This is a genomic window from Salipiger bermudensis (assembly GCF_019801965.1).
GTDB lineage: Bacteria > Pseudomonadota > Alphaproteobacteria > Rhodobacterales > Rhodobacteraceae > Salipiger > Salipiger bermudensis_A.
The window spans coordinates 57,218-168,894 of sequence record NZ_JAHVIA010000010.1 but is presented as its reverse complement, the minus strand read 5'-3'; the positions used below and the strand labels follow the sequence as shown (position 1 = coordinate 168,894).

106 protein-coding genes and 2 tRNA genes (2 of these 108 running past the window's edge) are annotated in these 111,677 nt (G+C 66.6%); 60 read left to right on the top strand and 48 right to left on the bottom strand.

Annotation, left to right across the window (positions count from 1 at the left end; all coding sequences use genetic code 11):
* On the top strand, positions 1-1,378 hold the 3' portion of the coding sequence (ggpS, locus tag KUV62_RS20710; RefSeq protein ID WP_222605648.1) for a glucosylglycerol-phosphate synthase. 137 nt of this gene lie to the left of the window's left edge; 1,378 of the gene's 1,515 nt are visible here — the last part of the coding sequence; its start codon lies off the left edge, out of view; the stop codon is at positions 1,376-1,378.
* Positions 1,379-1,513: 135 nt separating this feature from the next.
* On the opposite strand, the gene KUV62_RS20705 is transcribed toward ggpS, so the two are convergent.
* The 6 genes from KUV62_RS20705 to KUV62_RS20680 all read right to left on the bottom strand — a co-directional run bounded on the left by KUV62_RS20705 (position 1,514) and on the right by KUV62_RS20680 (position 12,129).
* On the bottom strand, positions 1,514-1,951 hold the full coding sequence (locus tag KUV62_RS20705) for a DUF4174 domain-containing protein (protein WP_222605647.1): 438 nt from the start codon (positions 1,949-1,951) through the stop codon (positions 1,514-1,516).
* A 255-nt stretch (positions 1,952-2,206) separates the two neighbouring features.
* Positions 2,207-4,306, bottom strand: coding sequence for an Ig-like domain-containing protein (locus tag KUV62_RS20700; RefSeq protein ID WP_222605646.1), 2,100 nt, complete (start codon positions 4,304-4,306; stop codon positions 2,207-2,209).
* Positions 4,307-5,069: 763 nt separating this feature from the next.
* Positions 5,070-6,803: a sugar phosphorylase gene (locus KUV62_RS20695; RefSeq protein ID WP_222605645.1), complete on the bottom strand. Its 1,734-nt coding sequence runs from the start codon at positions 6,801-6,803 to the stop codon at positions 5,070-5,072.
* A gap of 199 nt (positions 6,804-7,002) precedes the next feature.
* Positions 7,003-7,890, bottom strand: a complete 888-nt coding sequence (locus KUV62_RS20690; protein ID WP_222605644.1) for an endonuclease/exonuclease/phosphatase family protein — start codon at positions 7,888-7,890, stop codon at positions 7,003-7,005.
* 36 nt (positions 7,891-7,926) lie between these two features.
* Entirely contained in the window at positions 7,927-11,403 is a 3,477-nt protein-coding gene (gene mfd / locus KUV62_RS20685) for a transcription-repair coupling factor (RefSeq protein ID WP_222605643.1), read from the bottom strand.
* Positions 11,404-11,607: 204 nt separating this feature from the next.
* The gene (locus KUV62_RS20680; RefSeq protein ID WP_222605642.1) at positions 11,608-12,129 is read right to left on the bottom strand and encodes a component of SufBCD complex; all 522 of its coding nucleotides are present in this window, start codon (positions 12,127-12,129) and stop codon (positions 11,608-11,610) included.
* Positions 12,130-12,352: 223 nt separating this feature from the next.
* On the opposite strand from KUV62_RS20680, the gene hemB reads away from it, so the two are divergent.
* The gene (gene hemB, locus KUV62_RS20675) at positions 12,353-13,351 is read left to right on the top strand and encodes a porphobilinogen synthase (RefSeq protein ID WP_222605641.1); all 999 of its coding nucleotides are present in this window, start codon (positions 12,353-12,355) and stop codon (positions 13,349-13,351) included.
* Positions 13,352-13,487: 136 nt separating this feature from the next.
* Positions 13,488-14,042 carry a YSC84-related protein gene (locus KUV62_RS20670; RefSeq protein ID WP_222605640.1) on the top strand — a complete coding sequence of 185 codons (555 nt, stop codon included), beginning with the start codon at positions 13,488-13,490 and terminating at the stop codon, positions 14,040-14,042.
* Between the two features lie 334 nt (positions 14,043-14,376).
* Here KUV62_RS20670 and KUV62_RS20665 read toward each other — a convergent pair whose 3' ends face one another.
* The gene (locus KUV62_RS20665; protein WP_222605639.1) at positions 14,377-14,646 is read right to left on the bottom strand and encodes an usg protein; all 270 of its coding nucleotides are present in this window, start codon (positions 14,644-14,646) and stop codon (positions 14,377-14,379) included.
* A gap of 191 nt (positions 14,647-14,837) precedes the next feature.
* On the opposite strand from KUV62_RS20665, the gene gyrA reads away from it, so the two are divergent.
* From gyrA to KUV62_RS20650, 3 genes are all read left to right on the top strand, one after another.
* Complete coding sequence (gene gyrA, locus KUV62_RS20660) at positions 14,838-17,594, top strand: DNA gyrase subunit A (RefSeq protein WP_222605638.1); 2,757 nt, start codon at positions 14,838-14,840, stop codon at positions 17,592-17,594.
* A 422-nt stretch (positions 17,595-18,016) separates the two neighbouring features.
* Positions 18,017-18,709 carry a M48 family metalloprotease gene (locus KUV62_RS20655; RefSeq protein WP_222605637.1) on the top strand — a complete coding sequence of 231 codons (693 nt, stop codon included), beginning with the start codon at positions 18,017-18,019 and terminating at the stop codon, positions 18,707-18,709.
* A gap of 139 nt (positions 18,710-18,848) precedes the next feature.
* The gene (locus KUV62_RS20650) at positions 18,849-20,198 is read left to right on the top strand and encodes a metal-dependent hydrolase family protein (protein WP_222605636.1); all 1,350 of its coding nucleotides are present in this window, start codon (positions 18,849-18,851) and stop codon (positions 20,196-20,198) included.
* A 96-nt stretch (positions 20,199-20,294) separates the two neighbouring features.
* On the opposite strand, the gene KUV62_RS20645 is transcribed toward KUV62_RS20650, so the two are convergent.
* Positions 20,295-20,627, bottom strand: a complete 333-nt coding sequence (locus KUV62_RS20645) for a hypothetical protein (protein ID WP_222605635.1) — start codon at positions 20,625-20,627, stop codon at positions 20,295-20,297.
* A gap of 252 nt (positions 20,628-20,879) precedes the next feature.
* On the opposite strand from KUV62_RS20645, the gene thrS reads away from it, so the two are divergent.
* The 5 genes from thrS to KUV62_RS20620 all read left to right on the top strand — a co-directional run bounded on the left by thrS (position 20,880) and on the right by KUV62_RS20620 (position 25,666).
* Positions 20,880-22,829 carry a threonine--tRNA ligase gene (gene thrS / locus KUV62_RS20640; RefSeq protein ID WP_222605634.1) on the top strand — a complete coding sequence of 650 codons (1,950 nt, stop codon included), beginning with the start codon at positions 20,880-20,882 and terminating at the stop codon, positions 22,827-22,829.
* Between the two features lie 308 nt (positions 22,830-23,137).
* On the top strand, positions 23,138-23,443 hold the full coding sequence (locus tag KUV62_RS20635; RefSeq protein WP_222605633.1) for a DUF2282 domain-containing protein: 306 nt from the start codon (positions 23,138-23,140) through the stop codon (positions 23,441-23,443).
* A 74-nt stretch (positions 23,444-23,517) separates the two neighbouring features.
* Positions 23,518-24,369 (top strand): DUF692 family multinuclear iron-containing protein, encoded by an 852-nt coding sequence (locus KUV62_RS20630; protein WP_222605632.1) that lies wholly within the window; start codon positions 23,518-23,520, stop codon positions 24,367-24,369.
* Entirely contained in the window at positions 24,366-25,097 is a 732-nt protein-coding gene (locus KUV62_RS20625; protein WP_222605631.1) for a DNA-binding domain-containing protein, read from the top strand. Before KUV62_RS20630 ends, KUV62_RS20625 begins: the two co-directional genes overlap by 4 nt.
* Entirely contained in the window at positions 25,094-25,666 is a 573-nt protein-coding gene (locus KUV62_RS20620) for a DoxX family protein (protein ID WP_222605630.1), read from the top strand. The genes KUV62_RS20625 and KUV62_RS20620 overlap by 4 nt, the downstream gene beginning before the upstream one ends.
* 4 nt (positions 25,667-25,670) lie before the next feature.
* Here KUV62_RS20620 and KUV62_RS20615 read toward each other — a convergent pair whose 3' ends face one another.
* The gene (locus tag KUV62_RS20615; RefSeq protein ID WP_222605629.1) at positions 25,671-25,991 is read right to left on the bottom strand and encodes an arsenate reductase family protein; all 321 of its coding nucleotides are present in this window, start codon (positions 25,989-25,991) and stop codon (positions 25,671-25,673) included.
* A gap of 228 nt (positions 25,992-26,219) precedes the next feature.
* On the opposite strand from KUV62_RS20615, the gene KUV62_RS20610 reads away from it, so the two are divergent.
* Entirely contained in the window at positions 26,220-26,426 is a 207-nt protein-coding gene (locus KUV62_RS20610) for a cold-shock protein (RefSeq protein WP_008885598.1), read from the top strand.
* A 60-nt stretch (positions 26,427-26,486) separates the two neighbouring features.
* Here the strand turns inward: KUV62_RS20610 and KUV62_RS20605 are convergent, their stop codons facing one another.
* Positions 26,487-27,392: a LysR family transcriptional regulator gene (locus tag KUV62_RS20605; RefSeq protein WP_222605628.1), complete on the bottom strand. Its 906-nt coding sequence runs from the start codon at positions 27,390-27,392 to the stop codon at positions 26,487-26,489.
* 94 nt (positions 27,393-27,486) lie between these two features.
* Between KUV62_RS20605 and metF the strand changes: the two genes are divergently transcribed.
* From metF to KUV62_RS20580, 5 genes are all read left to right on the top strand, one after another.
* Positions 27,487-28,353: a methylenetetrahydrofolate reductase [NAD(P)H] gene (gene metF, locus KUV62_RS20600; RefSeq protein ID WP_222605627.1), complete on the top strand. Its 867-nt coding sequence runs from the start codon at positions 27,487-27,489 to the stop codon at positions 28,351-28,353.
* Positions 28,354-28,488: 135 nt separating this feature from the next.
* A complete protein-coding gene (locus tag KUV62_RS20595; RefSeq protein WP_222605626.1) occupies positions 28,489-28,989 on the top strand; it encodes a hypothetical protein in 501 nt (166 codons plus the stop codon).
* Between the two features lie 160 nt (positions 28,990-29,149).
* Entirely contained in the window at positions 29,150-29,932 is a 783-nt protein-coding gene (locus KUV62_RS20590; protein ID WP_222605625.1) for an HAD-IIB family hydrolase, read from the top strand.
* A 1-nt stretch (position 29,933) separates the two neighbouring features.
* Positions 29,934-31,160, top strand: coding sequence for a glycosyl transferase (locus tag KUV62_RS20585; protein ID WP_222605624.1), 1,227 nt, complete (start codon positions 29,934-29,936; stop codon positions 31,158-31,160).
* Positions 31,161-31,244: 84 nt separating this feature from the next.
* Positions 31,245-31,892: a bifunctional 4-hydroxy-2-oxoglutarate aldolase/2-dehydro-3-deoxy-phosphogluconate aldolase gene (locus KUV62_RS20580; protein WP_222605623.1), complete on the top strand. Its 648-nt coding sequence runs from the start codon at positions 31,245-31,247 to the stop codon at positions 31,890-31,892.
* A gap of 45 nt (positions 31,893-31,937) precedes the next feature.
* Here the strand turns inward: KUV62_RS20580 and KUV62_RS20575 are convergent, their stop codons facing one another.
* Positions 31,938-33,056 (bottom strand): DUF6456 domain-containing protein, encoded by a 1,119-nt coding sequence (locus KUV62_RS20575; protein WP_222605622.1) that lies wholly within the window; start codon positions 33,054-33,056, stop codon positions 31,938-31,940.
* 225 nt (positions 33,057-33,281) lie between these two features.
* Between KUV62_RS20575 and KUV62_RS20570 the strand changes: the two genes are divergently transcribed.
* On the top strand, positions 33,282-33,578 hold the full coding sequence (locus KUV62_RS20570; RefSeq protein ID WP_222605621.1) for a DUF6477 family protein: 297 nt from the start codon (positions 33,282-33,284) through the stop codon (positions 33,576-33,578).
* On the opposite strand, the gene KUV62_RS20565 is transcribed toward KUV62_RS20570, so the two are convergent.
* Entirely contained in the window at positions 33,571-35,115 is a 1,545-nt protein-coding gene (locus KUV62_RS20565; RefSeq protein ID WP_222605620.1) for a trimethylamine methyltransferase family protein, read from the bottom strand. The two genes, KUV62_RS20570 and KUV62_RS20565, sit on opposite strands and share 8 nt — an antisense overlap.
* 257 nt (positions 35,116-35,372) lie before the next feature.
* On the opposite strand from KUV62_RS20565, the gene KUV62_RS20560 reads away from it, so the two are divergent.
* The 14 genes from KUV62_RS20560 (at position 35,373) to KUV62_RS20495 (ending at position 48,126) form a co-directional block, all read left to right on the top strand.
* Positions 35,373-36,116, top strand: a complete 744-nt coding sequence (locus KUV62_RS20560; protein ID WP_222605619.1) for a DUF2270 domain-containing protein — start codon at positions 35,373-35,375, stop codon at positions 36,114-36,116.
* Positions 36,117-36,271: 155 nt separating this feature from the next.
* Positions 36,272-36,907 carry a DUF2270 domain-containing protein gene (locus KUV62_RS20555; RefSeq protein ID WP_222605618.1) on the top strand — a complete coding sequence of 212 codons (636 nt, stop codon included), beginning with the start codon at positions 36,272-36,274 and terminating at the stop codon, positions 36,905-36,907.
* Positions 36,908-37,019: 112 nt separating this feature from the next.
* On the top strand, positions 37,020-37,199 hold the full coding sequence (locus tag KUV62_RS20550) for a hypothetical protein (protein WP_222605617.1): 180 nt from the start codon (positions 37,020-37,022) through the stop codon (positions 37,197-37,199).
* Positions 37,200-37,246: 47 nt separating this feature from the next.
* The gene (guaA, locus tag KUV62_RS20545; RefSeq protein WP_222605616.1) at positions 37,247-38,812 is read left to right on the top strand and encodes a glutamine-hydrolyzing GMP synthase; all 1,566 of its coding nucleotides are present in this window, start codon (positions 37,247-37,249) and stop codon (positions 38,810-38,812) included.
* Between the two features lie 160 nt (positions 38,813-38,972).
* Positions 38,973-39,245, top strand: a complete 273-nt coding sequence (locus KUV62_RS20540; protein WP_222605615.1) for a putative quinol monooxygenase — start codon at positions 38,973-38,975, stop codon at positions 39,243-39,245.
* Positions 39,242-40,096, top strand: a complete 855-nt coding sequence (locus KUV62_RS20535; protein WP_222605614.1) for a DMT family transporter — start codon at positions 39,242-39,244, stop codon at positions 40,094-40,096. Before KUV62_RS20540 ends, KUV62_RS20535 begins: the two co-directional genes overlap by 4 nt.
* A gap of 143 nt (positions 40,097-40,239) precedes the next feature.
* A complete protein-coding gene (locus KUV62_RS20530; RefSeq protein WP_222605613.1) occupies positions 40,240-41,394 on the top strand; it encodes an OmpP1/FadL family transporter in 1,155 nt (384 codons plus the stop codon).
* A gap of 179 nt (positions 41,395-41,573) precedes the next feature.
* Positions 41,574-42,431: an ATPase gene (locus KUV62_RS20525; RefSeq protein WP_222605673.1), complete on the top strand. Its 858-nt coding sequence runs from the start codon at positions 41,574-41,576 to the stop codon at positions 42,429-42,431.
* Between the two features lie 99 nt (positions 42,432-42,530).
* A complete protein-coding gene (gene metA / locus KUV62_RS20520) occupies positions 42,531-43,484 on the top strand; it encodes a homoserine O-succinyltransferase (RefSeq protein WP_222605612.1) in 954 nt (317 codons plus the stop codon).
* Between the two features lies 1 nt (position 43,485).
* Entirely contained in the window at positions 43,486-44,433 is a 948-nt protein-coding gene (locus tag KUV62_RS20515) for an alpha/beta fold hydrolase (RefSeq protein WP_222605611.1), read from the top strand.
* A gap of 71 nt (positions 44,434-44,504) precedes the next feature.
* The gene (locus KUV62_RS20510; RefSeq protein ID WP_222605610.1) at positions 44,505-45,650 is read left to right on the top strand and encodes a Hint domain-containing protein; all 1,146 of its coding nucleotides are present in this window, start codon (positions 44,505-44,507) and stop codon (positions 45,648-45,650) included.
* Between the two features lie 84 nt (positions 45,651-45,734).
* The gene (ppk2, locus tag KUV62_RS20505; RefSeq protein WP_222605609.1) at positions 45,735-46,604 is read left to right on the top strand and encodes a polyphosphate kinase 2; all 870 of its coding nucleotides are present in this window, start codon (positions 45,735-45,737) and stop codon (positions 46,602-46,604) included.
* Positions 46,604-47,221, top strand: a complete 618-nt coding sequence (locus KUV62_RS20500; protein WP_222605608.1) for a TetR/AcrR family transcriptional regulator — start codon at positions 46,604-46,606, stop codon at positions 47,219-47,221. Before ppk2 ends, KUV62_RS20500 begins: the two co-directional genes overlap by 1 nt.
* A 41-nt stretch (positions 47,222-47,262) precedes the next feature.
* Positions 47,263-48,126 carry a sulfotransferase family protein gene (locus KUV62_RS20495; protein WP_222605607.1) on the top strand — a complete coding sequence of 288 codons (864 nt, stop codon included), beginning with the start codon at positions 47,263-47,265 and terminating at the stop codon, positions 48,124-48,126.
* Here KUV62_RS20495 and KUV62_RS20490 read toward each other — a convergent pair.
* The 4 genes from KUV62_RS20490 to KUV62_RS20475 form a co-directional block, all read right to left on the bottom strand.
* Positions 48,113-49,156 (bottom strand): glycosyltransferase family 2 protein, encoded by a 1,044-nt coding sequence (locus tag KUV62_RS20490; protein ID WP_222605606.1) that lies wholly within the window; start codon positions 49,154-49,156, stop codon positions 48,113-48,115. The genes KUV62_RS20495 and KUV62_RS20490 overlap by 14 nt on opposite strands.
* 106 nt (positions 49,157-49,262) lie before the next feature.
* Positions 49,263-49,751: a 30S ribosomal protein S9 gene (rpsI, locus tag KUV62_RS20485; protein ID WP_222605605.1), complete on the bottom strand. Its 489-nt coding sequence runs from the start codon at positions 49,749-49,751 to the stop codon at positions 49,263-49,265.
* 2 nt (positions 49,752-49,753) lie between these two features.
* Complete coding sequence (gene rplM / locus KUV62_RS20480) at positions 49,754-50,212, bottom strand: 50S ribosomal protein L13 (RefSeq protein ID WP_007800759.1); 459 nt, start codon at positions 50,210-50,212, stop codon at positions 49,754-49,756.
* A gap of 172 nt (positions 50,213-50,384) precedes the next feature.
* Entirely contained in the window at positions 50,385-51,809 is a 1,425-nt protein-coding gene (locus KUV62_RS20475) for a PLP-dependent aminotransferase family protein (protein WP_222605604.1), read from the bottom strand.
* A gap of 70 nt (positions 51,810-51,879) precedes the next feature.
* On the opposite strand from KUV62_RS20475, the gene KUV62_RS20470 reads away from it, so the two are divergent.
* Positions 51,880-52,107: a DUF1127 domain-containing protein gene (locus KUV62_RS20470; protein ID WP_222605603.1), complete on the top strand. Its 228-nt coding sequence runs from the start codon at positions 51,880-51,882 to the stop codon at positions 52,105-52,107.
* Between the two features lie 80 nt (positions 52,108-52,187).
* On the opposite strand, the gene KUV62_RS20465 is transcribed toward KUV62_RS20470, so the two are convergent.
* Positions 52,188-52,616, bottom strand: coding sequence for a PaaI family thioesterase (locus KUV62_RS20465; RefSeq protein WP_222605602.1), 429 nt, complete (start codon positions 52,614-52,616; stop codon positions 52,188-52,190).
* Between KUV62_RS20465 and KUV62_RS20460 the strand changes: the two genes are divergently transcribed.
* The 3 genes from KUV62_RS20460 to KUV62_RS20450 all read left to right on the top strand — a co-directional run bounded on the left by KUV62_RS20460 (position 52,615) and on the right by KUV62_RS20450 (position 54,189).
* Positions 52,615-53,460 (top strand): enoyl-CoA hydratase, encoded by an 846-nt coding sequence (locus KUV62_RS20460; RefSeq protein WP_261395800.1) that lies wholly within the window; start codon positions 52,615-52,617, stop codon positions 53,458-53,460. The genes KUV62_RS20465 and KUV62_RS20460 overlap by 2 nt on opposite strands.
* 85 nt (positions 53,461-53,545) lie before the next feature.
* Positions 53,546-53,746: a DUF2892 domain-containing protein gene (locus KUV62_RS20455; protein WP_222605600.1), complete on the top strand. Its 201-nt coding sequence runs from the start codon at positions 53,546-53,548 to the stop codon at positions 53,744-53,746.
* Positions 53,747-53,844: 98 nt separating this feature from the next.
* On the top strand, positions 53,845-54,189 hold the full coding sequence (locus KUV62_RS20450; protein ID WP_222605599.1) for an excinuclease ABC subunit A: 345 nt from the start codon (positions 53,845-53,847) through the stop codon (positions 54,187-54,189).
* Between the two features lie 94 nt (positions 54,190-54,283).
* On the opposite strand, the gene KUV62_RS20445 is transcribed toward KUV62_RS20450, so the two are convergent.
* Complete coding sequence (locus KUV62_RS20445; protein WP_222605598.1) at positions 54,284-54,967, bottom strand: hypothetical protein; 684 nt, start codon at positions 54,965-54,967, stop codon at positions 54,284-54,286.
* 225 nt (positions 54,968-55,192) lie between these two features.
* Positions 55,193-58,063: an excinuclease ABC subunit UvrA gene (gene uvrA, locus KUV62_RS20440; protein ID WP_222605597.1), complete on the bottom strand. Its 2,871-nt coding sequence runs from the start codon at positions 58,061-58,063 to the stop codon at positions 55,193-55,195.
* A 151-nt stretch (positions 58,064-58,214) separates the two neighbouring features.
* Here uvrA and KUV62_RS20435 point away from each other — a divergent pair, with 151 nt between their 5' ends.
* The 3 genes from KUV62_RS20435 to KUV62_RS20425 all read left to right on the top strand — a co-directional run bounded on the left by KUV62_RS20435 (position 58,215) and on the right by KUV62_RS20425 (position 60,057).
* A complete protein-coding gene (locus KUV62_RS20435; protein ID WP_222605596.1) occupies positions 58,215-58,577 on the top strand; it encodes a rhodanese-like domain-containing protein in 363 nt (120 codons plus the stop codon).
* A gap of 217 nt (positions 58,578-58,794) precedes the next feature.
* The gene (locus tag KUV62_RS20430) at positions 58,795-59,415 is read left to right on the top strand and encodes a MarC family protein (RefSeq protein ID WP_222605595.1); all 621 of its coding nucleotides are present in this window, start codon (positions 58,795-58,797) and stop codon (positions 59,413-59,415) included.
* Positions 59,416-59,475: 60 nt separating this feature from the next.
* Complete coding sequence (locus KUV62_RS20425; protein ID WP_222605594.1) at positions 59,476-60,057, top strand: TIGR02281 family clan AA aspartic protease; 582 nt, start codon at positions 59,476-59,478, stop codon at positions 60,055-60,057.
* A gap of 216 nt (positions 60,058-60,273) precedes the next feature.
* Here KUV62_RS20425 and KUV62_RS20420 read toward each other — a convergent pair whose 3' ends face one another.
* Positions 60,274-60,843 carry a YcbK family protein gene (locus KUV62_RS20420; protein WP_222605593.1) on the bottom strand — a complete coding sequence of 190 codons (570 nt, stop codon included), beginning with the start codon at positions 60,841-60,843 and terminating at the stop codon, positions 60,274-60,276.
* A 333-nt stretch (positions 60,844-61,176) separates the two neighbouring features.
* On the opposite strand from KUV62_RS20420, the gene KUV62_RS20415 reads away from it, so the two are divergent.
* The 5 genes from KUV62_RS20415 (at position 61,177) to KUV62_RS20395 (ending at position 66,153) form a co-directional block, all read left to right on the top strand.
* Positions 61,177-62,811 (top strand): murein L,D-transpeptidase, encoded by a 1,635-nt coding sequence (locus KUV62_RS20415; RefSeq protein WP_222605592.1) that lies wholly within the window; start codon positions 61,177-61,179, stop codon positions 62,809-62,811.
* 29 nt (positions 62,812-62,840) lie between these two features.
* Positions 62,841-63,935, top strand: a complete 1,095-nt coding sequence (gene lpxD / locus KUV62_RS20410; RefSeq protein ID WP_222605591.1) for a UDP-3-O-(3-hydroxymyristoyl)glucosamine N-acyltransferase — start codon at positions 62,841-62,843, stop codon at positions 63,933-63,935.
* 38 nt (positions 63,936-63,973) lie between these two features.
* Positions 63,974-64,234 carry an acyl carrier protein gene (locus KUV62_RS20405; protein WP_222605590.1) on the top strand — a complete coding sequence of 87 codons (261 nt, stop codon included), beginning with the start codon at positions 63,974-63,976 and terminating at the stop codon, positions 64,232-64,234.
* Positions 64,231-65,439, top strand: a complete 1,209-nt coding sequence (locus KUV62_RS20400; protein WP_222605589.1) for a beta-ketoacyl-[acyl-carrier-protein] synthase family protein — start codon at positions 64,231-64,233, stop codon at positions 65,437-65,439. Before KUV62_RS20405 ends, KUV62_RS20400 begins: the two co-directional genes overlap by 4 nt.
* Positions 65,440-65,601: 162 nt before the next feature.
* Complete coding sequence (locus KUV62_RS20395) at positions 65,602-66,153, top strand: NADPH-dependent FMN reductase (RefSeq protein WP_222605588.1); 552 nt, start codon at positions 65,602-65,604, stop codon at positions 66,151-66,153.
* 132 nt (positions 66,154-66,285) lie between these two features.
* Here the strand turns inward: KUV62_RS20395 and KUV62_RS20390 are convergent, their stop codons facing one another.
* The 4 genes from KUV62_RS20390 to KUV62_RS20375 form a co-directional block, all read right to left on the bottom strand.
* Positions 66,286-66,852, bottom strand: a complete 567-nt coding sequence (locus KUV62_RS20390; RefSeq protein WP_410000882.1) for a GNAT family N-acetyltransferase — start codon at positions 66,850-66,852, stop codon at positions 66,286-66,288.
* A gap of 110 nt (positions 66,853-66,962) precedes the next feature.
* A complete protein-coding gene (rpmA, locus tag KUV62_RS20385; RefSeq protein WP_222605587.1) occupies positions 66,963-67,232 on the bottom strand; it encodes a 50S ribosomal protein L27 in 270 nt (89 codons plus the stop codon).
* Between the two features lie 18 nt (positions 67,233-67,250).
* Positions 67,251-67,847, bottom strand: a complete 597-nt coding sequence (locus KUV62_RS20380; RefSeq protein ID WP_222605671.1) for a 50S ribosomal protein L21 — start codon at positions 67,845-67,847, stop codon at positions 67,251-67,253.
* 195 nt (positions 67,848-68,042) lie between these two features.
* Positions 68,043-68,861, bottom strand: coding sequence for a DUF2059 domain-containing protein (locus KUV62_RS20375; protein ID WP_222605586.1), 819 nt, complete (start codon positions 68,859-68,861; stop codon positions 68,043-68,045).
* A gap of 186 nt (positions 68,862-69,047) precedes the next feature.
* On the opposite strand from KUV62_RS20375, the gene KUV62_RS20370 reads away from it, so the two are divergent.
* A tRNA-Ser gene (locus KUV62_RS20370) sits at positions 69,048-69,137 on the top strand.
* 217 nt (positions 69,138-69,354) lie between these two features.
* On the top strand, positions 69,355-69,798 hold the full coding sequence (locus KUV62_RS20365; RefSeq protein ID WP_222605585.1) for a hypothetical protein: 444 nt from the start codon (positions 69,355-69,357) through the stop codon (positions 69,796-69,798).
* 21 nt (positions 69,799-69,819) lie between these two features.
* Here the strand turns inward: KUV62_RS20365 and KUV62_RS20360 are convergent, their stop codons facing one another.
* From KUV62_RS20360 to purC, 6 genes are all read right to left on the bottom strand, one after another.
* Positions 69,820-71,154, bottom strand: a complete 1,335-nt coding sequence (locus KUV62_RS20360) for a sigma-54-dependent transcriptional regulator (RefSeq protein ID WP_222605584.1) — start codon at positions 71,152-71,154, stop codon at positions 69,820-69,822.
* Between the two features lie 43 nt (positions 71,155-71,197).
* Positions 71,198-72,964, bottom strand: a complete 1,767-nt coding sequence (locus tag KUV62_RS20355) for an ATP-binding protein (protein WP_222605583.1) — start codon at positions 72,962-72,964, stop codon at positions 71,198-71,200.
* Between the two features lie 37 nt (positions 72,965-73,001).
* Positions 73,002-73,670, bottom strand: a complete 669-nt coding sequence (purQ, locus tag KUV62_RS20350; RefSeq protein WP_222605582.1) for a phosphoribosylformylglycinamidine synthase subunit PurQ — start codon at positions 73,668-73,670, stop codon at positions 73,002-73,004.
* A gap of 152 nt (positions 73,671-73,822) precedes the next feature.
* Positions 73,823-74,860 (bottom strand): zinc-dependent alcohol dehydrogenase family protein, encoded by a 1,038-nt coding sequence (locus KUV62_RS20345; protein ID WP_222605581.1) that lies wholly within the window; start codon positions 74,858-74,860, stop codon positions 73,823-73,825.
* A 171-nt stretch (positions 74,861-75,031) separates the two neighbouring features.
* Complete coding sequence (gene purS, locus KUV62_RS20340; protein WP_222605580.1) at positions 75,032-75,262, bottom strand: phosphoribosylformylglycinamidine synthase subunit PurS; 231 nt, start codon at positions 75,260-75,262, stop codon at positions 75,032-75,034.
* Positions 75,263-75,337: 75 nt separating this feature from the next.
* Positions 75,338-76,099 (bottom strand): phosphoribosylaminoimidazolesuccinocarboxamide synthase, encoded by a 762-nt coding sequence (purC, locus tag KUV62_RS20335; RefSeq protein WP_222605579.1) that lies wholly within the window; start codon positions 76,097-76,099, stop codon positions 75,338-75,340.
* A 159-nt stretch (positions 76,100-76,258) separates the two neighbouring features.
* Here purC and KUV62_RS20330 point away from each other — a divergent pair, with 159 nt between their 5' ends.
* Positions 76,259-76,573 carry a DUF1476 domain-containing protein gene (locus tag KUV62_RS20330; protein ID WP_222605578.1) on the top strand — a complete coding sequence of 105 codons (315 nt, stop codon included), beginning with the start codon at positions 76,259-76,261 and terminating at the stop codon, positions 76,571-76,573.
* Between the two features lie 291 nt (positions 76,574-76,864).
* Here KUV62_RS20330 and KUV62_RS20325 read toward each other — a convergent pair whose 3' ends face one another.
* Positions 76,865-78,145, bottom strand: a complete 1,281-nt coding sequence (locus tag KUV62_RS20325; RefSeq protein ID WP_222605577.1) for an ATP-binding protein — start codon at positions 78,143-78,145, stop codon at positions 76,865-76,867.
* Positions 78,146-78,187: 42 nt separating this feature from the next.
* Here KUV62_RS20325 and KUV62_RS20320 point away from each other — a divergent pair, with 42 nt between their 5' ends.
* Positions 78,188-79,102 carry an MBL fold metallo-hydrolase gene (locus tag KUV62_RS20320; protein WP_222605576.1) on the top strand — a complete coding sequence of 305 codons (915 nt, stop codon included), beginning with the start codon at positions 78,188-78,190 and terminating at the stop codon, positions 79,100-79,102.
* A gap of 131 nt (positions 79,103-79,233) precedes the next feature.
* Positions 79,234-79,308, top strand: a tRNA-Asn gene (locus KUV62_RS20315).
* Between the two features lie 326 nt (positions 79,309-79,634).
* Here KUV62_RS20315 and KUV62_RS20310 read toward each other — a convergent pair.
* The 3 genes from KUV62_RS20310 to KUV62_RS20300 form a co-directional block, all read right to left on the bottom strand.
* Positions 79,635-80,585 (bottom strand): alpha/beta hydrolase, encoded by a 951-nt coding sequence (locus KUV62_RS20310; RefSeq protein WP_222605575.1) that lies wholly within the window; start codon positions 80,583-80,585, stop codon positions 79,635-79,637.
* A gap of 127 nt (positions 80,586-80,712) precedes the next feature.
* A complete protein-coding gene (locus tag KUV62_RS20305) occupies positions 80,713-81,459 on the bottom strand; it encodes an SDR family oxidoreductase (RefSeq protein WP_222605574.1) in 747 nt (248 codons plus the stop codon).
* Positions 81,460-81,574: 115 nt separating this feature from the next.
* Positions 81,575-81,928 carry a cyclophilin-like fold protein gene (locus tag KUV62_RS20300; protein WP_222605573.1) on the bottom strand — a complete coding sequence of 118 codons (354 nt, stop codon included), beginning with the start codon at positions 81,926-81,928 and terminating at the stop codon, positions 81,575-81,577.
* A 330-nt stretch (positions 81,929-82,258) separates the two neighbouring features.
* On the opposite strand from KUV62_RS20300, the gene KUV62_RS20295 reads away from it, so the two are divergent.
* From KUV62_RS20295 to KUV62_RS20265, 7 genes are all read left to right on the top strand, one after another.
* Positions 82,259-82,720: a cupin domain-containing protein gene (locus KUV62_RS20295; protein WP_222605572.1), complete on the top strand. Its 462-nt coding sequence runs from the start codon at positions 82,259-82,261 to the stop codon at positions 82,718-82,720.
* The gene (locus tag KUV62_RS20290) at positions 82,710-83,729 is read left to right on the top strand and encodes a PQQ-dependent sugar dehydrogenase (protein ID WP_222605571.1); all 1,020 of its coding nucleotides are present in this window, start codon (positions 82,710-82,712) and stop codon (positions 83,727-83,729) included. The genes KUV62_RS20295 and KUV62_RS20290 overlap by 11 nt, the downstream gene beginning before the upstream one ends.
* Before the next feature lie 412 nt (positions 83,730-84,141).
* Entirely contained in the window at positions 84,142-84,852 is a 711-nt protein-coding gene (locus KUV62_RS20285) for a dihydrofolate reductase family protein (protein WP_222605570.1), read from the top strand.
* Positions 84,849-86,222, top strand: coding sequence for an MFS transporter (locus KUV62_RS20280; protein ID WP_222605569.1), 1,374 nt, complete (start codon positions 84,849-84,851; stop codon positions 86,220-86,222). Before KUV62_RS20285 ends, KUV62_RS20280 begins: the two co-directional genes overlap by 4 nt.
* Before the next feature lie 251 nt (positions 86,223-86,473).
* Positions 86,474-86,920: a (2Fe-2S)-binding protein gene (locus KUV62_RS20275; RefSeq protein ID WP_222605568.1), complete on the top strand. Its 447-nt coding sequence runs from the start codon at positions 86,474-86,476 to the stop codon at positions 86,918-86,920.
* Positions 86,921-86,923: 3 nt separating this feature from the next.
* The gene (locus tag KUV62_RS20270; RefSeq protein WP_222605567.1) at positions 86,924-89,119 is read left to right on the top strand and encodes a xanthine dehydrogenase family protein molybdopterin-binding subunit; all 2,196 of its coding nucleotides are present in this window, start codon (positions 86,924-86,926) and stop codon (positions 89,117-89,119) included.
* Between the two features lie 192 nt (positions 89,120-89,311).
* Positions 89,312-89,755: a cyclophilin-like fold protein gene (locus tag KUV62_RS20265; protein ID WP_222605566.1), complete on the top strand. Its 444-nt coding sequence runs from the start codon at positions 89,312-89,314 to the stop codon at positions 89,753-89,755.
* Between the two features lie 88 nt (positions 89,756-89,843).
* On the opposite strand, the gene KUV62_RS20260 is transcribed toward KUV62_RS20265, so the two are convergent.
* The 5 genes from KUV62_RS20260 to KUV62_RS20240 all read right to left on the bottom strand — a co-directional run bounded on the left by KUV62_RS20260 (position 89,844) and on the right by KUV62_RS20240 (position 94,778).
* Complete coding sequence (locus KUV62_RS20260) at positions 89,844-90,905, bottom strand: MBL fold metallo-hydrolase (RefSeq protein WP_222605565.1); 1,062 nt, start codon at positions 90,903-90,905, stop codon at positions 89,844-89,846.
* 82 nt (positions 90,906-90,987) lie between these two features.
* The gene (locus KUV62_RS20255) at positions 90,988-91,758 is read right to left on the bottom strand and encodes an SDR family NAD(P)-dependent oxidoreductase (protein ID WP_222605564.1); all 771 of its coding nucleotides are present in this window, start codon (positions 91,756-91,758) and stop codon (positions 90,988-90,990) included.
* Positions 91,759-91,807: 49 nt separating this feature from the next.
* Complete coding sequence (locus KUV62_RS20250) at positions 91,808-92,185, bottom strand: DUF2255 family protein (RefSeq protein WP_222605563.1); 378 nt, start codon at positions 92,183-92,185, stop codon at positions 91,808-91,810.
* 133 nt (positions 92,186-92,318) lie between these two features.
* Positions 92,319-93,494: an MFS transporter gene (locus tag KUV62_RS20245; protein ID WP_261395799.1), complete on the bottom strand. Its 1,176-nt coding sequence runs from the start codon at positions 93,492-93,494 to the stop codon at positions 92,319-92,321.
* A gap of 444 nt (positions 93,495-93,938) precedes the next feature.
* Positions 93,939-94,778, bottom strand: coding sequence for an AraC family transcriptional regulator (locus KUV62_RS20240; RefSeq protein ID WP_315901605.1), 840 nt, complete (start codon positions 94,776-94,778; stop codon positions 93,939-93,941).
* 340 nt (positions 94,779-95,118) lie between these two features.
* On the opposite strand from KUV62_RS20240, the gene KUV62_RS20235 reads away from it, so the two are divergent.
* Complete coding sequence (locus KUV62_RS20235; RefSeq protein WP_222605562.1) at positions 95,119-96,201, top strand: Gfo/Idh/MocA family protein; 1,083 nt, start codon at positions 95,119-95,121, stop codon at positions 96,199-96,201.
* A gap of 59 nt (positions 96,202-96,260) precedes the next feature.
* On the opposite strand, the gene KUV62_RS20230 is transcribed toward KUV62_RS20235, so the two are convergent.
* The 3 genes from KUV62_RS20230 to KUV62_RS20220 all read right to left on the bottom strand — a co-directional run bounded on the left by KUV62_RS20230 (position 96,261) and on the right by KUV62_RS20220 (position 100,450).
* On the bottom strand, positions 96,261-97,976 hold the full coding sequence (locus tag KUV62_RS20230; RefSeq protein WP_222605561.1) for a calcium-binding protein: 1,716 nt from the start codon (positions 97,974-97,976) through the stop codon (positions 96,261-96,263).
* 261 nt (positions 97,977-98,237) lie between these two features.
* Positions 98,238-99,248, bottom strand: a complete 1,011-nt coding sequence (locus tag KUV62_RS20225) for an NAD-dependent epimerase/dehydratase family protein (protein WP_222605560.1) — start codon at positions 99,246-99,248, stop codon at positions 98,238-98,240.
* Positions 99,249-99,283: 35 nt separating this feature from the next.
* Positions 99,284-100,450 carry a nucleotide sugar dehydrogenase gene (locus KUV62_RS20220; protein WP_222605559.1) on the bottom strand — a complete coding sequence of 389 codons (1,167 nt, stop codon included), beginning with the start codon at positions 100,448-100,450 and terminating at the stop codon, positions 99,284-99,286.
* Between the two features lie 448 nt (positions 100,451-100,898).
* Between KUV62_RS20220 and KUV62_RS20215 the strand changes: the two genes are divergently transcribed.
* The gene (locus tag KUV62_RS20215) at positions 100,899-102,623 is read left to right on the top strand and encodes a right-handed parallel beta-helix repeat-containing protein (protein WP_222605558.1); all 1,725 of its coding nucleotides are present in this window, start codon (positions 100,899-100,901) and stop codon (positions 102,621-102,623) included.
* 22 nt (positions 102,624-102,645) lie between these two features.
* On the opposite strand, the gene KUV62_RS20210 is transcribed toward KUV62_RS20215, so the two are convergent.
* From KUV62_RS20210 to KUV62_RS20185, 6 genes are all read right to left on the bottom strand, one after another.
* A complete protein-coding gene (locus tag KUV62_RS20210; RefSeq protein WP_222605557.1) occupies positions 102,646-103,899 on the bottom strand; it encodes a hypothetical protein in 1,254 nt (417 codons plus the stop codon).
* Positions 103,900-103,902: 3 nt separating this feature from the next.
* On the bottom strand, positions 103,903-104,229 hold the full coding sequence (locus KUV62_RS20205; RefSeq protein WP_222605556.1) for a hypothetical protein: 327 nt from the start codon (positions 104,227-104,229) through the stop codon (positions 103,903-103,905).
* A 210-nt stretch (positions 104,230-104,439) separates the two neighbouring features.
* Positions 104,440-105,615, bottom strand: a complete 1,176-nt coding sequence (locus KUV62_RS20200; RefSeq protein ID WP_222605555.1) for a glycosyltransferase family 4 protein — start codon at positions 105,613-105,615, stop codon at positions 104,440-104,442.
* 421 nt (positions 105,616-106,036) lie between these two features.
* Positions 106,037-106,945 carry a sugar transferase gene (locus KUV62_RS22735; protein WP_261395798.1) on the bottom strand — a complete coding sequence of 303 codons (909 nt, stop codon included), beginning with the start codon at positions 106,943-106,945 and terminating at the stop codon, positions 106,037-106,039.
* 700 nt (positions 106,946-107,645) lie between these two features.
* A complete protein-coding gene (locus KUV62_RS20190) occupies positions 107,646-108,266 on the bottom strand; it encodes a sulfotransferase family 2 domain-containing protein (RefSeq protein ID WP_222605554.1) in 621 nt (206 codons plus the stop codon).
* A 27-nt stretch (positions 108,267-108,293) separates the two neighbouring features.
* Entirely contained in the window at positions 108,294-109,790 is a 1,497-nt protein-coding gene (locus KUV62_RS20185) for a lipopolysaccharide biosynthesis protein (protein WP_222605553.1), read from the bottom strand.
* 324 nt (positions 109,791-110,114) lie between these two features.
* On the opposite strand from KUV62_RS20185, the gene KUV62_RS20180 reads away from it, so the two are divergent.
* Positions 110,115-111,275 (top strand): glycosyltransferase, encoded by a 1,161-nt coding sequence (locus tag KUV62_RS20180; RefSeq protein WP_222605552.1) that lies wholly within the window; start codon positions 110,115-110,117, stop codon positions 111,273-111,275.
* Positions 111,272-111,677, top strand: partial view of an O-antigen ligase family protein gene (locus tag KUV62_RS20175; protein ID WP_222605551.1) — the start only. It continues 1,046 nt past the right edge of the window; 406 of the gene's 1,452 nt are visible here — the first part of the coding sequence; it begins with the start codon at positions 111,272-111,274; its stop codon lies off the right edge, out of view. The genes KUV62_RS20180 and KUV62_RS20175 overlap by 4 nt, the downstream gene beginning before the upstream one ends.

The window sequence follows — 111,677 nt, the reverse complement described above, 5'->3', positions numbered from 1 at the left end:
CAATGCCGCATGGGTGGCCTGGAAGGAGGCGGAGGACACCTCGGATCCCGGCTTCGAGCGGGTGATCCACATCGAGGATTCCTTCGGCAAATACACTGTCTCGCGGCTGCCGCTGACCGCGGCGCAGGTGAAGAGCTTCTACCACGTCACCTCGAAAGAGGCGTTCTGGCCGATCCTGCACGGGTTCAAGGAAAAGTATAACTACGACCCGGTCGATTGGCCGACCTTCAAGGAGGTCAACTGGGCCTTTGCCGAGGCCGCCGCCGCCGAAGCCGCCGAGGGCGCCAGCGTCTGGGTGCACGACTATAACCTGTGGCTCGTGCCCGGCTACCTGCGCCAGATGCGCCCCGATCTGCGGATCTCCTTCTACCACCACACGCCCTTCCCGGCGGCAGACATGTTCAACGTGCTGCCGTGGCGCGGCGAGATCATCGACTCGCTGCTCTGCTGCGACGTGGTCGGCTTCCACATCCCGCGCTACGCGTCGAACTTCGTCTCCTGCGTGCGCTCGCTGCGCGATGTCGGCAACGTGCCCCGCATCAAGGTCGAGAACGACATGATGTCGGAAGGCTCGGCCCTGTCCGACCGCACCGTGCCGACAGAGATCCACACCGACGAGCGCGTGGTGCAGCTCGGCGTGACCCCGGTGGGCGTCGATGTCGAGTACATCAAGTCGCTGGCCGGATCGGAAAAGACCGACACCCTCTCGGCCCGCTTCCGCGAGGAGATCGGCGACACCCGCGTGCTGCTTTCGGTGGGCCGCACCGACTATACCAAGGGCGGCGCCGACCAGCTCCTCGCCTTCGAGCGCCTGCTCGAGCGCCGGCCCGAGCTGCGCGGCATCGTGCGGCTGCTGCACGTCTCGGTGCCCGCCAACCGCAACATGACGGTCTACGAGCCGATCCAGAAGGAACTGGAGGAGATCGCCGGCCGTATCAACGGGCGCTTCGGCAGCTTCACCTTCCAGCCGGTCGCGCTGATTTCGCGCGCCATTCCCTTCGAGGAGCTGGTGGCGTGGTATCAGGTGGCCGACGTGGCGTGGATCACCCCGCTGGCCGACGGCATGAACCTCGTCTGCAAGGAATATGTCGCCGCCCGCAAGGATGGCGACGGCGTGTTGGTGCTGTCGGAATTTGCCGGTGCTGCCGTCGAGATGGGGGCCGCGGTGCTGGCCAACCCGTTCTCGAGCCGCGCCATGGACTTCGCCATCGACATGGCGCTGGACATGCCGGAAGACGAGCGCCGCGCCCGGATGGAGCTGCTGCGCGCCTCGGTCGAAAAGCGCGACACGCGCCATTGGGCCGAAGATCAGCTTGCCCTGCTGTCGCCGAAGGATTTCGGGGATGAAAGCGCAAACGAAGAAGCTGAGATGGCCTGACCCACGGGCCATTTCCAACCGGCTTTCATCACCAGATTCTTTCTTTCACGAGTACGGGGCAAGCAGCAATGCTTGCCCCGATTTGCTTTGCGGATATCCGCTTTGACGTCGCCTGTCTCGGAATTCGGGCGGGCGTCAGTCGCGCATCTCGTTGCGCCGCATCGGCATCCGGTCGATCACGGCAAACAGCTCCTCAGGCGCCAGAACCGCGTCCTGCTCGAGCTTCACGCCGCCATCCTTGCCCACGAGCACCAGCTTGAAACCGCCGGGCTGGAAACCCTGCCGCAGCGGCGAGGGCGTGCGGTCGTCGAGATCGCTCAGCACCACGATGTCGCGCTCGGCGAGGGCCGCTTCGGCGGCGCGCAGCATCTCCATCTGGCGCGCATAGTCCGGGTGATCCTGCGACGGGGCGAAGAGCAGCACCGGGCGCTTGTCCCAGCGCATCGCATTCAGGTCGCGGGCGTCCGTCGGCAGGGTCTGGAAGAGGTCGGTGGCCGCGAGTGCCGGAGAGGCCGCGAGCGCCCCCGCGACGACAGCAACACCGAGCTTGGTCTTCATGCGAATGCGGCCCATTGGGATCTCCTGGCTGGGTGGTTTCAGCCTTACGCATGAGGAGGCCGAACGGTTCCCGACCCGACGCGCGGAACCTGCGGTCAGCTGGTCACGCTTGCGTTGCCCGGCGGCGCGCGCAAGCAACAATCGGCGCAAGCGGATCCCGGCTCCGGACAAAAAGAAACGGAGCGGCGAGCACCGCTCCGTTTCCCGTCATCATCCCGGCGCAGGGTCGAAGTGCGCCGGAACGAAGAGCGTCTCCGGCAGAACCCAGCCTTACTTGGTCAGCAGCTGCGCCTCGTGCTTCTTGAGCGAGCGGCGGGCGGCACCATAGGCCTCGAGACCCTCGGCATGCTCGAGCTCGGGGAAGAGTTCGAAGATTTCCTGGCGCTGCTCTTCGCCGATGCCGCGCAGCGACAGGTCGCCGGGCTGGAAGCTCTCGGTCCAGGCACCGTTCGACAGCACAACCTCGTGGTTGTCGAACATGATATGGATGTAGGTCACGCCCAGCGTCTCGACCTCGTCCACACCCTCGAGCCCGGTCAGGTGCTTGGCGGCAGCGAGAACCTCGCGCTCCTCGAAATAGAGGGCGGTCTTGTCGTTGGAGACCAGGATACGGTGATTCGGCGACACCAGGAGATCGTGCTCGGGCAGGTTCTTGCCCAGCGAGCCCTGCTGGATCAGCACCGGCTTGAGCTGCGGCTTGCGCGCCAACTGGTGGCCGGTGAGCTCCTTGCGACCGACCCAGCGGATCTGCTGGATGCCGTTGTCGCGGGTGATCACGCGATCGCCGACCTGGAGGTCCTCGACGAGGCGCTCGCCCTGCGGCGTGGCGATCAGCGTGCCCGGGGTGAAGCAGGGCAGCACGTCGACGGTGACGGTGCCCTCGTCGGTGCCGCCATTGCCGTCATCGATGGTGTAGTCGAACGTGTCGGCACCGTTGTAGCCCTCGTCGGCAACATAGGTCACGGTGCCGTCGGCGTTCAGCGTCACGGTGCCGTTCTCGGCGGTGCCGACCGAGGTGATGGTCAGCGCATCGCCATCCGCGTCGGTGTCGTTGACCGTCGGATCGAAGGTCTGCGGATCGGTTGCCGTCGCGGTGATGGCATCGTCCACGGCCACCGGCGGAGTGTTCTCGCCTGCGGTCGGGTCGGTCGGGACGGTGACGTTGATCGAGACGGTCGCCTCGTCGGTGCCGCCATTGCCGTCATCGATGGTGTAGGTGAAGCTGTCGGCGCCGGTATAGCCCTCGTCGGGCGTGTAGGTGACGGTGCCGTCCTCATTGATGGTGACGGTGCCGTTCTCGGCATCGCCGACGCCGGTGACGGTCAGCGGATCGCCGTCGACATCCTCGTCGTTCACCGTCGGATCGAAGGTGATCGGCGTGTCCTGCGGCGTCTGCTCGCTGTCGTCATTGGCGACCGGATCGTCATTCACCGGGTTCACGGTGACATCGACGATCGCCGAGGCGCTGTTGCCGTCGGGATCGGCGACGCTGTAGGAGATCGTGTCGGCGCCGTTGTAATCCTGGTTCGGAGTGTAGGTCAGCGTACCGTCTTCGTTGATCACGACACTGCCATTTTCGGCGGTGGCGCTGGTCACGGTGAGCGGATCGCCGTCCGGGTCGCCATCATTGTCCAGGACGTCGATCACCACAGCGACGTCCTCGTCGGTGACGATGCTGTCATCCTCGGCGAAGGGCATCACCTCGGTGCTGTCGGTGGTCGAGAAATCGATGTCGGAGACCAGCACGCCCTGGGTGTTGTCGCCGCCATTGGCGTAGCTGATCTCGATACGCGAGACCGGGCCGGCGATGTCGACCTGGATGGTGCCATCCTGTTCGGCGAAGGAGGTTTCCTCGGTGCCGGTGGCGGTGCTGCCGTCGACGCTGCTGCCGGCGGAGAGAACGGTCATGGTAACGTCGACCGGATTGCCCTCGGCATCGTAGGCGAGGATGGTAACGATGTCCTCGAAGCTGCCGCCGCTCTCGGCGGCATATTCCAGAAGCTCGCCAAGATCGCTGCCCTCACCGGCATCGACGTCGTTCAGCAGGAACGAGACGTTCTGCACCTCGTCGCCATAGAGCGCGTTGGTCGAGTTGAAGTTCAGAACCGTGGTCGAGGTCTGGCCGGCGGCGCTGCTGCCGCCGTCGCCGAAGAGCTTCAGGTGCGAATTCGGGTCGGTGTCAGAGCCTTCCGGAACGTAGCCCTCGAAATTGGCGGTGAAGGCCTGTGCGTCGGGCGTCTCGGCCGTGAAGGTGATGTCGACGGCGACGCCGCCGGTCTCCACGGTGGTGCTCACGCCACCCGGTGCGGTGTTTTCGAGATTGGTGCCGTAGGCACCGAGCAAACTCCAGTCCAGAACCAGATCAGCCATAATTTTCGACCCTCATAACCTTACAGACCGGGGCGGACCCGGAACCGCTCTCACGACGTCGGCAAACCCGCCGACAGCGCCTCTTGCTCGTCATGCCTGCAATGTTGCGAAGGAACGCCCCGCCCCCGTGCCACAACACAATGTGGACGAAGCGCGGCTTCTGGCGGCGGAGACCGAGCCTCCATACGCATCCCTCGCATCCTTGCGGATGCTTGACAGTTCAGCGGCCGCCCCCGTGGCCTTTTGTAGTCTTCACCCCCCAGTCGGGCTTGAGACGTTTCTAACCGGGTCTGACCGTTGCCTCAAAGGGAAAAGTGGCGGGATCTAGGCACTTATCGCCACATCTTCGACAAACAAAGGCGACTTGTTGACAGATTTGCGCATCTCATGGTTGAACATCGTTTCTCTTTGGAAACGCCGGATTTTTCAGGATTTTCAGGAAACAAAGGGAAATCGTGTTCTTACAGGCGGCAGTCAGGCTTGATCGTCCGATTTTCCGCAACAGTCCGCAGGGAAATGTGGCGGAGCCTCGGTGCGGCAGATCGTGCCAGAAATGAGGCAGCCGCTGTTCTCGCAGCGTGGCCAATTCCGCGAGATGCCGCAAATTACCGCCCGAAACACCGGAGAAACCCGGCTCGCAGCCCGAATCGTTACCGCCGCTTCGCGCCAAATGCGACGAAGTTTGGGCGGAGACGCTTTTGAGGATCGCATGAAAAAGGCGCGGGGCGACCTCTGCCGCACCCGCGCCTCATTCTCGGCCGGATCAGACCAGGTTGGTGATCCACCGGCACTGATAGGGCGCCATCGTCACCGGCCCGGCCGCGATGGTCTCGCCGCTCAGCAGGTCGACCCATTGCTCGTCGGCGATCAGGTTCAGCTCGCCCTCCGGGATCTCGATGGTCTCGTCACTGACATTGTGCAGCGCGAAGATCGATTGCTCGCGGTCGAGCGACTGACGCCACAGGCCGAAGATGCGGTCGTCGACATTCAGTGTGAACTGGGTGGCGTTGGGGTGGAAGCCCGGCTGCTTCGAGCGGATCTTGAGACGCTCCGACAGCGCCGCCAGAACGCGGGCATGGATGGTCTCGGGATCGGCGAGCTTGTCCTGCAGCACAGGGTAATCCCAGCGGTGCCGGTTGATCGCCCGGTTCATGCCGCGCCGCTCCACCGCCTCGAGATCGTTGGGCGTTGCCAGCATTGAGTGGATGTAGAAGGCCGGGATGCCCTCGAGCGACATCGGGATGGTCTGCGAGCACAGGAAGCGTTCGAAATGCAGATCGTCGGTGCCCTTGAAGGTGCGCCCCATGGCCTCGAAGAAGGTGCAGTTGAGCTCGTAGGGCGCCTCGCCGCCGCCGGGCAGCGAGCGCATCGAGACCTTGCCGCCGATCTCGTGGATGGTGTCGATGATCTCGCCGATCTCGGGCGGCGGCAGCAGACCCTCGGCGGGGCGCATGCCGATGCCGTCATGGCTGGCGGTGAAGTTGAGGTAGGCGCAGCCCAGCGGCGCCGGCGGCATGGTGCGCTGCCAGTCGATCAGGTATTTCGCCGAGCCCGACATCATCGCGTGCAGCGTCAGCGGCGGCAACGGGAAGTTGTAGACCACATGGGCCTCGTTGCGGCGGCCGAAATAGCTCAGGTTCTCGGCCTTGGGCACGTTGGTCTCGGTGAGCAGGATCACCGTCTCGGTGGCGTAATCCATCAGCAGCCGCATCAGCTGGATCACCGCATGGGTCTGCGGCAGGTGGATGCAGTTGGTGCCGAGCTCCTTCCACAGGAAGGCCACCGCGTCGAGCCGGATGATGCGCACGCCCATGTCGATATGCAGGCGGATGATGCGGATGATCTCGAGCAGCACGTCGGGGTTGCGGAAATCGAGGTCGATCTGATCGTGGCTGAAGGTGCACCAGACATGGCGGGTGCCCATCGCGGTCTCGACTTCCTGCAGCAGCGGCGTGGTGCGCGGCCGCGTCACCATCGAGACATCGTCCGACGGGTCGGCCTCGAAGAAGAACTTGTCGTAGGGCTTCTGGCCCTGCCGGTAGGCATTGAACCACACGCCCTGGCTCGAGACGTGGTTTAGCACCAGATCCGACATCAGGTGGAATTCGCTGCCGATGCGGGTGATGTCGGCCCACTCGCCGAGCTGCGGGTTCACCTTACGGTAATCGGTCACCGCGAAGCCGTCATCCGAGGTGAAGGGGAAGAACGGCAGGATATGTACCCCGTTCACCACGCCCTTCATGTGGGTCAGCAGGAAATCGTGCATCAGGTCGAGCGGCTTGTGATGGCCGTCGATCAGGCTGTCGCCGTAGGTGATCAGGACCGCGTCGTTCTGGGTCCAGAGATTGTTGCCGGGCTTGCGCGGCTGGCGGCGGCGGTGCTTGTCCTCGGGCCAGAAGGCCTCGACGACCTGGCTGCCAAGAATGTGCGAGTCCACATCCGGATAGATGAAATGGAGCAGCGAAGACAATCTGGCGCTGAAAGAGCTCTCGGTCATGAAATCCCTTTAATCCTGATCGGTTCAGGGGCGCCTTGTCTGCAGGTGCCGGGCGGGATCGCTCCCTAGGCGAGAAGATGCAGCAGGACGCTTCCTTTTGCGTTAAGCCCTTCAAAGCGCTTTCACAAGTGAAAAGCAAGGTCGCGCCGGCCCGCGCGGCGCGTCCTCAGGGACTGCCCGCAAAGCGATCTTGCCGCGCTCAGAGCCCCGGCAGGTCGAGCAGCAGCGCGGCGTGATCGCTGGCATGGGGCCGGTGGCGACCCACGCCCGGCAGCCGTGCGCCCTGCCCCGCCTCGTGCCCGAGACCACGGTAGAGCACCCGCGGCACAGCCTGCGGAAAGCGCCGCGCCAGCGCTTGCGAGGCGATCATCACGTCCGGGCGATTGTGCTTGTGCAGATGCGGCTCGTAATAGGTCCAGCGCTCGTCCGCGGGGAGCCGGAGGCCCAGATCCACCCCCGCCGCCTCGAGCGGTGCGATGGCGCGCTCGCCCTCGCCGCGCGGCTCGTTGAGATCGCCGGCCACCAGCCAGAGCGCCTCTGGATCAGACGGCAGCAGCCGCAGCACCGCCTGCGATTCCAGCCGCCGCAGAGCCCAGGCGCGGCGCGGATCCGGCCATGGCGCCTTTAGATGCAACACGAAGAGCGTGAGCGCGCCGAACCGCGCCTCGAGGCAATCGCGCCGAAACACCGGCTGATCCGCCGGCATCCCCGGCAGCGGCTCGAGCCCCAGATCCGAGGGCAGCAGTTCGGCATGGCTCGAGGCCGCGTCCCAGCGCCGCCGCGCCATCAGAGCGACGTCGAGCCCGCGCCCGTCATTGCCCGGCAGGCAGAGCCGGTGCGGGTAAGGATCGGTGAGGCCCGCGAGGTAGCGGTCGTGGAAGGCGTCGAGGCTTTCGGCGTCGAACACCTCCTGCAGCGCCAGTACCTCGGCCCCGGTGGCGGCCAGCAGCGCGGCGGTCAGCCGGCGGTCAGCGGCGTCATGCGCCGGGCTCTCGGCGTCGTCGCGGTCGCGCGCGCCGTGCAGGTGGCCGCCGCTGCCATCCGGCAGCAGCCGCAGGTTCTGCATGTTGAGCGAGGCGATCCGCATCCGCCCCTCCTCCTCCCCTGTCGGGGCGCGCCCGGCTCAGGCGTCCTTGCGCAGCCGGATCGCGCCCGCCTTCTCGGCCAGATCCCGGGCGATGGCATAGGCACCCTTGATCTTGTCGCTGTCCTTGGCCCAGTCGCGCCGCACGACGATCTTGTTGTCCTTGATCTTGGCGTGGTTGTTCGGGTCCTGCACGAAAGAGACCAGCCCCTCGGGCTTGGCAAACTTATTGTTGTGGAACTGGATCGTCGCGCCCTTGGGCCCGCCGTCGAGCTTGGCGATGCCGGCGCGCTTGCACATGGTCTTGATGCGCACGATCAGGAGCAGCGTGTTGACCTCCTTGGGCAGCTTGCCGAAGCGGTCGATGAGCTCCGCCGCGAAGCCCTCGAGCTCCACCTTGGTCGACAGCTCCGAGAGCCGCCGGTAGAGGCCAAGGCGCACGTCGAGATCGGGCACGTAATCCTCGGGGATCAGCACCGGCACGCCGAGATTGATCTGCGGCGCCCACTGGCCGTCATCGTCGAGCAGCCCCTCGAGCTCGCCCGACTTGATCTTGGCGATCGCCTCCTCGAGCATCGACTGGTAAAGCTCGTAGCCCACATCGCGCATCTGGCCCGACTGTTCCTCGCCAAGCAGGTTGCCGGCGCCGCGGATGTCGAGATCCTGCGAAGCAAGCGTGAAGCCGGCCCCCAGCGTGTCGAGCGAGCCCAGCACCCGCAGGCGCTTTTCGGCGGTGTCGGTGAGCTTGCTGCGCGGCTTGGTGGTCAGGTAGGCATAGGCGCGAGTCTTCGAGCGCCCGACCCGGCCGCGGATCTGGTAAAGTTGCGACAGGCCGAACATGTCGGCGCGGTGCACCACCATGGTATTGGCGGTCGGGATGTCGAGGCCCGATTCCACGATGGTCGTCGCCAGCAGCACGTCGAACTTGCCGTCGTAGAAGGCGTTCATGCGCTCGTCGAGCTCGCCCGCCGCCATCTGACCATGCGCCACCACGTAAGAGACCTCGGGCACCTGATCGCGCAGGAATTCCTCGATCTCTGCGAGGTCGGAGATGCGCGGAACCACGTAGAAGCTCTGGCCGCCGCGGTAATGTTCGCGCAGCAGCGCCTCGCGGATGGTGACCGCGTCGAACTCGGAGACATAGGTGCGGATCGACAGGCGGTCGACCGGCGGCGTTCCGATGATCGACAGATCGCGCACGCCCGAGAGCGAGAGCTGCAGCGTGCGCGGGATCGGGGTTGCGGTGAGCGTCAGCACGTGGATGTCGGAGCGCAGCTGCTTGAGACGCTCCTTGTGGCCGACGCCGAAATGCTGCTCCTCGTCGATGATCAGGAGGCCGAGATTCTGAAAACGGATGCCCTTGGCGAGCAGCGCATGGGTGCCCACGGCGATATCGACGGTGCCTTTCGTGATGCCATCGCGGGTCTTGGCGGCATCACCGGAGCTGACGAAGCGCGACAGGGGTGCCACGTTGATCGGGAAGCCGCGGAAGCGCTCGGCGAAGCTCTTGTAGTGCTGGCGGGCGAGCAGCGTCGTCGGTGCGATCACCGCCACCTGCACACCCGACATGGCAGCGACGAAGGCGGCACGCATGGCGACCTCGGTCTTGCCGAAGCCCACGTCGCCGCAGATCAGCCGGTCCATCGGCTGGCCGCTGGTCATGTCCTGCAGCACGTCCTCGATGGCGCTGATCTGGTCGTCGGTCTCGCTGTAGGGGAAGCGCGCGCAGAAGCTCTCCCACGCACCGGGCGGCGGGTCGATGATCGGCGCTTTCCGCAGCGCGCGCTCGGCCGCCACGCGGATGAGCTTGTCGGCCATCTCGCGGATGCGCTCCTTGAGGCGGGCCTTCTTGGCCTGCCACGCACCGCCACCGAGCTTGTCGAGAAGCCCCTCGTCATGGCCGTAGCGCGACAAGAGCTCGATATTCTCGACAGGCAGGTAGAGCCGCGCGCCCTCGGCATATTCCAGGAGCAGGCATTCATGTGCGGCGCCGGCGGCAGAAATCACCTCCATGCCTTGATAGCGGCCGATGCCGTGATCGACATGCACGACGAGATTGCCCGGGGTCAGCGATTGCGCCTCGGTGAGGAAGTTCTCGGCCTTGCGGCGCTTCTTCGGGGCGCGGATCAGCCGGTCGCCCAGCACGTCCTGCTCGGAGATCACCGTCAGGCGCTGGCCCTTGCCGGCCTCCTCCCAGGGCGCCTCGAAACCGGATTCCAGCGCCCAGACCGCCAGGTGCAGCCCGCGCTTGCCGATCCGCGTGCCGTTGCCGATGGGGATCGCCTCGGCCAGCCCCTCGTCCTCGATGAGCCCGGTCAGGCGCTCGCGCGCGCCCTCGGACCACGAGGCGATGAGCACCGGGCCATCCTGCATCTTCTTCTTGACGTGATCCGCCAAGGCACCGAACAGGCTGACATTTTCCTGCTGGCGCTCGGGCGAGAAATTGCGCCCAATGCGCCCGCCCGCATCCACGACGCCGGGCCCGCTGGCCTGCGGCAGCGGGTGGAACTGCACCATGCGACGGCCCTCGGTGGCCATCTCCCAGGCAGTGTCATCGAGATAGAGCTGGCCCGGCGGCACCGGTTTGTAGACCGAGTCGATCCGGCCCTTCTGTGCCATCGCATGGCGGCGGGTCTGGTACTGGTCCTCGATGCTCTCCCATCGCGCCAGCCGCGCCGGGGTGAGCTGGTCGTCCATCAGGAGCGGCACGCCCGGCAGGTAATCGAACAGCGTCTCGAGCCGCTCATGGAAGAAGGGCAGCCAATGCTCCATGCCCTGCTGCTTGCGCCCTGCGCTGACCGCCTCGTAAAGCGGATCGTCGCTGCCGCCGGCGCCGAACTCGATGCGGTAGTTCTGCCGAAAACGGGTGATTGCCGCCTCGTCGAGGATCACCTCCGAGACCGGCGCCAGCTCGACCAGGTCGAGCTTTTCCGTGGTCCGCTGCGAGACCGCATCGAAGCGCCGCGCGCCGTCGAGCACGTCGCCGAAGAGATCGAGCCGCACCGGCCCGCCCTCGCCCGGCGGGAAGATGTCGATGATGCCGCCTCTGATGGCGTAATCGCCGGGCTCGGTCACCGTGGGGGCCTGCGAGAAGCCCATGCGCACGAGGAAATCGCGCAGCGCCTTTTCATCGATGCGGTCGCCGACGCGGGCCGAGAAGGCGGCATCGCGCAGCACGTCGCGGGCGGGGATATACTGCGTCGCCGCCGACAGCGTGGTCAGCAGCACGAAGCGCTGCGGCATGGCATGGACCAGCGCCGCCAGCGTCGACATGCGCGCCGCCGAGATGTCGGGATTGGGCGAGACACGGTCATAGGGCAGACAGTCCCAGGCGGGGAAGCTCACCACCGGCATGTCGGGCGCGAAGAAGGCCAGCGCCTCCTGCAGCGCCGCCATGCGCTTGTCGTCTCGGGCGACATGGATGACGGGGCCGGCGGCCTTCTCGACCTCGGCCAGGATCAGCTTCGCGTCGAAGCCTTCGGGCGCGCCGCCCATGATGATGCGGGACTGTGACATGGAAATGGGATGTGGCGCGCGGGGGCGGCGCCGTCAACCGCTCATAGCGCGGCCTCGTGCGCACGGAGCGCGGGAATCGAAAGGTCGCGCATGGAGACCGGTGATCAACACGTCGCGCTCGCAGCGCGCTCTTCACCACTTCGCGCTCGCAGCGTGCGAAAAGGCACCTCGCGCTCGGTGCGCACGGGAAAAGACGGGCCGCGCTCAGAGCGCGGTAAACGACATGTTCTGCGCCATGCCCCAGAGCGCGGTGACGAGGATCGAGACCAGCCCGATCACCTGCACCCAGAAACGGTGCGAGGCCAGCTTGCGCCGCAGCGCCTCGCCCGAGAGCCCGTTGCCGCGGATCCGTGCCGCCGTCCCGATGCTCATCAGGCCGACGAGAGACATCGGGAAACCGAGCAGGAACAGCGCCTGCGACAGCTCGATCTCGTAGACGAAACCGGTGACCGCCAGCATCGACAGCAGCGCCGAGGCCAGTGCCACGCCCCAGACCCCGGCCTCCTCGGTGAAGAACATCAGCCGGTTCACGTTGATCCGGACCATGTCCTCGAGGTCGCGCTCGGCCTGGCCGCCGTGGCGCCGGGCGCGCATCACCATGTCGAAGGGCACGCCCAGCACCCAGTGGCTCGCGGTCGACCAGACCACCGCCAGCGAGATCCAGAACCACATGTTCGAGAACGAGCGCATGTCGATGGTTTCAAGAACGATCCGGTACCAATCCACTGAGTGCCTCACAAACCCGTTTTCCGCCTTCTAGCCCGAGAGCCCTCGCTTGCCCAGAGCGCCGGGGCGAGAACCGCGCCGCTGTGCCCGCCGCGCAGCGCCCCGGCGCCTCCCCGTGACACAAGGTCCGGGCCGGCGGGACTGGACAAAGCCCCCGCCGGGGGTGCATTCGGGAAGGCGTATCGCGCCGATCACGCTTTTGAACGACACCGAGGAACCGGACATGCTCCCCACCCAGGCCCCCTTTCCTGCCACCCGCCTGCGCCGGCTGCGCAAGTCCGCGGCGATCCGCGCCCTGACGGCCGAGACCACGCTGAGCCCGGCAGATTTCATCTGGCCGGTCTTCGTGCGCGAGGGCGAGGGCGTGGTGGAGCCGGTGGCCTCGATGCCCGGCGTCAACCGGCTCTCGGTCGACAAGGTCGTCGAGGCGGCGCGCGAGGCACATGCGCTGGGCATCCCGGCAATCTGCCTGTTTCCCTACACCCCCGAGGCGCTGAAGACCGCGGATTGCGCCGAAGCCTGGAACCCGGAGAACCTGTCGAACCGGGCGACCCGCGCGATCAAGGAGGCGGTGCCGGAGATGGCGGTGATGACCGACGTGGCGCTCGATCCCTACAATGCCAACGGCCATGACGGCTTCGAGGTGGGTGGCGAGATCGTCAATGACGAGACCGTCGAGGCGCTGGTCAAGCAGGCGCTCAGCCAGGCCCGCGCCGGGGCCGACATGATCGGCCCGTCGGACATGATGGACGGCCGCATCGGCGCGATGCGCGCGGCGCTGGAGGCGGAAGGGTTCCGCAACACGCTGCTGCTGTCCTACTCGGCGAAATACGCCTCCGCCTTCTACGGGCCCTTCCGCGACGCGGTGGGGGCGTCCGGGGCGCTGAAGGGCGACAAGAGCAGCTACCAGATGGTGCCGGGCAATTCCGACGAGGCGATGCGGCTGATCGAGCGCGATCTGTCCGAGGGCGCCGACATGGTGATGGTGAAGCCGGGCATGCCCTATCTCGACATCTGCCGCCGTGCCAAGGACATGTTCGGCGCGCCGACCTTCGCCTACCAGGTCTCCGGCGAATACGCGATGCTGGCCGGTGCCGCCGAGCGCGGCTGGCTCGACCATGACCGGGTGATGCTCGAGAGCCTGACCGCCTTCAAGCGCGCCGGCTGCGACGGGGTGCTGACCTATTTCGCGCCCGCCGCGGCCCGGCTTCTGAACGGCTGAGGGCGATTTCGCGCCCGCGGCGTCGGGCGCGTCCCTTGCGTCGTGACAGCCGCGGCGATCGCGGGTATAACGCCACCAGATATACCGGCGGGACAGCCGGACCAGAGGCATCGGAAAACAGGATACGAGCAGACCCATGATGATGACCCGACGCAGCTTCACCCTTGCACTGGGGGCGACGGCCCTCCTCGCCGCCTGCGGCAACGGCATCGGCGGCTCCGGCGCCGCCACCATCGACGCGCGGGTGGACAGCACCCTGAGCCAGATGTACTCGCAGTTCCCCGGCACCGTGGACCTCGGCCAGAAGGCCGCCGGCATGCTGGTGATGCCGCTGGTGACCGAGGCCGGGCTCGGCGTCGGCGGTGCCTACGGGCGCGGCGCGCTCCGGGTCGGGGGCGCCACGGTCGATTACTACTCGATGGTGCGCGGCTCGGGCGGCCTGCAGATCGGCGCCCAGCAATATGCCCACGTGCTGTTCTTCATGACCGACGACGCGCTGAACAATTTCCGCCGCTCGCCCGGCTGGGCCGCGGGCGCCAATATCGAGTACGCGACCCCCGAGCGCGGCGACACGCTGGCGGCGGAGACCACCACCTCGCTCTCGCCGGTGATCGCGGTGATCTTCGGCCAGTCCGGGCTGCGCCTCGGCGCCACGCTCGAAGGCACGAAATACACCCGCATCATCCCCTGATCCCGGCGCTCCGACTGGACCAGAGGCCGCAGGGGGGGCTGTCTGCCCCCCTCTTCGCATGCGCGAATTCACCCCCCGAAGGTATTTCTGAACCAAAGAAGGGCCGGCGTTGGAAAGGGCTGGTTAACCTTAACGCGCTATTCCCGAGGGGCGGTACAGGCGGAGGCGCCGATGACCGCAACCGGAGAAGCCCCTCGTCCCTTGTGGCGAGGGGTGACCGGAACGCGCAGCGCGCGCCTTTTCTCTGGTTTTCAAATACCTCGGGGTGAATTCCGCCGGCTTGCCGGTGGAAGAGGGGCAGCGCCCCTCCCCGCCCCGGCCACGGCGTGCTGCATCAGTGGTAATGGAACTCCCCGACAACCTGCCGCCACTCGCCCGACGACAGCATCTTGCGGTGGGTGAAGCGGATCGAGTGCAGCGGGCCCTCGATCTCGTCCTGCCAGAACTCGACGAACTTGAAGAGCCGCGGATGATCCGGGGCGAGATCGTAGTCCTGCCAGAGGAAGGTGTTGAGAACGTTCTGGTAATCGGGCATGCGGTAGAAGATCTCCGCGGTCGTCAGGCCATAGCCCTTGAGCATCAATTCGGTCGGTGTTTCCTGCATCGCTTTACCTCGGCTTTTTTCCGTGTTTAAAGCGTGCCGCGGGAGACATCTTTTTTCAATTAAAACAGTTTGTTAGCAGGCTTTCCCGGTGGCTGCCAGATTTGTCACGCCGGCGGCATTGCGCCCCATATCCTGCATCTGATATAAGCCTCTCTAACAAGATATAGCATAATAACGGACGGGCGAGCATCGTGACCGACACGCCGGAACCCCCTGAAAACGATGACGAAATGAGCGGGCCCGAGCGCCCTGCCTACGCGGGCCCCGCGATTTCGATCATCGACGAGATGAAGTCGAGCTATCTCGATTACGCCATGAGCGTGATCGTGAGCCGCGCGATCCCGGATCTGCGCGACGGGCTGAAACCCGTGCACCGGCGCATCCTCTATACGCTCTGGGAGAACGGGCAGACCAAGTCCAAGCCCTATCGCAAATGCGCCACCGCCGTGGGCGACGTCATGGGCCGTTATCACCCGCATGGCGACTCGGCGGTCTATGATGCGCTGGTGCGGATGGCGCAGGATTTCTCCATGTCGCTGCCGCTGATCGACGGTCAGGGCAATTTCGGCTCGATGGATGGCGATCCGCCCGCCGCCTACCGTTACACGGAATCGCGGCTCGAGCGCACCGCCGAGGCGCTGCTCGAGGATATCGACAAGGACACCGTCGATTTCGTCCCGAACTATGCCAACGAGCGCAACGAGCCGGTGGTGCTGCCGGCGCGCTACCCGAACGTGCTGGTCAACGGCGCCGAGGGCATCGCCGTCGGCATGGCCACGCGCATCCCGCCGCACAATCTCGGCGAGGTGATCGACGCGACGCTGGCGCTGATCGAGAACCCGGATCTCAGCTCCGAGCAGCTGATCGAGTACATCCCCGCCCCGGATTTCCCCACCGGTGGCGTCATCGTGGGCCGCTCCGGCGCCCGCAAGGCCTATCTCGAGGGCCGCGGCTCGGTGATCATCCGCGCCAAAACCCGCATCGAGGAGATCAAGCGCGACCGCTATGCCATCGTCATCGACGAGATCCCCTACCAGGTGAACAAGGCGACGATGATCGAGCGCATCGCGGAATCGGTGCGCGACAAGAAGATCGAGGGCATCGCCCACGTGCAGGACGAATCCGACCGCTCGGGCGTCCGCGTGGTGGTCGAGCTCAAGCGCGACGCCACCGCCGAGGTGGTGCTCAACCAGCTCTACCGCTTCACGCCGATGCAGGTCAGCTTCGGCTGCAACATGCTGGCGCTGAACGGCGGCAAGCCCGAGCAGCTCACCCTGCGCACCTTCCTCACCGCCTTCCTCGATTTCCGCGAGGACGTGGTGGCGCGGCGCACCGCCTACCTGCTGCGCAAGGCGCGCGAACGCAGCCACATCCTCTGCGGCCTCGCCGTGGCGGTGGCCAATGTCGACGAGGTGGTGGCCACGATCCGCGCCTCCGCCGACGCCGCCGAGGCGCGCGACAAGCTGATGACCCGCCGCTGGCCGGCGCATGAGATCGCGCCCTACATCCAACTGATCGACGATCCGACCCACAAGATGAACGAGGACGGCACCTACAACCTGTCGGAAACGCAGGCCCGCGCCATCCTCGAGCTGCGCCTGCAGCGCCTGACCCAGCTTGGCGTCAAGGAGGTCACCGACGAGCTCGAGGAGCTGGCCGGCAAGATCAAGGAATACCTCGAGATCCTCGGCTCCCGCGAGCGCATCATGGAGATCATCTCGAACGAGATGATCGCCGTGAAGGAGCAATTCGCGGTGCCGCGCCGCACCGAGATCATCGACTGGGCCGGCGACATGGACGACGAGGACCTGATCGAGCGCGAGGACATGGTCGTCACCGTGACGCAGTCGGGCTACATCAAGCGCACCCCGCTGGCCGAGTTCCGCTCGCAGAAGCGCGGCGGCAAGGGCGTGTCGGGCGGCTCGCTCAAGGAAGACGACGTCGTCACCCAGCTCTTCGTCGCCAACACCCACACGCAGCTCTTGTTCTTCACCACCGAGGGCATGGTCTACAAGCTCAAGTGCTGGCGCCTGCCGCAGGGCGGACGCACCTCCAAGGGCAAGGCCATCGTCAACATCCTGCCGATCCCGCAGGGCGTGTCGGTGGCGGCGATCATGCCGGTGGACCGCACCGAGGACGAGTGGGACGATCTGCAGATCGTCTTCGCCACCTCCAAGGGCTCGGTGCGCCGCAACCGGCTGTCGGATTTCACCAACGTCATGCGCAACGGCAAGATCGCGATGAAATTCGAGGGCGACGACGCCGCCACCCGCCTGATCAACGCCCGGATCTGCTCGGAAGACGATGACGTCATGCTGGTGACCAATTCCGGCCGCGCCATCCGCTTCCCGGTGCCGGACGTTCGGGTGTTCAACTCGCGCAACTCCACCGGTGTGCGCGGCGTGAAACTGTCGAATGGCGACGAGGTCGTGTCGATGTCGGTGATCCGCCACTTCGAGGCCGAATCCGACGAGCGCGCCTCCTATCTCAAGATGCGCCGCGCCATGGCGGGTCTCGCGGACGACGCCGAGGCGGCCCCGGATGACGACGAGGGCAATGCCGACAGCCTGCTCTCGGCCGAGCGCTACGCGGAGATGTCGGCGGCGGAGAACCTGATCCTGACGATCACCGCCAAGGGTCTGGGCAAGCTTTCGTCCTCGCACGACTATCCGATCCGCGGCCGTGGCGGCATGGGTGTCACCGCGTGGGAGAAATCCATGCGCGGCGGCGAGATCGTCGCCTCCTTCCCGGTCGAGATGGAGGACCAGATCATGCTGGCCACCTCCACCGGCCAGTCGATCCGCGTCCCGGTGGAGGGCATCTCCTTCCGCTCGCGCAGTGCCGGCGGGGTCAAGGTGTTCAACACCCGCCAGGGCGAGACGGTGGTCTCGGTCGCCTGGATCGCCGATCAGGGCGACGAGGAGGATGGCGAGGCCGAGGAGAGCTGAGCCTCCTGAACATGCCCGTGGTTTCTTGACCTCCCGGCCGGGGTTCCTGGCCGGGAGGTTTCTTTTTTGAGTATTTGGAACGTAGAGAAGATCAGGGCGTGGTGCCGGGGCGGCTTGTGGTGGTCCCTTGTTCTGGGGGCGATGTCCCGGCGAGGGGCGCGGGTGGGCGGTGGTGTTTGAGTATTTGGGACGTAGAGAAGATCGGGGCGAGGTGCGGGGCGGCTTGTGGTGGTGCCTCATTTCGGGGCGATGTCCCCGCGAGGGGCGCAGGCGGGCGGTGGTTTTCGAGTATTTGGGACGTAGGGAAGATCTGGTTTGGTGCTGAGGCCTGCGGGACCGGGGATGCGCGGGATTGTGAGGCTGTGGCGCCGGGCGGAGATTTTGCTCTTGGAGGCGGCCCGGGGCGGCCCCATATTCAGGCCATGCTGAAGATTGCCCCGATCCTGCTTGCCATCCTCTACGCGCTCGCCATGTACCGGATCTCGGCCTGGCGTACGGCGCGGGAGCTCGACGCCAAGTCGACCGAGCTGGCCGATCCGCGGCTCAAGGCGCTGACCGATCGCATGGCGGCTGCGCTGGAACTGCCGCGGATCCGGGTCAACATCTATGAGATCGAGCCGGTCAACGGGCTTGCGGCGCCGGACGGGCGCATCTTCATCACCCGCGGCTTCTACAACCGCTACCGCGCCGGCGAGGTCTCGGCGGAGGAGATGGCCTCGGTGATCGCCCACGAGCTCGGCCACGTGGCGCTCGGCCATTCACGCCGGCGGATGATCGATTTCTCGGGCCAGAACGCGCTGCGCACCGCAATCGCGATGGTGCTGGGGCGCTTCCTGCCCGGCATCGGGCCGTACCTCGCGACGGCGGCGATGAAGCTTCTGGCGGCACGGCTGTCGCGCGGCGACGAATACGAGGCCGATGCCTATGCAGCCGCCCTGCTGCACAAGTCCGGCATCGGCGTGGCGCCGCAGAAATCGCTCTTCGGCAAGCTCGAGGCGCTGACCAATGCCCGCGGCGGCGTGCCCGCCTGGCTGATGTCGCACCCCAAGACCGCCGAGCGCATCGCGGCGCTCGAGACCCTCGAGGCGCGCTGGGAGGCGGCGGCGCGAAGCTGAGCCTCCGCCACCTCAAGAGACAGGCGCCGCGACACAACGCCCTTTCGGCCCTGGATTTCTCATTTTGAGAACGGACCTCAGCCCGCTAAGGTTGAAGCACGCGCGCGATTCTCTGTTCCTGACCTCGGGAGGGTCAACGATGACGTTGAAAGACGTGTCGAGGCGCGCGCTCGCCTCTGCCTTGGGCTGCTGCGTGATCGCGGGTTCGGTCGCCGCGCAATCGGACGATGCTCCGAATGCCGTGCTGATCCGCGGCGCCAAGATCTTCACCGGCTGCTCGCCCGATCTGATCGAGGGCCAGGACGTGTTCGTCGCCGGCAACATGATCAGCAAGATCGGCGCCGAGCTCGAAGCGCCGGATTTCGCCACGATCATCGATGCCGACGGGCGCGTGCTGATCCCGGGGCTGATCGACGCGCATTGGCACGGCGTCTACGCCACGGCGACCATCGCGCAGCTGATGACCACCAACGAAGGCTATTGGAACCTGCTGACCTCGGTCGCGCAGCGTGACACGCTCTATCGCGGCTTCACGACCGTGCGCGATGCCGCGGGGCCGATGTTCGACATCGCCCGCGCCACGGACGAGGGTCTGATCGAAGGGCCGCGGGTGTTCCCCTCGGGCCCGGCCATCTCTCAGACCGCGGGTCATATGGATTTCCGGATGACACGGGACGTTCCGGCAACGCCGGACAAACTTCACCCGTTCGAGACGGCCGACATGTTCTACATCGCCGATGGCGTGCCGGAGGTACTCAAGCGGATCCGCGAGAACCTCATGCAGGGCGCCACCCAGATCAAGCTCATGGCCGGGGGCGGCGTCACCTCGAGCTACGACCCGATCCACACCATGCAGTATACTCAGGACGAGCTTAAGGCGGCCGTCGAACAGGCCGCGAACTGGGGCACCTACGTGCTTACCCACGCGATCAACGACGAGGCGGTGAACCATTCGCTGGATGCGGGCGTCAAGAGCATCGAGCACGGACACATGTCGACGCGCGAGACGCTCGAACGCTTCGTCGAAGAGGACGCCTGGCTCAGCATGCAGCCGTTTCTCGATGACGAGGACGCGCCGGCGCTGAACGCCTTCCAGCAGGCGAAATACAAGTTCGTCACCGACGGCACGGATTTCGTCTACCGCACGGCGAAGGAGCTCGGCGTCAAGATCGCCTTCGGCACCGACACGCTGTTCAGCGCGGATCTGGCCAAGCGGCAGGGGGCACAGCTCGCGAAGCTGCAGCGCTGGTTCACGCCCTACGAGGCGCTGAAGATGGCGACCTGCGACAACGCGGAGCTGCTCAAGCTCTCGGGCCCGCTCACGCCCTACCCGATGGGACCGCTCGGCGTGATCGAGGAAGGGGCCTATGCCGACATGATTCTCGTCGACGGCAACCCGCTCGAGACCCTCGATCTGGTCGGGGATCCGGAGGGGAGCTTCGACCTCATCATGAAAGACGGCACGATCTACAAGAACACGCTGCAGTAGGCGAGGCTTGGGCAGATGCGGGGCGCCGTGATTGGCGGCGGCGCCCTTGTCTCGCAGGGCGATGTCGCGCGGGCCATGTTTAGAGGCGGCGCGCCGTTACCCGGCCCGTCCGAGGATGCTCTTCAGCTTGTTGCGCTTCTCGACCTTCAGGTCGCGGCTCAACAGCACCGCGCGAACCTGCCCCCAGGTCTCGGGAGGAAAGGCCTCGGGGTCTGCACCGGGCAGCAAAAAACGGATTTCCGCCTTCTCGCCGTCGGTCAGCGGCACCGGGTCTCCGAAGGTCAGGGCCAGTTGCACCGGCGCGTCCGGCGCGGGCGCGGCCTGAGCGGCGGGCGTGGTGAGGGTGGGGTCTGCCGCAACGGCGGAGCCTGCGGCCATGCCGAGCCCGCAGAGCGCTGCTAGGCAGGCCGTGAAGATCTGTCCAGTCATGTCATCCTCCATGTTCAACCCATGCGGAGATCATAGCACTCTCGCTCTCGCGCGCGCCATGACGCCCGATCACAAAGCCGTTTCTGCCCCGGCCTCTGGCCGGCGCCATTCGCGCGCCCCGGTTCTTCGCGCCGCCACGCGCCTGCGGCGGCAACTCTCCTTGACACCCCCTCTCCACCCGGCCAAAAGATCCGCGCAACATAACCCGCAACCGGGCGTTCCGTGGGCGCCAAACCGACGAGGAGAGCCGCTATGGCCCAGATCTCTCTCACCTTTCCCGATGGCAACAAGCGCGAGTACGAGCAGGGCGTGACCCCCGCCGCTGTCGCGGAGTCGATCTCGAAATCGCTGTCGAAGAAGGCCATCTCCGCCATGGTCGACGGCCAGCACTGGGATCTCCAGTGGCCGATCGAGCAGGACGCGCAGATCGCCATCAACACCCTTCAGGACGAAGCGCCGGCCCTCGAGCTGATCCGCCACGACCTCGCCCACGTGATGGCGCGCGCCGTGCAGGAGATCTGGCCCGAAACCAAGGTCACCATCGGCCCGGTCACCGAGCATGGCTGGTTCTACGATTTCGACCGCGCCGAGCCCTTCACGCCGGAAGACCTTGGCCAGATCGAGGCCAAGATGAAGGACATCATCAACGCCCGCGAGCCGGTCACCACCGAGATCTGGGAGCGCGACCGAGCGCGCGCCTTCTATGAAGAGAACGGCGAGCCCTACAAGGTCGAGCTGGTCGACCGCATCCCAGAAGGCGCCCCGATCCGCATGTACTGGCATGGCGGCTGGCAAGACCTGTGCCGCGGCCCGCACCTGCAGCACACCGGCCAGCTTCCGGCGGATTCGTTCAAGCTGATGGGCGTCTCCGGCGCCTACTGGTTCGGCGACGTCAACCGCCCGATGCTCCAGCGCGTGCAGGGCGTGGCCTTCCGCAACCGCAAGGATCTGCAGGGCTATCTCAACTTCCTCGAGGAAGCCGCCAAGCGCGACCACCGCAAGCTTGGCCGCGAGATGGACCTGTTCCACATGCAGGAAGAGGCGCCGGGCCAGGTGTTCTGGCACCCCAATGGCTGGACCATCTACACCACGCTGCAGGACTACATGCGCCGCCAGCAGCGCCGCGGCGGCTATGTCGAGGTCAACACGCCGCAGGTGGTCGACCGCAAGCTCTGGGAGAAATCCGGCCACTGGGAGAAATACCAGGAGAACATGTTTATCGTCGAGGTCGACGAGGAGCATGCGCGCGAGAAATCCGTCAACGCGCTGAAGCCGATGAACTGCCCCTGCCACGTGGAGATCTTCAAGGTCGGCCTGAAATCCTACCGCGACCTGCCGCTGCGCATGGCCGAGTTCGGCTCGTGCAACCGCTACGAGCCCTCGGGTGCGCTGCACGGCATCATGCGGGTGCGCGGCTTCACCCAGGACGACGCGCATATCTTCGCCACCGAGGACCAGATCGCCGAGGAATGCCAACGCTTCATCGATTTCCTGTCGAAGATCTACAAGGATCTCGGTTTCGAGAAGTTCGACATCCTGTTCTCGGATCGCCCCGACACCCGCGCCGGCAGCGACGAGGTCTGGGACAAGGCGGAAACCGCCCTGCTCGAAGCCACCCGCAGCGCCGGCATCGAGCCGGTGATGAATCCCGGCGAGGGCGCCTTCTACGGCCCCAAGCTCGAGTTCAGCCTGACCGACGCCATCGGCCGGGTCTGGCAGTGCGGCACCTTCCAGGTCGATTTCGTGCTGCCCGAGCGGCTCGACGCGACCTATATCGGCAAGGATGGCGAGAAGCACCGCCCGGTCATGCTGCACCGCGCGACGCTGGGCTCCTTCGAGCGCTTCATCGGCATCCTGATCGAGGAACATGCCGGCAAGCTGCCGTTCTGGCTGGCGCCGCGCCAGGTCGTGGTGGCGTCGATCACCTCGGAGGCGGATGACTACGTGCACGAGGTCGTGGCCGCGCTCAAGGCCGCCGGCGTGCGCGCCGAGGCCGATATCCGCAACGAGAAGATCAACTACAAGGTCCGCGAGCACTCGGTCGGCAAGGTGCCGGTGATCCTCGCCGTGGGTCATCGCGAGGTCGAGGAGCGGACGGTCACCGTGCGCCGCCTCGGCGAGAAGCAGACCAAGCTCGCCACGCTCGACGAGATCACCCGAGAGCTGGGCGTCGAGGCAACCCCGCCGGATCTGCGAGATTGAGCCCGCGAATAAACTGAAACATATCTCACGACCGGCCCCCGCGTTCCCCGCGGGGGCCGTTTCGTTTGTAACATAGCGGCCGCGTTGTCCCACGACATGGGACAAGTTCTGTAATATTGAAACGGAATACCACGTCTTTCCAAAGCGATATGTCATATGACACACCTCATGCGCGTTGACGTAGGGTGACACACACGTGAGCCACGGGGCCGTGAATGGCCCACTCATCGCTCTCGCGGCAGGCTTGTTGGTGCCACCGGAACGGATCCGGATCGGCACCAACGGGACCCCAACACGGGAGAGAAAACATGTCCAAGACCCTCAAGACCGCCGCTCTGCTCAGCGCCGTCGCCACCGCCGTCACCCTCACCGCGCATCAGGCCGCGGCGCAGGAGAAGGAGAAATGCTTCGGTGTCGCCATGGCCGGCCAGAACGATTGCGCCGCCGGACCCGGCACCACCTGCGCCGGCACCTCCAAGGTCGACTACCAGGGCAACGCCTGGAGCCTCGTCGACGCCGGCACCTGCATGGAGATCGAGCTGCCGGCGATGGCCGACGGCTCCGAGCGCATGGGCTCGCTGGAAGCGCTCGAGCGCGACCTGCCCACCATGTGATCCCGCGCCGGGGCGGGTCACCTGCCCGCCCCGCGCCTCTGCTCAGCGATCTCCAAGCGACAAAGGACGGAACCATGCCCAGCGTCACCACCCTGCCCGCGCGTCCGGGCGTCGGCTACAAGCCGCAGCATTATTCCGAGATCCTCTCCGATGCGGGCCCGGTGGGCTGGCTCGAGATCCACGCCGAGAATTACATGGGCGATGGCGGGCGGCCGCTTGCCCAGCTGCGCGCGCTGGCCGAGCGCTTTGCGATCTCGGTGCATGGCGTCGGCCTCTCGATCGGCGGCGAAGGCCGGCTCGATCCCGAGCACCTCGCCCGGCTCAAGCACCTCGTGGGCTGGTTGACCCCCGCGAGCTTCTCCGAGCATCTCGCCTGGTCGACCCATGACAGCGCCTTCCTCAACGACCTCCTGCCGCTGCCCTATACCAATACCACGCTGGCCCGCGTCGTCGCCCATATCGACGAGGTGCAGGACACGCTGGGCCGCACCATGCTTCTCGAGAACCCCTCGAGCTACCTCGCCTTCGCCGAAAGCACCTGGGACGAGCCCGATTTTCTCCGCGAGATCGCGCGGCGGACGGGCTGCGGCCTGCTGCTCGACGTCAACAATGTCTTCGTCTCGGCGACCAACCTCGGCTTTACGCCGCAGGCCTATATCGACAGCTTCGCGCTGGAGCAGGTCGGCGAGATCCATCTTGGCGGCCATGACGAGGATGAAGACGATCATGGCGCGCCGCTGCTGATCGACAGCCACGGGCGCGAGGTCGCAGACCCGGTCTGGGCGCTGCTCGATCACACCCTGGCGCGCTCCGGGCCGAAGCCGGTGCTGATCGAATGGGACACCGATGTTCCGGCCTGGCCGGTGCTGGCCGAGGAAGCCCGCAGGGCCGAGGAGGCGCTGGCCCGGCTCGCGGTCGCCGCATGAGCCAGCACGCCTTCCATCACGCCCTGCTCGATGCCGCCCAGCCGATCCCAGAGGGGCTCACCGATGGCGCGGGCCGCCCCGCCGGACGGCGCTACGCCGTCTACCGCAACAACGTCGCCGTCTCGCTCACCGAAGCGCTGGCCGCCGGTTTTCCGGGCTGCGCGGCGCTTCTGGGCGAGGCCAACACCAACCGCATCGCCGGGCGCTTCCTGCGCCAGCACCCGCCGGCGAGCCCGCTGATGATCCACTGGGGCGCCGCCTTCCCGGCGTTTCTCGACGGGCTCGACGGTCTCGACCGCCTGCCCTTCCTGTCGGATGTCGCCCGGCTCGAGCTGGCGCTGCGCCGCGCCTATCACGCCGCCGATGCCACGCCGATTGCGCCCGATGCCCTGCTCTCGATCCCGGAGGACAGGCTCGGCCTCGCTCGCCTGCGGCTGGCGCCCAGCGTCCAGCTCGTGAAATCCCGCTGGCCCGTGGCCGAGATCCGCGCCTTCGCGCTCGGCCTCGGCCCCGCGCCCACCGGTGGCGCACAGGAGATCGCCGTGCTGCGCCCGGATTACGACCCCGAGCCGCATGTCCTGCCGCCGCAAGGCCACGCCTTCCTTGCGGCCCTTCGCGCCAACATGCCGCCCGGCGCCGCGGTGACCCAATGCGGCCCCGGCTTCGATCCCGCCCCCTGCCTCGCGCTGCTGCTGGGCCACGGCGCCATCACGGAGATCCTGTCATGACCCGGCTCATACCGCTCTACCGCCGTGCCACCGCCGAGCTCGAGGCGCACACGCAGGGCCTGCTGCCGCTCTTCGCCCGCCTGACTTTCGCCGCCACGCTCCTCGGCTATTTCTGGGCATCTGCCCGGACCAAGCTCGGCGATGGCGTGCTTGGCTTCTTGAGCCCCTCGACAGGCGCCTACGCCCAGATCTGGCCGCGCCAGTTCGAGGCGGTGGGCTATGACGCGGGCCAGCTCGGCCTGTTTCACTGGGCGGTGACGGCAGCCGGAACATGGGCCGAGTTCCTGCTCCCGCTGCTGATCGTCGTCGGATTCGCCACGCGGCTCGCGGCCCTGGGCATGATCGGCTTCATCACCGTGCAAAGCCTCACCGATCTCTACGGCCACGGCGGCATCGCACATCCCGAGACGCTGGGCGCTTGGTTCGACCGCGTCCCAGACGCGCTGATCCTCGATCAGCGGCTGCTCTGGATGCTGATCTTTCTGACGCTGGTGCTGAAAGGCGGCGGCTGGCTGGCGCTCGACCGGCTCGTCGCCCGCCGGCTTGCCCCGGCGGCGCAAACCGCCTGAGCGCTCAGGCAGAGACGCCGAGCGCGCCCTGCGTGGCCTTGTCCCAGCCGAGATACATCTGATCGCCATCGACGATCAGCGGCCGCTTCATCAGCGCCGGATGCGCCGCGATCAGCTCGAGCGGCGGCGTCGCGCGCTCCTCGTCCGAGAGGCCGCGCCATGTCGTCGACCGGGTGTTGAGCAGCTTGTCCCCGAACCGCGCCTGCGCCTCTGCGAGCAGCGCGGCGGGCATCCCATCGGCCCGCACATCGATTAGCTCCGCCTGCGGCAGCGCCTTCATGGCCTTTCGGCATGTGTCGCAATTTTTCAGCCCGTAAACCTGCATCGCGCCTTCTCCTTCGACTTGCGGCGACAAATTATCGCCTATCTCTGCGAGAGCGAAGTGTTTCTCTTGATTTTTGGCTGACCTGTGCAACGCTTTGTTTCGTGACCTTCGACGATCAACCGGAATATCCGGCATTTTCAGCCGTGTTATCCCCTGAAAGGCGATGGTGACGGGGCGCCCGGGCCAGGCCGGGCAACAACATTGGACGACTGGAAGGAGCACGGGAACATGCCGAGTGGCACCGTGAAATGGTTCAACACCACCAAAGGCTACGGCTTTATTGCGCCGGAAGAGGGCGGAAAAGACGTTTTTGTTCATATTTCAGCAGTCGAGCGGTCCGGTCTCACGGGTCTCGCCGACAATCAGAAGGTGAGCTACGAGCTCAAGGAAGGCCGTGACGGCCGCATGATGGCGTCCGACCTCAAAACCCTCTGAAATCATTAAACCTTATGCCTCGGCCCGCATCCGGGCCGGGCGCAACTCCCCGATACGGCGCTATTGCGTCTGAAGCTTGTGGGCTTCCTGTCCGGCCAGTCGGATCAGGTCGGCCATGTAGGGCTTCTCTAGATCTCCGCTCCGCGTCGCGGCGAAGAGCGTGCGGCTCAGGCCGTGCTCCGTCAGCGGCCGGGTGACGTAATCCGAATTGTATTTCACCTCGCGCACGACCCAGTCGGGCAGCACCGCGACGCCGCGATTCGACGCTACCAGCAGGAGAATCACAGCCGTCAGCTCAACCTGACGAATCGCCGCCGGCTCGACCTTCGCGGGGCTCAGAAGCTGCGAGAAGATATCCAGCCGCGCCCGGTCCACCGGGTAGGTGATCAGCGTCTCGCCGCGGAAATCCGCCGCCTCGATGAACGGCTTGTCGGCCAGCGGATGCGAGGCCGCCGCAACGAAGACCGGGCTGTAATCGAAGAGCGGCGTGAAGGTGATGTCGGGCAGATCCTCCGGGTCGGAGGAGATCACCACGTCGACATCTTCCTTCTGCAGCGCCGGCAGCGCGTCGAAGGCGAGACCCGGACGGATATCGACATCGACATCGGGCCAGCTCTTTCGAAACGCCTCGAGCACCGGGAAAAGCCATTCGAAACAGGCGTGGCATTCGATGGCGATATGAAGCCGGCCGGAGCGCCCTGCCCTGAGCCCGGCAAACTCCGCCTGCGCCGCCTCGACCTGCGGCAGCACCTGCTCGGCCAGCCGCAGTAGCCGCATCCCGGCCGCCGACAGCCGCATCGGCTTGGACCGTCGCACGAAGAGCTCGACCCCGGCCTGCTCTTCCAAGCCCTTGATCTGGTGGCTCAAAGCCGATTGCGTGATGTTGAGCTGGTCGGCGGCACGGGCCAGACCGCCCGCCTCATGCACCGCCTTGATCGTGCGGAGATGACGGAACTCAATGTGCATCCTATCGTTTCACTCATGTTGTTCTTGAGATTTATGAGTTTGTCTCACATTGCGGTATGTGCGACAAGCCTCGCAACAAAAGAGGATCCCGGCAATGCAACGCCCTGACATCTCGTTCGAGTTCTTTCCGCCCCGCAACATCGAGGCGACCTTCCGCCTGTGGGACACGGTGCAATCCCTGGCCCCGCTGGACCCGCGCTTCGTCTCGGTGACCTACGGCGCCGGCGGCACCACCCGTGAGCTGACCCGCGACGTGGTCGCCACGCTGCACAAGCATTCCGGCCTGAAGGTCGCGGCGCACCTGACCTGCGTTGACGCCACCAAGGCCGAGACCCTGGCCATCGCCGAGCAGTTCCACGCCGCTGGCGTCAGCGACATCGTCGCCCTGCGCGGCGACCCGCCGAAGGGCGCCTCGGGCTTCACCCCGCACGAGGACGGCTTCGCCAGCTCGGTCGAGCTGATCGAAGCGCTGCGCGAGGCCGGCGATTTCAACATCCGCGTCGGCGCCTATCCCGACATCCACCCCGAGGCCGCCTCGGGCCAGGCCGATGTCGAGTGGCTCAAGCGCAAGCTCGATGCCGGCGCCTCCGAGGCGCTGACCCAGTTCTTCTTCGAGGCCGAGACCTTCTTCCGCTTCCGCGACGCCTGCGAGAAGGCCGGCATCGACAAGCCGATCGTGCCGGGCATCCTGCCGATCGAGAACTGGAAGGGCGCGCGCCGCTTCGCCGAAGCTTGCGGCACCAAGATCCCCGCCTGGGTGATCGAGGCCTTCGAGAAGGCCGAGCGCGACGGCCGCCAGGATCTGCTCGCCACCTCGATCTGCACCGAGCTGTGCTCGGAGCTGCTCGAAGGCGGGGTCGACAAGCTGCATTTCTACACGCTGAACCGCCCCGAGCTGACCCGCGATGTCTGCTACGCGCTCGGCGTCACGCCCGAGACCAAGCTCGAGCACGTGGCCTGAGCGCCCCGCCGCCCCCTGCGGCCTCCCGAAAAAACACAGCCGCCGGCGACAGTTCCCCATGTTGCCGGCGATCTGCCGTATTAATGCCAATTTGAGAAGTTAGTACACACATCGTACAAACGGAGTGTGTTTCCAATGCGTGTATTTCTTACAAACTTTTATCAACTCGCCCATCGTGCCGCCGGAATTTATGCCGGCATCGCCACCTTGGGCTTTTTCGCAAGCGTCCCGCTTCAGATTTCCTCCGGACGTCATGTCATCATTCCCATCGTCATTTCCCTTCTCGCCTTCGTCGCCGCCGTGTTCCTGGCGCGGCCCTCGTCACTGCCCAGGCGGTTTTCAAGACCTTCCGAGCTGATCGACCTCGTGCCAGTTCTTCTCGGCAACGCGCTTCTGCCCCTGCTATTCATCGTGCCCTGCATGGGGCTGGTCATGGCGCTGGGGCTGCCCGAGCACCCGACCCGGCAGTTCGCGATTCTGGCCGCGGCGATTCCGTTCACGCTGTTTGCCATCAGCTGGTGCGTCGGGCTGGTGCTCTGCTGCTGGCCGGTGCGTCGCGACGATGATCACGACGAGAGCGAATTCGTCGAGCTGCTGTCGCAGTCGCTGCCGATGCTGGGCCGTCGGCGCGCCTGACCGGCCCCGGTCACGCTTCCGCTGGGGAAGCCGAACGCATTGAAAAGGGGCGGTTTCTCCGCCCCTTGCAAAATCTTCATGGCAGAAAGACCCGCCAGCGGTTCCCTCCCGCGCCGCAAACCGTTTAAGTTCGAGAAAAACGGCGAGGGAAGAGCGGCAGGTGCGGCTAATCGTTTTCACGGATCTGGACGGCACGCTGCTGGACCACGGCGATTACAGCTACAGCGCCGCCATGCCCGCGCTGGACGCTCTCAGGGCGCAGGGCATTCCCCTCATCCTCGCAAGCTCCAAGACCGCCGCAGAAATCGCGCCGCTGCATGACGCGCTCGGCCTCGGAGACTGGCCGATCATCGTCGAGAACGGCGCCCAGAGGGTCACCCCCGGCGCCGACATGCACGACCGCAGCGTCTATGCGCGGCTGCGCCGCCTGCTCGATGACCTGCCCGCGGATCTGCGCACGTCCTATCGCGGTTTCGGCGACATGACCGACGACGAGGTCGCGGAGATCACCGGTCTGCCGCTCGCCGGCGCAAGGCTGGCGCGGCTGCGCAACTTCACCGAGCCCGGGATCTGGAGCGGCGACGAGTCGGATCTTGCCGCCTTCCTTGCGGCGCTCGAGGCAAAGGGCATCGCGGCGCGGCGCGGCGGGCGCTTCCTGACCCTGTCCTTCGGCGGCACCAAGGCGCAGCAGATGGCCGGCATCATGGCCGATCTCGGCCGCGACACCGCCATCGCGCTCGGCGACGCGCCGAACGACACCGAGATGCTGGAGACCGCCCGTTACGGCGTGATTATCCGCAACGATCACGGTCAGGGCATTCCCGCCCTGCCCGGGGAAACCGACGGCACCATCATCCGCAGCGAGGCGCCCGGACCCGCAGGCTGGAACGCCTGCGTGCTGGCGCTTCTCGACAGGCTCGGATGCAACGGGAGAGCAGAGTAAAATGGCCGACTTCCAGCAGAACGGCAATATCGCCCAGTTCCACAACCTGCGCTCGCGCCCGGTCGAGGAGATGATCTACGAGCTCGAGACCTTTGCGCAGAGCCGCAAGATCTCGCTGATCCTTCCCTCGCTGTTCTCCGAGCTCGAGGGCGACGCGCTTCCGAACATCCTGCAGGAGCTAAGCCAAGTCACCTACCTGCACCGCGTCATCGTCGGGCTCGACCGCGCCTCAGAAGAGCAGTACCGCCACGCCCGCAAGTTCTTCTCCGTGCTGCCGCAGCAGACCACGGTGATCTGGAACGACAGCCCGCGCATGCTTCAGATCATGGGCCGGCTCGAGGCGCTGGGGCTCGCGCCGCAGGAGCCCGGCAAGGGCAAGAACGTCTGGGGCTGCATGGGCTACCTGATCTCCTGCGCCGACAGCTCGGTGATGGCGATCCACGATTGCGACATCGTCACCTACAAGCGCGAGATGCTGGACCGGCTGGTCTACCCGGTGGCCAACCCGACCTTCCCCTACCAGCTCTCCAAGGGCTTCTATCCGCGCGTCGGCAACAACAAGCTCAACGGCCGGGTCACCCGTCTGCTGGTCTCGCCGCTCTTGATCGCGCTCAAGCGCACCATCGGCGACCGCGACTACATCGACTACCTCCGCGCCTTCCGCTACCCGCTCTCGGGCGAGATGGCGCTGCGCACCGGCCTGCTGCCCGACCTGCGCATCCCCTCCGACTGGGGGCTCGAGATCGGTGTGCTCTCGGAGGCGTGGCGCAACCTCGGGCCGCGGCAGGTCTGCCAGGTCGAGATCGCCGACCAGTATGACCACAAGCATCAGGATCTCTCGGCCGAGGATGCCTCGCAGGGGCTCTCGCGCATGTCGACCGACATCTGCAAGGCGATCTACCGCAAGCTCGCTGCCGATGGCACGGTGTTCACCCCGCACGTGTTCCGCACCCTCAAGGCCACCTATTACCGCTCGGCGCTCGACCTGCTCGAAGCCTACTGGGCCGATGCCAAGATGAACGGGCTGACCATCGACCGCCACGCCGAGGAGCAGAGCATCGAGATGTTCGGCGAAAACATCACCCGCGCCGGCCAGCTCTTCATCGAGAACCCGCAGGAGACGCCCTTCATCCCGACCTGGAACCGCGTGCATTCGGCCGACCCGACGCTGCTGAGCGATTTCCGGGCGGCGGTGGCGGCGGATCAGGAGGAATACGGCAGCGACTGACGCCGCGTGATGTTAGCGCTCTACACCCCGCCCGGGAAACGTGCTAACGCGGGGCCGACGCCTTTGGAACCAGGAGATCCGACCATGATCACCCCCGCCGCCGCCAGCCTCGAATCCGAGAAGCTTTGCCGCCTTGCGCCGGTCATTCCGGTGCTCGTCATCGACGATGTCGCCCATGCAGCCCCGCTGGCGCAAGCACTCGTCAAAGGCGGCCTGCCGGTGCTGGAAGTGACCCTGCGCACCCCCTGCGCGCTCGAGGCCATCGCCGAGATGGCCAAGGTCGAGGGCGGCGTGGTCGGCGCGGGCACGCTGCTGACACCGGCCGACGTACAGGCTGCGGTCGATGCCGGCGCCAAGTTCGGCGTCTCGCCGGGCGCCACCGACAAGCTGCTCGATGCCTGCGAAGAGGCCGACCTGCCGCTGCTGCCGGGGGCTGCCAGCGCCTCCGAGGCGATGGCGCTGCTCGAGCGCGGCTACACGGTGCAGAAATTCTTCCCCGCCGAGGCCTCCGGCGGCGCCAAGGCGCTGAAGGCCATCGGCGCGCCGCTGCCGCAGGTGCGCTTCTGCCCCACGGGCGGCATCAGCATGGGCAACATCGCCGACTATCTCGGCCTGTCGAACGTGCTCTGCTGCGGCGGCAGCTGGGTTGCGCCCAAGGACAAGATGCTCTCGGGCGACTGGGACGGCATCACCGCGCTGGCCGCCGAGGCAGCGGCGCTGCCGCGCAGCTGATCCCGAGCCTTGAAGGTGGGCCGAAAACCGGCCCACCCGCCACGCCTAGCCGATCATGCCGCCACCATTGGCGTTGAGATCGTCATAGAAGCGGTGCAGCCGTTGCAGCGCGATGCGCAGCACGATCTTGCCCGACCGCGCCGACCAGCCCATCCGTTTCTCGGTCACCTCGAGCCCCTCGAGATAGCAGCAGCATTGCAGCGCCGCGTCGCCCAGGCCCGGCCCGAGCTCGCGCAGCGCCGCCGTGAGCCGTGCCCGCGCCGCCTCGGGGCCGCGCGGCGGCTCCTGCGACACGCCGCGATCGATGCCTGCGGTGAGGAATTGGTCCCAGTTCTGCGCCACCCGGGGTCCCATCTGCGCCAGCTCGAAATCCTCGCGCAACCGCTCGCCGGCGCGCACCAGGTCGTCCGGGAGAAACGGTGCCCCGTCCTTGTCGCGGCGCCGCGCCAGCAGCGCCAGGGGCGCCTCGTGCATGAGGGTGCGCCGCCGTGCCTGCGGGTCGTCTTCCTCGGCCTGCATTGCGGCCTCGGCGGCGCGGCCGCTGTCGAACCCGGCCTGCGCCTCGGCGAACCCGCGCAGCCTTGTCTCCTGCTCGGCCACCAGCCGCCCGAGCGCCGCACGGCCCGCGGAGGTGATCCTGTAGCGCGAGATCCGCCCCGGCGCGTCGCAGGCGATCCAGCCCTTCAGCGCCATCGCCTGGGCGATCGGCGCATCGACCACGGCGGTGCGGGCCGAGCCGCCCTCACCGGTGTCGCGCACCACCACCGCCTTGTCCATCTCGGCGGCCACCGCCAGAACCGCGCCGCGTTCGCAGAGCCGCCGCAGCACGCGGCGCGCCTCGCGCGAGAGCTTGCGCTCGTCCGGTGCTGCATCCGGTCCGGAAAAATCGGTCATCTGCGTGCGCTCCTTCGTCGCTTGGCGGGCAATCGCCCGGGTTCGCATCGCGCCGAGGCGCGACAGGGCGCCATCGACCAGTGGGTCGTCCCGGAGCGTCTCGATCCGCCGCACCTGGCGCAGAACGGTCGAGGCGTGGCATCCCGCCTCCCGCGCCAGCTTGCGGATCGCCTCGCCATCCACCGTGTGCGCGAGGTAGTTCCTGGCATCGTCCGGCACCCAGGCCGGAAAGCCCGGCCCGGTGGCTTTGTCGGTGCAGCAAAAAGTCATGGTCAGTCCCCTTGGTCCTTGATTTTGTCCACAAATTTATCCCCAGACCGGACCCAAATTCAGCGAGGGCAAGTTACCCAAAAGTTAACGCTTTTGCGGAACCCTTAAATTTATCCACAATTGATAAACAATTATTAAGGGAGCGGACTTTCGCTTAGGTTGCACCGCAACACCCTCTTCCGCCGTGACAGCATGGGTCCGTCACAACCCCGGAAGGACCGACCGATGCACGATCTTCAAAGCCGCCTGCAACAGACGCGCCGCCCCCGGCTTCTGATCCGGGCGGCGCGCATTGCCGCCGAAGAGTACCGTCGCAATGCGCATCTGCCACGCGTGCTCGGACCCGGCGTGCCGAGCCGGCATGGCGCCGCGGTGATGCAGCTGCTCGAGCTCGAAGCGATGATGGAAGAACGCCGAAAGGCGCGCGACGGGGCCTATTCCGTCGCGCGCCATGTCGAGGCGCTGGCTGCGATGATCGGCGAGGCGCGGCTGATGGCGCTGACCGAGACCGCGCTTACATGAAGCTGTCGGGCATGCTGGCCTTCTTGGACGCTACGAAGGCCTCGAGCGCCTCGGCGGTGGCGGGATCCATCGCCGGCTGCTCGTAGCTGTTGAGCAGCTTGCGCACGCGCTCGGAGGCCAGCGCCATCGTGTCGCGCCCGCCCTCCTCGATCCAGGTCTCGAAGGGCTTGTAATCAAACAGCTCCGAGCGCCAGAACGCGGTCTTGAAATGTGCCTGTGTGTGGGCACAGCCAAGGTAATGCCCGCCCGGCCCGACCTCGCGCAGCGCGTCCATCGCCTGGGCGCTCTCGTCCAACGCGACGCCGGCGGCCATCTTGTGCAGCGCGCCGAGCTGGTCGGCATCCATGACGAATTTCTCGTACGACGCGACGAGCCCGCCCTCGAGCCAGCCGCAGGCATGGAGCATGAAGTTGACCCCCGCCAGCAAGCCGTTGTTGAGCGTGTTCGCGGTCTCGTAGGCGGCCTGGGCGTCGGGCAGCTTGGAGCCGCAGAACGAGCCCGCCGAGCGGTAGGGCAGCCCGAGGCGCCGGGCCAGCTGGCCGGCTCCGTAGGTGATCTGCGCCGCCTCCGGGGTGCCGAAGGTGGGCGCGCCGGAGTTCATGTCGATCGAGGTCACGAAGGCGCCGAAGATCACCGGCGCCCCGGCCCGCACCAGCTGCGAATAGGCCACGCCGGCCATCACCTCGGCCAGCACCTGCGTCAGCGTCCCGGCGACCGAGACCGGCGCCATCGCGCCGCCGACGATGAAGGGCGAGATGATGCAGGCCTGGTTGTTGGCGGCATAGATCTCGAGCGCGCCCATCATCACGTCGTCGAAGGTCAGCGGCGAGTTGATGTTGACCAGCGAGGTCATCACCGTGTTGTCCTGCACGAACTGCTCGCCGAACAGGACGCCGCACATGTCGACGCTGTCCTGCGCCCGGCTGGGCTCGGTGACCGAGCCCATGAAGGGCTTGTCCGACAGCGTCATGTGGGCGTGAAGCATATCTAGATGGCGCTTGTTGACCGGAACGTCGGTGGGCTCGCAGACCGTGCCGCCGGAATGGTGCAGCCAGCGCGACATCTGGCCGAGCTTCACGAAATTGCGGAAATCCTCGATCGTGGCGTAGCGCCGGCCGCCCTCGGCATCATGCACGAAGGGCGGGCCGTAGACCGGCGCGAGCACCAGGTTGCGGCCGCCGATCTCGACATTCTTGGCCGGGTTGCGGGCCACCTGGGTGAAGCGCGAGGGCGCGGTGGCGCAAAGCTTGCGGGCAAGGCCGCGCGGGATGCGCACGCGCTCGCCGTCGATCTCGGCCCCGGCCTCGCGCCAGCGCTCCAGCGCGGCGGGGTTGTTGACGAAGTTGACGCCGATCTCTTCCAGCACCGTCTCGGCATTGTGCTCGATGATCTGCAGCGCTTCCTCGTTGAGGATCTCGAGATCGGGGATGCTACGCTCGATATAGCGCGCCGTCTCGACCACCGCCGAGCTCCGCGCCGCCCGTCGGGCCGCACCGCCGCCGCTTCTGCCTCGTTTCCGCGTCGTCGCCTCGACCATGATGTTCTTCCCCGCGTGAATCCGGGCGCCTCCCTGCGCCCAAGGTTCCCTTTTCTAACCCGGACGCCCGTGCGGGCGGATGCGCGATTGCGGCGCATCGCGTGGAAATGCGACATTGCGCCGGTACAAACGCGTCCTCACGGCAACGTCAGGGCCAGCGCCGCCGCCGGTCACCACCTTTTAACGCATCTCGGACATAGCTTTCTAACCGGGGGTGAATTCAAGGCGGCGCAGTGCGCCGAGCTTTAGGTGGACGAATGCCGAGCAGCGCGCAGCTCGCAACTCTGGCCAATTGGCTGGAGGACGCGGAAGACAAGACGAACATTCAGGAAATTCAATCGCTTCCCGAACTGAACGCGGCCGAGATCGGGGCCCTCGCCCATCTCTACCGCAGCGAGGTCCATCGTTGCAGCGTCTGGCGCACCCGGCTCGACACCACGACCAACTGGGCCGTGGTCACGCTGGGGGTGGCGCTGTCGATCTCCTACGCCGCGCCCGGCGCGTCGCCCCTGCCGCTGGTGCTCGTGGGCATCCTCAACCTGTTCTTCCTGACCCTCGAGGCCCGGCGCTACCGCTATTGCGACAGCTGGCGCACCCGCTTCCGCCGTATGGAAAAGAATTTCTACGCCCCGATGCTCAACCCGGCCCAGAAACGCAGCCGCCATTGCTGGCGCCAGATGATGGCGCAGGACTACATGCACCCGATGTTCCACATCTCCTACATCCATGCTCTCGGGCGGCGCATCCGGCGCAGCTATTTCTGGATCATGCTGATCCAGCTGATCGCCTTCCTGGGCAAGATCGCCGTCCACCCCACGCCGGTCGGCTCGTTCGAAGAGGCGCTGCGCCGGGCGGATGTCGGGTTCATCCCCGGAGAGGCGATCTTCGCCGGCGGGGCGATCTACATGGCGAGCTTCTGCGGCATGGCGGTCTACAGCGCGATCGAGGATCGGCGCAGCTTTCGCAAGCACAACCTGGCCTTGCCCGACGCCGTCTACTGATCGCAGCGGCCGAGAGCGGGTTTGACCAGCCGGATCGCAGATGCAAAGCTCCCCTCTAGGGAGCGGCGCGCGCGCCGAGGGGAGCGGAGGACGAACTCATCGACAGCAAGACCGGCGGGGCGCCCACGCCGCGCAAGGATCTCGACGCCGCCGAGATGGGCGCCATTGCCCACCTCTACCGCGGCGAGGTCTATCGCAGCACCATCTGGCGCACGCGCCTCGACACCACGACGAACTGGGCGGTTGTGACGCTGGGCGTGGCGCTCTCGATCTCCTTCGCCTCGCCCGAGGCCTCGCCGATCCCGCTTGTCCTCGTCGGCATCCTAATCGTGTTTTTCCTGTTCCTCGAGGCCCGGCGCTACCGCTATTTCAACGTCTGGCGCGCCCGGGCCCGCTGGATGGAGACGCATTTCTACGCCCCGATGCTGGCCGAGGGCGACCTGCATCTAGAGGAAGACTGGCAGCGCGTGCTGGCCAACGATTACCTGCGGCCGCGCTACCACGTCCCGCTGATGGTCGCGATGGGCCGCCGCATCCGCCGCAACTACTTCTGGATCCTGCTGATCCAGACCCTCGCCTTTGCCGGCAAGATCGCCGTCCACCCGACCCCGGCGCAATCGGTCGACGAGGCGATCCGGCGCGCCGATATCGGGCCGTTGCCGGGCGAACTGATCGCCGCGTTCGGGGCGCTCTACGTGCTCGCCTTCGGCGCAATCGCGCTCTGGAGCAAACGCGACGACCTGGCGCGCTCGCGGCGGCGTGGCCGCGCGAAATCAGACTCAATGGGCTGAATATGTCTTTCCCGAATCCTCCAAAACGCTTAGAAGCTGCGCCAGATCAAGGTGAGCGTCACAAAAAATTTGCAATCTTGAGTCGAACCCACCCCGTCCGAGGACACCCATCATGGAAGCCTTTGCCTGCGACGACCCGAAACCGGCCCCTCTCTTCGACTTCGTCATGGAAGCCTCGATCTGCGCGGCGATTGCCGCCTTCGTGCTGACCCTGTCGCTGCCGGTGACCGTCGCGGTGCTCTGTGTCGCCTGGCTCTTGGGCATGGTGCTGGCGGATCCGCTCCGCGGCTGAGCACCTGGCCTCTTGCGCAACGCGCAAAGCGCTTCTAAAGCGTGGCCATGACCCAGCATGACCGCCTCCTCATCATCGATTTCGGCTCGCAGGTGACGCAGCTGATCGCGCGCCGCCTGCGCGAGCTGAACGTCTATTGCGAAATCCATCCCTACCAGAACGTCTCCGACGCCTTCCTGAAGGAGTTCGCCCCGAAGGCGATCATCTTCTCCGGCGGCCCGGACAGCGTCACCCGCGAAGGCTCGCCGCGCCCGCCCAAGAGCGCCTACGAGCTCGGCGTGCCGATCCTCGGGATCTGCTACGGCCAGCAGGTGATGATGCAGGACCTCGGCGGTCGCATCGAGGCGGGTGAAAGCCACACCGCCGAGTTCGGCCGCGCCTATGTGACACCGACCGAGCACAGCACCGAGTTCTTCAACGGCTGGTTCCTCGACGCCACCGGCCGCGAGCAGGTCTGGATGAGCCACGGCGACCACGTCGCCGAGATCGCCCCGGGCTTCGACGTCTACGGCACCTCGCCGGGCGCGCCCTTCGCGATGATCGCCGATCTCGAGCGCCGCTTCTACGCGGTGCAGTTCCACCCCGAGGTGCACCACACCCCGAACGGCGCGACGCTCTACGAAAACTTCATAAAGATCGCGGGCTTCACCGGCGACTGGACGATGGGGGCCTACCGCGAGGAGATGATCGCCAAGATCCGCGAGCAGGTCGGCGACAAGAAGGTGATCTGCGCGCTTTCGGGTGGCGTCGACAGCTCGGTCACCGGGATCCTGCTGCACGAGGCCATCGGCGACCAGCTGACCTGCGTCTTCGTCGACCACGGCCTGCTGCGCCTCAACGAGGCCGAGCAGGTGGTGTCGATGTTCCGCGACAACTACAACCTCAACCTCATCCATGCCGACGAGTCCGAGCTTTTCCTCGGCGCGCTCGAGGGCGTCTCCGACCCCGAGACCAAGCGCAAGACCATCGGCAAGCTGTTCATCGACGTGTTCCAGAAATACGCCGACGAGATCGAGGGCGCCGAGTTCCTCGCGCAGGGCACGCTCTATCCCGACGTGATCGAGAGTGTCAGCTTCTCCGGTGGCCCGTCGGTGACCATCAAGTCGCACCACAATGTCGGCGGCCTGCCCGAGAAGATGGGCCTCAAGCTGGTCGAGCCGCTGCGTGAGCTGTTCAAGGACGAGGTCCGCGCGCTGGGCCACGAACTCGGCCTGCCGGCAAGCTTCATCGGCCGCCACCCGTTCCCCGGGCCGGGCCTGGCGATCCGCTGCCCCGGCGAGATCACCCGGGACAAGCTCGAGATCCTGCGCAAGGCGGATGCGGTCTATATCGACCAGATCCGCAAGCACGGTCTCTACGACGAGATCTGGCAGGCCTTCGCCGCCATCCTGCCGATGCGCACCGTGGGCGTGATGGGCGATGGCCGCACCTACGATTACGCGCTGGCGCTGCGCGCGGTGACCAGCGTCGACGGCATGACGGCGGATTACTACCCGTTCACCCACGAGTTCCTCGGCGAAACCTCGACGCGGATCATCAACGAGGTGAAGGGCATCAACCGGGTGTTCTACGATTGCACCTCGAAGCCGCCGGGGACCATCGAGCTCGAGTGATCGGGGCCCGCGCGCAGGCACGGCGTCACCGATTGCACACAAACGATTAACGCAAGCCCCGCATTGTCCGATGCGGGGCTTGCGTCTTGCTGGGGCCCGGGCCAAGGTCGCGCGGTTCGTGGGGGCCGTCGATGAGGCCGGCCACGGCCGAGGAGACCCCATGCCCGAGATCCGCCTGACCGGCACCATGACCTGCCCGCCCGAGCGCGCCGAACAGATCCGCGCCGCGCTGCCCGAGCACATCCGCCTGACCCGGGCCGAGCCGGGCTGCCTGAGCTTCGAGGTCATCGAGACCGCGCCTTGCGTCTTCACCGTGGCCGAGCGCTTCACCGACTGCGCCGCCTTCGACGCTCACCAGTCGCGCGCACGGGCCAGCGACTGGGCCCGCGTCACCGCCGGCTGCGCGCGCGACTACGCGGTGACCGAAGCATGAGCCAGACGCTTCAGGCCGTGCTCTGGATGACCGGGGCCGTCGTCTCCTTCACCGCGATGGCGGTGGCGGGACGTGCCGTCAGCCTCGATCTCGACACGTTCGAGATCATGCTCTACCGCTCGATCATCGGCGCCATCATCGTCACGTCTGTGCTCGCTGCAACGGGCAAGCTCTCGCAGATCAACCGGGACCGCTTCGGCCTGCACGTGGCGCGCAACATCAGCCATTTCGCCGGGCAGAACTGCTGGTTCTTCGCGGTGGCCAGCATCCCCCTTGCGCAGGTCTTCGCGCTCGAGTTCACCTCGCCGCTCTGGGTCATCCTGCTGTCACCGCTGGTGCTGGGCGAGCGCATCACGCCAACCCGCGCCATCGCCGCCGGCATCGGCTTCATCGGGATCCTCGTGGTGGCCCGGCCGACGCCCGAGACCATCAGCCCCGGCCTGATCGCGGCGCTGCTCGCGGGCGTGGGATTCGCCGGTTCGGCGGTGTTCACCCGCAAGCTCACCCGCACCGCCTCGACCGCCTGCATCCTGTTCTGGCTCACCGTCATGCAGGCGGTGTTCGGCCTTGTCTGCGCCGGCATCGACGGCGACATCGCCCTGCCCGGCCTCGCCACCTGGCCTTGGGTAGCGCTGATCGCCATCGCCGGGCTCGTGGCGCATTTCTGCCTCACCACCGCGCTTGGCCTCGCACCCGCTCCGGTTGTCATGCCGATCGATTTCGCCCGGCTGCCGCTGGTCGCCGTGGTGGGCATGCTGGTCTATGCCGAGACGCTCGACCCCTTCGTGTTCCTCGGCGCCGCGATCATCTTTGGCGCGAACTATTTCAATATCTTGCGAGAAACCCGCTGATCCGCAGCATCCTGCCGCCGCTGATGCGACAAAGTGACGTTACGGCGCGGCGCGTCAACTTACGCTGGGTCATTGATTGACCGTTCAACCGCCTCGTCGTTAGCGTCGAAGGTGGAGGAGAATACCTTAGGGAGAGGGAACTCATGAAATTCTTACTGACCGGTGCCTCGGCGCTGGCCCTGTCCGCGACCGCGCTTCACGCGGGCGGCATCGAGCGCACGCAGCAATCGGCGATGATCCTGTACGAGACCGGCAACGTGCTGGAATTCTCGCTGGGCTATGCCAACCCGTCGCTCACCGGCAAGAACGTCTCGCCGCCATTCCCGGCGCAGGATATCGACGACGTGGCCGACGGCTTCTACCTGCCGTCCTTCGGCATCAAGTATGACGTCAATGACCGGCTGGCGCTGGCGCTGATCTACGACCGCCCCTTCGGCGCCGACATCGCCTACGAGAGCGGCAACGTCCCGCTTGGCGGCACCACCGCCGAGGCCAGCACCAACACCCTGACCGCGCTCGCGAAATACCAGTTCAACGACAACTGGAGCGCGTTCGGCGGCCTACGCCTGCAGCAGGCCACGGGCGACATCCATCTCGAGGGCCTCGCCTATGGCGCGGTGAGCGGCTACGAGGTCAATCTCGACAAGACCACCGGCGTCGGCTACGTGCTCGGCGCGGCCTACGAGATCCCCGAGATCGCCCTGCGCGTGGCGCTGACCTACAACTCCGCGATCACCCACGACATGGACACCACCGAGTCCGGTCCGCTTGTCGATCCCGATGGCCCCGGCCCGATCCCGGCGCTTCCGCTGCTCAACGCCAGCGGCGAGACCGAGGTCAAGACTCCGGAAAGCTGGAACCTCGACTTCCAGACCGGCATTGCCAAGGACACGCTGCTGTTTGGCGGCATCCGCCACGTCAAGCACTCGCAGTTCCGCGTCGATCCCGACAGCTTCGTGACCGTGGTCGGCAACGGCCTGATCGATCTCGAGGACAGCACCGCCTACACGCTGGGTGTCGGCCGCCGCTTCAACGACAAGTTCTCCGCCGCGATCAGCGCCACCTACGAGGGTCCGGGCGACGATCTGGTCTCGCCGCTGGCCCCGACCACCGGCTACACCCAGCTGCGCCTCGCCGCGTCCTACAATGTGAACGAGCAGGTCACCGTCTCGGGCGGCATCAGCCACTTCTGGCTCGGCGACGCCAAGCCCGAAACCGGTACGCCGGATGTGGCCCGCGCCAAGTTCGAGGACAACAACGCCTGGGGCGTCGGCCTCAAGGTTGCCTACCGCTTCTGAGGCGGAAGACCATCGAGCAGAGCAACCGCCCGCCCGGGTGCCGAGAGGCGCTCGGGCGGGTTTCGTTTGCAGCCGGAACACGCACCAGGAGCGGCGCGTGCGTCCTGCGGTCGCCGCCATTTGACGCCATGCGCGGGCGTCAGTACCTGTGGTCCGAACGACTCGAAGGATGCCCGATGATGTATTACCGGACCGCGGAAGACTGGCGCGCCGCGCCTCACAAGCGCGTGGTGCTGTTTGCCATGTCGGGCCTCGGCAAGACCCATGTCTCGTCGATGCTGCGCCAGACCGGGCGCTGGTTCCACTACTCGGTCGATTACCGCATCGGCACCCGCTACATGGGCGAATACATCGCCGACAACGCCAAGCGCGAGGCGATGAAGGTGCCGTTCCTGCGCGAGCTGTTGATGTCGGACTCGATCCATATCGGCTCCAACATCACCTTCGACAACCTGACCCCGGTCTCGACCTATCTCGGCAAGCCCGGTGACGTATCGAAGGGCGGCCTGCCGATGGAGACCTACCAGCTCCGGCAGGACCAGTTCCGCCGCGCCGAGGAGCAGGCGCTGCTCGACACCAGCTATTTCATCGACCGCTCCGAGGAGCTTTACGGCTACCCGCATTTCGTCTGCGACACCGGCGGATCGATCTGCGAATGGGTCGATCCCGAAGACCCGAAGGACCGGATCCTCTCGGAGCTCTCGAGCCACGCGCTGATGGTCTGGATCCGCGGCAGCGAGGCCCATACCGAGGAGCTGATCCGCCGCTTCGACCGCGCGCCGAAGCCGATGGCATATCAGCCCGAATTCCTCGTCTCCGGCTGGCGCGCCTATCTCGACGAGACCGGGCTCTCGGAGGCCGCCGTCGATCCCGATGCCTTCATCCGCTGGACCTATGCCCGCGCCCTGGCCCACCGCCAGCCGCGCTACGAGGCGATGGCCCGCAACTGGGGCATCACCGTCGAGGCGGCCGACATGACCACGGTCCGCGACGAGGCGGATTTCGCGGAAGTGATCGCCGCCGCCCTGCCCGCCTGATCCCTCGAGACCCGCAGTGCGCCCCCGCCGGTCGCCCTGCACAGCTTGTTAAACCGGGGGCGCCGCTCTATCTGTGCCCCCTGACCAAGAGTAAAGCCGATGCCTATCAAACTGCCCTCCGACCTGCCCGCCTATGACGTTCTCACCAACGAGGGCGTCATGGTCATGGACGAGGACAGCGCCGGCCGGCAGGACATCCGGCCGCTGCGCATCGCGCTGCTCAACCTGATGCCGAAGAAGATCCAGACCGAGAACCAGTTCGCCCGGCTGATCGGCGCCACGCCGCTGCAGATCGAGCTGTCGCTGATCCGGATGTCGGAGCATCAGACCCGCAACACCGCCGCCGATCACATGGAGAATTTCTACCGCCCCTTCTCGGAGGTCGAGGCGACGGGCGAGAAGTTCGACGGTCTGATCATCACCGGCGCGCCGATCGAGCATCTCGCGTTCACCGAGGTGACCTACTGGGATGAGCTCACCCGGGTGTTCGACTGGACCCAGACCCATGTGCATTCCACCTTCGGCGTGTGCTGGGGCGGCATGGCGATGATCAACTATTTCCACGGCGTGCCGAAGCACATCCTCGACGCCAAGGCCTTCGGCTGCGTGCGGCACCAGAACCTCGTGCCCGCCTCGCCCTACCTGCGCGGCTTCTCCGACGACATGGTGATGCCGGTGTCGCGCTGGACCGAGATGCGCCGCGACGAGGTCGAGGCCGCCGGTCTGCCGGTGCTGATCGACAGCCCCGAGACCGGCCCGGCGCTGGTCGAGGATCCGGCCCACCGGGCGCTCTATATCTTCAACCACCTCGAGTATGACAGCGGCACGCTCAAGGAAGAATACGACCGCGACGTGGCGGCCGGAAAACCGATCAACGTGCCCGCCAACTACTACCCCGATGACGATCCGAGCCAGATGCCGCAGAACCGCTGGCGCAGCCATGCTCACCTGCTCTACGGCAACTGGATCAACGAGATCTACCAGACCACCGCTTTCGACCTTGCCCGCATCGGCGTCGAGAGCACCGACTGGCGCACGCGAAAGGGGCCCTGAGATGAAACGTCGCTCGCTGCTCTCCCTCCTGTTCCTCGGCGTCGCCGCCTGCGCCGCCGGGAACCGGGCCTCCGACAGCAGCAGCGCCTCCGTGCTCGAGGACTATCCGCCCGAGGGCCGTTTTCTCGAGGTCTCGGGCCACCGCATCCACTATGTCGAGAAGGGACGTGGCCGGCCCCTCGTGTTGATCCACGGCGCCAGCGGCAACCTGCGCGACTGGACCTATCGCGCGGTCGACCAGCTGTCGCGGCGCTACCGCGTCATTGCCTTCGACCGGCCCGGCATGGGCTACACGCCGCGCATCGACCGTGACGGCGCCTCGATCCAGGAGCAGGCCGCTCTGCTCAGCGCCGCCGGCCGCCAGCTCGGCGCCGAACGCCCCATCGTGCTCGGCCATTCCTACGGCGGCGCGGTGGCGCTGGCCTGGGCGGTCGAGCATCCCGAGCGCGTCTCGGGGCTGGTGCTGGTCTCCGCCGCCTCGCAGACCTGGGAGACCGGCGTGCCGTTCTTCTACCGCCTGACCTCCGGGCCGCTGGCGGGCATCGCCAACCCGGCGATCTCGGCGCTGGCCGGAGAAGACCGGGTGCTCGACGCCATCGCCGGGGTCTTCGCACCGCAGCCGGTTCCGCCCGGCTATGCCGAGCATATCGGCGCCGAGCTCGCCCTGCGCCCAGAGACCCTGCGCGAGAACGCCCTGCAGCGCGCCAACCTGAAAGCCGAGATCGCCCGCATGCTGCCGCGCTACGGCGGGCTGGCGCTGCCGGTCGAGATCCTGCACGGCGATGCCGACACCACCGTCGGGCTGCAGATCCACTCGGTGCCGACCGCGCGGCAGATCCCCGGCGCCAATCTCGTGGTGCTGCCCGGCATCGGCCACGCCGCCCAGCACGCGGCGGCGTCGCAGATGTATGCCGCCATCGACCGGGTCGCCGCCCGCAGCGCCCGCTAACGGTTTGAACAACACGCGATCTTAACGCGCGCGCCCTATCAGATCCCTCCCGCTTTCAAGGAACCGCCACCATGCCGCTTCTCGGCGTTTACAGTTGGTCGCAAATTACCACGCCCGGCGCGCTCAGCGCCTCCAACCTGCGCAACGACACCTCGGCCAACGATCCCTCGCAGCCCGACTACGATCCCGGCGCGCCGAGCTGGACCGACAAGACCTATACCTATAACGGCGGCACCCCGACCCACATCAAGATCAACGACGATGACGGCCTGTTCGAGGACAATGACGCCGAGACCGGCGCCGTGGCGACACTCGCGGAAGACGTCACCATCGACGGGGTGACCTACTACGCCGGCGAGACCGTCGAGAACGAGTTCGCCCTCGTGGATGGCGGCGGATCGCGGGTCTACGTGATCCGGATCGGCGGCCAGAACGTCGGCTTCGCGCCGCAGACACCCTACTATGTGGTGCCCGCCGGGGTGACCTTCTATCCCACCGAATCCCTCGGCGGCACGACCGACGAGAGCAGCATCGGAACGCTCAACACCGTCTCCTATAGCGGCGTGATCTGCTTCGCCGCCGAGACCCTGATCGACACGCCGCAAGGCTCGCGCCCCGCCGCAGAGCTCGTGGCCGGCGACGAGGTGCTGACCCTCGACCGGGGCCCGCAGCCGCTGCTCTGGGTGGGCGCGACCGAGCGTAGATTCGACGGGTTCGAAGACCCGTCGCGCCCGGTGCTCCTGCCCGCCGGGGCGCTTGGCGAGGGCCTGCCCGCGCGGGATCTGCGCCTGTCGCCGCAGCACCGGGTGCTTGTCTCGGGCCGCCGCATCGAGCGGCTCTGCAAGGCGCTAGAGGCGCTGGTGCCGGCGCGCGGCCTACTGCCGCTGCCGGGCGTGCGCCAGATGCGCGGCATTGCCGAGATCCGCTACGTCCACCTGCTGCTCGATCACCACGCCATCCTCTCCGCCGAGGGGCTGGCCTGCGAGAGCCTGCTGCCGGGGCCGGTCGCGCTTCGGATGATGGAGGAAGGCGATCGCCGCGCGATGCTGGCCCGCCTGCCGCAGGGGCAGCCGATCGCGCCCGCCCGGCCTCTGCTCAATGTCCGCGACAGTTCCACCATCGTGCGAGCCCGGCGCGGCGAGGAGCGACAGGAGCGCAGCCCCGGTTTCAAGGCGGTCGGGTTCGCGCCGAGCCTGATCGGCATCGCAGCCCAGTGAGCGCGTTGCACCGCCCGCGCGGTTTGCGTTAATCGCGTTTACATTCCATATTGACCCGCACCAACCAGCAGCAGGATCTCCGCCTTGAGCACTCCCTTCGACGGCGCCATCAGCACCTATTTCAAGGACGACGCCCCGGCCGACATCCGCAACGCGCTCAAGCGCGCCGACAAGGACGAGATCCTGTCGCCGTCCTATCCCTACTCGGAAGAGATGAAGGGCAAGGCCTACCAGCGCGAGATGGACGCGCTGCAGATCGAGCTGGTGAAGATGCAGAGCTGGGCCAAGGCCACCGGCCAGCGCATCGCCTGCATCTTCGAGGGCCGAGACGCCGCCGGCAAGGGCGGCACCATCAAGCGCTTCCGCGAGAACCTCAACCCGCGCGGCGCCCGCGAGGTAGCGCTTTCCAAGCCCTCCGATACCGAGGCGACGCAATGGTACTTCCAGCGCTATATCGAGCACCTGCCCGCCGGCGGCGAGATCGTCTTCTTTGACCGCTCCTGGTACAATCGCGGGGTGGTGGAGAAGGTCTTCGGCTTCTGCACCGAGGCCGAGCGCGAGCATTTCTTCGCCCAGGTGCCGGATTTCGAATCCATGCTGGTCGAGGAAGGCATCCGGGTCTTCAAGTTCTGGCTCAATGTCGGCCGCGCCGAGCAGCTCCGCCGCTTCCTCAAGCGCGAGCAGGATCCGCTCAAACAGTGGAAGCTGAGCTGGATCGATGTCGAGGGGCTCAAGCGCTGGGACGCCTACAGCGCCGCGATCCAGGAGACGCTGTCGCGCAGCCACAGCGCCGAGGCGCCCTGGACGGTGATCCGCTCCGACGACAAGAAGCGCGCCCGGCTCGCCGCCATTCGCCACGTGCTCAGCCATCTCGACTATGCCGAGAAGGACGCCCGCGCGGTCGGCGAGCCGGATCCGAAGATCGCCGGCGGCCCGGAGGTCTGGAACGCCTGATGCCCAAGCGCGGCTACCATCACGGCAACCTGCGTCAGGCGCTCGTCGACGCGGCGCTCGAGTTGATCGAGGAAAAGGGCCCGACCGGCTTCACCCTGTCGGAGGCCGCCAAGCGCGCCGGGGTGACGCCGGCGGCCGTCTACCGGCATTTCGACGGCCGCGAAGACCTGATCGCCGAGGCCGCGCGCCAGGGCTACGAAATCTTCGCCGACCTGATGGCCTATGCCTACGACGATGGCCGCCCCTCGGCGCTGGCCGCCTTCGAGGCCACCGGCCGCGCCTATCTCGCCTTCGCGCGCAAGCATCCGGGCCATTACATCGCGATGTTCGAGAGCGGCATCTCGGTCAACCACTCGCCCGAACTCGCCGCGCTCTCCGCCCGCGCCCGCGGCATCCCCGAGCGCGCCGCCGCCGAGCTGTCGCAACACATCCCGCCCAAGAAGCGCCCGCCGCCCTCGATGGTCTCGGCCCATGTCTGGGCCTTCTCCCACGGCGTGGTCGAGCTCTTCGCCCGCAACTCGCCGGGGACGCAATCGCCCTTCCCGCCCGAGGCACTGCTCGAGAGCGGCATCGGCATCTACCTGCGCGGGCTCGGGCTGATCCCGCCCGACGAATAGGCCCGCGCCATGCGATGCTCCAAGACCAAGAGGCGCGTCTGATGACCGAAAAGACATTCTTCCTCGGCCTCGGCGGCCAGAAATGCGGCTCTACCTGGATCCAGTCCTATCTCGCGCGCCAGCCCGACAGCGATTTCGGCCGGCTCGGCGAATATCAGGTCTGGGAGCACCGGCTCGGCGGCGTCTTCGCGCGCTACGAAGTGCCCGCGCCGGGCCTGGCGGAGCGGCTGCGCGCCCGCCTGAAGACCAGCTTCGGCGGCAGTGAGCCGGCGCAGCACCTGCGCTGGCGGCTGCAAAGCGATCCCGACGCTTATTTCGACTATTTCGCCGCCCTGCTGGACCGCCCCGGCATTGCGCGCACCGGCGACATCACCCCCTCCTACGCGGCGCTGCCGCCCGAGATGCTGGCGCGCATCCGCGATGGCTTTGCCGCGCGCGGCATCAGGACCAAGGCGATCTTCTCGATGCGAGACCCGGTCGACCGGCTGCGCTCGCACATGCGCATGGAGATGGCGAAGGAGCGCCTCGCAACTGACGAGACCAATGCCGCTCCGCTGCGTGATTTCTACGCCACCGGGGAAGCCGCTGCCCGCAGCCGCTACGACCAGACGCTGCAAGCGCTCGATGAGGTCTTCGACCCCGAGGATCGCCTTGTCTGCCTGTTCGAGAGCCTCTTCACCGAAAACGGCATCGCCGCGCTCTCGGACTTCGCCGCCGTGCCCTGCGATCCAAGCCGCGGCGGCTCGGCGGTCAACGCGCGCTCAAAGGGCGCGGGCGGCATTCCGGAAGAGCTGATGCGGGATATCGCGCAGCACTATCGCCCGGCCTATCTTGCCGCCGAAGCGCGCCTGCCCGAGATCCGCGAACTCTGGCCGAGCGCGCGCTTCGCGCTCACCAGCGCATGAGGCCGCACGCGATGAGCTGTTCGGGCCGCTCGTAGAGCACCGAGTGCGGCTCGAGGAAGCCGTCCTCCTGCTGACCGAGCCTCTCGAGCAGCGCCGCGTAGAAGCGGTATTTCGAGGCGCCATTGGCGTGCGAGCCCCATTCCAGCGCCCGCGCGACCTTGCGTCCGAACTGCGGCGTGAAGACGAAATGCGCGATCGTCGGCATCACCGTCATGCTCGGAGCATGGTTGATGTTGTGGGTGCCGACCATGAAGGTCGTCTCCGAGTGCCGCACGATCGGGGTCTTGTGGCGCGGCGACTGGTGGAAGCTGCTGTCCTGCCGCTTGCGCCCCAGGATCCGATCCCAGAAGCCGCGCTTGCGCGGCGGCTCCTTCGGCAGCAGATCGAACGCCTCCATCAGCCGCACCGATTTGCTCTGCGCGAGAAATTCCGGCGCGGCCTCGCCCGGCACCGGGCGCAGCAGCGGCACGGCGTCGAAATAGGGCGATGCGGCGATCAGGTCATCGAAGCCCTGCGGCGCGTCGACGGTATCGAAGCCGGAGGTGTCACGCGGGAAGAACTCGACCAGCGTCGCGAAAGCCGCCGTTGCGCCCTCGGCATCGAGCCGGTCCGTGATCTCGTCGAGCCGGGTGACGCCGGGCGGCAGGATCAGGAACTCGTCGGCATCGACATAGGTGACGAACCGCCCCGGCATCAAAACCTGCGGGATCGCGCCCTTGAAATAGACCCCGGCGCGGCGCTTGCGCTTGCCGCCCGGCTCGTTCACCAGCACTTCATCGCCGTAGCGCAGATCCGAGGTGATGCGGATGCAATCGGGCTGGGCATCGAGGAAGGCGGTGGTGCCGTCGGTCGATTTGTCATCGAAGATGAAGAACTGCTCGACGCCCATGGCGCGGTAATGCGCGAAGAAGGCGGGCGCAAAATACATCTCGTCGCGGAAGATCGAGAACACCGAGGTCTTGCCCGGATCGACCTCCGGGCCCTCGCAGGCAATCAGATCGCCGGCATCCCTGAATTCCAACGGCTTCATGCGGCCCCGCTCCCTGCTCTGCGCCAGATGCGCCTCTATCCCATCCAGACACGAAAAAAGCCACCTTTGCAGGTGGCTTTTCCCAAGCTTTCGAAAGGTCTCGAAATCAGCGCTTCGAGAACTGGAAGCTGCGGCGTGCCTTACGCTTACCGAACTTCTTACGCTCGACGACGCGGCTGTCGCGGGTCAGGAAGCCTGCGGCCTTCAGGGCCGAACGCAGCGACGGATCATAGAGCTGCAGCGCCTTGGAGATGCCGTGCTTGACCGCGCCGGCCTGGCCGGAGAGACCACCACCCTTGACGGTTGCGTAGACGTCGAACTGGTCTTCGACACCGGCGACCGAGAACGGCTGGCGCAGGATCATCTGCAGCACCGGACGGGCGAAGTAGGTGTTCAGCTCCTTGCCGTTCACCGAGACCTTGCCCGAGCCCGGCTTGATCCAGACACGGGCGACCGCGTCCTTCCGCTTGCCGGTGGCATAGGCGCGGCCGAACTCGTCGCGGACGGGCTCGCGGGGCGCTTCTTCGATTTCGGGAGCGGCATCCACACCGGCTGCGGCGCCCAGTTCTTCCAGGGAATTGATCTGTTCAGCCATGATTACACCCGGGTGTTCTTCTTGTTCATCGACTTGACGTCGAGCGCTTCGGGCGCCTGCGCCTCGTGCGGATGCTCGGCGCCGGCATAGATACGCAGGTTGGTCAGCTGCGCGCGCGACAGGCGGTTGCCCGGCAGCATGCGCTTGACGGCCTGGAACACCACGCGCTCGGGGTGTGCACCCTCGAGGATCTGGGCCTTGGTGCGCGACTTGATGCCGCCCGGGTGGCCGGTGTGCCAGTAGAAGTTCTCTTCACGCTTCTTGCCGGTCATCTGCACCTTGTCGGCGTTGATGACGATGACATTGTCGCCCATATCCATGTGCGGCGTGAAGGTTGCCTTGTGCTTGCCACGAAGGCGCATGGCGACGATCGATGCGAGACGGCCGAGAACGACGCCTTCCGCGTCGATCACGATCCATTTCTTCTCGATGTCTGCCGGAGTTGCAGAGAAGGTTTTCATCGTGTTGCCCTTGAGCTTGTCTTGGAGCTTGTCTTGAGTGGACCCCGCGGGAGGGTCCGAATTCCGATTGCGGGGTTATACGCGTCCGGAAATCGCAGTCAAGCGGGCAAAATCCAAATTAATCACGCAAAAACAATAGCTTGAAATTATGGTATAATAATACCCCACGCATTCAGGCCAGAATCTGCTCCGGCGGATTGTCCAGCAGCTGGCGCAGCCGCGCGAGCGCCGCCTCGAACTCGGCCATCGCCACCTGGGCGTTCATGCCGATGCGGATGGCGTGGGGCGCAAAGCCGGTGCGCGGGGCGAAATCCTCCGCCGGGCGCACCTGCACCCCCTGCTGCTCGGCGGCGAGGCAGAAGGCGGCCGAGCGCCAGCCCGCCGGCAGGCGCAGCCAGACGAAGGGCGAGTCCTCGTGCCAACTTAGATCGAAGCCGCCAAGCGCGTTCACCGTGCTGCGCACATAGACGGCGTTGCGGCGGCGCACCGAGCGCACGATCTCGCGGGTTTCATCGCGGCCGAGCAGGTCCTGGGTCAGATCGGCCAGCGGCTTGGCGAGGCCGAAGAAGCCGTTCTCGGCCACCCGCCGCAGCATCAGCCGCTTCTCCTGCGGCGCGATGGCGAAGCCGATGCGCAGCGCCGGGGTCAGCGTCTTGGAGATCGACGACACGAACCACGACTTGCCGGGGAGCAACGCGCGGTAGGTCTCGGTGTGATCGTCGCCGAGGAAGGTGCAATCATCCTCGAGAATGTCGAACCCGCTGCGCCGGGCAACCTCGGCGATCTCGCGGCGGCGCTTCGGCGGGGTCTTGATAACAGTGGGATTGTGCAGTTCGGGAGAGGTACAAAGCAGCTGCGCATCATGCTTGCGGGCAAGCTCGGCCAAAGCGGATGGTACAATGCCGTGTTCATCCATCGGGACCGATACAATCTCGGCCCGCATCAATTCGGCAGCGCGGCGAAAGCCGGGATAGGCCAGCTCTTCGACCAGCACCACCGGGCGCCGCCCCCGGAGCACCGCCTGCATGACCAGCGAGATCGCGCTCTGCGCGCCATGCGACAGCACGATGTCCTCGTGATGCAGCGTGCCGAGTGGGATCGAGGACAGCCAGCCGACCACGGCTTCGCGCGCGGGCGCGAAGGACGCGGCGGTCGGATATTCCAGCAGCGCGCGATCCGGGCGCTGTGACAGGCGCTGAAATCCCTGATTGATCAGAGCCACTTGCCCGAGGTCCGGCAGCCTTGAGGTGAACAAGTTGACGAGCTCCGGACTGTCGGCCTCCTCGGCCCGGGGCCGGGTGATGTAGAGCGGAGGCTTGGTCTCGACCTGCCCCGCCACAAAGGTGCCGCGCCCCACCTCGGCCACCAGGAGCCCCTCGTCGGTCAGGATGGAATAGGCCCGCGCCACCGTGCCCGGGGTCATTCCCAGTCGCCATGCCAGATCCCGCACCGGCGGCAGCTGCGCGCCGCTGCCGAGCTGCTTGCCCGCAATGCCCTGGCGCAGCGCCGCAGAGAGTGCGCGGTATTTCGGCCCATCCGGCTGCGCATCGAACAGGCCAGATATTGTATCGGTCACAATGTTTTTCTCGACGCCCATATTGGCACAATGTATCAAAACATCACGGAAATCAAGGATATTGTATCAATACAACTTACGGAGACATCCCATGACCAACACCGCCCACGCCCCGCTCATTGCCTATCTCGACACGCAGCGCCCGCTGCCGCTGCTCTCGGCAATCGCGCTGCGCACCGCGGTGGTGCTGGCCAAGTGGTCCGAGCGCCAGCGCACCCGAAAGGCGCTTGGCCAGCTCGACGACCATTTGCTGCGTGATGTCGGCCTGGAACGGCACGTCGCCTACAAGGAGGCACGCCGCATGTTCTGGCAGGGCTGATTCCCCGGACCTGCCGGAACCTCTTCCCCTGGGCGCGAGGCATTCCTCGCGCCTTTTTTGCTGCGGGACGCCTCCGCGCCCTACCCCACGGGCGCCGGCGGGATCGAATAGGTCAGCGAGGCATGCGCCACCGGCTTGTCCGAGCCTTCCGAGAACAGCAGCACATCGGTCACGCTCAGGCTCCGCCCGAGCTTCAGCAGCCGCGCCTCGGCGAGCAGGTCCTTGCCCGCCTCCGGCTTGCGCATGAAATCGATCGAGCAATGAGTCGTTACCGTCAGCGCCTGCCGGCCGATCCGCGCCAGCGTCGCCACATAGGCCGCGACATCGGCGAGCGAGAACATCGACGGCCCCGACACGGTGCCGCCCGGGCGCAGGTGGGCGTCGGAGACATGCAGGCGCATCACCAGCAGATCCTCGTCGAGCCGGTCAATGCCGAACATGCCGTCGACCTGCGGAAACACCTCCGCGAGGTAGCTCTCGACCTCCTCCACCGTCATTGCCAGCGCCATGCTTGTCCTCCCTCTCGCAGCACGGCTAACCTCAGCGCAAACAGAGGGAGAGGACAAGATGGCTCTGCTGGAACGTCACGACACCGGCGCGGTCGCGCATCTGCGCATGACCGCGCCCGAGCGGCTCAACGCGCTCTCAGACGAGATGCTCGCCGCGCTGAAGGCGCAGATCGATGCACTCCAGGAGGATCGCAGCATCCGGGCGGTGGTAATCTCGGGCGAGGGCAAGGCGTTCTGCGCCGGGCATGATCTCAAGCAGATGCAGCAGGGCCGGCAGGCGGAGGATGGCGGCAAGGCCTACTTTGCCGATCTCTTCGCGCGCTGCACCGAGGTGATGACCGGGCTGCAGCGCCTGCCCCAGCCGGTGATCGCGCAGGTTCACGGCATCGCCACCGCCGCGGGTTGCCAGCTCGTGGCCTCCTGCGATCTCGCGGTCGCCGCCAAGGGCACGCGGTTCGGCGTGAACGGGGTGAATATCGGGCTGTTCTGCTCGACACCGATGGTGGCCCTCACCCGCAACATCCCGCGCAAGCACGCCTTCGAGATGCTCTCGACCGGCCGCTTCGCAGACGCCCATGAGGCCCGCGACATGGGACTGATCAACCGCGTGGTGCCCGCCGACCAGTTGGCCGAGGCCACCGCAGAGCTGGCCGCAACCGTAGCCGGCAAGCTTGGCGCGGCGGTGAAGATCGGCAAGGAGGCGTTCTACGCGCAGGCCCAGATGGGGCTCGACGAGGCCTATGCCTATGCCGCCGAGGTGATGGTCGAAAACATGCTCTGGCGCGACACCGAGGAAGGCATCGCGGCCTTCCTCGAGAAGCGCCCGCCGGACTGGACGCAATAGGCCGCGCTTGGTGACCATGTCACAGACAGCCGCGCCGCGATGCGCGATGACAGGTCAGGACTGCAACCCTGAAAGGACCTGACCCATGTTTGCCAAGAATGTCGGAGGGATCGACAAGATCCTGCGCATCGTCGTCGGCGCACTTCTGGTGCTCGCCTACTTCCTCACCGACGGCCCCTATAGCTGGCTCTACCTGCTCGGCATCATCCCGCTGGTGACGGGATTGCTCGGCACCTGCCCGATCTATTCGCTGATTGGCGTGAACACCTGCGCGCTGAAAAAGTGACGGGCTCGGGTGAGCGGGGGCCCGCTCACGCTGCGACGAGGGGGAACAAATCCGCGCGCGGCTCGCGTTATATACGCGAGCAATCAAGGAGAAACGCAATGTTCCGCACCCTCGTCCTCGCCGCCATGTCCGCTGGCGCCCTGAGCATGCCCATCGCCGCCAGCGCGGCTCCGAAGGGCTGCCCGCCGGGTCTCGCTAAGAAGCACAACGGCTGCAACCCGCCGGGTCAGGTCAAGGGCTACAGCGATCGCGACGACGACCACCGCTATCGCTACCGCACCGGCGACCGCATTGGCGGAGACGTCATCATCCTGCGCAACCCGGATCGCTACGGGCTGCCCAACGGCACCTATTACCGCAACGATGACGTGGTCTACCGCGTCGATCCCGAGACGCGGAAGGTCCTGAACGTGATCGGCGCCATCGCTGCGCTGGCCGACTGATCCTACGGAACCTTTGTCCGCACAGCACCGAAGCCGCGTCTTTACAGGCGCGGCTTTTGTCGTCGGCACGCCCGCGATCCTTTTGAAACCGGGGTCAGCGCTCGCCCACGAAACTCACGCGGCCCTCGAGGATCCCCGTCACGACGTCACAGCCCTGAGCTTCGAGGAAGTAATAGGCCGCCGCCGAGAACCGCCGCGGCGCCAGCCCGTAGATCAGCAGATCGATATAACCGGCGGTGACCGGCGGCGTGATCCCGGAGAGATCGAGAAGTGTCTGGCGGTGCTGTTCCGGCATCGCCGAGAGCTCCATGGCGTTGGCGATGAACTCGTGATCGACCAGCGCCACGGGGCGCACGCCGCGCGTCTGTTCGACCACCGCATGAGCCATCTCGTGGGTCAGCAGCGAGCCAAACACCACCTCGTCAGGAAGCAATGAATAGGGGTCCTCGGGCAGCAAATGCGCGCGCATCAGGTCTGGCGCGATGATCCGGATGCGGTTCTGCGTGCAGTCATAGGCCGCGAGGCAAAGGCCCATGCCGTGGATCACCCCCTCCTCGGTGGCGATGACGATGGGCTTGACCGGCACCAGCCCGCAGACCGCCAGCGCCTCTCTCGCCTGCCCGGCGGCCTCGCAGATCAGCGTGCGCGCGGCCTCGTCCGGCGCCTCGACCAGAACGCCGGGATCGTCGCAGGGCACCGGATCGGCCAGCGCTGCCGCGGGAGCTGTGGCAAGCGCCAGCGCGGCGCCAATACGCATGACGTGATTGAAGACAGGCATCGCGGCTCCTCCCCCAAGGCCCGATAGACAGACCGCGAAACTAACCGGATGTGTTGGCCTCCGTCCTTGACCGAGGTCACGGCGCGATCCGGCAGGCTCTGCCTTCCCACATCGCGACCGGGCGCAGGGCGCGTGAGGGTTTCCAGTTGCGAACACAACCATAACAAGAAACGCCCCCGCAGATCCCTGCGAGGGCGCATCTATCCCGAACCCGAGAGAGACGACCTATTCCGCCGCCACCTTGCCCGAGCGCAGCATCGGCTTGAGGTAGCGCCCGGTATGCGAGCGCTCGACCTCGGCCACCTCTTCGGGCGTCCCGGTGGCAACAATCTCGCCGCCGCCATCGCCGCCCTCGGGGCCGATGTCGATCAGGTGGTCGGCGGTCTTGATGACGTCGAGATTGTGCTCGATCACAACCACCGTGTTGCCCTGCTCGACCAGCTCGTGCAGCACCTCCAGGAGCTTGCGCACGTCCTCGAAATGCAGGCCGGTGGTCGGCTCGTCGAGGATGTAGAGCGTGCGCCCGGTGGAGCGCTTGGCCAGTTCCTTCGACAGCTTCACCCTCTGTGCCTCGCCGCCGGATAGCGTCGTGGCCTGCTGGCCGACCTTGACGTAGCCGAGGCCCACGCGCATCAGCGCATCCATCTTCTCCCGGATCGAGGGCACCGCCGTGAAGAACTCCTGCGCCTCTTCCACAGTCATATCAAGCACATCGGCGATGCTCTTGCCCTTGAACTTGATCTCCAGCGTCTCGCGGTTGTAGCGCTTGCCCTTGCAGGTCTCGCACTCGACATAGACGTCCGGCAGGAAGTGCATCTCGATCTTGATGACACCGTCGCCCTGGCAGGCCTCGCAGCGCCCACCCTTGACGTTGAACGAGAAGCGCCCCGGCTTGTAGCCCCGCGCCTTGGCCTCGGGCAGCCCGGCAAACCAGTCGCGGATCGGGGTGAAGGCACCGGTATAGGTCGCCGGGTTGGAGCGCGGCGTGCGCCCGATCGGGCGCTGGTCGATGTCGATCACCTTGTCGAGATGCTCGAAGCCCTTGATGGTCTCGCAGGGCGCCGGCGTCTCGCGGGCGCCGTTGAGCTTCATCGCGGCGTTCTTGTAGAGCGTCTCGATGGTCAGGGTCGACTTGCCGCCGCCCGACACGCCGGTGACGCAGACAAACTTGCCCAGCGGAAACTCGGCGGTGACCTCCTTGAGGTTGTTGCCCGTGGCCTTGACCACCTTGAGCTTCTTCTTGTTCCCCTTGCGCCGCTTGGCAGGCACGGCGATCTCGCGCGTGCCGGCAAGATACTGGCCGGTGAGGCTGCCGGCATCCGCGGCGATCGCGTCGGGCGTACCGTGGCTGACCACCTGCCCGCCATGCACGCCTGCGCCGGGGCCGATGTCGAAGACGTAGTCGGCCTGGCGGATCATGTCCTCGTCATGCTCGACCACGATCACCGTGTTGCCCTGGTCGCGGAGCGATTTGAGCGTGCCGATAAGGCGGTCATTGTCGCGCTGGTGCAGGCCGATCGAGGGCTCGTCGAGCACGTAGAGCACGCCCGTGAGGCCGCTGCCGATCTGGCTCGCAAGCCGGATGCGCTGGCTCTCGCCTCCCGAGAGCGTGCCGGCGGCGCGGCTCATGGTGAGGTATTCGAGGCCGACATTGTTGAGGAAGCCGAGCCGCTCGCGAATCTCCTTGAGGATGGCGCGGGCGATCTCGTTCTTCTGGCCCGAGAGCGCCGCCGGCACCGTCTCGATCCAGGCGAAGGCCTCCTTGATCGACATCTCGACCACGTGGCCGATATGCAGGAGGTTGTCGGGGCTGCCGATCTTCACCGCCAGCGCCTCCTCGCGCAGACGGTAGCCACCGCAGCTGCCGCAGGGTCGGTTGTTCTGGTAGCGCTCGAATTCCTCGCGGATCCAGTTGCTGTCGGTCTCGCGATAGCGCCGCTCCATGTTGGGGATCACCCCCTCGAAGACGCGGCTGACCTGGTAGACCCGGCCGCCCTCGTCATAGCGGAACGGGATCTCCTCGTCGCCGGAGCCGTGCAGGAAGACCTGCTGCACATGCGCCGGAAGATCCTTCCAGCGCTCGTTCTTGTTGAACTCGTAATGCTTGGCGATCGACTCGATGGTCTGAAGGAAATACGGCGACTTGCCCTTGCGCCACGGCGCGATGGCCCCGTCGGAGATCTTCAGCGTGGCATCCGGCACCACCAGCCGCTCATCGAAGAACAGCTCGACCCCGAGCCCGTCGCAATCCGGGCAGGCCCCGAAGGGCGCGTTGAACGAGAACAGCCGCGGCTCGATCTCGGGGATGGTGAAGCCGCTCACCGGGCAGGCGAAATTCTCCGAGAAGGTGATGCGCTCGGGCTCGCCCTCCTTCGGCGCGGTCTCGAGGATGGCGATGCCTGAGGCGAGATCCAGCGCGGTGCGGAAACTGTCGGCCAGCCGGGTCTCGAGCCCCTCGCGCACCACGATGCGGTCGACCACCACGTCGATGTCATGGCGGAACTTCTTGTCGAGCGTCGGCGGCTCGTCGAGCTCGTAGAACTGGCCGTCGACCTTGACGCGCTGGAAGCCCTGCTTGCGCAGCTCGAGGAATTCCTTGCGATACTCGCCCTTGCGGTCCCGGATGATCGGCGCCAGAAGGTATCCGCGGGTGCCCTCCTCCATCGCCATCACGCGGTCGACCATGTCCTGCACCTGCTGCGCCTCGATGGGCATGCCGGTTGCGGGAGAATAGGGCGTGCCGACGCGGGCGAAGAGCAGGCGCAGGTAGTCGTAGATCTCGGTCACCGTGCCGACGGTCGAGCGCGGGTTCTTCGACGTGGTCTTCTGCTCGATGGAGATTGCCGGCGACAACCCGGCGATATGGTCGACATCGGGCTTTTCCATCATGTCGAGGAACTGCCGCGCATAGGCCGAGAGGCTCTCGACATAGCGGCGCTGCCCTTCGGCATAGATGGTGTCGAAGGCAAGCGAAGACTTGCCCGAGCCCGACAGGCCGGTGATGACCACCAGCTCGTCGCGGGGAATGTCGACATCGATGGATTTCAGATTGTGCTCGCGCGCACCGCGAACCTCGATCTGCTTCAACTCTGGCATGAGACCTCCGGACAGGATTGCCCGTTACATAGGCGAAAGCGCCGGCTTGGCCAATGCCAAAACCAGAACATTGCAAGAACGTTACCACGCAGGTATTACATTCCCATTTGTGAATGCTTATAGCATGGGCATCCACAGCAGGAGATCCGTGATGTTCGCCTTCCGCAAAGCCTTTCGCAGCCCCGAATTGACGGCGGCCGAAGCGGTGGCCCGGGCCGCCGCCGGTGAGCTCGTCCTCATCGACATCCGTGACGGCGCCGAGCTGGCGGCAAGCGGCAAGGCCCGGGGTGCGCTGCACGTGCCGATGGCCGCCTTCGCCATGCGCTGCGATCCGCGCAGCCCCGAATGCTTGCCCGAGCTCGCCTCCGGCAAGCCGATCGCGGTCTATTGCGCCAGCGGCGCCCGCTCCGGCATGGCCAAGGGCATGCTGAAACGCTTCGGCTACGAGGACGTGCACAATATCGGTGGCCTTGCGCATTGGCAGCGCGCGGGCGGCGCAGTGGAAGCGGCCTGAGCCTTCCTTGCCTCCCCCCGAAGCCGCGCCCGGCCGCCGGGTCCGGCCTGCCTCCGGCGGGAGTATTTTTGACGAAGAGAAGCAAGGGGCGCGCTGCTCATGTCTTCTTCTGGCTGCAAATATCCCGGGGAACGCCGCGCGCCCCATCGAGCGGCGACACGAGGCGCAGCGGAACACGGTGCTGGACAGGCCGCGTCGGCCAGCCTACCCCTGAGCCATGGACAGCGCCTTCTACATCACCGCCTTCGCCACGCTCTTCGTGGTGATCGACCCGATCGGGCTGACCCCGATCTTCATCGCGCTGACCTCCGGTGCGGACAGCCGGCACCGGCGCATCCTGGCGCTGCGCTCCTGCGGCATCGCCATGGGCATCCTGATGCTCTTCACCTTCTTCGGCGAAAAGGTGCTCGGCTTCATCGGCATCTCGATGCCCGCCTTCCGCATCGCCGGCGGAATCCTGCTGTTTCTCACTGCCCTCGACATGCTATTCGAGCGCCGCTCGAAGCGGCGCGAGGACAAGGCAGAGGAAGACGACGCCCTGCCCGACCCGTCGGTGTTTCCCATCGCCATTCCGCTGATCGCCGGCCCCGGGGCCATCGCCACGATGATCCTGCTCGCCGGCCAGACCGGCTCGCCGCTGGAGATGGCGGCGGTGATCGGGGTGATGATCTCGGTGCTGCTGATCGTGTTGCTGATGTTTCTCGCCGCGCCGATCATCGAGCGCCTGCTCGGCCATACCGGCATCGTGGTGGTCACCCGGCTTCTCGGTATGCTGCTCGCCGCGCTGTCGGTGCAATTCGTCATCGACGGGCTGCGCAACGTCGGCGCGGTCGGATAGATCCTGCATTCCGGCGCCCGAGCGCCTACATTGAGGGAAACCGCCCCCACGGATGAGCGCATGACAGGAAACGATCTCGGACATCTGGCCTATCTCGGCCTGCTCGCGGCGGTGCTGATCTTCTGGTTCTTCGTCAAGGATCGCACCGGGCTCGGCCGGAAGCTACAATACCTGACGGTCTGGGGCCTGATCTTCCTCGGCGCGGTGGCCGCGATCGGGCTATGGGGCGACATTCGCCAGACGGTGATGCCACAACAGGCTGTGTTTACCGAGGCCGGCCGCGTCGAGCTGCCGCGCGCGCCCGACGGGCATTACTATGTCTCCCTCGAGATCAACGGCATCCCCACGCGCTTCGTCATCGACACCGGCGCCACCGGCATGGTGCTGTCGCGCAGCGACGCCGCGCGCATCGGGCTCGCCCCGGAGGCGCTGCTGTTCCATGGCGAAGCCAACACCGCCAATGGCCGGGTGCGCACCGCGCCGGTGCGGCTGGATACGGTGGCGCTCGGCCCGTTCACCGACCGCAACCTGCGGGCCTACGTCAACGAGGGCGAGATGCGCAGCTCGCTTCTGGGCATGAGCTACCTGCAACGCTTCGACCGGCTGGAAATCTCGGGCGGCAGACTGATCCTCGAACGCTGAGTCGCGCGCCGAGCGAGGCCACCGCCACGAGAGAGCCGCCTCAATCCGCGCCAGATGCCCTTGCGGCAGGCACTGTGGCCCGGTTGGCGAGGCGCACGATGCGGCGCCCGGATCAGGCCCGTGAATAAACCATGAAATCGCCGGAAAAAGCAAAGGCGCCCGGAACCGGACGCCTTGCAACATGTTATTCTTTTAACACGCGGTGAAAGTCGGCGCTCAGCTTCCCCAGGTGCGCACCGGCCCGCAATCCATGTGAACGAAGCTCGAGCTGGTGTAGCGCCCGACACCACCGGCCTTGCAAGCTGCGGCCGCGCGCGCGATCTGGTTGACGGAGCGCGACTTGAGATGAAGGTCGGCCGCCTCGCCGAGTAGGTGACGCGAGTTTTTCGCGACGCCCGAGCTGCGCGAGCGCAGCATCGCGTTGGTCTTGGGGCTGCGATAGCCCGAGATCAGCATGTAAGGCTCGTCACTATCGAGAAGATTGTGAGCCGCCGTCATGATGTCGATGGTGCGCGGATCGATCGACTTAACGTCATTGGTCCGCCAGTCGCGCATGAAGTGGTTGATCTGCTTGAGGGATTCAGAGATGTACTCGCCCTCGATCCAGTAGATCATATCGATCTTTTCGCCGGTCCGGCCGGAGTACATTTTCAGTCGGCGAATGTCGCCGGCGCCGCGGAGGAACCCTGCCGCGTTTGCATAAGTCGGAGCTGCTGTGATGAGTGTTGCGCCGAATGCGCCAAGAAGGCCGCGGCGTGTGAGGCCGCCTGCAGTGATTTTTGTCATGTGAAAGCGCCTGTCCCGTTAAGTCGCTGTACCTGTTTGCGTCGCCTCGTTGGACGACCCTGCCATCTATCCCCAGATGCGTGGATTATATGCCACAGAGTAAAAATTCTGAGAAGGCGGTTTTGGCCGTTTGGGAGACATTGAGGCGATTTCGGCAAGATCCTGCGCAAATCGCCTACATCTTGTGGCCACTTCGCGCCGACTTCCAGAAGCGGTGCAGCACTGCCGCGCTGCGGCGCGATTATCACGCTCTCGGGAAATGTGAGTGGACAGGTTAGACTCCTGACGTTCAACACTAGTTTTGTAGCAGGCCGTTCGAGTTCAGGGATCACTATGACAAATTCACGCAGGCGCACTTTCTCCGCTCTGAAGCTCGGTCTCCTCGCCGGGACCGCCGCTGCCTGGATATTGGGCAGCGCGCCGCAGATGGCGCAGGCACAGTCGCTGGCGCTCACCGGCTACAAGCAGGCGGTGGCCGAGTCGCTTTCGGGCGACGAGGGCATGGCCGCCTTCTACCGTGCCCGGGGATTCGAACCGATCTGGACCTCGGCCGACGATGCCGCCACCGCGCGCCGCGCGGCACTGATCGAGGCGCTGTCGAGCGCCGGCGTGCACGGGCTGCCGGCGGGACGCTATGATCCCACCGCCCTGCTGACCCGGATGCGCGCCGTGCGCAGCGACCGCGATCGCGGCCTGCTCGAGATCGAGCTGTCGCGCGCCTACCTGCAATTCGCCCATGACCTGAGCGGCGGGGCCCTCGACGGCCGCCGTATCGACAGCGGCATCAAGCGTGCGCCGGTACGCCGCCCCTCCGAGGAGCTGCTCGCGGCGCTGGCCGATGGCGAGCCGCGCGCGGTCCTGCGTGAACTCGCTCCGAAATCGCCCGAATACACCCGCCTGATGCGCGAGAAGCTGACGCTCGAGCGGGTGATCGCCCGCGGTGGCTGGGGCGCGCCGGTGACCGTCGGCAAACTCGATCCGGGCGACACCGGCCCCGGTGTCGTCATCCTGCGAGACCGGCTGGTGGAGATGGGCTATCTCAAACCGACGCTTTCCGCCCGCTACGACGATGCGGTGCGCGAGGCGGTGCTGTCCTTCCAGGAGGATCACGGGCTGGCAGCCGATGGCGTGGCCGGCTCCTCCACCCTCACCGCGCTCAACGTGCCCGCGACCGAGCGCCTGAAATCGGTGCTCGTCGCGATGGAACGCGAGCGCTGGATCAACTTCGCCGAGGGGCTCGGCCAGCGCCACGTTCTGGTGAACCTGGTCGATTTTCACGCCCAGATCGTCGATGACGGCAAGGTTTCGTTCGAGACCCGCTCTGTCGTCGGCCATCAGGATCCCGATCGCCGCACGCCGGAGTTCTCCGACGTGATGGAATTCATGGTCATCAACCCGTCCTGGTACGTGCCGCGCTCTATCATCGTGAACGAGTACCTGCCGCAGCTGCGCCGCAACCCGGGAGCGGTCAGCCATCTCGAGATCACCGACAGCCGCGGGCGCCGGGTCAATCGGGGCAATGGCTTCGCGCAATATTCCGCGGCCAGCTTCCCCTTCGCCATGCGCCAGCCGCCGGGCCCGAAGAACGCGCTCGGCCAGGTGAAGTTCATGTTCCCGAACAAGTACAACATCTACCTGCACGATACGCCCTCGAAGCATCTCTTCGCGCGGGATCAGCGGACCTATTCGCATGGCTGCATCCGGCTCGGCGACCCGAAGGATTTCGCCTACGCGCTGCTGGCGCTGCAGACCGATGACCCGGAGGGCTTCTTTAACGCGCGCCTGCGGACGGGTTCGGAAACCCGCGTCAATCTCGAGCAGCCGGTGCCGGTGCACCTGATCTACCGCACGGCCTTCACCCAGGCGAAGGGCAAGGTGAACTACCGCGCCGATGTCTACGGGCGCGACGCCAAGATCTGGGACGCCCTCGCGGCAGCAGGGGTGGCACTGGGCGGCGTGGAGAGTTAAATCCTGCGGGAGACATTCCGGAGGATCCGATGCCGACCTACAGCATTTCCGAAATCGCCGCAGCGCTCGGGCTCGACGCGCTTGGCGAGACCGACATCCGCGTCAGCGGCGTAGCCGAGCCCGCGATGGCCGGCGAAGATCAGCTTGCACTGGCAATGAAGCCGGAATACGCCGAGCAGCTCTCAGAGGGCAAGGCGCGCGCCGCCCTGCTCTGGGAGGGCGCCGACTGGCAGGCGATGGGGCTGAGCGCGGTGATCCTGCCCAAGCGTCCGCGGCACTCGCTGTCGGTCGTCTCGGCGATGATGGATCCCGGTCAGGGCTATCATGACGGCATCCACCCGATGGCGGTGATCGATCCGTCGGCGCGGCTCGGCGAAGGCGTGTCGGTCGGGCCGTTCACGGTGATCGGGGCCGGTGTCAGCATCGGCGCAGGCTCGGTGATCGGGCCGCAGGTCAATATCGGCTGGAACACCACCATCGGCGAGGGGGCGCTGATCCATGCGGGCGCCAAGATCGGCGCGCGCTGCACCATCGGGGCGCGCTTCATCGCCCAGCCCAACGCGGTGATCGGCGGCGACGGATTCTCCTACGTGACCCCCGAGCCCTCGGGCGTCGAGAAGGTGCGAGAGAGCCTCGGCAAGGATGCCGGCGGCGAGGCGCAGGCCTGGGCCCGCATCCACTCGCTGGGCGGTGTCACCATCGCCGACGATGTCGAGGTCGGCGCCAATGCGTGTATCGACCGCGGCACGGTGCGCGACACGATGATCGGCGCCGGCACCAAGATCGACAACCTCGTGCAGGTCGGCCACAACACCATCGTGGGCGAGAATTGCCTGCTCTGCGGCCTTGCCGGCGTGGCGGGCTCGGCCAAGATCGGCAACAATGTGGTGATGGCGGGCCAGAGCGGCCTCGTCGACAATGTCTTCGTCGGCGACAACGTGGTGATCGGTGCCGGCGCCAAGGTTCTGGCCAATGTGCCGGCCGGTCGCGCCATGCTCGGATACCCGGCGATCAAGATGGATCAGCACGTCGAGAGCTACAAGGGCATGCGCCGTCTTCCCCGTCTGTTCCGTGATGTCGCGGAGCTTAAGAAAGCGGTTTCCAAGCTGACGGGGAATGAGTAGACGACCCCTGACTCTGCGACGAAAAGGGAGCGCCGCCGATGAGTGTTAAGGACCGGGTCATCGCGATCATCGCGGAACAGGCCGTGTTGGAACCCTCCGACGTCACGATGGAGAGCACGCTCGAGGATCTGGGCATCGACAGCCTCGGTCTCGTCGAGAGCATCTTCGCCATCGAGGAAGAGTTCGACATCTCCGTCCCGTTCAACGCCAACGAGCCCGAGGCCAGCGATTTCGACATCTCGTCGGTCGCCAGCATCGTCGGCGGCATCGAAGCGCTGATCGCCGAGCAGGAAAAGTGAAACGCGTTGTCATCACCGGTGCCGGCACGATCAACGCCCTCGGGCGTGACGTGCCGGAAACGCTCGAGGCGATGCGCGAAGGCCGCTGCGGCATCTCCGAGCTCGAATTCCGCGATGTCGAACGGCTGGCCATCCGCATCGGTGGCCAGATCAAGGGCTACGAGCCCGAGAGCTCCTTCAACCGTCAGCAGATGGCGCTCTATGACCGCTTCACCCAGTTCGCGCTGCTTGCCGCGCGGCAGGCGGTGGCGCAATCGGGGCTCGATTTCACTGGCGCGCTGGCGGATTGCTCGGGCGTGGTGCTCGGAACCTCCGGCGGCGGTCTGACCACGCAGGACGAGAATTACCGCTCGGTCTACGAGGAGGGCAAGAACCGGGTTCACCCCTTCGTGGTGCCGAAGCTGATGAACAACGCCGCCGCCTCCCATGTCAGCATGGAAATGAACCTGCGCGGCCCGACCTTCACCGTCGCCACAGCCTGCGCCTCGTCGAACCACGCCATGGGGCTGGCCTATCACATGGTGCGCGGCGGCACCTGCTCGGTGATGCTCACCGGCGGCTCCGAGAGCATGCTCTGCTTTGGCGGGGTGAAGGCCTGGGAAGGGCTGCGGGTGATGTCGCGCGATGCCTGCCGTCCGTTTTCGGCCAACCGCAACGGCATGGTTCAAGGCGAAGGCGCCGGGGTCTACGTGTTCGAGGAATACGAGCACGCCCGTGCCCGTGGCGCCGAGATCCTCGCCGAGGTGGTGGGCTTCGCCATGACCTCCGACGCCTCCGACATCGTCATGCCCTCGAAGCAGGGCGCGGCCCGGGCGATCACCGGCGCGCTGCGCGACGGCGGCATCGACGCCTCCGAGGTCGGCTACATCAATGCCCACGGCACCGGGACCGCCGCCAATGACAAGACCGAATGCGCCGCCGTGGCGGATGCGCTTGGCGGCCAGGCGGACCGCGTGCTGATCTCCTCAACCAAGGCAATGCACGGCCATTGCATCGGCGGCACCGGGGCCATCGAGCTGCTCGCCTGCATCATGGCCCTGCGCGACGGCATCATTGCACCGACCATCGGCTACGAGGAGCCCGACCCGGAATGCGCCCTCGACGTGGTGCCCAACGAGGCGCGCGAGACGGATGTCTCGGTGGTGCTGTCGAACGCCTTCGCCTTCGGCGGGCTCAACGCGGTTCTGGCGCTGCGCCGGGCCTGATGCCGGGCGCAGACCGGGCGCTGACCGCAGGCTGCTTCGCGGCATGAATGCACGAAACGGCCTGACGTTCCGTCAATCCATGAACAGCCGCGGTGCGTTTGGGCCTCTAAAGTAAGCCGCTCGAAGCGCTTACCTTTTGGTCACCGAACACTGGAGACCAACATGTCCAAGCACGTTACAGTCATCGTCGGATCCCTCCGCGAGGGCTCCTACAACCGCAAGCTCGCCTGCACCCTCACCGAACTCGCCCCCGAGGGGCTGGAGTTCAGCTTCGTGCGCACCGGCGATCTGCCGCTCTACAATCCCGATCTCGACGAGGGCACCCCGCCCGAGGCCTGGCAAAGCTTTCGCCGCTGCGTCGGTCGCAGCGATGCCATCCTCTTCGTGACGCCGGAATACAACCGCTCGGTGCCGGCCAATCTGAAGAACGCGCTCGACGTAGGCTCGCGCCCGATGGGCGAGAGCGTCTGGGACGGCAAGCCCTCCGCCATCGTGACCGGCTCGCCGGGCGGTATCGGCGGCTTCGGCGCCAACCACCACCTGCGCCAGAGCCTCGTCTTCCTCAACGCAGCGCCGATGCAGCAGCCCGAAGCCTATATCGGCAACATCGCCGCGCTGTTCGATGAAGAGGGCCGACTGACAAACGAAAGCACGAAGGACTTCCTGAAGAGCTTCATGCAGGCCTTTGCGGAGTGGATCGACAAGCTGACCTGAGGGCGGCACCACCACCCTGCCCCGGCCCGATCCCTCTGGCCGCCGCCCTTCTGACGCGGATCCGGCGCGCTCCAGCGCCATCCGCCTCGCACAGCGTTCAGGCCTGCCCTCCGGCAGGCCCGAAAGCCGCGCTCACGCCATCCGGCGCAAATAGGTCCAGGTCGGGACCTTGGCATTGCGCGCCACCGAGAACGCCTCGGCATCCCCGATATAATCGAAGCCGCAATTGGTCAGCACCCGCGCCGAGGCCGGGTTGTCCTGAAAGACGCTTGCAAACAGCGTCGCGGAGCCAAACGGGTTGGCATCGATCAGCGTGCGCAGCGCCTCGGAGGCATGGCCGGTGTTCCAGTATTGCGGCGCCACCCAGTAGCCGATTTCGCTCTGGTTGCCTTCGAGCCGCTCGAGCGAGATCACGCCCATGACTTCCGGCCCATCCTGTGCGGAGGCATCCATCACCCAGATATCCTCGGCCCGATCCTCGGCGGTGCCACGCGCGATAAACGCCTCGGTGGCGCCGGGCGGCAGCGGGTGCGGGATCGAGGTGGTCATGCGGGCGACGCGCTCATCCGAAGAATAGAGCGAGATCAGCCCGGCATCCGACCGCCGCAGCGGACGCAGGACGAAGCGCTCCGACGGGATTTCCGGTTGCAGAACGACTGGCTTGGGCCGCGTCGGCATTTTCAGTTGGTCCAGACTCATGTGCATACTCCTCAATGCACGTTCCGGTGGATCGGCGCCCCCTCCTCAAGAAACGCCGAAGGGGACCGGCTTTCGCCGATCCCCCTGATTTTCACATCCCTAGGGTCGGCTTACTCGGCAGCCTCGGCCACCGGCAGGACGGATACGAAGGTGCGGCCCTTGAGGCCTTTGTGGAACGTCACCGAGCCGGCTTCGGTTGCAAAGATCGTGTGATCCTTGCCCATGCCGACACCGTTGCCCGGCCAGAACTTGGTGCCGCGCTGACGGATGATGATGTTGCCCGGGGTCGCATCCTGACCGCCGTAGAGTTTGACGCCAAGACGGCGGCCAGCGGAGTCGCGGCCGTTACGGGACGAACCGCCTGCTTTTTTATGTGCCATGGGTTAGTCTCCTTGTTCTCAGGCGAGGGTCTTGGCCTGCTCGACCCACTCGGGCTTCACCTTGGTGGCCTCGAAGGTCTCGGGGTTCACTGCGGCGAGCTCGGCGAAGGTCGTGATGCCGGCCTCGTTGAGCTTCTTGGCGGCGGCGGGGCCGACACCGGTGATTGCGGTCAGGTCGTCGCCTGCGGCAGCGGCCGGAGCGGCAGCCTCGGCCTTGGCGGCCTTCTTCGGTGCTGCAGCGGCGGCCGGAGCGGCCACGGAGCCCGCGCCAACGGCGGCCTTGACGCCCGATGCGTCTGCGCCCGAAGCGAGGATCTCGGTCACGCGGACGAGGGTCAGCTTCTGACGGTGACCCTTGGTGCGCTGCGAGCTGTGCTTGCGGCGACGCTTGACGAAGTGGATGACCTTGTCACCCTTGACCTGGTCGACAACCTCGGCCTGCACGGCGGCACCAGCCACCAGCGGCGCGCCGACGGTGACGCTGTCGCCGCCCAGCATTAGGATATCGTTGAACTGCACGGTTTCACCCGCGTCTGCGGCCAGCTTTTCCACGCGGAGCACGTCGCCCGCCTGAACCTTGTATTGCTTGCCGCCGGTTTTCATCACCGCGAACATCTGCATCTTCCTTCGTTTCCCGCGTCCTATGGTGCCCTACGGGTCTTTACCGGATCTTAAGATCCACCTCGAACAGCGCGCCCTCTTGGGGCTGTCATTGATATAAGAATCGAAACCGGGGCCACAACAGCCCCGATCCGAGCCGCGCTTATGCGAGGATCCCGTCGCTTTGTCAACCCGCGCGGGAGAAAAGCCTCAGAGATCCTGGCCCTGCATCTGCTTGGCCGCCGCAAGGCCGAGGGCGTAGGAGATGTTGTCGTACATCGCGTTGAAGCCTGCGAAGAGCGCCCGGTTCATCGCCTTGCCCTCGGGGCTCGACGACAGCTCGACATAGGCCTCGAGATCGTCGTCCGACAGCGGCCCGTATGCCATCAGCAGGTAGGCGTAGAGCCATTCGCGGCTGTCGGCGCGGGTTTCCGGCTCCTGCGACCAGACCTCGTCGAGGATCTCGCGCTCGGTCATCTCGAGCGCCCCGCCATCGACCAGCCCGGCATAGAACTGGTAGCTGGCATTCAGCGCCCCGGTGACGTTGGCCTCGACCAGATCATTGGCCTGGACGAAATCCGTCACCAGCCCGAGCCGCTCGTCGGAAGAGCCGTCGAGCCCGCGAAACACATCGCGGGCGGCGGATTCGACCCCGTCATCGATCATTGCGCGCCGTGCCGAGAGCTCGACCTCGACCACCCGCTCGCCGGTCTCGCTGCCAAAAAACTTCAGCAGCGGCGTCGCATTGGTCTCACCGAAGCTCTCCTGGAACTCGGCCCGGACCACCTCTTCCATCGCGTCGGTGTCGTAGATCCGCGCCACCGATGCCTGCCAGCCCGGCGTAGCGCCGCCCGGGATCAGGTCGCGCGCCATCTCGGAGCCGTAGCCCATGCCTTCCTCGCGCATGATCTGCACGATCTCGGGCAGGCCAAGCCGGTCGAGCAGCGCATCCGCAGGGCGCGCCGGATCGGCGGTCGCGGGCCAGGCGAAGCTGGCGGTCAGCAGGCAGGCGACGAAGCGCAGGGCCATGACGAGGATTCTCCGGTGTTCGGGTCGCGGCACGTATTCGGGTCGGGCCGAGACTAGGCTCGGACGCGGGGTTTTCCAAGGCCGCAAGGGTTGTCGGACCAACTTCGACAACTTCTGCCCGGTTCCGCAAATTTCCCTGTTGCACCCCACCGCGCATCTCGTTAAACGGCCCTCCACGACCCCCGCGGAGAGGTGCCGGAGTGGTCGAACGGGGCGGTCTCGAAAACCGTTGACCCTTCACGGGGTCCCAGGGTTCGAATCCCTGTCTCTCCGCCATTTCACCGCCAGCGCGGTGAAATCGCTCTCGAAAAATGATCGAATTGTGCATTTCCCCAAAGGGGGACACCCGCCCGAGGCGAATTCCGGGCCTGTCTCTGTGCAGCAATGTCGCCGGCTATACGCGACACGGTTGTCCGAGCTTCGCAGCTCTCGCGTCTTGGTCTACACTCCCCTCGAAAAGCTCTTTGAGAACCATCGATTGCGGGGGATGCGGATGGATCAGATCGACGGAATGGCACTCGACCTCTTCAAGGACAGCACCAGCCTGCTCTCGGTGCTCGCCGTCGCGAGCCTCGGCTGGGTGGCCGCCTGTTCGGGGCGGATGCCGCGGGCGCTGCGCGGGCTGTCGCTCGTGGCCCTCGCGATCTCGGCCGTGGCCGCGGTGCTGATGTTGGCGACGCTGCCGACGCTGCCCGGAGCGCCGCTCCCGGGCGATGCAGGCCCGGCCGGGGCCGGCGCGCTCTACGCGCTCGGTGTCGATCTCGGACCGCTGCTGCCCGGTGCGGGCCTTCTGCCGCTGAAATACCTGTGCTGGCCGCTCTATCTTGGCCTGTCAGTCGGCCTCGCGCTCTATGCGATCGGCGCCATCGCCACGCCGCGCGAGGATCTGGAAGCCGCGCCACGAAAGGCGCGGCTGCCGATGTCGAAAACCCACTAGGCCAGAACGGCCCGGCGCGGCTCAGAGATAGTCGGCGCGCTGCAGGCCATACTTGGCCATCTTCTCGTTCAGCGTCCGGCGCGGCAGGCAGAGTTCGTCCATCACCGCCGAGATAGAGCCCTTGTGGCGGCGCATGGTGTTGTCGATCAGCATGCGCTCGAACGCCTCGACATATTCCTTCAGCGGCTTGCCCTCCGTGGTCATCACCGGCTGCATGTCCTCGTGATCGTTCATCAGCAGCGAGGCGATGGTGCCCTGCCCGCGCCGCGATTGCAGCACCGCGCGCTCGGCGAGGTTTATGAGCTGGCGCACGTTGCCGGGCCAGGGCGCCTGCAGCAGCTGCGCCGCCTCCTGCGCCGAAACCTTGGGGGCATCGCAGCCATATTCATCCGCGAAGCCCTCGGAGAGCCGGGTGAAAAGCGTCAGGATGTCTTCGCCGCGCGCGCGCAGCGGCGGCACGGTGATCTTGAGCGCCGCAAGGCGGTAGTAGAGATCCGGGCGCAGCGCGCTTTCGCAGGTGCGGCCCTCGTCCTGAAGGTTGCAGATCGCGACGATGCGGGTCTCGGGCGGCGTGCCCTGATCGTTGATCACCGAAAGCAGGCGTGCCTGCGCCGAATCCGACAGCGACTCGACATCCTCGAGCACCAGCGTGCCGCCGCGCGCCTCTTCCATCGCCGGCAGCCGCGTCTGGTCGGGCTGCATCGGACCGAAGAGCCGGCGCATTAGCGCATCCTCGTCCATCGCCGCGCAGGACAGCAGCACGAATTTCTTGCCGGCGCGCGAGCCCACCGCGTGCAGCGCGTGGGCGATCAGGGTCTTGCCGGTGCCGGTCTCGCCCTCGATCAGCACGTGGCCGTCGGCCTGGCCCAAATCCAACACATCCTCGCGCAGCCGCTCCATCGCCGGGCTCTGGCCGATGAGCTTGCTCATCAACTGGCCGCCATCCGAGAGCTCGCGGCGCAGCGCGCGGTTGTCGAGGGTCAGGCGGCGCGCGTTGGTGGCCTTCTTGGCCAGCTCCGACATGCGATCGGGGTTGAAGGGCTTCTCGAGGAAATCGAACGCCCCGATGCGCATCGCCTCGACCGCCATCGGCACGTCTCCATGGCCGGTGATCATGATGACCGGCAGCGCGCTGTCATTGCCCATCAGCTTCTTGAGAAACTGGATGCCGTCCATGCCGGGCATCTTTATATCCGAGATCACGATGCCGGGGTAATCGGTGCCGAGCGCGCCAAGCGCCTCCTCGGCGCTGGCAAAGGCCTCGGTATCATAGCCCGACAGCGCCAGCCACTGGCTGATCGACTGGCGCATGTCCTTCTCGTCGTCGACGATGGCGATCTTCATGGCTTTTGTCATTCTGGTCTTACGCCTTTTCTGCCTGCGTCTCTCCCGCTGCCAACTACTCGGCGGCGCGGGTGGTTTCATTCAAGATAGGAAGCTGCATCTCGAAAACAGCCCCACCGTCGACCCCGTTCCGCGCCGTCAGGCGCCCACCGAGATCGGCCACGATGCCGGAACTGATGGCAAGGCCGAGCCCGGTGCCGTCGCCGGGCTGCTTGGTGGTGTAGAACGGCTCGAACAGCGCATCCATGTCCTCGATGCCGTGGCCGTTGTCGCGCACCGAGAGCGTCGCGGTCTCGCCGCTGGCGAGGATAATCTCGAGTTCCGGCTGGGCCACCGACTTGGTGGCGTCGATGGCGTTGCGCAGCAGGTTCACCAGAACCTGCTCGATGCGCATACGGTCCCCCATCACCCGCACCGGCTCGTCGGGCAGGATTTTCGAGATCCGCACCCGCCGCGCCTTGAGCTGCGGCTCCATCATCGACAGCGAGGAGGCCAGCGCCTCGGCCATGTCGACGGGGCTGAGCTGCTCCTGCCCCTTGCGGGCATAGGATTTCAGCTGCCGGGTGATCGCGCCCATGCGCTCGATCAGGTCGTCGATGCGGTGGAAGGCGGTCATCGCCTCCTCGGGGCGGTTTCGGCGCAGCAGCAGCCGGGCGCCGGCGAGATAGGTCTTCATCGCCGCGAGCGGCTGGTTGAGCTCGTGGCTGACCGCGGCCGACATCTCGCCTAGCGCCGCGAGCTTCGAGCTCTGCTCTAGCGTCTGCTCGGCGGAGGCGAGATCCTTCTGGACCTTCTCGCGCTCGGAAATCTCGCGCTGGAGGCGGGCGTTGAGCCGGCGCAGCTCGGCGGATTCGCGCTGGAACAGCGCCATGCGCAGCGCCGTGCGGCGGCTCAGCGCGTAGAAGGCCAGCGCCGCCAGCAGCGCGAAGCCCATGATCTCGAGCGCCAGTACCGCGTTCACCTTTTCACGCACTGAGGCGTAGGTGGTGAAGGTCGCCATGGTCCAGCCGCGGAACGGAATGCGCCCGTCGACCCGCATCACCGCCTCGCCCTGCAGGTAGGCGTCGGGCGGCAGCGCGGTCCAGTCGGCGGTGGCCTTGATGGCGCGCTCGATGGCGCTCTCGGGCGACTGGCGCACCAGCGCCTCGTCCATCGTGCGCCCGCGCCAGCGCGGCTCGGTGGCGAGGATGATGGTGCCTTCCGAGTTCAGCACCGCCACGGCGTCGGTGATCCCGGCCCAGGCGCGCTCGAACTTTGCCAGATCGACCTCGACCATGATGACGCCGATGACGCTGTTCTGGCTCTCAAGCCGGCGCGAATAGGTGAAGGTGTAGCCGCCCGCCTCGCGCTCCTGCGTGGTGAAGACGGTGGTGTTGGAGCGCAGCGCCTCGACGAAATGCGGCGCGTTGCGGTGCTGCTCGCCCAGCCGGTTGCGGTCGGTGGCGGCGACGGTGCGGCCGTCGCGATCCAGCAGCATCAGCGAGGCGGCGCCGATCTCGTCGACATAGGAGATCAGGCGCTGAGAGGACTGGCTGAAGTCGCCCGAGTTCAGCGCCCCGATCAGCGCCGGGTCGCGGGCCAGAAGCTGCGGCACGATGGCGTTGCTGCGCAGCTCGGAGAGGATGTTGCCGGAGTAGAGCGCCAGCCGCAGCTCGGCCCGGTTGCGGGTCGATTCCGTAAACCGGTCGGTGAGCATCATGTTGGTGACCCAGACGGTCACCACGGCCAATACGACAAGGAGGACGAGCGCGCCCCGCACTCGCCACCCAAGTGGCCCCGAGCGCCTTGCGCGCCGCGCCTTGTCCTTGGACGTCCCTGACATGGGCGGCAGATTACGCGCCCGTGCTCAGGCTCTCAAGTCAGGCTTCCGCGAGGGCGGCGGTCAGATGGGCGAAAAGACGCGCACCGTCCTCGTTGCCCTGTGCCGGATCGCAGGCCCTCTCGGGGTGCGGCATCATCCCCAGCACGCGGCGGTTCGATGACAGGATGCCGGCGATGTCGCGGTCGGAGCCGTTCGGGTTGTCGGTGTAGCGGAAGGCCACCCGGTCCTCGGCCTCGAGCGCATCGAGGGTCGCGGCATCGGCGGTGTAGTTGCCGTCGTGGTGCGCGATCGGGATGCGGATGGTCTCGCCCGCATCGTAGCCGCGGGTGAAGACCGACTGGCTCTCGGCGACATTGAGCCCCACGGTCCGGCAGATATACTTGAGACCGGCATTGCGCAGCAGAGCGCCGGGCAGGATCTTGGTCTCGGTCAGGACCTGGAAGCCGTTGCAGATGCCGATGGCGTAACCGCCGCGCTCGGCATGGGCCTTGACCTCGTGGCAGATCGGCGAGTTCGCGGCGATGGCACCGCAGCGCAGGTAATCGCCGAAGGAGAAGCCGCCGGGGATGCCGACGATGTCGATGCCCGAGGGCAGCGCCGTGTCCTTGTGCCAGACCATCTGCACATCGAGCCCCGCCTTGCGGAAGCCCTCGGCAAGATCGCGATCGCAGTTCGATCCGGGAAAGACGATGACGGCAGCTTTCATGGCAGGCTCGCTTGACGTTGGGTGGGTCAGATTGCGCTCCGCATAGCGGCTTTTGCCACACAGCGCAATCGCGGGAGGGCCCCCTCCGGCGAGATGCCGGAGCGCCCTGCCCTCTGCGCGCCGATGCGGTGCAAAAGCGCTCGGTTCCGCGCTCAGGTCTGGAAGTCGGTGATCACCGCAACTCCCGGCGGCGTCGGGCCGTTGAAGGCCGCGAGCTCGGCGCTGGCGCCGCTCAGCGGCACCTCGCGGGCGATCAGCGGCGAGAGATCGACCTTGCCGCGGGTGATCAGCCCGAGCAGCGACGGGTAACGATGCGACGGCATCCCTCGCGTGCCGTAGAGCGCGAGGTTGCCCTGGTAGACGGCCGACATGTCGACATCCATATGCGCGGTATGGCCTACCGGCATGCCGACCTGAACGTGCCGGCCCAACGGGCGCAGGCAGCGGATCGAGGCGTTGACGGTCTGCGGGATCCCCAGCGCCTCGATGCTGACATGCACTCCGCCGCCGGTGATCTCGCGGATCTGCTCGGCGGCATCGCCATGGGCGGCATTGACCCCCGCATCCATGCCCAGCGACAGCGCGTGGTCGAGCTTCTCCTGCACCACGTCGACGACGATCACATGCGCCCCGAGCGCCCGGCCCAGAAGCGCCGCCGAGAGCCCGACCCCGCCGGTCCCATGCACGGCAAGCCACTCGCCGCCCTGCAGCGCGGCGCGCCCGGTGAGCGCGTGCCACGCGGTGGTGACCCGGCAGCCGAGCCCAGCCGCCAGCGTCGGCGACATGCCCTCGGGCAGGCGCGCGAGGTTGAAATCGCGCGGCACGGGGACGTATTCGGCGAAGGCGCCCGGCTCGATGAAGCCCGGCAGCCGCTGGTCGGCGCAGACGGTCTGCTGGCCGGAGCGGCAGCTCGGGCAGCTGCCGCAGGCAAGGATGAACGGCGCCACTAGTACGTCGCCGATGCCCCATTGCGAGTTCGGCCCGGCGGCGACCACACGGCCGCAATATTCATGCCCCTGGATCTGCCCCGGCTTGACGCGGGGATGCTCGCCGACCCAGCCGTGCCAGTCGGAGCGGCAGACGCCGCAGGCCAGCACTTCGAGCACGACGCCATCCTCGGGGCAGTCCGGCTCGGGCACGGTCTCGATCGACAGGTCCTTGTTGTACTCTCTCAGCACCGCTGCGCGCATGGTCTCTCTCCTCCCGTTCCTCGCGAGGAGAGGACGCGAATTCGCGCGCGAACGCAAGCGGAGCGCCGCCACGCGCCGCAACGAAAACGGGGCGCCTGAGCGCCCCGTCATGGCAGGCCGAGCCCCGCCGAAACCCGTGAACCCAAGCCGGCGCGGCGCGCCGGGTCGGGCTCAGGCCATCTCGATCGAGTAGCTCTCGATCACGGTGTTGGCGAGCAGCTTCTCGCACATCTCGCGCACCGCGTCTTCGCCGGTGCCCTCAGCCAGATCGAGCTCGATCACCTTGCCCTGACGCACGCCGCCGACGCCATCAAAGCCCATCCCGTGCAGCGCGTGCTTCACCGCTTCGCCCTGCGGGTCGAGCACGCCGTCCTTGAGCATCACATGCACCCGTGCCTTCATGGCGTCTTCTCCGTCTGTTGCGGGAGGCGCGGCCTCCCGTCCTTGAAATCACCGCGCGTGATGCGCGCGCCTCGCTCAGTTGATGAGCTTGGGCTTGGAAATATGCGTCGCCTGCTTGGGCATCACGCCAAGCCGCTCGGCCACCTCGGTATAGGCGTCGGTCAGCGAGCCCAGGTCGCGGCGGAACACGTCCTTGTCGAGCTTCTTGCCGGTCTGCAGATCCCACAGGCGGCAGCTGTCCGGCGAGATCTCGTCGGCGACGATCAGGCGCTGGAAATCGCCGTCATAGACGCGGCCGATCTCGATCTTGAAGTCGACGAGGCGGATGCCGACGCCATACATCAGGCCCGACAGGTAATCGTTGACCCGCAGCGCGAGGCTGAGGATGTCGTCCATGTCCTGCTGGCTCGCCCAGCCGAAGGCGGCGATGTGCTCCTCGGTGACCAGCGGGTCGCCCAGCTTGTCGTCCTTGTAGCAATACTCGACGATCGGGCGCGGCAGCGGCGTGCCTTCCTCGAGCCCCAGACGCTTGGCCAGCGATCCGGCGGCGAAGTTGCGCACGATGATCTCGAGCGGAATGATCTCGCAGGAGCGCACCAGCTGCTCGCGCATGTTGAGCCGCTTCAGGAAGTGGGTCGGAACGCCGATGTTGTTCAGACCGGTCATGAAGAACTCGGACAGGCGGTTGTTGAGCACGCCCTTGCCTTCGATCACGTCCTTTTTCTGGGCGTTGAAAGCGGTCGCGTCGTCCTTGAAATACTGCACGATGGTCCCCGGTTCGGGGCCTTCGTAGAGAATCTTTGCTTTGCCTTCGTAGATCTTTTTGCGGCGTGCCATAGGATTCCTTTCCGAGCGGGACACAGAGGGCGCTTCTGCGTCCTGCGAGGCCCTATAAATCATGCCTTCTCGCCTCGCAAGCGGGCGCTTGGGCTTGCACGGTTCCGCAGGTGTGAAATACTTGGCCGCGAGGAAGAGTAACACTGGGGAGCGAGACGGATGACCACCTTCGACGAACGCGAATCCGCGTTTGAAAACAAGTTCGCACATGACGAAGAGATGGCGTTCCGCGCCGAGGCGCGCTGCAACAAGCTGCTTGGGCTCTGGGCTGCGGAATTGCTGGGCAAGAGCGGCGAGGCGGCCGAGGCCTATGCCCGCGACGTCATCAAGGCGGATTTCGAGGAAGCCGGCCACGAGGACGTGGTGCGCAAGGTCGCGGGAGACCTCGGCGACAAGTCCGACGCCGATGCGGTGCGGCAGAAGCGCGCCGAGCTGCTGATCGAGGCCAAGGGCCAGATCCTGCTCGAGGGTTGAGCCCGCGGCGCGAAAGCGAGGAACGACTGGCGGCGCCCCCTAAGACAGGGAGGCGCCGTTTTCGTGCCGGACCGGAGGCCGCACAGCCTGAAAAGCATGCGCGGGGTGACGCGGCGTTTCGCGATCGGCGCCACCCCGCCATGAGAGAGACACGCTGCCGGGCAGGCGCGTCATGCCAAGCGGCTTGCCCGGCAGAGCTGTATCGAAGCATCCGGAAATGTCGAAAATTGGGAGCAATTCGGGCAGCGCCCCGCAGAGCGGCGCGACGTCGGCGGGAATCCGCGCACCCTGTCAGCGCGCAATGACGATGTCAGCCCTGAGCCCGCCGAGCGTCTCGCTCTCGCCCAGCCGCAGCACCCCGCCATGGCCGCGCGCGATGTCGGCGGCGATCGCCAGCCCGAGGCCGACGCCCGGCCCCTTGTCCTGGTTGCGTGCGGGATCGAGCCGCACGAAGGGCCGTTGCGCCTCCTCGCGCCGCTCCGCCGGAATGCCCGGCCCGTCATCCTCGACCCGAAGCCGAAGGCTCTTCTCGCTCAGCGTCACCGAAACCTCGCAGCGGGTGCCGTAGCGCACCGCGTTGCCCACGAGGTTTTCCAGCGCGCGCCGCATCGCCACGGGGCGCAGCGAGACCTCGCCCGTGCCCTCGACCTGCACCAGCTCCACCTGACGTCCGGTGCGCTGCGCATCCTCGACCACGCTCTCCGCGAGCGCCACGGGATCGGTGGGCTCGGCCGGTCCGGTCAGCGCATCGCCGCGAGCGAACTCGAGGAAGGCATCGATCAGCCGCTGCATGTCCTCGACGTCGCGCTCCAGTGGCTCGCGGTCCTCATCGTCGAGCATCGACAGCCCGAGCCGCAATCGGGTCAGCGGTGTGCGCAGGTCATGGCTCACCCCCGACAGCATCATGGTGCGCTGCTCGATCTGCCGCTCGATGCGGTTGCGCATGTCGAGAAACGCGTTGCCCGCGGCCCGAACCTCGACCGCGCCCGAGGGCGAATACGGCTCGTGACGACCGCGCCCGAAAGCCTCCGCCGCGTGCGCCAGCCGGGTGATCGGCCGCAGCTGGTTGCGCAGGTAGAGAAAGGCGATCAGCGTCATCAGCATGCCGAACACCATCATGTTGACGAAGAGCTGGTGCGCGTTGGTCGGCGACGCCCGGCGGCGCAGCACCTCGAGCTCGATCAGCCCCTGCGCGTCGCGCAGGTAGAGCACCATGTCGAAATCATCCGGCAGCAGGATGCGCTCGAGTCCCGGCACCGCGCGCTCCAGCGTCTGGGTGACAACCAGCCCCGAGAAATCGAACCAGCGCCGCTGGCTCTGCTCCGGCAGGGCGCTCTCGGGGACCCGGGTCAGGGTCAGGTCGAGCGCCGGGGCCAGCTCGGGCCGCTCCAGCACCAGCCGGATCTCGCGCGCGAGATCGCGGCTCATCTGGCTCGACACGTCTTCGAAATGGCGCTGCACGAAGACCACAGAGACCACCAGCTGCAGCGTCACCACGGGCAGGATCAGGATCAGCGCCGCCCGCCCGTAAAGACCGCGGGGCACATAGCGTTTGAGCCATTGGAAGGACATGCGTTACCTCTGGTGCGACTGTCAGCCAGAAAGCCCCGAAAGATGCAGGACCCGCAACCGGATTTTCACCCCCTCGCCGGCGCGCCCGAAACCCTCGCCCCCGGCCTGCGCCGGATCCTTGCGCCCAACGCCTCGCCGATGACCTATCGCGGCACCAACACCTATCTCGTGGGCACGCGCGGGCTCGCGGTGATCGATCCGGGGCCGGGCCTCGCGCCCCATCTCGAGGCGATCCTCGCCGCGGTCGCCCCCGGCCAGGCGATCACCCACATCCTTGTGACCCATGCGCATCTCGATCACTCCCCCCTCGCCCGACCTCTCTCCGAGGCGACCGGCGCGCCGGTCCTGGCCTTCGGCGATGCCGCCTCGGGACGTTCGGCCGCGATGCAGGCGCTCTCCGAGAGCGGCATGGTCGGTGGCGGCGAAGGGGTCGACGCGGAGTTCGCCCCGGATCTCCGCCTCGCGGATGGCGACGCGGTTGAGGGCGATGGCTGGCGCCTCGAGGCGCTGCACACGCCGGGGCATTTCGGAAATCACCTGAGCTACGCCTGGGATGATCTGCTGTTCTCGGGCGATCTGGTAATGGGCTGGGCCAGCTCGCTGGTCTCGCCTCCCGACGGCGATCTCACCGCCTTCATGTCGTCGCTGGCGCGGCTTTCCGAGCGTCGCTGGTCGGTGTTCCACCCGGGCCACGGCGCTCCGGTCGAGGCCCCTGGCCGGCGCCTGGCCCAGCTGCGCGATCACCGGCTGATGCGCGAGGCTCAGATCCTTGCGGCGCTGGCCTCGGGCGCCTCCGACGCCGCCGGCCTCGCGGCCCGGATCTACACCGACACGCCCGCCGCCCTGTTGCCCGCGGCGACCCGCAACGTCCTCGCCCATCTGCTTGATCTGCAAGGCTCCGGCCGCGCCCGCGCGCTCTCCGACCTATCGGAAAAGGCAATGTTTGAAGCGACTTAACGGAACAGCACAAAAAATCCCAAAAATCTCAAAAACCCTCTGGACGCCCGGAGTCGCGATTGCTATACGCCCCACACACCGCAGGACGCGGCGCCCCGGACACCCGGGGCAAGGCGCTCCGAAGCAAAAGTTCCGGCGTAGCTCAGCGGTAGAGCAGTTGACTGTTAATCAATTGGTCGTAGGTTCGATCCCTACCGCCGGAGCCAAAATTCCCTCACCGGGTTGAATACAAACAGTAAAGCGCTCCGCTCGGGGCGTTGTTTGCACTTTCCGTACAGGTCCCCCTCCCGATCCGCCCGTCTCCAGTAGCGGCACATCCAGCCGCGCGCCTCTTGGCCGAAAGCAGCGTAGCCCGGGGCCCGCCAGCCACAAGACGATCCCAGAGCACTGATACCGAGACGGCACGTGCGTCCGGGCCCGGCAGTGTTCAGCGCGGCGTGGCCGGGGTCCAGCCGCCGCAGGCATCGAGCCGACATCAAAAAGCCCTGCCACGAAGCCGTGACAGGGCGTCTTTCACAACGATCGCAAGGCCTTACTTCAGCGCATCGGCGAAGAAGCTCTCGATCTTGGCGAACGGGATCTTCTCGACCTTGTCGTAGAGATCGACGTGGTTCGAGCCTTCCACGAGGTAGAGCTCCTTGGGCTCGGACGCGTCCTTGTAAACATCCTGCGAGAAATACAGCGAGTGCGCCTCGTCCCCGGCGACCAGCAGGATCGGACGGCCCGCGAGCCAGTCGAGGTCCTGCAGCAGCGCGAAGTTCATCCAGCTCGGCGTCGAGGTCATGGTGAACTGGGTGATCGAGCGCGGGTGATAACCGCGCGGACGCGAGTAGAATTCACCGAACTCGGCGCCCACGGGGTTCTCCTCGGCATCCCACTCGAGCGGCGCGCCGCGGCCGGTGAGCGCCGGCTCGCCGGTCTCGAAATCCGCCCAACGCTGCTCGGCCAGGGTCTTGAGCGTAGCGAGACGGTCCTCATCGCTCAGGCTGTCGCCGAAGCCCATCTTCTGCATCCGGCTGATGTCATACATCGAGACGGTGGCCACGGCCTTGATGCGCGGGTCGATCTTGGCCGCCGACAGCGCGAAGCCGCCCGAGCCGCAGATGCCGATGGCGCCGATCTTCTCGCGCGACACGAAGGGGCGGGTGCCGAGGAAATCGACACCGGCCATGAAATCCTCGACCATCTGGTCGGGCGAGGACAGGTGATGCGGGTGGCCCTCGGAGGCGCCGTTATAGGCCGGGTCGAAGGTCAGCACGACATAGCCCTTCTGGGCCAGCTCGTTGGCATAGATGCCCGGGCCCTGCTCCTTGACGCCGCCATAGGGCGCGCCAACGATGAGGGCCGGATATTGCTTGCTCTCGTCGAAATCCGCCGGGCGGTAGAGATCGGCGGAGAGGCCGAGGCCGTAACGGGTCTCGAAGGAGACCGGGGTGCGTGTGACAGTCTCGGAAAGCTCGAAGATGTAATTGTTGGCAGACATGCCTTAAGTCCTTTCGGTCATCTTGGGATCTGCGTCGGCGCCTGGCGCAGGACGCAGGGAGAGAGCCGGGCGCCGGCGTGGCGCCCGATCCTTTGGTGCGTGATTGGGGTTGGCCCGGGAGGCGCGGTTATTCCGGCTGAACCGTCGGGCGGAACAGGATCTCGTTCACGTCGACATTCTCGGGCTGCGAGATTGCGAAGCTCACCATGTCGGCCATGGTCGAGGCCGGGATGGCGATCTGCTTGACGAAGTCGCGCACCTGGTCGCCGGTGCCTTCCTCGGTGATGTGGCTGGTCAGTTCGGTGTCCACGGCGCCCGGCGAAAGCACGGTCACGCGGACGTTGTAGTCCTTCACCTCCTGGCGCAGCCCCTCGGAGAGCGAGCGCACCGCGTGCTTGGTGGCGCAGTAGACCGAGCCCGTGGGGACGGTCTTGTGACCGTAGACCGACGAGACGTTGATCACCTGGCCGGATTTTTGCTCCTGGAAGATCGGCAGCACGGCGGAGATGCCGTAGAGCGTGCCCTTGAGGTTCACGTCGATCATCTGCTCCCACTCGTCGACCTTCTGGCTGGCGAGCATCGACAGCGGCATCAGGCCGGCATTGTTGAAGAGAACGTCGACGGTGCCAAAGGTCTCCTTGGCGGTGTCGACCAGCGCCTGCACCTCGTCGCGCTTGGTCACGTCGGTGGCCTTGGCGATGGCCTCGCCTCCGGCCGCCTTGATGTCGGCGACGATGCTCTCGAGCCGGTCGGCCCGGCGTGCGCCGAGCACCACCTTGGCGCCCTGCTCGGCCAGCGAGCGCGCGGTGGCTTCGCCCATGCCGCTCGAGGCACCGGTGATGACGACGACTTTTCCTGCGATGTTCTTGGTCATGGAATATCTCCTTGAATTTCTGTCAGCGCCCGTGCGAGGGCGGATCGGCCGTGGCGTGCCGTGGTCGGCAAAGCGCATCAGGCCGGGGTTCGGTTCCGGGGCGCGCGCCCCGGCGTCAGTCGGCCAGCGCGAGGCGCGCGGTGACGGCGCCGCCTTGCAGCAGCGCATCAAGGGTCCCGTCGAAGGCCCCGAGCCGGACCAGCCCGCTGGTGGCCGGGAACGGCTTGTAGAAGATCGCGAGATTGCCCCACGGCGCGTAGAGCGTGATGTCTCCGGCCTGGGCGGCGTAGCGCGCCGGCGCACCCGATGTGTCGAGCTTGCGCGGCAGGTCCGCGACCTTCTCGATGCCGTGATAATCGCTCAGGCTCAGCTCGAGCGGCAGGAGCGACGCGAAATCGCGCCCCGCGGCGCTGTCGTCGAGGGTGGCGCGAAGCGTGGTCTCTCCGACGGTGACGGTGATCTCGGTCATGGCGGTCTTCCTCCGTGCGAGGCGGTCTGGCGTTGCGGGGAGGCAGAGGCCGCCCCGTGGATGGGCTGAGATCTAACCGGCCGGGGAAAAAGATTTAGCCCCTGCATATTTCTCCCTCCCATGAGCAGGGATCATCAATCATCCGGGAACGCCCGGCAAGCCCGTGCGTTGCAGCGCGCTGGCGGCTCATGAAGAGGCCTCATGAGCGCTAATGGCTCGTCGGCATTATCCCAGCGTCAAGCGACCCTAATTCTCATGCCAAGGGCGCGGGCCAACCCGCGCGTCCCAGGCCCTCCGGCCGCCTCTCGCAACCAACGGAGACGACCAGACATGACACGCACCTTCACCGCAGCTGCCCTCGTTCTCGCCACCGCAGGCTTCGCCTCGGCGCAGGAGATGACCCAGACCACCGGCCTCGAGCGCGGCGGCCAGATCGGCAGCGACGAGACCTTCACCGGCACGGTCTTCGTGGCCCCGGTCTTCGGCCCCAACATGAACGATGTCAGCGCCGGCGAAGTGATCTTCATGCCCGGCGCGCGCTCGGCATGGCACACCCACCCGATCGGCCAGTATCTCGTCGTGACCGCCGGCACCGGCTGGTACCAGGAAGAGGGCCAGCCGAAGCAGATCATGCGCACCGGCGACGTGGTCTTCGCTCCGGCGGACGTGAACCACTGGCACGGCGCCACCGACACCACCTCGGTCACCCACTATGCCATCCAGGCCAACGAAGACGGCTCCGCCGTGACCTGGGGCGAGCTGGTCTCAGACGAAGAGTACAATGGCGAGTAACCTCGCCACCGGATTGCGCGGCCTCGTCGGGGCCGCGCTCCTCACGGCCGTCACCGCGACCTCCGCGGCGGCGGTCGAAACCGTGCTGTCGGGGCTCGACTACCCGTGGGATGTCGAGGCCCACGCGGGCACGCTCTACATCACCGAGAAGGCCGGCACGCTGGGCGTTTTCTCTGAGGGAGATTTCACCCGCCTGCCGGTCGAGACCAGAGCGCCGATCCTGAACGACCGCGGCGGCGGACTGCTCGGGCTGGCACTGCGCCCCGACTTCGCCGAGACCGGCCGCGTGGTGCTTTACCAGCACACCGGCTCGCACGAGGCGCGCGAGAACCGCGTGATCGAGGCGGAACGTCGCGGCGACGCCTGGGTCGAGACCCGGGTGCTGCTGGACGGCATCCCCGGCCACCCGCTCTACAATGGCGGCCGCGTCGCCTTCGGCCCCGACGGGATGCTCTACGTCACGACCGGCTGGACCGAGAACCGCGCCCGCCCGCAGGACCTTCAGAGCCTCGCCGGCAAGATCCTGCGCCTGACCCCGGACGGCACCATCCCCGAGGACAACCCCTTCCCCGGCTCGCCGGTCTACTCGCTGGGCCACCGCAACCCGCAGGGCCTCGCATGGGACGGAGACGGCCAGCTCTTCGCCGCCGAGCACGGCCAGTCCGGGCATGACGAGGTCAACCGCATCGAGGCGGGCGGCAACTACGGCTGGCCGTTGATCCAGGGCGACGAGACCCGCGACGGCATGCACGCGCCGCTGGCCCATTCCGGGCGCAGCACCTGGGCGCCCTCGGGGCTGGCCTGGGATGGCGCGCGCCTGCTGCTCGCCGGGCTGCGCGCCGGCGCGGTGCTGGGCGTCGACGCGGACGGCACGGTCGGCACTGCCTTCGAGAGCGGCGAGCGGATGCGCGACGTGCTGGTCACCGAGGATGGGCTCTACGCCATCACCACCAACCGCTCGCCCCGGCGTGACGGCGCCTCGGACGACCGCCTGATCCGGCTCGACTGAGAAACAACATCCGCGGGCAGGCCTCCGGTCTGCCCGCCGCGAGCGCGGCTCGGCCAACCACCCCTTCGGGAGCACCCGCGCTTAATTCTCGAACGCACCGCAGGATTCTCGAACGCACCGCAGGGCCTGCCACATGCGGCTTCCGGGACGAGCCCGCGTGCGCGACGTTCGCTTTAGGGGCCGTTGATCAAACAGCAGCATGACCCCGCTGGTCCACACCGGAACTCGCACCGCGATGCGGCGCACCACCTCCAGACCAGCCACCACGGGCACGGGTGCCGCCTCGCCACGGCCATTCATGACCCAAGCTCATCGCTGCTTGTCGGCCACCGGCCATACTTGACCCGCCCCTGCTGCGCTAGATCTCCGTCGGGGCCCCCGATCGGCCCGCAATCACAGTCCGAGGCCCGCCATGACACGTCCCGAAATCATCTGTCACATGATCACATCGCTCGACGGGCGGCTGCTCGCGGATCGCTGGCCCTGCTCAGAGGACACGCTGCTGCAGATCTACGACGATGCCGCCGAGCGGCTCGGTGCCGGGGGCTGGATCGTCGGCCGTCGGACGATGGAGCACTACCTCGCTTCCGGCAGTCCCGCGCCCGGCCCGGCGCGCCCGTCGCGGCCCGATCACATCGCCCCCCATGACGGCGCCTCGATCGGGATCTGCTTCGACCGCCACGGAAGCCTGCAACCCGAGAGCGGCGAGATCGACGGCGAGCATCTCGTCCTCGTGCTCTCCGAGACAGTGTCCGACGCGCATGTCGAGATGCTGATCGCGCGCGGCGTGTCGGTGATCTTCGCCGGCCCCGAAGGCGACCGGCTGGACGAGGCGCTCGATCGCATCGGGGCGGCCTTCGGCGTCACCCGGCTGCTGCTCGAAGGCGGCGGACGGATGAACGGCGTCTTCCTCGCCGCCGACCTGATCGACGAGACCAGCACGCTGATCTACCCGGTGGTCGACGGCCAGAGCGGCGTCGCAGCGATCTACGACAACGACAGCACCACCGAGGCGCGCCGGCTCGAGCTGATCTCGAGCGAGACGCTGGACTCGGGGGCCGTCTGGCTGCGGCACCGGGTGCTCCCACGCGCAGACGCAACCCGCGCGCAGGCCGCGGAATGACCGGCGTGACAACCGAACCCGCCACGCTGCGCCCGGTGCTGCCGCTGGTGATCGTGGCCATCGCGACCTGCCTCGCGCTGGTCGTCTTCACCGCGCCCCTGACCACGCTCGACGCCATGACCGCCTCGCTCGGCCTCAGCGCCGGGGAACAGGCCTGGGTGATGAGCGCCATGCCGCTGGGCGCCGCCTGCGGGCTGCTCACCGCTGGCGCCCTGGGCGACACGCTCGGGCGGCGGCGGACCTTCGTCGGCGGGCTCTGGCTGACCGCAATGTCTTCGGTGCTGGCGGCGCTGGCCTGGAACAGCGTGGTGCTGATCCTGATGCGGATCGTGCAGGGGCTCGGCAGCGCCGGCATCATGGCTTGCGGGCTGGGCCTCTTGGGCCAGATCTATGCCGGACCGGCCCGCCAGCGCGCCGCCGCGATATGGGCAGCGGCGCTTGGCGGCGGGGTCGCCGCGGGCCCCCTTCTGGCCTCGGGCCTGCTGCTGATCGGCGGCTGGCAGGCCGTCCACTGGCTGATCGTGGCGATCTCGGGGGCGCTGGCGGTGATGGCCCGTGCGCGGCTTCCCGAAAGCCCGCGCGGCGGGGACCGGGTCGACCTCGCCGGAAGCCTGCTGCTCATCCTCGGGCTTGCCTGCCTGCTCTCGGCGCTGATCGAGCTGCGGGTCGGCACAGCCGGGCTGGTGACGCTGCTGCTCGCCGCGGCCTGGATCCTACTGCTGGGCTTCGTCCTCTACGAGCGCCGCGCGTCCAACCCGATCCTGCAGGTCGATCTCTTCCGCTACGCCGATTTCTCAGGCGCGACGCTCGCCGCCTTCGCCTCCGGCGCCGGTGTACTGGCGCTGATGTCGATGGTACCGACGGTGCTAGTGCGCGGGCTCGGGCTGTCGCCGCTGATCTCGGCGGTGATCCTGCTGGCCTGGTCCGGCGTCACCGTGCTCTCAGCGCTTGCCGCCGGCCTCCTGCCCAACCGCATCGGCGCCCGCACCCGTGTCATCGCCTCGATCCTCGGCTGCGCCTTCGGCCAGCTGCTGCTGTTTGCCGCCAGCGCCGGCAGCGCCTGGGCGGTGGTTCTGCCGGGCCTGTTCGTGGCCGGGATCTCCAACGGCATCCTCAACGCCTCGCTCGGCCATGCAGCGGTGCAGACGGTGCCGGCGGAGCGCGCCGCGATGGGATCTGCGGCCAACAACACCGCGCGCTACCTCGGCTCGGCGCTGGGGATCGCGATGATCTCGGTGCTGATCGCGGGCGACGGGCGCTTCTTCGCCGGCTGGCACATCGCGGTGCTCGTCACCTCGGCGTTCAGCCTCACCGGGGTGCTCGCGATCCTCTTGCTGAAAGGCGATCGCGGCAGCGCCTCGACGGCCTGAGCCCGCCCTCCCGGGCCCGGTTCCGCCAGTTCATGCGCCAGAGCCCACCCGTCCGTGCGCGGCGGGGCTGCATTCATGAACCAGCGTCATGAAGGCTATTCGAGATCGCCGGATAGCATTCCTGCCCGCGCAGCGCGATGTTTATGATACACTCACAATGTGGGTTTGCCCGGAGCAGCCCCTGCTCCCGGCGCGACCACCGGCGCAGTGCGCCGAGCCACGCAGTCCTTTGTGCGACAAGGAGCCAAGCCATGCAGCTGACCATCAACGGCGAGACGCGCGACGTCGACGTCGATTCCGACACCCCGCTTCTCTGGGTCATCCGTGAAGAACTCGGACTGACCGGCACCAAATATGGCTGCGGCATCGCGCAATGCGGCGCCTGCACCGTTCTGGTCGACGGCTACCCCACCCGGTCCTGCCAGACGCCGGCGGAGAGCGTCACCGGCGCCGAGATCAAGACCATCGAGACCGTCGAGGAAACCGAGGTCGGCCGCCGCGTCGTCGAGGCCTGGGTCGCCAACCAGGTGCCGCAATGTGGCTATTGCCAGTCCGGCCAGGTGCTTGCCGCCACCGCGCTGCTGACCGAGACCCCGAACCCCACCGACGAGGATATCGACTACGCGATGGTCAACCTCTGCCGCTGCGGGACCTACAACAAGATCCGCGCCGCCGTGCGCGACGCGTCGGAGGCCTGATCGATGACCTTCGTGCAGAAACTCCTCAAGCAGACCCCGGTCAACGTCTCGCGCCGCGGCTTCCTGCGCGGCACCGGCGCGCTGGTGCTCTCGACCACGCTGCCCGTGCGCCCCTCGAAGGCGCAGGAGGCCGAGGCCGCGGCCGGCCCCGCCGTTCCCGCCTTCCTCGAGATCCACGAGGACGGCACCGCTAAGCTGCTCAGCCCCTTCGTCGAGGGCGGCCAGGGCATCTACACCACCTTCGCGCAGGTCGTCGGCGAAGAGCTGGATCTTGCGCCCGAGAACTTCTCGGTCGAGATCGCGCCCGCCGGCCCGCCCTATGACGTCATGGGCGGCTTCCGCATCACCGGCGGCAGCATGTCGACCCGGACCTCCTACGAGCTGATGCGCCAGCTCGGCGCCTCGGCCCGGGCGATGTTCCTCGAGGCGGCCGCGCAGGAATGGGGCGTCGACGCCTCCGAGCTGACCACCGAGCCTGGCATGGTCGTGCACGAGGCCTCCGGCCGCCGCGCCGGCTACGGCGAGCTGGCCAGCGCCGCGCTCGACCTGCCGGTGCCCACCGAGGTGACCCTGCGCGACCCGTCCGAGTTCCGCTGGATCAAGACCCCGGTGCCGCGCCTCGACGTGCGCGACAAGTCGACCGGACAGGCGAAATACTCGATCGACGTCGAGGTCGACGGCATGTTGCTGGCCGCGGTGCAGCACGCCCCGCGCCTTGGCCTGACGCCGGCCTCGGTGAGCAACCTCGCCGAGATCGAAGCGATGCGCGGGGTGCATTCGGTGCACCTGCTCGACGGCGCCGTCGCCGTGGTGGCCGGCAAGTTCTGGGAGGCCCGCCGCGCCGTCGAGGCGGCCGAGGTCGAATGGACCGAGGGCGAGGCGCAATGGCCGATGCCGGCGGATTTCTCCACCGACGTGTTCCGCGACACGCTGGCCGGCAAGGAGGGCGAGATCGTCGAGGTCGAGGCCAAGGGCGATGCCGCTTCGGCGCTCGAGAGCGCCGAGACGGTTATCGAGGCAATCTACGATGCGCCCTTCGTGGTGCATGGCCAGCTCGAGCCGCCCTCGGCCACCGCGCGCTTCAACGAGGACGGTACACTTGACGTCTGGACCTGCTGCCAGGCGCCGGAGATGTTCCAGGGCACCGCGGCGCAGGTCGCCGGGCTGGAGCCGTCGCAGGTCAATATCCACTCGCAGATGCTTGGCGGCTTCTTCGGTCGGCACTTCCTCTATGCCACCTCCAACCCGTTCCCGCAGGCCATCGCGCTGGCCAAGGCGGTGGGCCAGCCGGTCAAGCTGATGTGGACCCGCGAGGAAGACTTCCTGCGCGACGCGCCGCGCCCGCTGGGCCTTGCGCGGTTCCGCGGCGCCATCGGCCCCGACGGCCCCACCGCGCTGTCGGTCGAGGTGGTCGGCGAAGGGCCGACCGGGCGCTGGTACGACGCACCGGTGGGCAGCGACCCCTCGGCCACCGAGGGCATCTCGGGGAAGAGCTATGCCATCGCCAACAGCCATGTCGGCCAGATCTTCCACCCCAACCCGGCGGTGATCGGCTACTGGCGCGCGGTCGGCCACTCGATGCATGATTTCATGTATGAGGGTTTCCTCGACGAGATGGCCGGCGCCGCCGGACAGGACCCGTTCGAGATGCGCCGCGCTCTGCTGGCCGACAACCCGCGCCTGAGCACCCTGCTCGCGGCGGTGGGTGAGCTCTCTGGCGGTTGGCAGCCCGGCCCCTACGAGGCCGAGGATGGCAGCCAGCGGGCGCGCGGCATCGCCATGGCCTCGCCCTTCGGCTCCGAGGCGGCGGCGATCGCCGAGGTCTCGCTCGACGGCGGCGAAGTGGCGGTGCATCAGGTCTGGGTCGCCATCGATCCGGGCCAGATCGTCAACCCGGCCATCGTCGAGGCGCAGGTGCAATCGGCGGTGGCGCTCGGCGTGTCGCAGACGCTGGTCGAGGAGCTGAGCTACGAGAACGGCGAACCCACGGCCCGCAACTTCGATCTCTACCCGATCCTGCGCCCCGACCAGATGCCGGAGGTGCATGTGCGCATCATCGAGAGCGGCGCGCCCATGGGCGGCGTCGGCGAGCCCGGCCTGCCGGCGGTCGGCCCCGCCATCGTAAACGCGGTGGCGACGCTGACCGGCGAGCGCATCCGCAGCCTGCCGCTGTCGAAGCACGAGTTCGGCGGCGCCTGATCGCGGCGCGAAGAGCAAGAGCCTTGAGACGGGGCGCGCCTTTCCGGCGCGCCCCGTTTTCGCATGGCGCCGCCGGCCTGCGGCACAGATGATCCTCGTTCATGAGCGGTTGCCCGACGGCGCCGATAAACAGCGGCCGCCCGGCGCGCTATGCTGGTGGCAGCGACCCCCGCTTCACGAAAGGCGCCCCAGATGTTCCCGACCGCTCCCCTCTCGAGACGCCGCCTCCTCGCCGGCGCGGCAGCGCTGGCCGCCCTGCCCTCCGCCGGGCGCGCGCAAGGCGCCGGGCGAATCCGCTGCGCCTTCGCCGACCAGTCTTTCGAAGCCGTGCTGAACGATAGCCCCACGGCGCATGACCTCATGTCGCTGCTGCCGCTCGAGCTGAGCATCGAGGACTATTCCAACAACGAAAAAATCGCCTACCCGCCGCGCAAGCTGGTGGCCGAGGATCCCGGCGGCATCGAGAACCCGCAACCGGACGATGTCTGCTACTACGCGCCCTGGGGCGACGTGGTGTTCTTCTATGCCGCCTATCGCTATTCGCGCGGACTGATCCGCATCGGTCGCATCGACGGGCCGGTCGATCCGCTCCTGGTGAAGGGGGAGTACCCGCTCAGGATCGAGGCCATAGGCTGAGACGGCGAGCCGAAGCTCGTGCGCCGCCTGCATCTCGAGGATCTCCGCGCCGGGCCGACGCCCGCGCTCTGGCCCCGGATCGCCGCGGCTAGACCGCCGGGATCGACCAGCTCTCCGCCGGCGCCAGCGCCCGGAAGCGCCCGTCCGCCAGCCCGTGATGCGCGACCGCGGCGTGCAGCGCGTCGCGCGGCGCCTCCCGAGGCTCGTTGGTGAGCTGGATCGCGCCCCAGTGATGCCCGATGCCATAGGCCGCGCCGCTCAGAAGCAGGCCTTGCACCGCCTCGTCCGGGTTCTGGTGCTGGTCGGCCATGAACCATTCCGGATCATAGGCCCCGATCGGCAACAGCGCCGCGCGCAGGGTGCCGAAACGTTCGGGCAGATCGCGGTAGGGCCGGCCGCGGTCGAAGCCGGTGTCGCCGATGAACAGCACGCTTCCCATGCCCCCGGTCAGCACGAAGCCGCCCCAGAGCGCCATCGAGCGATCTCCCATGCCGCGCGCCGACCAGTGATGCGAGGGCACGCAATGCACCCCCAGATGCGCCGCCTCGGTCTGCTCGCCCCAATCGAGCGTCAGGCAGCGCAGCCCGGTCCCGGCGATCACCGCGTCATTGCCGAGCGGCGTGATCACCAGCGGATCATGCGCCGCCTTCAGCCGCCGCAGCGTCTCCATGTCGAGATGGTCGTAGTGGTTGTGCGACAGCAGCACGATATCCACCGGCGGCAGGTCGTCGAAGGCGATGCCCGGCGCGATGACGCGCTTCGGGCCGGCGAAGGAAAACGGCGAAGCGCGGTCCGACCAGACCGGATCTGTCAGGATGTTGAGACCCTTGGTCTGGATCAGCATGGTGGCGTGGCCGACCATCGTCACCGTGAGGTCGTCGACCCGCTCGGCGGGGCGGCGCTGCGCCTGCAGCGGCACGCTCTCGGGCCACTCGGCGGGCTTGTCACCGAGGCGCCAGCGCAGGATGTCGGCAAAGCCGCGCGGCGGCTCGCCATCGGGATTGAAGAAGCGCGTGCCGTCGAAATGATCGCTCACCGGGCCCCTGTAGTACGGGTTGCGCGGCGCCCGCGCGCAGGAGGCAAAGAGCCCGCCGACTGCGCCGAGACCGAGCGTTGCGGCGGCGGAACGGAAGAGAGTGCGTCGTTTCATCGGCTGGCCTTCCTGGCGAATATGCTTTTGCCCACGCCCCCGGGATGGGGGCGCGGGCCGAAAACTCTGGGGGCGGGGCGGCTCAGAGGAACTGGCCGTTATCCACCTGGATGACCTGCCCGGTGACCGCACGCCCCATTTCGGAGGCGAGATAGAGCGCCGCGTAGGCCTGGTCGATAGGTTCGGTGCCCGGAACGGTGGTGTTGGTGTATTTGTCGGAGAATTCCAGCATCTCGCCGCCGCCTTCCTGTTCACCGGCGGCCCAGGCACGGGCCGCGTCGGTATCGGTCACGCCCGGTGCGATGGCGTTGCAGCGGATCTTGGTGCCCGAGAGGCGGATCGCGATGTTGAGGGTCATGGTGTTGATGCCGCCCTTGGTGGTCGTGTAGGCGACGCCGCAGATCGGCTTGGTGCCGTTCACCGAGCTCACATTGATGATCCGGCCCTCGTTGCGCGGCATCATGTGGTTGACCGCCTCGCGGCAGAAGCGGAACGGGCCCGCGAGGTTGATCTGCATGATCTCGTCGAAATGCTCGGTCGAGGTCTTCTCGATGGCGTACATCTCGCCGACACCGGCATTGTTCACCAGGATGTCGACCTGACCGAAGGCGTCGATCGCTTCCTTGAACACCCGTGCCGGCGCCTCGGGATCGGCGCTGTCGGCCACCACGGCCAGCGCCCGTCCGCCACCCCTTGCGTTGATCGCCGCGGCGGCATCCTCGAGCGCGTCCTTGCCGCGCGCGGTCATCACCACGTTGGCACCTTCTTCCGCATAGAGCTCGGCGATGGCGAGGCCGATGCCCTTGCTCGCGCCGGTCACAATGGCGGTCTTGCCGGTCAAAAGCTGTTTCATAATCTTCTTCCTATCGTGAGGGGCACGGCACCGGGCCGGCCCCGGAGTTTCAATCGGTCTCGTCCGGCGCGACCCGCACGGTCGCGGCGCGCGCCCGCTCGGAAATCATCGGGGCGAGGTAGCGGCTGTGGCCGTATTTCGCCCGGTAGGCCTCATCGATGCGGTCGTTGAGCGCCGGGTCCGCGGCCTCGAAGACAACGTCGCGGGTCATCCCCGCCACGCTGATCTGGCCGGCCTTCTGTTGCAGAGCGGCGCGAAACCAGCTCGAGCCGGTGCCGCTATAGGCGCGCACGTAGAGCGCGCCCTCCACCACCACGGACCAGATGAAGGTGGGCGTTCCGGTGGTCCGGCCGTCCTCGCGCAGCGGTGCGATGCGGAAATCATCCGCCACTGCGATCCGTTCGAGTTCGCTGTTGCTCCAGCCCATGGTGCCCTCCGGGTTTGTGGCTCTGTGAGAAACGATATGGCGTTGAAAACGCCGGGAATTAGCGCCCGGACAATCACGCTGGTCATGACGAATATTCATGAAACCGTTTCAGGCCCTGCCAGCGCCTCGCGGCTCACTCCGCTGCCACGCGAACGCGATCGCGCATCAGCCAGATCACCACGAAGCCCACGAATGCCAGCACCGCGCCTGCCACCGGCACCGAGGCGTAACCCCAGCCGGCCCCGAGCGCGAGCCCGCCGACCCCGGCGCCGACGGCATTGCCGAGGTTGAAGGCGGCGATGTTCATCGAGGCGGCCAGCGTCGGCGCGTCGGAAGCGGCGTGCATGGCGCGCATCTGCAGCGCCGGCACGCAGGCGAAGGCTGCGGCGGCCCAAGCCACGAAGCCTGCCACCGTGCCGGCCTGCGTCTCCACCGCCAGCGGGATCGCCAGCGAGGTCAGCCCGAGCGCAATCATCGCGACGCCCGCACCGCCGTCGAGCGACCAGTCGGCAAGCTTGCCGCCGATCCAGTTGCCGAGCGTCAGCCCGAGCCCGATCAGCACCAGCATCATCGTGACGAAGCCACTGGTGGCGCCGACCAGCTCGAGCAGGATCGGCGCGACATAGGTGTAGACGGTGAAGAAGCCGCCGGCGAAGAGGATGGTGCTGGCCATGGTGGCGAGCATCTGCGGCCGGAACAACGTCGCCAGCTCGCGCTTCACGTCCGGCCTCTGGCCCGGCGCGCCCTTGGGCAGGGCCCAGGCCAGCGCGGCCAGCGCCAGCACGCCAAGCACCACGGTGCCGCCGAAGGCCCACCTCCAGCCGACCACCTCGCCGAGCCAGGTTGCGGCAGGGACGCCGCCGATATTGGCGATCGAGGTGCCCATGAACATGATCGCCACCGCGCTCGCCCGCTTCTCCGGCGGTACCAGGCTCACCGCCGTCACCGCGCCGAAGCCGAAGAAGGCCCCCTGGCAGAGGCTGGTGATCAGTCGCGAGACCATCAGCGGCCAGTAGCTCGGGGCCAGCGCCGAGAGCAGGTTGCCGAGGATGTAGATCACCATGGTCAGCAGCAGCGCGCGCTTGGCGCCGAAGCGGGCGAGATAGAGCGTCATGACCGGCGCCGAGAGCATCACCCCCACCGCGTAGGCGGTGACGAGCTGGCCGGCGGCAGGGATCGAGACATCGATGCCCTCGGCGATGGCGGGCAGCAGGCCCATGGGGGCAAACTCGGTAGTGCCGATGCCAAAGGCACCAAGGCCGATGGCCAGCAGCGCCATGCGCGCCGTGGCGGGGGAAGTCTGTGTCATTTCCGTATCTTTCTTGCGCGTTCGCTCCGCCATCACGGGCGGTTGCGCAAACATCTACTCCTGAGCGGAGCCGGGATAATCCCCGGCAAGGTCCTGCCGGAGATGACCGAGGTTCATCAATCGCCACGATCTGCGCCGGCCGTGACCCGGCCAGGGCTGGGGCTGGGGCTGGGGCTGGGGAGACCGAATTCGGACAGTGCTGCATGGAAAGGGCCGCGCCCCGAGAAAGGGCGCGGTCGATCGTGTTCAGGGCTGCAGGCAGGCGAAACTGTCGGCACTGTCCTCGTCGCCGCCGGTAAATTCGGCATAGGCGCGACAAGCGCAGATCGACATCTCGCGGCCCGGCATCGTCGGTGCCGAAGGACCTCCGCCGCTCCTACGAGGGGCAGGCCTTCTCCCGCGCCTTCCCGCCGGCGGCGCGGCTAATCCTCGCGGGGCTGAGGCTCAGGCCGGCTCGGCGCTGGCGCCGCCGCGCAGGCGCTTGAGATCCTTCGAGGGCGATAGCCCGAACATGCGCGCATATTCCCGGCTGAACTGGGAGGAGCTCTCGTAGCCCACCGCGTAGGCGGCGCGGGCGATCTCGGCGCCGGCAAGGATCGACCGGCGCGCCGCCTGAAGCCGCAGCGCCTTCTGATATTGCAAGGGGCTCATGCCGGTTGCGGCGCGGAAGTGGCGGCGGAACGAGGGCTCGCTCATGCCGGCGCAGGTCGCCATGTCGTGTACCGGCACGCTTTCGTCGAGGTGGCTGCGGATCCAGCTCAGCGCCCGTCGCACCTGCGCCAGCTTGGGATCGGAGGCGACGATCTGGTGCAGCGCCGGTGCCTGCGGGCCGCGCAGCAGCCGGTAGAGCATCTCGCGCCGGATCATCGGCCCGATCACCGGCAGATCCTGCGGCGCCTCCTGCAACGCCAGAAGCCGCGCACAGGCCTCGAACAGCCCCTCCGGCACCGGGCCGAAGGCAAAGCACTTGCCGCGCTCGGGCGTCATCTGCGGCGCCTCGGCCAGCAGGTCGGCCAGCGCCTCGCGGCCCAGCGTCACGCTCAGCGCGAGATAGGGCTGCTCCCGGCTCGCGCGGGTGATGCGTCCGGTCACCGGCAGGTCGATCGAGCCGACGAAGCACGTCCCCGGGGCATAGTCGAGCACCGCCTGCCCGATCGTCACCTCCATCTCGCCCTGCAGCACGATGATCGCCATCGGCTCGTAAAACAGCGCCATCGGGCTCTCGGTCGACTGCGCCGAGAACAGCGAAATACCCTCGAGCAGCGGCAGGCTCTCGCCCGGCACGGCAAGCGCCGCGGCAGCGGTGGCGAGGCGCGAGAGAGCGTCGGTTATGGCGGATCCTTTCGCTGGGGTGGCGCGGACGTTTGATCGGATTAGGCAAGTATCAGATCGGATGACACATGGGAAATCACGTTTCGGGAGATATTTTTCAACGGCACCGCAGAGGCTTGCGGGTGACACGGCAGTCCCAGCCGAACCCACCCGCGCCGTTCCTGCACGCACATTCAGGCAGCCTGCTGTCGGAATCGGGCAGATCGGCCCGGACCGGCAGCCGCGCTGCGAGGACATTTCAAGACCCCGGTCGTGGCCCAAGCCGCGCCGCGGACAGACAGGAGAACGATCCATGACGGATCCCATCAAGGTCGGCTTCATCGGCCTCAACCCCGACAGCAACTGGGCCTTCAACGCGCATATCCCGGCGCTGAAGAGCCTCGGCGACTCGTTCGAGATCGTCGGCGTCGCCAACAGCTCGCCGGAGAGCGCTCAGCGCACCGCGGAGGCGCTCGGCCTGACGGCCTTCGACAGCCCCGCCGATCTGGTGGCGTCCGAACTGATCGAGCTGGTGGTGGTGACGGTGAAGGTGCCTTATCACTTCGAGCTCGTCACCATGGCGCTGAACGCCGGCAAGCACGTCTATTGCGAATGGCCGCTCGGCAACGGCCTCGAGGAAGCGCGCGCGCTCGCCGCACTCGCCGAGGAGAAGGGCGTCGTCGCCGTGGCGGGCACGCAGGCCCGCGCCGCGCACGAGATCCAGCACCTGAAGACGCTGATCGCGGATGGCTACGTCGGACGCGTGCTCTCCACCTCGCTGATCGGCTCGGGCGGCAACTGGGCCAACACCACCTCCGAGGCGCTCTACTACCTCTTCGACAAGCGCAACGGCGGCACCATGGAAGACATCCCCATGGGCCACACCCTGGCCGCAGTGCGCGAGGTTCTTGGCGAGTTCGGCCCGCTGAGCGCGACCAAGCTGTCGAACTACGAGACCGTGACGGTGACCGATACCGGCGAAGAGAAGCCCAAGACCGCGCCGGATCAGGTGATGGTGCAGGGCAGCCTGGCCTCCGGCGCGGCGTTCTCGATGCATTATCGCGGCGGCACCAACCGGGGCACCAATTTCCTGTGGGAGATCAACGGCACCGAGGGTGACATCCAGGTGACCGCCGGGCTCGGCCACGCCCAGATGGTGCAGCTCACGATCAAGGGTGCCCGTCGCGACGAGACCGAGCTCACCGAGCAGATGCCGGTTCCGGCCGTCTACGAGGGTGAACCCGAGTTTCCCGGCGCGCGCAACATCGCCGGCATGTATGCCCGCGTTGCGCAGGACATCCGCACCGGCTCGCGCAGCGCGCCGAGCTTTGCCGATGCGGTCGGCCTGCACGAGATCCTCGACGGCATCGAGCACTCGGCGGCGCAGCGCGCCTGACGAGGTCGGGACCGGCCACCGCGCTGGCCGGTCTCATTTCCTGCACCTGAGGACCCGCCTCAGGCGAGCCGGACATCATCCGTGGTCACGGCATCGACGCCCTGGACGATGATCGTCAGATCGCTGCTGCCATCGAGATCCGCGTCGACGCTGATCTTGCTCGAGCCGCCCTGAGCCTCGGTGGTCACCGTGGCGCCGGTGGCCCCGCCAAGCTCGATGAGATCGAGCCCCTGGCTGAAATCGGTGATCGTGTGGACCGCGCCCGGATCGGACTCCGCGAGCGCGAAAACGAAGACATCGGCCCCCTCGCCCCCGCTGAGCATGTCCCCGAGCCCGCCGGCGATCAGCCGGTCATCGCCGTCATCTCCCGAGAGCTGATCGGCCCCGGCACCGCCGCGCACCGTGTCATCACCGTCGCCGCCGAACACCAGATCGTCACCGTCGCCGCCATCAAGCAGGTCGTCACCCGCGCCGCCCTCGATGGTATCATCGCCCTCCGCGCCGTCGAGCACGTCGGCGGCATCGCCGCCGAGCGCGAGATCGCGCGCTGCCGTGCCGGCATATGCCCCGCTCCCATCGAACACCTCGAAGCGGTTCTCCGCCTCCGCCCCAGCGGCGTAGACGATCGACCGCCACATCAGCCTGGCGTCCTCGCCTTCGTGCTGCTCGGTAACGACCTTGTCGTCGGTCGTGGTCACCCGCAGGCGCGAGATCAGCGCCCAGTCCTCGCCGTAGAGCTCGGTGACATGACGATTGCCCTCCACGAGCACGAGCGAGGCGCTGAGAAGCCCCCAGTCCGCGTCGTAGACCTGTTCGCCGGTCTGGAACTCGCTGTGGATGGTCTTGACCGCCCCGGTGAGCGTCCAGCCCGGGCCAAAGGTCTCGACGAGGGTGAAATCCGCCTTCACCGTCTCCACCGTGCCGCCGGAGATGTTGCCAGCCCCGTCTTCCTCCAGAACGGTCGTGGTGACGTTGCCGCTCACCGTCACCGTCTCGCGCGAGATCACGAACCAGTCCGCGCCATACTCGGCCACCTGCGTGCGCCCGTTGCCGTCATCGGTCTCCAGATGCGCCGAGATCAGCGCCCAGTCGGCATCATAGACGTGTTCCCCGGTGGTCGTCGCGGTGTGGATGGTCTTGACCGCCCCGGTGAGCGTCCAGCCCGGGCCAAAGGTCTCGACGAGGGTGAAATCCGCCTTCACCGTCTCCACCGTGCCGCCGGAGATGTTGCCAGCCCCGTCTTCCTCCAGAACGGTCGTGGTGACGTTGCCGCTCACGGTCACGGTCTCGCGTGAGATCACCGACCAGCCCTCGCCATACTCGGCCACCTGCGTGCGCCCGTTGCCGTCGTCGATCTCGAGATGCGCCGAGATCAGCGTCCAGTCGGCATCGTAGACCTGTTCGCCGGTCCGGGTTTCGGTGTGGATGCTCTTGACCGCGCCGGTGAAGCCGGTCTCGTCCCAGGTCTCGACGAGGGTGTACTCGTCGCGGGCCGTGGTGCGTTCGCGCGAGATCAGGTCGCCATCCGCATCCATGATCCGGATATCCTCCATCCCCGGCTGGATGCGCTCGAACACCGTCCCGAGAAGCGCGCCTGCGGGATCGTAGAAGCGATATTCCGTGCTGTCCCCCTCGACCTCGACCGCCACCTCACCAAGCGGCGCGCCGTCGACATCGACGTAGGAAATGAGCGTTTCATTGTGCGAGATGCGGGTGACGGTGGGCGCCGGCAACGCGTCATCACCGCGAAAAACGTGCAGTAAATCGAAAAGCATTGGAACCTCCGAAATCAATCTTGGCTGCTGCAAATACGCCCAGCCGGCACCCGCACCCCTTCCCCCTCACGCCTAGCAAATTCCTGCGCCGGAGACGGGGCGTGCCGACATGGAAAACACCACAACACGGTCGTCACGTATCGATGCGGGAAAATTGGCCCGCGATCGCTGAAATCTCCGGGAACGCCCGGCACGTCGTCATATATCTTGATCTCACCGCGGCGAGGCGACGGAGGCGGGCAATTGCCTCCGTCGCCGCGGTCAGACGTTGTAATACTCGCGGTACCAGTCGACGAAGGCCTTCACGCCCGTGCGCACGTCGGTGCTCGGCGCATAGCCGGTCAGGCTCTTCAGCAGCGACGCATCGGCCCAAGTCGCAGGGACGTCGCCGGCCTGCATCGGCATCAGGTTGCGCTCGGCGCTCTTGCCCGTGGCGGTCTCGATGGCGTCGATGAAATCGGTGAGCTGGACAGAGTCCGAATTGCCGATATTCACCACCCGGAACGGCGCCACCGGCGAAAGGCTGTCGCCCTCGGGCACCACGCCATCCTCGGGCCGCACCGGCACCGCCGCGACCAGCAGCCAGATTGCCTCGACCAGATCGACGACATAGGTGAAGTCGCGCTTCATGTCGCCGTAATTGTAGACGTCGATCGGCTTGTCCTCGAGGATCGCCTTGGTGAACTTGAACAGCGCCATGTCGGGCCGCCCCCAGGGGCCGTAGACCGTGAAGAAGCGGAACATGGTGATCGGCAGATCGAAGAGATGCGCGTAGCTGTGCGCGAAGCTCTCGGTGGATTTCTTCGTCGCCGCGTAGAACGACATCTGGTGATCCGCCTTCACCGTCTCCTGGTAGGGCATCTCGGAATTGGCGCCGTAGGCCGAGGAGGTCGAGGCGAGAAGCATGTGCTTCGGCGGATGCGCCCGCGCCGCCTCGAGCAGCTCGAACGTGCCGATGATGTTGCTCTCGAGATAGGCGCGCGGGTTGTCGATCGAGTAGCGCACCCCGGCCTGCGCCGCGAGATGCACCACCACGTCGGGCTTCTCCTCGGCGAAGATCGACATCAGCAGCCCCGGCGTCTCGACCATGTCATGGATCGAGCGGTAGTCGGGCGACTGGTTCAGCATCGCCTCGCGCCGCTCCTTCAGGGCGACATCGTAATAGTCCGAAAGGCAATCGAGCCCGATCACCCGCCAGCCCTCGTCGAGGAAGCGGCGGCAGACAAAAGATCCGATAAATCCGGCGGCACCGGTTACAAGAGCGGTCGGCATGACCCTTCCCCCATCATTGAAAAGACCACCTTCGATCAGTCCGCGCCGAACAGATCGCGGGTGAACACCTTGTCCACGACATCGGCAATGTCGTCCGTCACCCTGTTGGCGACGATGACATCGGACATCTGCTTGAAGGCGTCAAGGTCCTCGAGGACGGGCGAGTTGAAGAAGCTCGCATCCGGCATCGCGGGCTCGTAGATCACCACCGGGATGCCCTTGGCCTTGATGCGCTTCATGATCCCCTGCACCGAGCTCTGGCGGAAATTGTCGGAACCCGCCTTCATCACCAGCCGGTAGATGCCGACGACCTTGGGGCCGCGCATCAGGATCTGGTCGGAGAGGAAGTCCTTGCGGGTGCGATTGGCGTCGACGATGGCGCGGATCAGGTTCTGCGGCACGTGGCTGTAATTGGCCAGCAGCTGCTTAGTGTCCTTCGGCAGGCAATAGCCGCCATAGCCGAAGGAGGGGTTGTTGTAGTGCCGACCGATACGGGGATCGAGCGAGATGCCGTCGATGATCTCCTTCGAGGTCATGCCCCCGGCGATGGCGTAGCTGTCGAGCTCGTTGAAGAAGGCCACCCGCATGGCGAGGTAGGTGTTGGCGAAGAGCTTGATCGCCTCGGCCTCCTTGGTGCCGACGAACAGCGTCTCGACCTGCTTTTCGACCGCGCCTTCGAGCAGCAGATCGGCAAACATCCTCGCCCGGTCGGAGCGTTCTCCGACGACGATGCGCGACGGGTGCAGGTTGTCGTAGAGCGCCCTGCCCTCGCGCAGGAATTCCGGGCTGAAGATGATGTTGGTCGAGCCGACCTCCTCGCGCAGCACGTCGATGAAGCCCACCGGAATCGTCGATTTCACCACGATCAGCGCGTCGGGATTCACCGAGATCACCGCCTCGACCACCGCCTTCACGGAGGAGGTATCGAAGTAATTGGATTTCGGATCGTAATTCGTAGGGGTCGCGACAATAACGACCTCCGCATCAGAATACGCCGCCGATCCGTCTGTGGTCGCGATCAGATCAAGCTCTTTCGTGGAGAGGAAGTCCTCGAGCTCGGCATCGACAATCGGGCATTTCCGATTGTTTACGAGATCGACGCGCTCCGCGCTCACATCGACAGCGACAACGGAATGGTTCTGGGCCAACAAAACGGCATTGGACAGCCCGACATAGCCAATACCTGCAACAGCAATCTTCATGGGTGCTCTCAAAAAATTCGTTAAATCGATGAGAAGATTAAACGGCTCCCGAGGGGCTCATGCAACCGCGTTGCGGGCCGCGGCAGCGGTTTGCGGAAGAACCACGCAAAATGCCCGTATTTTCGACGGTTTCCACGGGTTTCGATAGTTTGAACGCCAGCAAATTAACGTTCGATTAACCATACCAAAGGCACGACTTCATCCACAACCTGAGCGGCAGTAATCCGCCTGTAAGCGGAAATCCCCTGCGTCGGCGCCTTATCGCCGAATCGGGTCTATCTTCGCCTCGCGGCCGGTCAGCCGGTCAGCATTGTGCTGAGCAATCGACCGATCCTTGATCACCCCTTCGGAGCGGAAATCTGGATTGCCGGAAAGCCCTTGCCCCAAAGGGTGTCACTTGTATTTCTGGCCGAAATCGAAAGCGGCTTCTCTGGAAAGGATGCGCGCAATGTCGGAATTCCAGGTATATCCCGGATCCCTGCCGAAGGACGCCCCGAGAGGCGCCTTCACGTCGATTCAGGCGGCAATCAATGCCAGCGAGTCCGGCGACACGATCCTTGTCGAGCCCGGCCGCTACAAGGAGACCATCGTGATCGCACGGGACGGCATCTCGCTGGTCGCCGTTGCCGGCCCCGATCAGACCAGGATCGTGCCGGCGAATGCCTCGAAGGACACGCTGAGGATCTCCGGCGCCGACGATGTGAGCGTGACCGGCTTCACCTTGGGCGGCGGCTCGAACGCCAAGCGGCAGACGGTGCATATCCACGCCGCCGACGATGGCCACGATTTCGCCGCCCGCATCACCCTGTCGGGCAACGTGATCGAACGCGGCGCCGGGGATGGCATCAAGCTCTCCAAGGTCTCCGACATCGTCATCACCGACAACACGCTCACCGGCGGCGGCCCGACCGAATCCGGCATCGACCTGGTCGGTGGCGAGCGCATCACCCTCTCGGGCAACACCTTCCGCGCGATGGGACATGTCGGCATCTCGGTGAAGGGCGGCTCGCGCGACCTGATCATCGCCGACAACCTGATCTCGGATGTCGCCCATGTCGGCGTCGAGATCGGCGGCTACACCAAGCTCGGCCGCTACATGCCGGGCTTTCTCGAGGCCGGGCACGACTACGAGGTGTTCAACGTGCTGGTCGAGGGCAACACCGTCACGAAGGCCGGCAACGCGGCCTTCCGGGTGATCGGCGGCCAGCAGGTGGCCTTCGTCGACAACACAGCGCAGGGCCGCAACGCGGTGGTCAAGCTCGACGATTCTGCGCGCTATCATGACAGCTGGTTCACCGACAGGATCGGCTTCTCCGGCAACAGCTTTGCCGCCAGGAGCTGGCTCATCGACCGCACCGAGGGGGCCGAGATCACCAGCAAGACCAAGGCGCTGTTCGAGCCCTGGGACGAGGCCACGCCGGGCGCTGGCAACAATGCTGCGGCAATGGAGGCCATCACCGGCAGCGCGGGCGCCGACCGGCTCGACGGCAGCGCAGGCGCCGACGCCATTTCGGGACGCGGCGGCAATGACAGCATCCGCGCCGGCGGCGGCGATGACACCGTGCAGGGCGGCAACGGCCACGATCGGATCAAGGGCGGTGAAGGCGATGACAGCCTGTCGGGCGGCGCGGGCCGCGATCGGCTCGAGGGCGCAGGCGGTAACGATACGCTGCGCGGCGACGCGGGGCGCGACAGGCTCCGCGGCGGGACCGGTGATGACAGCCTGTCCGGCGGCGCCGAGCGCGATCGGCTGGAGGGCGGCGCCGGTGCCGACACGCTGCATGGAGAGGCCAGCGACGATCACCTGCGCGGCGATGCCGGGGCCGACAGCCTGGTCGGTGGTCCGGGCGACGACACGCTTGAGGGCGGCGCCGGTGCGGACCTGTTCGTGTTTTTCGCCGCGGATGGCAACGGCGCCCGGCGCATCACGGATTTCGACACCACCGACGGCGACCGCATCGCGCTGTCCGGCTTCGGAGCCGGGCTCGACGGGTTCGGCGATCTCGACAGCAACGGCAACGGCTATCTCGACAAGGGTGATCTTGCGGTCAGGCTCGAAAAGGACCGGCTGACCCTGCGTCTCGACCAGCGTCTCGACGAGCTCGACCTGCAGATCGAGATCGACATCGATGGCGGCCGGATGACCACCGAGCACTTCCTGTTCACAGGCTGAATGCAGGGCTGTAGACACCGGCTTAGCCACGCACCAGTTCGCGACCTGTCCAGGTCGCAACCCCGGTTACCCGCTCCGGCCCGAGCATGACCTCCGTCATCTCCAGCCGCCCCGGCTCTCCGGCGAGCAGCGCGCCGCCCGGGGGAATCTCGATGCGCCCGCCGGTCATCCGGACGACGCGCTCCTTGGTGTCGAGCCCCTTGCCGAAGCGGATGACCGCGGCCTCCGGCGCCGTGCTCAGGGCGCAATGGCGCAACGTCACCTGTCCGCCGACCCAGAGACAGGCGGCGGCGTTGTCGGGGCGCGGCACCGGATCGGAGATGGTGCACATCTCGAGCAGGTTCCCGGGGGCATCACGCCAGACCCGGACGCCGTACTTGCAGCCGCGCACCGAGCAGCGCAGAAAGCGGATGCCATCGCATTTCATGTCGAAGCCGGCATCGCCGAAGCCGCGGGCGTGGCAGTCGACGAAGGTCGCCCCGGAGGTGTCTTCCTCGAGCACCACGCCATCGCCCTGGACATAGGTCGAGCCGCGCGCCTCGGCATCGAGCAGGTTGACCGCGCGGCGCAGGTGAACGCGCTCGAAGCGCAGGCCGCTGCCGGCCCGCACCGAGATCAGCTGGCAGACGCGCTTGCCGCCGCCATCGATGCCGCCCGCGTCGAGATCGAGATCGACGAAGCGCGCAGCACTTAGCTCGTGGAACCGGGCGAAGCCCCGGATCGCGCCGTAGACCGTTGAGCGGGCGATCACCACATCGGAAAAGCGGCTCCCGGCCTCGGTTTCGATCGCGCGCCCGGCCATGCGCGCGTGAAGGTCGGAGAAGGCCAGCCCCTGCCCTGCGCCGACCAGCCGGAAGAACCCCTTTGCGCCGCAGCCGTCGAAGCGCGGCCCGGACAGCTCGACCTGCGACGGGTCGGTCAGGATCATGTAGGGTTTCCCGTAGGGCTCCGGGGCTGCCTGCCGGGGGAACCCGGCCCGCGCCATGCGCAGCTGCGCCGGGGCCGTGCGCGGCGCGGGCGCCAGCCCGCCATCCGCCTGCATCAGTCCGAAAGCCAGACGCGCCGGCTGATCCGCGCTGCCTTGCGCGGTGATCTCGGCCTGGGTCTCGCGCCAGAAGAACGGCGCCTCGCGCCGCGGCGGAAAGCCCACCAGCAAGGCATCGCCGGGCCCGAGCCGCGACGGCCCTGCCGCGCCAAGCGCGGCCAGATCCCGGGGCGCGCCCCATTGCGCAGCGCCTTCGAGCCGTTGACTGGCAAAATACGCCGCCGAGACCATGGCTCAGCCCCGGCTCGTGGCGAGCTTCACCCAATCGGAGACCGCCCCGGTGCCCGCGGACACGTAGACCGCCCCGGCGCTCGCATCGACCCAGACCGCGCCAAGCAGAGGCGGCGGCTGATCCGGCGGCCGTTCGGCAACGTGGCGCGGTGCGAAGCTGCCCGGCCAGTCCGGCGCCTCCTGCGCGCGCAGATCGGCGAGCTCGGCGCTGATCTCGGCCAGCCGGTCGGCCAGCAGCCCGAAATTGCGATTGAGCTTCTCGAAGCCCTCACGCAGGCTGTCGCCCGCACCGTCATCCGGCGCATCGCCGATCTCCACGCGCTCAAACAAGGCGCACCTCGCCCACCGCGCCGAGACGCGCGCTGCTGTCAGCCCGCAGATCGCGGGCAAGGCGCGGCGCCGCCGCTGACGCGGCCAACGCGGGGCGCAAGGAAAGGCCCATCGCTCCCGCGAGGCTCACCCGCAGCAGGCCGCGACGGGTCAGGCCCGGTTCCGGACGGCTCCGGACCTCTGCGATCGGGTGCCTTGGCGCGGCGCCGGTCATGCGCCCTCCAGGGAGGCATAGACGGCATCGGTCTCTTCCGCGATGCGGGTCCAGTTGAAGCGCTGGATCAGGTCCGGGGCACGGAAGATCTCGCCGTCCTTCGCCAGCGCCGCCGCCAGCGCCTCGGGCTGGCCGACCGGAACGTAATGCTTGTCGGGGAGGCCGAGATCGAGGTTCGGCTGGATGTCTGAGAGCAGCAGCGGCGCGCCCATTGCGCTCGCCTCCAGTGCCGCGATCGGCAAGCCCTCGTGATGCGAGGCCAGCACGAAGAGCTTCGCCTTCGACAACAGCGCCGCCACCCCTTCGCGCGGGATCGCGCCGGTGAGGACCACGTCGTTCGCGAGCCCGCGCACCGCGATCAGATCGAGGATCTCCTGATCGTGCGAGGAGCCGCTCGGCCCGCCAACGATCACCAGCTTCGCCCGGGGCCGGGCCAGGGCATAGGCCTCGATGAGATCGGCAAACCCCTTCTCGGGCACCAGCCGGCCCACCGAGACGATGTAGGGCGTTTGGGTCAGGTCGAAGCCCTCGAGCCACGCCTCGGCGCTGCGCGTGCCCTGGGCGCTTTCGTCGAGGATATGATCCGCGCCGTTGGGGATATAGTGTATCACATCCGCCTTGCCGGGATACTCGGCCTTGAGCCGCTCCGCGAGCGAGGCCGAGACGGCGATCACGCGATGCGAGGCGCCGATGCCGACGCGCTCTCCGGTCTTCAGGATCCATTGCACCGGCTTGCTCCACTTGGCGCGCCTGTAGTCATCGCCGTGATGGGTGAAGACCACCTTGGCCCCGAGGCCCCGCGCCACCGGCGCAAGCAGTGCCGGGCCCACCGCGTGCAGGTGCACAATGCGGGAATTGTAGACCAGCCGCGCCTTGAGAACGCCGACGAAGGTGTTTGAAATGGTTTCAAGAAACCGGTTCTTCATCGCGAAGAGCGGCACCACGGTGAGATTGCCCCTCCGCTTCAGGATCGCGCCGCCCATCGAGGGCCGGCGCCCGATCACCACGAATTGCTCGCCGGGATTGCGATCGGCGATCTGCGGCATCAGGTATTCGCAATGGGTCTCGATGCCGCCCGAGACGTCGGGAATTCCGCGCAGCCCGACCACGGTCACCCGTGGCGTGCCGGTCGCGACACGCCAGACCGGCTCAGTGCGGGACGCCTCGGCCAATGGTTCGGCACCATCTCCTACGGCGATCAGACTGTTGACAAATGCATGATTGACGTTTGCCAAAGAAATGCCTCCTGTGTATCGTGAAACCCAATTGGGGCCCCACGCAAACGGCTGAAGAAGACGCCCGAGAGACGAAGAAACTCGTCAGCGTCGAAGAGTCGGAAAGACGAACAGAATGACCAAGCAGGCGAAACGAGATACCGATTATTCCGCGGATCCGTCTCGCGTCACTCCCGCCTCCGAAACCGGATCCGGGGGGGAACGGGACAACCCTTCCGTTGCCAGGGGCACCTTATTCATCGTCTTGAAAAATCTTTTGTTTTGGGGATCTTGTGCTTTGAGTATCTGGGTCCTCTATCTCCTGTTTGCGAAATAACTTTCGAATCCCGAGAAGGGCGAGCAGTGAAAAGGCGTGGGGTCAGAAACCGCTCCCGCTCAGAAATTCGCAACGAATTGTTTTAAATAGAATTTTGATATCGGTTTTGATGGTGGCTTTCTCGCAATACTCGATGTCCTTGTCGATCCGGCCCTGCGCCGCCTCGTGAGTCTGGGTCTCGCCGCGGAAACCGTTGACCTGAGCCAGCCCGGTGATGCCCGGCACCATCGCGTGCCGGCTGAGGTAGCGCGGGTCGAAATCCTCGTAACGCACACCGGCCGCCAGCATGTTGGGAACATGCGGCCGCGGCCCGACCAGAGACATGCTGCCATCCAGCACGTTGAGAAGCTGCGGCAGCTCGTCAAACGAGGTCTTGCGCAGGAACGCGCCCACGCGGGTGATCCGCGGATCCCCCTGGACCGTCTGCTGCACCCCTGTCCGGTCGCCCATGTCCGTGTACATGGTCCTGAACTTGAAGATCCGGAACATCTCGCTGTTGAGCCCGTAGCGCTCCTGCCGGAAGAACACCGGCCCCTTGCTGGTGGCCTTGATCGCCGCCGCGCAGCCGAGCAGCAGCGGCGCCAGCAGGATCAGCCCGATGCCGGCACCGGCGATGTCGATGGCACGCTTGGTGGCCCGGAAGCCGAGCGACTTCCCCGCCAGCCCGAAGCTCGATCGGGAGGTGCGGCGCGGATCGACATGGATGATCTCCGCACTGTGATACGGATGCGCCTCGAGCTCGAACGGCGCGAGGCTCGATTGGGCGACGCGAAGCTCCGCGGCATCCCGCGCAAGCTCAACCTTAGCGATAGCTTTCTGCGCGGTCCCATCGAGGTCATTTCCCTGGTTCGCGTGGCTTCCGTAGGTTATTTCGGCGCGCGTCTTTTGCGTCGCGCGTCCCCAGGTCGAAAAATCAGCGTCAATAAGAACCGGGTCCGTCAAATCACTCATAGCAGCAACTCACAAGTCAAGAGTAGGCAGTACCAATGCGGCCTGCGCCACATTGATCTCGGAAAATTCAATTCCCACCGCTCCAATGCGGAGCAGGCGACTTCTCGTGCTTCTTGTCTTTGAAACTGATCCGTCAGTCTTTGGATCAGGAATTATGCATTCAGTTTTTGAAATTTAATTATATTTTCTGAGACCACCTTGATGTTGGATAAGTCCGGCGGTCGATAATTTCGGGATCCAACGTGACCCATTGATGCCAGTTGGGAAACCCGAATCGCCGCGTTTTTTGGAAAAAAAGTGTTAATTCGGAGATTTTGACTACAACCTGTGGTTGCCGCGTCAACAAATTAGGCAAACCTGCTGACATTTTCGCCGCGTTGCGGCTAATCCCGCCCCCTCAAGAGCCGCAGATCCGACCGGGACGAATCGTCCCAAGGGGAGACGAATCGCGCCGAACCATAGAAACAAGGGCGCTTGAGCCCTATTGCGGCCTCATTTGCGCGCCCCGAGCCCGAATGTCGCCCGGTCTAGCGCTCCAACTCCCGAGGCTTCGAACGCAATCAGCCGGCACCTGCCCCCCCGTGCGGGCCCCTCTCTCCACGCCGATCTGCTCTCGCCGGCGCGCATCGCCCTGCCGGAAAGCTCCCCCGCCGCATTGTTTCCCAAGCACTCGAATTGCCCGCACGACATGTCCTCCCCCCTAGGCGCTCCGGAAACTGTCGCGCTCATAGCCGAAGGTCTCGAAATCCTCCCGGTAAAAGTCGTAGATCAGCTCAGCCGATCGCTCGCTGATCGCGGCATTGCCCTTCTTCGAGCGATTGGCATGGGGCAGCGCCTCCGGCGTTCTGAGCCCGGTCAGCGCCCCCAGTTCCTGCATCAACAATCCGACCTGATCCTCGAGTCGGAAAGGCCGCGTCTCGGGCAAACGGAAGGCGCTTTGGGGCCGGATATGGTTGGAATAGATATAGGGGTTGTGGCGATATCGAGCGAGCGTCGCACGCAACCAGGTCTCGAACTTCGGTTTCGGAAACCAGCGATACGGTCGGTGCCGATGCTGCATCCTGTAGTTGTACTCGCTGACGATGCGCGCATAGGGATTCCGCGCGACGCAGAACGAGTAGTCGAAGAAATCGGGCGCGAAGAGCTTGGCCATGAGCGCGGCGTGGAAATGCTGCGGCACGCAGGGCAGCCCTTCGGTGTTGTGATGCATGCGAAAGCTTTCCTCCGAGTAGCCCGAGAGGAATTCCTCGACCGAGGTCCCCCCTGCCTTCGGGATGTGAAGGAAGAGGATGGTCTTACCCGCTATCTTGAAGATCGGCACGCTGGGCCTCCTGTCATGCAATGAAGATCAACGGCGCAGCAGCTTGGCAAACAGAGCCGAAACCGCCTCGCGTTCCGGGCCGAGCGCACGTGGCCAGACCCGGACGAGGATGAGATAGACCAGCGCCGCGCCGAGCGCGCCCAGGGCCAGCGTGGCGAGGGCCGGCAGCTCGAGCGCGCGCCCCGCCTCGCGCAGGGCCATCAGCACCACTATATAGAAGAGCCCGAGCCCGGTATGGCGCAGCAGCGCCGACAGGCTGCCCCGGAGTGCGAAGCCAAAGACCGCGCGCAGCAGGAACACCCCGTTGAAGAAGCACAGGGCGACCGCGAGCGTCGTCCCCACGGCAACGCCCTCGAGCCCGAAGCGCACGCCGAGAAGCGCGCCGATCGCCACGAGTGCGGCATAGGTCCATTGCAGCAAGGCCGCGTGATAGACACGCCCGGTGGCGCGCAGCACCGTCCCGGTAAACTTGTAGGCGGTGCGGAAATACAGCGCCGCCACCATGATCTGGAACGGCCGCACCGCCCCGGACCACTGGTCGCCCATCAGGACGAGGATGACCTCCGAGGCAAAGATGCTGAGATAGATGGAGAGCGGGATCTGGGTGATCGCGGTCAGCGCCAGCACCCTGTCATAGGCGCGTGCGATCCGCGCCAGATCGGTCTGCACCGAGGCCAGCACCGGAAACAGCACCTTGTCGGCCATGTTGCCGACGATGTTGGCAGGCTGCGACAGCAGCAGGTAGGCGCGGGAATACTGGCCCAGCGGCGTGACCCCGAGCGCCCGGCCAACGATCAGGTAATCGACGTTGAGCGCAACATAGTTGCCGATCTGGGTCAGCGTGGTGCCGAGACCGAAGCGCAGCATGGAGCGGAACTTGGCGCCGTCCCAGCCCGGACGGATACGATAGCCGCTGAAATGCACGCAGAGCGCCGCCTGCAGCACCGCCTGTCCGATCTGGCCCGCCACCAGCGACCAGACCCCGAAGCCATTGAGCGCCAGGATCACCGCCACGCCGGCATAGCCGACCAGGTAGCTGATCACGCCGATCACGGCGAGCGCACGAAAGCCAGTCTCGCGCTGGATCAGCGCCTCCGAGATCAGGCCGAGCGCGCGGATGACGAAGAGAAACGCGAAGACCCGCACCAGCGGTGGCAGCCCGGGCATGCCGTAGAGCTCGCCCAGCGGCTCGGCCAGGGCGAAGACGATCAGCCCGACGAGACCGCCTGAGACCAGCGTCGCCGTCACCCCGGTGCGCACATGCGCCTCGGTCAGGGTTTCGGTCTGGATGATCGAGGGCGCGATGCCGATCTTGCCGAACACCTCGGCCAGCGCGACGATGGTCAGCGCGGCCGCGACGAGGCCGAACTCCGCCGGCGTCAGCAGCCGCGAGAGGATCATCAGGATGACGATCTTCAGCACCGCCTGCACGCTGCCGCCACCGAACATCCAGAGGAAATGTCCAAGCGACGATTTCGCCAGCGGGGCCTTGCGGCCCGGTTCTTGTGAAATCGATTCGGTCATTTGAAAAACAACTTTGATCGCCAATAGCTCGCTCAAGGGTTGTCACGGCTGCGCTGCAGCGCAGCGTTTTTTTACCTCCGGCCCCGCCTTCGACCCGGTGACTCGCCTCAAACGCTCATGAATTGAACAAAAACTACCTTGAGTCGCTATTTCTGCATCTCTTCGCTTGAGAAACCGTCGGAAGCGGGGCCATCCTTGAGCGTGGTCAGAACGACGGCCCCCTTTTCTACGGGGCCGTTTAGCAGTCGAACGGCCGGGCATGTCCCGGGCGGCACCCCCGTGTGCAAGGCATTTCACAAGAATGCTGGCGCGGCGAGGACTGCCATGAACACTGACACTGTCACGAACACATCGACCCACGGCCCGGCAGCGCAGGCGCACCGGCTCGACCTGCTGCTCTACATCGCAACCCTCGAGGGCGGCGGGGCCGAGCGCGTCTTCGTGCGTCTTGCCAATCACTATGCCGCCCAGGGGCGCAACGTCGCGCTCCTGGTCAACCGGCCCGACGGGCCGATCGCCTCGCTGATCTCGCAGAATGTCCGCGTCATCCCGGTGGGCGGCCCGAACGCACTGCGCAGCACGCCGCGGCTGGTGCGGATCCTCAAGCGCGAACGGCCGCGGGCGGTGATCTGCGGCCTCACGACCGCCAATCTCGCGATGATCCTGGCGGCGAAGGTCCTCGAGCTCACCACCGGTGAGCGGCCGCGCCTGATGGTCTGCGAGCGCAACGAGTTCTCCACCGTGTCGCGCCGCCTGCCCTGGGCCAAGCGCAAGATCTTCACCGCGATGGTGCGCGGGCTCTACCGCTATGCCGACAAGATCTCCGGCAATGCCTCCGGCGTCGTGGATGACATCTCGCGCGTCGCGCGGCTGGCGCCGGAAATGGTCTGCGTGATCCCCAACCCGGCCCCTGAGCCGGCGGAGATCATCGCCGCCTGCGCGACGCCGGCGCCGCATCCCTGGCTCAGCGAGAACCGGCCCGTCGCCATCGCGATGGGGCGCCTGGTGCCGCAGAAGGATTATCCGACGATGCTGAACGCGCTGGCGCAAAGCGACGAGGCGCTGCGTCTCATCGTGCTGGGTGTCGGCCCCGAGAAGGACCGGCTGGAAGCGCTGGCGGAGCGCCTGGGCGTGGCCGACCGGGTCGATTTCGCGGGCTTCCAGCTCAACCGCTTCGATTATCTGGCGCGGGGCGACCAGTTCGTGCTGTCCTCGCTCACCGAGGGCTTCCCCAACGCGCTGATCGAGGCGATCTCCTTCGGGCTGCCCTGCGTCAGCACCGACTGCGCCGGTGGCGGCCCGCGCGACATCCTCGGCGCCGCCTTCCCGGAAGCACTGACCCCGGTCGGGGACAGCGCGGCGATGGCGCAGGCGATGAACGGCGCGCTGCGCAACCCGCCCGAGCCGCGCCGGATCTCGGCGCTGGCCTCGCAATACACCATCCACAGCATCGCCGACCGCTTCGTCGAGGAGGTCATGGCATGACCTCGTCACCCTATGCCTATCACGCCGCCGGGGCGCGGCCGCGGCCGGGCACGCTGCACCGGCTCTCGCAGCGCTGGCCCGGCGTGCCGGCGCAGCGCGGCGACCTCGTCGCACGGCTGGTCGCGGTGTTCGGCCTGTTCTTCTTCTCCGGCTCGATGGTCGTGGTGCTGACCCCGGAAGGCGCGGCCTCCTCGCCCAAGGTGCAGGCCATCGGCCTCGCGCTCGGGCTGTTCTCGGGGCTCGATTTCATCCTGCGCCGGGGCGCGATCGCCCGCAGTGCCAGCCTGGTGTGGCCGGCGCTGATCCCGATCGGCTTCGTGATCGCGTCGATGATGTGGTCGGTGGACCCGGCGCTGTCGGCCCGCCGCATCCTCGGTCTGCTCTGCGCCACCAGCTTCGCGC

Bases quoted from the DNA above. Each gene is read 5' to 3' on its own strand.
- KUV62_RS20705 (WP_222605647.1), bottom strand. From the start codon at position 1,951: ATGGGCCGCATTCGCATGAAGACCAAGCTCGGTGTTGCTGTCGTCGCG.
- KUV62_RS20700 (WP_222605646.1), bottom strand. From the start codon at position 4,306: ATGGCTGATCTGGTTCTGGACTGGAGTTTGCTCGGTGCCTACGGCACC.
- KUV62_RS20695 (WP_222605645.1), bottom strand. From the start codon at position 6,803: ATGACCGAGAGCTCTTTCAGCGCCAGATTGTCTTCGCTGCTCCATTTC.
- KUV62_RS20690 (WP_222605644.1), bottom strand. From the start codon at position 7,890: ATGCGGATCGCCTCGCTCAACATGCAGAACCTGCGGCTGCTGCCGGAT.
- mfd (WP_222605643.1), bottom strand. From the start codon at position 11,403: ATGTCACAGTCCCGCATCATCATGGGCGGCGCGCCCGAAGGCTTCGAC.
- hemB (WP_222605641.1), top strand. From the start codon at position 12,353: ATGCTCCCCACCCAGGCCCCCTTTCCTGCCACCCGCCTGCGCCGGCTG.
- KUV62_RS20670 (WP_222605640.1), top strand. From the start codon at position 13,488: ATGATGATGACCCGACGCAGCTTCACCCTTGCACTGGGGGCGACGGCC.
- KUV62_RS20665 (WP_222605639.1), bottom strand. From the start codon at position 14,646: ATGCAGGAAACACCGACCGAATTGATGCTCAAGGGCTATGGCCTGACG.
- KUV62_RS20655 (WP_222605637.1), top strand. From the start codon at position 18,017: ATGCTGAAGATTGCCCCGATCCTGCTTGCCATCCTCTACGCGCTCGCC.
- KUV62_RS20650 (WP_222605636.1), top strand. From the start codon at position 18,849: ATGACGTTGAAAGACGTGTCGAGGCGCGCGCTCGCCTCTGCCTTGGGC.
- KUV62_RS20645 (WP_222605635.1), bottom strand. From the start codon at position 20,627: ATGACTGGACAGATCTTCACGGCCTGCCTAGCAGCGCTCTGCGGGCTC.
- thrS (WP_222605634.1), top strand. From the start codon at position 20,880: ATGGCCCAGATCTCTCTCACCTTTCCCGATGGCAACAAGCGCGAGTAC.
- KUV62_RS20635 (WP_222605633.1), top strand. From the start codon at position 23,138: ATGTCCAAGACCCTCAAGACCGCCGCTCTGCTCAGCGCCGTCGCCACC.
- KUV62_RS20630 (WP_222605632.1), top strand. From the start codon at position 23,518: ATGCCCAGCGTCACCACCCTGCCCGCGCGTCCGGGCGTCGGCTACAAG.
- KUV62_RS20625 (WP_222605631.1), top strand. From the start codon at position 24,366: ATGAGCCAGCACGCCTTCCATCACGCCCTGCTCGATGCCGCCCAGCCG.
- KUV62_RS20620 (WP_222605630.1), top strand. From the start codon at position 25,094: ATGACCCGGCTCATACCGCTCTACCGCCGTGCCACCGCCGAGCTCGAG.
- KUV62_RS20615 (WP_222605629.1), bottom strand. From the start codon at position 25,991: ATGCAGGTTTACGGGCTGAAAAATTGCGACACATGCCGAAAGGCCATG.
- KUV62_RS20610 (WP_008885598.1), top strand. From the start codon at position 26,220: ATGCCGAGTGGCACCGTGAAATGGTTCAACACCACCAAAGGCTACGGC.
- KUV62_RS20605 (WP_222605628.1), bottom strand. From the start codon at position 27,392: ATGCACATTGAGTTCCGTCATCTCCGCACGATCAAGGCGGTGCATGAG.
- metF (WP_222605627.1), top strand. From the start codon at position 27,487: ATGCAACGCCCTGACATCTCGTTCGAGTTCTTTCCGCCCCGCAACATC.
- KUV62_RS20595 (WP_222605626.1), top strand. From the start codon at position 28,489: ATGCGTGTATTTCTTACAAACTTTTATCAACTCGCCCATCGTGCCGCC.
- KUV62_RS20585 (WP_222605624.1), top strand. From the start codon at position 29,934: ATGGCCGACTTCCAGCAGAACGGCAATATCGCCCAGTTCCACAACCTG.
- KUV62_RS20580 (WP_222605623.1), top strand. From the start codon at position 31,245: ATGATCACCCCCGCCGCCGCCAGCCTCGAATCCGAGAAGCTTTGCCGC.
- KUV62_RS20575 (WP_222605622.1), bottom strand. From the start codon at position 33,056: ATGACTTTTTGCTGCACCGACAAAGCCACCGGGCCGGGCTTTCCGGCC.
- KUV62_RS20570 (WP_222605621.1), top strand. From the start codon at position 33,282: ATGCACGATCTTCAAAGCCGCCTGCAACAGACGCGCCGCCCCCGGCTT.
- KUV62_RS20565 (WP_222605620.1), bottom strand. From the start codon at position 35,115: ATGGTCGAGGCGACGACGCGGAAACGAGGCAGAAGCGGCGGCGGTGCG.
- KUV62_RS20560 (WP_222605619.1), top strand. From the start codon at position 35,373: ATGCCGAGCAGCGCGCAGCTCGCAACTCTGGCCAATTGGCTGGAGGAC.
- KUV62_RS20555 (WP_222605618.1), top strand. From the start codon at position 36,272: ATGGGCGCCATTGCCCACCTCTACCGCGGCGAGGTCTATCGCAGCACC.
- KUV62_RS20550 (WP_222605617.1), top strand. From the start codon at position 37,020: ATGGAAGCCTTTGCCTGCGACGACCCGAAACCGGCCCCTCTCTTCGAC.
- guaA (WP_222605616.1), top strand. From the start codon at position 37,247: ATGACCCAGCATGACCGCCTCCTCATCATCGATTTCGGCTCGCAGGTG.
- KUV62_RS20540 (WP_222605615.1), top strand. From the start codon at position 38,973: ATGCCCGAGATCCGCCTGACCGGCACCATGACCTGCCCGCCCGAGCGC.
- KUV62_RS20535 (WP_222605614.1), top strand. From the start codon at position 39,242: ATGAGCCAGACGCTTCAGGCCGTGCTCTGGATGACCGGGGCCGTCGTC.
- KUV62_RS20530 (WP_222605613.1), top strand. From the start codon at position 40,240: ATGAAATTCTTACTGACCGGTGCCTCGGCGCTGGCCCTGTCCGCGACC.
- KUV62_RS20525 (WP_222605673.1), top strand. From the start codon at position 41,574: ATGTATTACCGGACCGCGGAAGACTGGCGCGCCGCGCCTCACAAGCGC.
- metA (WP_222605612.1), top strand. From the start codon at position 42,531: ATGCCTATCAAACTGCCCTCCGACCTGCCCGCCTATGACGTTCTCACC.
- KUV62_RS20515 (WP_222605611.1), top strand. From the start codon at position 43,486: ATGAAACGTCGCTCGCTGCTCTCCCTCCTGTTCCTCGGCGTCGCCGCC.
- KUV62_RS20510 (WP_222605610.1), top strand. From the start codon at position 44,505: ATGCCGCTTCTCGGCGTTTACAGTTGGTCGCAAATTACCACGCCCGGC.
- KUV62_RS20500 (WP_222605608.1), top strand. From the start codon at position 46,604: ATGCCCAAGCGCGGCTACCATCACGGCAACCTGCGTCAGGCGCTCGTC.
- KUV62_RS20495 (WP_222605607.1), top strand. From the start codon at position 47,263: ATGACCGAAAAGACATTCTTCCTCGGCCTCGGCGGCCAGAAATGCGGC.
- KUV62_RS20490 (WP_222605606.1), bottom strand. From the start codon at position 49,156: ATGAAGCCGTTGGAATTCAGGGATGCCGGCGATCTGATTGCCTGCGAG.
- rpsI (WP_222605605.1), bottom strand. From the start codon at position 49,751: ATGGCTGAACAGATCAATTCCCTGGAAGAACTGGGCGCCGCAGCCGGT.
- rplM (WP_007800759.1), bottom strand. From the start codon at position 50,212: ATGAAAACCTTCTCTGCAACTCCGGCAGACATCGAGAAGAAATGGATC.
- KUV62_RS20475 (WP_222605604.1), bottom strand. From the start codon at position 51,809: ATGGGCGTCGAGAAAAACATTGTGACCGATACAATATCTGGCCTGTTC.
- KUV62_RS20470 (WP_222605603.1), top strand. From the start codon at position 51,880: ATGACCAACACCGCCCACGCCCCGCTCATTGCCTATCTCGACACGCAG.
- KUV62_RS20460 (WP_261395800.1), top strand. From the start codon at position 52,615: ATGCTTGTCCTCCCTCTCGCAGCACGGCTAACCTCAGCGCAAACAGAG.
- KUV62_RS20465 (WP_222605602.1), bottom strand. From the start codon at position 52,616: ATGGCGCTGGCAATGACGGTGGAGGAGGTCGAGAGCTACCTCGCGGAG.
- KUV62_RS20455 (WP_222605600.1), top strand. From the start codon at position 53,546: ATGTTTGCCAAGAATGTCGGAGGGATCGACAAGATCCTGCGCATCGTC.
- KUV62_RS20450 (WP_222605599.1), top strand. From the start codon at position 53,845: ATGTTCCGCACCCTCGTCCTCGCCGCCATGTCCGCTGGCGCCCTGAGC.
- KUV62_RS20445 (WP_222605598.1), bottom strand. From the start codon at position 54,967: ATGCCTGTCTTCAATCACGTCATGCGTATTGGCGCCGCGCTGGCGCTT.
- uvrA (WP_222605597.1), bottom strand. From the start codon at position 58,063: ATGCCAGAGTTGAAGCAGATCGAGGTTCGCGGTGCGCGCGAGCACAAT.
- KUV62_RS20435 (WP_222605596.1), top strand. From the start codon at position 58,215: ATGTTCGCCTTCCGCAAAGCCTTTCGCAGCCCCGAATTGACGGCGGCC.
- KUV62_RS20430 (WP_222605595.1), top strand. From the start codon at position 58,795: ATGGACAGCGCCTTCTACATCACCGCCTTCGCCACGCTCTTCGTGGTG.
- KUV62_RS20425 (WP_222605594.1), top strand. From the start codon at position 59,476: ATGACAGGAAACGATCTCGGACATCTGGCCTATCTCGGCCTGCTCGCG.
- KUV62_RS20420 (WP_222605593.1), bottom strand. From the start codon at position 60,843: ATGACAAAAATCACTGCAGGCGGCCTCACACGCCGCGGCCTTCTTGGC.
- KUV62_RS20415 (WP_222605592.1), top strand. From the start codon at position 61,177: ATGACAAATTCACGCAGGCGCACTTTCTCCGCTCTGAAGCTCGGTCTC.
- lpxD (WP_222605591.1), top strand. From the start codon at position 62,841: ATGCCGACCTACAGCATTTCCGAAATCGCCGCAGCGCTCGGGCTCGAC.
- KUV62_RS20405 (WP_222605590.1), top strand. From the start codon at position 63,974: ATGAGTGTTAAGGACCGGGTCATCGCGATCATCGCGGAACAGGCCGTG.
- KUV62_RS20395 (WP_222605588.1), top strand. From the start codon at position 65,602: ATGTCCAAGCACGTTACAGTCATCGTCGGATCCCTCCGCGAGGGCTCC.
- KUV62_RS20390 (WP_410000882.1), bottom strand. From the start codon at position 66,852: ATGAGTCTGGACCAACTGAAAATGCCGACGCGGCCCAAGCCAGTCGTT.
- rpmA (WP_222605587.1), bottom strand. From the start codon at position 67,232: ATGGCACATAAAAAAGCAGGCGGTTCGTCCCGTAACGGCCGCGACTCC.
- KUV62_RS20380 (WP_222605671.1), bottom strand. From the start codon at position 67,847: ATGTTCGCGGTGATGAAAACCGGCGGCAAGCAATACAAGGTTCAGGCG.
- KUV62_RS20375 (WP_222605586.1), bottom strand. From the start codon at position 68,861: ATGGCCCTGCGCTTCGTCGCCTGCCTGCTGACCGCCAGCTTCGCCTGG.
- KUV62_RS20365 (WP_222605585.1), top strand. From the start codon at position 69,355: ATGGATCAGATCGACGGAATGGCACTCGACCTCTTCAAGGACAGCACC.
- KUV62_RS20360 (WP_222605584.1), bottom strand. From the start codon at position 71,154: ATGACAAAAGCCATGAAGATCGCCATCGTCGACGACGAGAAGGACATG.
- KUV62_RS20355 (WP_222605583.1), bottom strand. From the start codon at position 72,964: ATGTCAGGGACGTCCAAGGACAAGGCGCGGCGCGCAAGGCGCTCGGGG.
- purQ (WP_222605582.1), bottom strand. From the start codon at position 73,670: ATGAAAGCTGCCGTCATCGTCTTTCCCGGATCGAACTGCGATCGCGAT.
- KUV62_RS20345 (WP_222605581.1), bottom strand. From the start codon at position 74,860: ATGCGCGCAGCGGTGCTGAGAGAGTACAACAAGGACCTGTCGATCGAG.
- purS (WP_222605580.1), bottom strand. From the start codon at position 75,262: ATGAAGGCACGGGTGCATGTGATGCTCAAGGACGGCGTGCTCGACCCG.
- purC (WP_222605579.1), bottom strand. From the start codon at position 76,099: ATGGCACGCCGCAAAAAGATCTACGAAGGCAAAGCAAAGATTCTCTAC.
- KUV62_RS20330 (WP_222605578.1), top strand. From the start codon at position 76,259: ATGACCACCTTCGACGAACGCGAATCCGCGTTTGAAAACAAGTTCGCA.
- KUV62_RS20325 (WP_222605577.1), bottom strand. From the start codon at position 78,145: ATGTCCTTCCAATGGCTCAAACGCTATGTGCCCCGCGGTCTTTACGGG.
- KUV62_RS20320 (WP_222605576.1), top strand. From the start codon at position 78,188: ATGCAGGACCCGCAACCGGATTTTCACCCCCTCGCCGGCGCGCCCGAA.
- KUV62_RS20310 (WP_222605575.1), bottom strand. From the start codon at position 80,585: ATGTCTGCCAACAATTACATCTTCGAGCTTTCCGAGACTGTCACACGC.
- KUV62_RS20305 (WP_222605574.1), bottom strand. From the start codon at position 81,459: ATGACCAAGAACATCGCAGGAAAAGTCGTCGTCATCACCGGTGCCTCG.
- KUV62_RS20300 (WP_222605573.1), bottom strand. From the start codon at position 81,928: ATGACCGAGATCACCGTCACCGTCGGAGAGACCACGCTTCGCGCCACC.
- KUV62_RS20295 (WP_222605572.1), top strand. From the start codon at position 82,259: ATGACACGCACCTTCACCGCAGCTGCCCTCGTTCTCGCCACCGCAGGC.
- KUV62_RS20290 (WP_222605571.1), top strand. From the start codon at position 82,710: ATGGCGAGTAACCTCGCCACCGGATTGCGCGGCCTCGTCGGGGCCGCG.
- KUV62_RS20285 (WP_222605570.1), top strand. From the start codon at position 84,142: ATGACACGTCCCGAAATCATCTGTCACATGATCACATCGCTCGACGGG.
- KUV62_RS20280 (WP_222605569.1), top strand. From the start codon at position 84,849: ATGACCGGCGTGACAACCGAACCCGCCACGCTGCGCCCGGTGCTGCCG.
- KUV62_RS20275 (WP_222605568.1), top strand. From the start codon at position 86,474: ATGCAGCTGACCATCAACGGCGAGACGCGCGACGTCGACGTCGATTCC.
- KUV62_RS20270 (WP_222605567.1), top strand. From the start codon at position 86,924: ATGACCTTCGTGCAGAAACTCCTCAAGCAGACCCCGGTCAACGTCTCG.
- KUV62_RS20265 (WP_222605566.1), top strand. From the start codon at position 89,312: ATGTTCCCGACCGCTCCCCTCTCGAGACGCCGCCTCCTCGCCGGCGCG.
- KUV62_RS20260 (WP_222605565.1), bottom strand. From the start codon at position 90,905: ATGAAACGACGCACTCTCTTCCGTTCCGCCGCCGCAACGCTCGGTCTC.
- KUV62_RS20255 (WP_222605564.1), bottom strand. From the start codon at position 91,758: ATGAAACAGCTTTTGACCGGCAAGACCGCCATTGTGACCGGCGCGAGC.
- KUV62_RS20250 (WP_222605563.1), bottom strand. From the start codon at position 92,185: ATGGGCTGGAGCAACAGCGAACTCGAACGGATCGCAGTGGCGGATGAT.
- KUV62_RS20245 (WP_261395799.1), bottom strand. From the start codon at position 93,494: ATGACACAGACTTCCCCCGCCACGGCGCGCATGGCGCTGCTGGCCATC.
- KUV62_RS20235 (WP_222605562.1), top strand. From the start codon at position 95,119: ATGACGGATCCCATCAAGGTCGGCTTCATCGGCCTCAACCCCGACAGC.
- KUV62_RS20230 (WP_222605561.1), bottom strand. From the start codon at position 97,976: ATGCTTTTCGATTTACTGCACGTTTTTCGCGGTGATGACGCGTTGCCG.
- KUV62_RS20225 (WP_222605560.1), bottom strand. From the start codon at position 99,248: ATGCCGACCGCTCTTGTAACCGGTGCCGCCGGATTTATCGGATCTTTT.
- KUV62_RS20220 (WP_222605559.1), bottom strand. From the start codon at position 100,450: ATGAAGATTGCTGTTGCAGGTATTGGCTATGTCGGGCTGTCCAATGCC.
- KUV62_RS20215 (WP_222605558.1), top strand. From the start codon at position 100,899: ATGTCGGAATTCCAGGTATATCCCGGATCCCTGCCGAAGGACGCCCCG.
- KUV62_RS20210 (WP_222605557.1), bottom strand. From the start codon at position 103,899: ATGGTCTCGGCGGCGTATTTTGCCAGTCAACGGCTCGAAGGCGCTGCG.
- KUV62_RS22735 (WP_261395798.1), bottom strand. From the start codon at position 106,945: ATGAGTGATTTGACGGACCCGGTTCTTATTGACGCTGATTTTTCGACC.
- KUV62_RS20185 (WP_222605553.1), bottom strand. From the start codon at position 109,790: ATGACCGAATCGATTTCACAAGAACCGGGCCGCAAGGCCCCGCTGGCG.
- KUV62_RS20180 (WP_222605552.1), top strand. From the start codon at position 110,115: ATGAACACTGACACTGTCACGAACACATCGACCCACGGCCCGGCAGCG.